Origin of the sequence: Mesorhizobium mediterraneum, assembly GCF_002284565.1 — a bacterium.
GTDB classification, from domain to species: domain Bacteria; phylum Pseudomonadota; class Alphaproteobacteria; order Rhizobiales; family Rhizobiaceae; genus Mesorhizobium; species Mesorhizobium mediterraneum.
Genome location: NZ_NPKI01000028.1, coordinates 1 through 113,963, shown reverse-complemented (window position 1 = coordinate 113,963; position 113,963 = coordinate 1). Strand labels below are relative to the sequence as shown.

110 protein-coding genes, 1 tRNA gene and 5 pseudogenes are annotated in these 113,963 nt (G+C 60.7%); 55 read left to right on the top strand and 61 right to left on the bottom strand.

All coding sequences use genetic code 11. The annotated features are described in order from the left end of the window. Window positions 1-107: 107 nt before the first annotated feature. The 7 genes from CIT25_RS23250 to CIT25_RS23215 form a co-directional block, all read right to left on the bottom strand. The gene (locus CIT25_RS23250) at window positions 108-710 is read right to left on the bottom strand and encodes a hypothetical protein (protein WP_095486891.1); all 603 of its coding nucleotides are present in this window, start codon (window positions 708-710) and stop codon (window positions 108-110) included. A 19-nt stretch (window positions 711-729) separates the two neighbouring features. Beyond that, the gene (locus CIT25_RS23245; protein ID WP_245329960.1) at window positions 730-1,509 is read right to left on the bottom strand and encodes a DUF4142 domain-containing protein; all 780 of its coding nucleotides are present in this window, start codon (window positions 1,507-1,509) and stop codon (window positions 730-732) included. A 565-nt stretch (window positions 1,510-2,074) separates the two neighbouring features. Beyond that, window positions 2,075-2,599, bottom strand: coding sequence for a DUF4142 domain-containing protein (locus CIT25_RS23235; RefSeq protein WP_245329959.1), 525 nt, complete (start codon window positions 2,597-2,599; stop codon window positions 2,075-2,077). A gap of 138 nt (window positions 2,600-2,737) precedes the next feature. Further along, a complete protein-coding gene (locus CIT25_RS23230) occupies window positions 2,738-4,135 on the bottom strand; it encodes a cytochrome B6 (RefSeq protein ID WP_095486889.1) in 1,398 nt (465 codons plus the stop codon). Between the two features lie 119 nt (window positions 4,136-4,254). Beyond that, complete coding sequence (locus CIT25_RS23225; protein ID WP_095486887.1) at window positions 4,255-4,758, bottom strand: DUF2243 domain-containing protein; 504 nt, start codon at window positions 4,756-4,758, stop codon at window positions 4,255-4,257. 199 nt (window positions 4,759-4,957) lie between these two features. Further along, on the bottom strand, window positions 4,958-5,854 hold the full coding sequence (locus CIT25_RS23220; RefSeq protein ID WP_245329958.1) for a hypothetical protein: 897 nt from the start codon (window positions 5,852-5,854) through the stop codon (window positions 4,958-4,960). A gap of 729 nt (window positions 5,855-6,583) precedes the next feature. After that, window positions 6,584-7,042 carry a recombinase family protein gene (locus tag CIT25_RS23215; protein WP_342587110.1) on the bottom strand — a complete coding sequence of 153 codons (459 nt, stop codon included), beginning with the start codon at window positions 7,040-7,042 and terminating at the stop codon, window positions 6,584-6,586. On the opposite strand from CIT25_RS23215, the gene CIT25_RS38720 reads away from it, so the two are divergent. Then, window positions 7,035-7,223 carry a hypothetical protein gene (locus tag CIT25_RS38720; RefSeq protein ID WP_342587112.1) on the top strand — a complete coding sequence of 63 codons (189 nt, stop codon included), beginning with the start codon at window positions 7,035-7,037 and terminating at the stop codon, window positions 7,221-7,223. The genes CIT25_RS23215 and CIT25_RS38720 overlap by 8 nt on opposite strands. Here CIT25_RS38720 and CIT25_RS38285 read toward each other — a convergent pair. Further along, window positions 7,176-7,274: pseudogene (locus CIT25_RS38285) on the bottom strand (recombinase family protein); the annotation flags it as partial. The gene CIT25_RS38720 and the pseudogene CIT25_RS38285 overlap by 48 nt on opposite strands. Window positions 7,275-7,312: 38 nt before the next feature. Between CIT25_RS38285 and CIT25_RS23210 the strand changes: the two are divergent. The 4 genes and pseudogenes from CIT25_RS23210 (at window position 7,313) to dusA (ending at window position 10,384) form a co-directional block, all read left to right on the top strand. Continuing rightward, on the top strand, window positions 7,313-7,552 hold the full coding sequence (locus CIT25_RS23210; RefSeq protein WP_095486885.1) for a PTS sugar transporter subunit IIA: 240 nt from the start codon (window positions 7,313-7,315) through the stop codon (window positions 7,550-7,552). 107 nt (window positions 7,553-7,659) lie between these two features. Further along, window positions 7,660-8,220, top strand: coding sequence for a DUF1003 domain-containing protein (locus CIT25_RS23205; protein WP_095486883.1), 561 nt, complete (start codon window positions 7,660-7,662; stop codon window positions 8,218-8,220). Window positions 8,221-8,294: 74 nt separating this feature from the next. Next, a pseudogene (locus tag CIT25_RS23200) lies at window positions 8,295-9,130 on the top strand (LysR substrate-binding domain-containing protein). 258 nt (window positions 9,131-9,388) lie between these two features. Next, window positions 9,389-10,384 carry a tRNA dihydrouridine(20/20a) synthase DusA gene (dusA, locus tag CIT25_RS23190; RefSeq protein WP_206072983.1) on the top strand — a complete coding sequence of 332 codons (996 nt, stop codon included), beginning with the start codon at window positions 9,389-9,391 and terminating at the stop codon, window positions 10,382-10,384. 85 nt (window positions 10,385-10,469) lie between these two features. On the opposite strand, the gene CIT25_RS23185 is transcribed toward dusA, so the two are convergent. Then, window positions 10,470-11,405 (bottom strand): AraC family transcriptional regulator, encoded by a 936-nt coding sequence (locus CIT25_RS23185; RefSeq protein WP_095486877.1) that lies wholly within the window; start codon window positions 11,403-11,405, stop codon window positions 10,470-10,472. Window positions 11,406-11,576: 171 nt separating this feature from the next. On the opposite strand from CIT25_RS23185, the gene CIT25_RS23180 reads away from it, so the two are divergent. After that, the gene (locus CIT25_RS23180) at window positions 11,577-12,422 is read left to right on the top strand and encodes an SDR family oxidoreductase (RefSeq protein ID WP_095486875.1); all 846 of its coding nucleotides are present in this window, start codon (window positions 11,577-11,579) and stop codon (window positions 12,420-12,422) included. Window positions 12,423-12,456: 34 nt separating this feature from the next. Beyond that, window positions 12,457-13,200 (top strand): SDR family oxidoreductase, encoded by a 744-nt coding sequence (locus CIT25_RS23175; RefSeq protein ID WP_095486929.1) that lies wholly within the window; start codon window positions 12,457-12,459, stop codon window positions 13,198-13,200. A 24-nt stretch (window positions 13,201-13,224) separates the two neighbouring features. Here the strand turns inward: CIT25_RS23175 and CIT25_RS23170 are convergent, their stop codons facing one another. Next, on the bottom strand, window positions 13,225-13,929 hold the full coding sequence (locus CIT25_RS23170; protein WP_095486873.1) for a TIGR02281 family clan AA aspartic protease: 705 nt from the start codon (window positions 13,927-13,929) through the stop codon (window positions 13,225-13,227). Between the two features lie 7 nt (window positions 13,930-13,936). Then, window positions 13,937-14,170, bottom strand: coding sequence for a DUF1289 domain-containing protein (locus CIT25_RS23165; protein ID WP_164547208.1), 234 nt, complete (start codon window positions 14,168-14,170; stop codon window positions 13,937-13,939). Between the two features lie 161 nt (window positions 14,171-14,331). On the opposite strand from CIT25_RS23165, the gene CIT25_RS23160 reads away from it, so the two are divergent. Beyond that, complete coding sequence (locus CIT25_RS23160; RefSeq protein WP_095486927.1) at window positions 14,332-15,327, top strand: nicotinate-nucleotide--dimethylbenzimidazole phosphoribosyltransferase; 996 nt, start codon at window positions 14,332-14,334, stop codon at window positions 15,325-15,327. A gap of 4 nt (window positions 15,328-15,331) precedes the next feature. Here the strand turns inward: CIT25_RS23160 and CIT25_RS23155 are convergent, their stop codons facing one another. Further along, window positions 15,332-16,852, bottom strand: coding sequence for a sensor histidine kinase (locus tag CIT25_RS23155; protein WP_095486869.1), 1,521 nt, complete (start codon window positions 16,850-16,852; stop codon window positions 15,332-15,334). Window positions 16,853-16,927: 75 nt separating this feature from the next. On the opposite strand from CIT25_RS23155, the gene CIT25_RS23150 reads away from it, so the two are divergent. The 4 genes from CIT25_RS23150 (at window position 16,928) to CIT25_RS23135 (ending at window position 19,450) form a co-directional block, all read left to right on the top strand. Further along, window positions 16,928-17,551 carry a thermonuclease family protein gene (locus CIT25_RS23150; protein ID WP_095486867.1) on the top strand — a complete coding sequence of 208 codons (624 nt, stop codon included), beginning with the start codon at window positions 16,928-16,930 and terminating at the stop codon, window positions 17,549-17,551. Window positions 17,552-17,592: 41 nt separating this feature from the next. Then, window positions 17,593-18,204, top strand: a complete 612-nt coding sequence (locus CIT25_RS23145) for a glutathione S-transferase (protein WP_095486865.1) — start codon at window positions 17,593-17,595, stop codon at window positions 18,202-18,204. Next, window positions 18,144-18,839, top strand: a complete 696-nt coding sequence (locus tag CIT25_RS23140) for a uracil-DNA glycosylase family protein (RefSeq protein WP_095486863.1) — start codon at window positions 18,144-18,146, stop codon at window positions 18,837-18,839. Before CIT25_RS23145 ends, CIT25_RS23140 begins: the two co-directional genes overlap by 61 nt. 119 nt (window positions 18,840-18,958) lie before the next feature. Next, window positions 18,959-19,450, top strand: a complete 492-nt coding sequence (locus CIT25_RS23135; RefSeq protein WP_006333679.1) for an Lrp/AsnC family transcriptional regulator — start codon at window positions 18,959-18,961, stop codon at window positions 19,448-19,450. Window positions 19,451-19,461: 11 nt separating this feature from the next. Here CIT25_RS23135 and CIT25_RS23130 read toward each other — a convergent pair whose 3' ends face one another. From CIT25_RS23130 to moaA, 11 genes and pseudogenes are all read right to left on the bottom strand, one after another. Further along, window positions 19,462-20,031 (bottom strand): DUF3299 domain-containing protein, encoded by a 570-nt coding sequence (locus CIT25_RS23130; protein WP_095486861.1) that lies wholly within the window; start codon window positions 20,029-20,031, stop codon window positions 19,462-19,464. Between the two features lie 47 nt (window positions 20,032-20,078). Next, on the bottom strand, window positions 20,079-20,657 hold the full coding sequence (locus tag CIT25_RS23125) for a GNAT family N-acetyltransferase (RefSeq protein WP_095486859.1): 579 nt from the start codon (window positions 20,655-20,657) through the stop codon (window positions 20,079-20,081). Then, the gene (locus tag CIT25_RS23120; protein ID WP_095486857.1) at window positions 20,620-21,321 is read right to left on the bottom strand and encodes a DNA alkylation repair protein; all 702 of its coding nucleotides are present in this window, start codon (window positions 21,319-21,321) and stop codon (window positions 20,620-20,622) included. The genes CIT25_RS23125 and CIT25_RS23120 overlap by 38 nt, the downstream gene beginning before the upstream one ends. A gap of 8 nt (window positions 21,322-21,329) precedes the next feature. Further along, a pseudogene (locus CIT25_RS23115) lies at window positions 21,330-22,205 on the bottom strand (NAD(P)-dependent oxidoreductase); the annotation flags it as partial. A 58-nt stretch (window positions 22,206-22,263) separates the two neighbouring features. After that, a complete protein-coding gene (locus tag CIT25_RS23110; protein WP_095486853.1) occupies window positions 22,264-23,079 on the bottom strand; it encodes an ABC transporter permease in 816 nt (271 codons plus the stop codon). Further along, entirely contained in the window at window positions 23,076-23,789 is a 714-nt protein-coding gene (locus CIT25_RS23105; RefSeq protein ID WP_095486851.1) for an ABC transporter permease, read from the bottom strand. Before CIT25_RS23105 ends, CIT25_RS23110 begins: the two co-directional genes overlap by 4 nt. Window positions 23,790-23,906: 117 nt before the next feature. Beyond that, window positions 23,907-24,689 carry an ABC transporter substrate-binding protein gene (locus CIT25_RS23100; protein ID WP_095486849.1) on the bottom strand — a complete coding sequence of 261 codons (783 nt, stop codon included), beginning with the start codon at window positions 24,687-24,689 and terminating at the stop codon, window positions 23,907-23,909. Between the two features lie 203 nt (window positions 24,690-24,892). Continuing rightward, entirely contained in the window at window positions 24,893-25,402 is a 510-nt protein-coding gene (gene mobB / locus CIT25_RS23095; protein ID WP_095486847.1) for a molybdopterin-guanine dinucleotide biosynthesis protein B, read from the bottom strand. Continuing rightward, entirely contained in the window at window positions 25,399-26,025 is a 627-nt protein-coding gene (gene mobA, locus CIT25_RS23090) for a molybdenum cofactor guanylyltransferase MobA (RefSeq protein WP_095486845.1), read from the bottom strand. Before mobA ends, mobB begins: the two co-directional genes overlap by 4 nt. 59 nt (window positions 26,026-26,084) lie before the next feature. After that, window positions 26,085-27,005, bottom strand: a complete 921-nt coding sequence (locus tag CIT25_RS23085) for a DMT family transporter (protein WP_095486843.1) — start codon at window positions 27,003-27,005, stop codon at window positions 26,085-26,087. Window positions 27,006-27,154: 149 nt separating this feature from the next. Then, a complete protein-coding gene (gene moaA / locus CIT25_RS23080) occupies window positions 27,155-28,150 on the bottom strand; it encodes a GTP 3',8-cyclase MoaA (protein WP_095486841.1) in 996 nt (331 codons plus the stop codon). Between the two features lie 199 nt (window positions 28,151-28,349). On the opposite strand from moaA, the gene CIT25_RS23075 reads away from it, so the two are divergent. The 3 genes from CIT25_RS23075 (at window position 28,350) to CIT25_RS23060 (ending at window position 30,559) form a co-directional block, all read left to right on the top strand. Then, window positions 28,350-28,703: a gamma-butyrobetaine hydroxylase family protein gene (locus tag CIT25_RS23075; RefSeq protein ID WP_095486839.1), complete on the top strand. Its 354-nt coding sequence runs from the start codon at window positions 28,350-28,352 to the stop codon at window positions 28,701-28,703. Window positions 28,704-28,886: 183 nt separating this feature from the next. Further along, window positions 28,887-29,525 (top strand): glutathione S-transferase family protein, encoded by a 639-nt coding sequence (locus tag CIT25_RS23070; RefSeq protein WP_095486837.1) that lies wholly within the window; start codon window positions 28,887-28,889, stop codon window positions 29,523-29,525. A gap of 422 nt (window positions 29,526-29,947) precedes the next feature. Further along, window positions 29,948-30,559, top strand: coding sequence for a pyridoxamine 5'-phosphate oxidase family protein (locus CIT25_RS23060; RefSeq protein WP_095486833.1), 612 nt, complete (start codon window positions 29,948-29,950; stop codon window positions 30,557-30,559). Between the two features lie 20 nt (window positions 30,560-30,579). Here CIT25_RS23060 and CIT25_RS23055 read toward each other — a convergent pair whose 3' ends face one another. Further along, window positions 30,580-31,032, bottom strand: coding sequence for a MarR family winged helix-turn-helix transcriptional regulator (locus CIT25_RS23055; protein WP_091590958.1), 453 nt, complete (start codon window positions 31,030-31,032; stop codon window positions 30,580-30,582). A 47-nt stretch (window positions 31,033-31,079) separates the two neighbouring features. On the opposite strand from CIT25_RS23055, the gene CIT25_RS23050 reads away from it, so the two are divergent. Further along, window positions 31,080-31,991: an alpha/beta hydrolase gene (locus CIT25_RS23050; RefSeq protein ID WP_095486831.1), complete on the top strand. Its 912-nt coding sequence runs from the start codon at window positions 31,080-31,082 to the stop codon at window positions 31,989-31,991. 16 nt (window positions 31,992-32,007) lie between these two features. Here CIT25_RS23050 and CIT25_RS23045 read toward each other — a convergent pair whose 3' ends face one another. Beyond that, window positions 32,008-32,619 carry a TetR/AcrR family transcriptional regulator gene (locus CIT25_RS23045; RefSeq protein ID WP_095486829.1) on the bottom strand — a complete coding sequence of 204 codons (612 nt, stop codon included), beginning with the start codon at window positions 32,617-32,619 and terminating at the stop codon, window positions 32,008-32,010. A gap of 100 nt (window positions 32,620-32,719) precedes the next feature. On the opposite strand from CIT25_RS23045, the pseudogene CIT25_RS23040 reads away from it, so the two are divergent. Both CIT25_RS23040 and CIT25_RS23035 read left to right on the top strand, forming a co-directional pair. Next, window positions 32,720-33,465: pseudogene (locus tag CIT25_RS23040) on the top strand (3-oxoacyl-ACP reductase family protein). A gap of 212 nt (window positions 33,466-33,677) precedes the next feature. Then, a complete protein-coding gene (locus CIT25_RS23035) occupies window positions 33,678-35,630 on the top strand; it encodes a L,D-transpeptidase family protein (protein ID WP_095486827.1) in 1,953 nt (650 codons plus the stop codon). 23 nt (window positions 35,631-35,653) lie between these two features. On the opposite strand, the gene CIT25_RS23030 is transcribed toward CIT25_RS23035, so the two are convergent. From CIT25_RS23030 to CIT25_RS23020, 3 genes are all read right to left on the bottom strand, one after another. Continuing rightward, window positions 35,654-36,130, bottom strand: a complete 477-nt coding sequence (locus tag CIT25_RS23030; RefSeq protein WP_095486825.1) for a hypothetical protein — start codon at window positions 36,128-36,130, stop codon at window positions 35,654-35,656. Between the two features lie 181 nt (window positions 36,131-36,311). Further along, complete coding sequence (locus CIT25_RS23025; RefSeq protein WP_095486823.1) at window positions 36,312-36,563, bottom strand: PepSY domain-containing protein; 252 nt, start codon at window positions 36,561-36,563, stop codon at window positions 36,312-36,314. A gap of 130 nt (window positions 36,564-36,693) precedes the next feature. Further along, on the bottom strand, window positions 36,694-37,764 hold the full coding sequence (locus CIT25_RS23020; protein ID WP_095486821.1) for an ABC transporter ATP-binding protein: 1,071 nt from the start codon (window positions 37,762-37,764) through the stop codon (window positions 36,694-36,696). On the opposite strand from CIT25_RS23020, the gene CIT25_RS38135 reads away from it, so the two are divergent. Further along, on the top strand, window positions 37,763-37,894 hold the full coding sequence (locus CIT25_RS38135; RefSeq protein WP_280953382.1) for a hypothetical protein: 132 nt from the start codon (window positions 37,763-37,765) through the stop codon (window positions 37,892-37,894). The two genes, CIT25_RS23020 and CIT25_RS38135, sit on opposite strands and share 2 nt — an antisense overlap. A 17-nt stretch (window positions 37,895-37,911) precedes the next feature. Here CIT25_RS38135 and CIT25_RS23015 read toward each other — a convergent pair whose 3' ends face one another. From CIT25_RS23015 to CIT25_RS22995, 5 genes are all read right to left on the bottom strand, one after another. Then, entirely contained in the window at window positions 37,912-38,787 is an 876-nt protein-coding gene (locus CIT25_RS23015) for a carbohydrate ABC transporter permease (protein WP_095486820.1), read from the bottom strand. 1 nt (window position 38,788) lies between these two features. Then, a complete protein-coding gene (locus CIT25_RS23010; RefSeq protein WP_095486818.1) occupies window positions 38,789-39,856 on the bottom strand; it encodes a carbohydrate ABC transporter permease in 1,068 nt (355 codons plus the stop codon). Window positions 39,857-39,925: 69 nt separating this feature from the next. Next, window positions 39,926-41,134: an ABC transporter substrate-binding protein gene (locus CIT25_RS23005; RefSeq protein ID WP_245329957.1), complete on the bottom strand. Its 1,209-nt coding sequence runs from the start codon at window positions 41,132-41,134 to the stop codon at window positions 39,926-39,928. A 510-nt stretch (window positions 41,135-41,644) separates the two neighbouring features. After that, window positions 41,645-41,719 (bottom strand) — tRNA-Val (locus tag CIT25_RS23000). Window positions 41,720-41,846: 127 nt separating this feature from the next. Beyond that, entirely contained in the window at window positions 41,847-42,530 is a 684-nt protein-coding gene (locus CIT25_RS22995; RefSeq protein WP_095486814.1) for a phosphoglycolate phosphatase, read from the bottom strand. Window positions 42,531-42,683: 153 nt separating this feature from the next. Between CIT25_RS22995 and rpiA the strand changes: the two genes are divergently transcribed. The 3 genes from rpiA to gor all read left to right on the top strand — a co-directional run bounded on the left by rpiA (window position 42,684) and on the right by gor (window position 45,507). Next, entirely contained in the window at window positions 42,684-43,412 is a 729-nt protein-coding gene (gene rpiA / locus CIT25_RS22990; RefSeq protein WP_095486812.1) for a ribose-5-phosphate isomerase RpiA, read from the top strand. Further along, on the top strand, window positions 43,399-43,965 hold the full coding sequence (locus tag CIT25_RS22985) for a DUF2059 domain-containing protein (protein ID WP_095486811.1): 567 nt from the start codon (window positions 43,399-43,401) through the stop codon (window positions 43,963-43,965). Before rpiA ends, CIT25_RS22985 begins: the two co-directional genes overlap by 14 nt. A 153-nt stretch (window positions 43,966-44,118) precedes the next feature. Then, window positions 44,119-45,507, top strand: coding sequence for a glutathione-disulfide reductase (gor, locus tag CIT25_RS22980; protein ID WP_095486810.1), 1,389 nt, complete (start codon window positions 44,119-44,121; stop codon window positions 45,505-45,507). A 55-nt stretch (window positions 45,508-45,562) separates the two neighbouring features. Here gor and mgtE read toward each other — a convergent pair whose 3' ends face one another. From mgtE to CIT25_RS22960, 4 genes are all read right to left on the bottom strand, one after another. After that, window positions 45,563-46,927 (bottom strand): magnesium transporter, encoded by a 1,365-nt coding sequence (mgtE, locus tag CIT25_RS22975; protein ID WP_095486809.1) that lies wholly within the window; start codon window positions 46,925-46,927, stop codon window positions 45,563-45,565. Between the two features lie 357 nt (window positions 46,928-47,284). Further along, window positions 47,285-49,171, bottom strand: a complete 1,887-nt coding sequence (locus tag CIT25_RS22970) for an ABC transporter ATP-binding protein/permease (RefSeq protein ID WP_167391086.1) — start codon at window positions 49,169-49,171, stop codon at window positions 47,285-47,287. 606 nt (window positions 49,172-49,777) lie between these two features. Then, on the bottom strand, window positions 49,778-50,458 hold the full coding sequence (locus CIT25_RS22965) for a DsbA family oxidoreductase (protein ID WP_095486925.1): 681 nt from the start codon (window positions 50,456-50,458) through the stop codon (window positions 49,778-49,780). A gap of 116 nt (window positions 50,459-50,574) precedes the next feature. Then, on the bottom strand, window positions 50,575-52,395 hold the full coding sequence (locus CIT25_RS22960; RefSeq protein WP_095486807.1) for an extracellular solute-binding protein: 1,821 nt from the start codon (window positions 52,393-52,395) through the stop codon (window positions 50,575-50,577). Between the two features lie 231 nt (window positions 52,396-52,626). Between CIT25_RS22960 and CIT25_RS22955 the strand changes: the two genes are divergently transcribed. Continuing rightward, window positions 52,627-53,256: an invasion associated locus B family protein gene (locus CIT25_RS22955; protein WP_095486806.1), complete on the top strand. Its 630-nt coding sequence runs from the start codon at window positions 52,627-52,629 to the stop codon at window positions 53,254-53,256. A gap of 99 nt (window positions 53,257-53,355) precedes the next feature. Here the strand turns inward: CIT25_RS22955 and hspQ are convergent, their stop codons facing one another. Together hspQ and CIT25_RS22945 are read right to left on the bottom strand one after the other, a co-directional pair. Further along, window positions 53,356-53,679, bottom strand: a complete 324-nt coding sequence (hspQ, locus tag CIT25_RS22950) for a heat shock protein HspQ (RefSeq protein WP_164547210.1) — start codon at window positions 53,677-53,679, stop codon at window positions 53,356-53,358. A 206-nt stretch (window positions 53,680-53,885) separates the two neighbouring features. Beyond that, window positions 53,886-55,097 (bottom strand): UbiH/UbiF family hydroxylase, encoded by a 1,212-nt coding sequence (locus CIT25_RS22945; protein WP_095486923.1) that lies wholly within the window; start codon window positions 55,095-55,097, stop codon window positions 53,886-53,888. Window positions 55,098-55,160: 63 nt separating this feature from the next. Between CIT25_RS22945 and CIT25_RS22940 the strand changes: the two genes are divergently transcribed. The 8 genes from CIT25_RS22940 (at window position 55,161) to CIT25_RS22905 (ending at window position 63,446) form a co-directional block, all read left to right on the top strand. Then, entirely contained in the window at window positions 55,161-56,099 is a 939-nt protein-coding gene (locus CIT25_RS22940; RefSeq protein ID WP_095486804.1) for a DUF2182 domain-containing protein, read from the top strand. Window positions 56,100-56,113: 14 nt separating this feature from the next. Further along, on the top strand, window positions 56,114-56,728 hold the full coding sequence (locus CIT25_RS22935; protein ID WP_095486803.1) for a DUF1326 domain-containing protein: 615 nt from the start codon (window positions 56,114-56,116) through the stop codon (window positions 56,726-56,728). Further along, entirely contained in the window at window positions 56,725-57,543 is an 819-nt protein-coding gene (gene pcsA / locus CIT25_RS22930; RefSeq protein ID WP_164547211.1) for a phosphatidylcholine synthase, read from the top strand. Before CIT25_RS22935 ends, pcsA begins: the two co-directional genes overlap by 4 nt. A gap of 35 nt (window positions 57,544-57,578) precedes the next feature. Next, window positions 57,579-58,556 carry a quinone oxidoreductase family protein gene (locus CIT25_RS22925; RefSeq protein ID WP_095486801.1) on the top strand — a complete coding sequence of 326 codons (978 nt, stop codon included), beginning with the start codon at window positions 57,579-57,581 and terminating at the stop codon, window positions 58,554-58,556. Between the two features lie 164 nt (window positions 58,557-58,720). Then, window positions 58,721-60,298 carry an ABC transporter ATP-binding protein gene (locus CIT25_RS22920; RefSeq protein WP_167391085.1) on the top strand — a complete coding sequence of 526 codons (1,578 nt, stop codon included), beginning with the start codon at window positions 58,721-58,723 and terminating at the stop codon, window positions 60,296-60,298. Continuing rightward, the gene (locus tag CIT25_RS22915; protein WP_095486800.1) at window positions 60,295-61,407 is read left to right on the top strand and encodes an ABC transporter permease; all 1,113 of its coding nucleotides are present in this window, start codon (window positions 60,295-60,297) and stop codon (window positions 61,405-61,407) included. The genes CIT25_RS22920 and CIT25_RS22915 overlap by 4 nt, the downstream gene beginning before the upstream one ends. After that, window positions 61,407-62,327 (top strand): ABC transporter permease, encoded by a 921-nt coding sequence (locus CIT25_RS22910; protein WP_095486799.1) that lies wholly within the window; start codon window positions 61,407-61,409, stop codon window positions 62,325-62,327. The genes CIT25_RS22915 and CIT25_RS22910 overlap by 1 nt, the downstream gene beginning before the upstream one ends. Window positions 62,328-62,378: 51 nt before the next feature. Next, complete coding sequence (locus CIT25_RS22905; RefSeq protein WP_095486798.1) at window positions 62,379-63,446, top strand: BMP family ABC transporter substrate-binding protein; 1,068 nt, start codon at window positions 62,379-62,381, stop codon at window positions 63,444-63,446. A gap of 96 nt (window positions 63,447-63,542) precedes the next feature. Here the strand turns inward: CIT25_RS22905 and CIT25_RS22900 are convergent, their stop codons facing one another. Continuing rightward, window positions 63,543-64,847 (bottom strand): beta-propeller fold lactonase family protein, encoded by a 1,305-nt coding sequence (locus CIT25_RS22900; RefSeq protein WP_158302632.1) that lies wholly within the window; start codon window positions 64,845-64,847, stop codon window positions 63,543-63,545. 113 nt (window positions 64,848-64,960) lie between these two features. Between CIT25_RS22900 and CIT25_RS22895 the strand changes: the two genes are divergently transcribed. Then, window positions 64,961-65,869: a LysR family transcriptional regulator gene (locus CIT25_RS22895; protein WP_158302631.1), complete on the top strand. Its 909-nt coding sequence runs from the start codon at window positions 64,961-64,963 to the stop codon at window positions 65,867-65,869. A gap of 129 nt (window positions 65,870-65,998) precedes the next feature. On the opposite strand, the gene rimO is transcribed toward CIT25_RS22895, so the two are convergent. The 4 genes from rimO to CIT25_RS22875 all read right to left on the bottom strand — a co-directional run bounded on the left by rimO (window position 65,999) and on the right by CIT25_RS22875 (window position 69,656). Then, on the bottom strand, window positions 65,999-67,312 hold the full coding sequence (gene rimO / locus CIT25_RS22890; protein ID WP_095486795.1) for a 30S ribosomal protein S12 methylthiotransferase RimO: 1,314 nt from the start codon (window positions 67,310-67,312) through the stop codon (window positions 65,999-66,001). Between the two features lie 136 nt (window positions 67,313-67,448). After that, entirely contained in the window at window positions 67,449-68,108 is a 660-nt protein-coding gene (locus tag CIT25_RS22885; RefSeq protein ID WP_095486794.1) for a TerC family protein, read from the bottom strand. 261 nt (window positions 68,109-68,369) lie between these two features. After that, on the bottom strand, window positions 68,370-68,777 hold the full coding sequence (locus CIT25_RS22880; RefSeq protein ID WP_095486793.1) for a DUF930 domain-containing protein: 408 nt from the start codon (window positions 68,775-68,777) through the stop codon (window positions 68,370-68,372). A 108-nt stretch (window positions 68,778-68,885) separates the two neighbouring features. Continuing rightward, a complete protein-coding gene (locus tag CIT25_RS22875) occupies window positions 68,886-69,656 on the bottom strand; it encodes an SDR family oxidoreductase (protein WP_095486792.1) in 771 nt (256 codons plus the stop codon). A 371-nt stretch (window positions 69,657-70,027) separates the two neighbouring features. Here CIT25_RS22875 and CIT25_RS36435 point away from each other — a divergent pair, with 371 nt between their 5' ends. The 8 genes from CIT25_RS36435 to CIT25_RS22835 all read left to right on the top strand — a co-directional run bounded on the left by CIT25_RS36435 (window position 70,028) and on the right by CIT25_RS22835 (window position 79,254). Then, entirely contained in the window at window positions 70,028-73,231 is a 3,204-nt protein-coding gene (locus CIT25_RS36435; RefSeq protein WP_158302630.1) for a tetratricopeptide repeat protein, read from the top strand. Further along, window positions 73,228-74,751, top strand: a complete 1,524-nt coding sequence (locus CIT25_RS22870) for a glycosyltransferase family A protein (protein WP_158302629.1) — start codon at window positions 73,228-73,230, stop codon at window positions 74,749-74,751. Before CIT25_RS36435 ends, CIT25_RS22870 begins: the two co-directional genes overlap by 4 nt. Window positions 74,752-75,016: 265 nt before the next feature. Further along, window positions 75,017-75,832: a helix-turn-helix domain-containing protein gene (locus CIT25_RS22865; RefSeq protein WP_245329956.1), complete on the top strand. Its 816-nt coding sequence runs from the start codon at window positions 75,017-75,019 to the stop codon at window positions 75,830-75,832. 69 nt (window positions 75,833-75,901) lie between these two features. Continuing rightward, window positions 75,902-76,300, top strand: a complete 399-nt coding sequence (locus CIT25_RS22860) for a polyketide cyclase (RefSeq protein ID WP_095486790.1) — start codon at window positions 75,902-75,904, stop codon at window positions 76,298-76,300. A 29-nt stretch (window positions 76,301-76,329) separates the two neighbouring features. Next, entirely contained in the window at window positions 76,330-76,686 is a 357-nt protein-coding gene (locus CIT25_RS22855) for a VOC family protein (RefSeq protein ID WP_095486789.1), read from the top strand. 905 nt (window positions 76,687-77,591) lie between these two features. Then, on the top strand, window positions 77,592-78,128 hold the full coding sequence (locus CIT25_RS22845; RefSeq protein ID WP_158302628.1) for a hypothetical protein: 537 nt from the start codon (window positions 77,592-77,594) through the stop codon (window positions 78,126-78,128). Continuing rightward, window positions 78,125-78,718 (top strand): hypothetical protein, encoded by a 594-nt coding sequence (locus CIT25_RS22840; protein WP_095486787.1) that lies wholly within the window; start codon window positions 78,125-78,127, stop codon window positions 78,716-78,718. The genes CIT25_RS22845 and CIT25_RS22840 overlap by 4 nt, the downstream gene beginning before the upstream one ends. 29 nt (window positions 78,719-78,747) lie before the next feature. Next, window positions 78,748-79,254, top strand: a complete 507-nt coding sequence (locus CIT25_RS22835) for a hypothetical protein (protein WP_095486786.1) — start codon at window positions 78,748-78,750, stop codon at window positions 79,252-79,254. On the opposite strand, the gene CIT25_RS22830 is transcribed toward CIT25_RS22835, so the two are convergent. The 4 genes from CIT25_RS22830 to CIT25_RS22815 form a co-directional block, all read right to left on the bottom strand. Beyond that, entirely contained in the window at window positions 79,235-80,386 is a 1,152-nt protein-coding gene (locus CIT25_RS22830; protein WP_245329955.1) for a hypothetical protein, read from the bottom strand. The genes CIT25_RS22835 and CIT25_RS22830 overlap by 20 nt on opposite strands. 478 nt (window positions 80,387-80,864) lie before the next feature. Continuing rightward, window positions 80,865-81,092, bottom strand: a complete 228-nt coding sequence (locus CIT25_RS22825; RefSeq protein WP_095486785.1) for a hypothetical protein — start codon at window positions 81,090-81,092, stop codon at window positions 80,865-80,867. A 646-nt stretch (window positions 81,093-81,738) separates the two neighbouring features. Continuing rightward, on the bottom strand, window positions 81,739-81,963 hold the full coding sequence (locus CIT25_RS22820; RefSeq protein WP_126106608.1) for a hypothetical protein: 225 nt from the start codon (window positions 81,961-81,963) through the stop codon (window positions 81,739-81,741). Window positions 81,964-82,430: 467 nt separating this feature from the next. Then, entirely contained in the window at window positions 82,431-84,152 is a 1,722-nt protein-coding gene (locus tag CIT25_RS22815) for a hypothetical protein (RefSeq protein WP_095486783.1), read from the bottom strand. A gap of 369 nt (window positions 84,153-84,521) precedes the next feature. Here CIT25_RS22815 and CIT25_RS22810 point away from each other — a divergent pair, with 369 nt between their 5' ends. The 4 genes from CIT25_RS22810 (at window position 84,522) to CIT25_RS22795 (ending at window position 87,957) form a co-directional block, all read left to right on the top strand. Beyond that, window positions 84,522-84,821: a hypothetical protein gene (locus CIT25_RS22810; protein ID WP_245329953.1), complete on the top strand. Its 300-nt coding sequence runs from the start codon at window positions 84,522-84,524 to the stop codon at window positions 84,819-84,821. Between the two features lie 62 nt (window positions 84,822-84,883). Next, window positions 84,884-85,666, top strand: a complete 783-nt coding sequence (locus CIT25_RS22805) for a hypothetical protein (RefSeq protein ID WP_095486781.1) — start codon at window positions 84,884-84,886, stop codon at window positions 85,664-85,666. A 129-nt stretch (window positions 85,667-85,795) separates the two neighbouring features. Continuing rightward, entirely contained in the window at window positions 85,796-86,605 is an 810-nt protein-coding gene (locus tag CIT25_RS22800) for a porin family protein (RefSeq protein ID WP_095486780.1), read from the top strand. Between the two features lie 62 nt (window positions 86,606-86,667). Then, complete coding sequence (locus CIT25_RS22795) at window positions 86,668-87,957, top strand: alpha/beta hydrolase (RefSeq protein ID WP_425351752.1); 1,290 nt, start codon at window positions 86,668-86,670, stop codon at window positions 87,955-87,957. A 609-nt stretch (window positions 87,958-88,566) separates the two neighbouring features. On the opposite strand, the gene CIT25_RS22790 is transcribed toward CIT25_RS22795, so the two are convergent. The 4 genes from CIT25_RS22790 to CIT25_RS22775 form a co-directional block, all read right to left on the bottom strand. Continuing rightward, window positions 88,567-89,088, bottom strand: a 522-nt coding sequence (locus tag CIT25_RS22790) for a hypothetical protein (RefSeq protein WP_158302634.1), incomplete at its 3' end; no start/stop codon positions are given. Between the two features lie 357 nt (window positions 89,089-89,445). After that, complete coding sequence (locus tag CIT25_RS22785; RefSeq protein WP_095486778.1) at window positions 89,446-91,506, bottom strand: mechanosensitive ion channel family protein; 2,061 nt, start codon at window positions 91,504-91,506, stop codon at window positions 89,446-89,448. A gap of 253 nt (window positions 91,507-91,759) precedes the next feature. Continuing rightward, on the bottom strand, window positions 91,760-92,095 hold the full coding sequence (locus tag CIT25_RS22780) for a hypothetical protein (RefSeq protein ID WP_095486777.1): 336 nt from the start codon (window positions 92,093-92,095) through the stop codon (window positions 91,760-91,762). Further along, a complete protein-coding gene (locus CIT25_RS22775; RefSeq protein ID WP_095486776.1) occupies window positions 92,092-92,898 on the bottom strand; it encodes a DUF2092 domain-containing protein in 807 nt (268 codons plus the stop codon). The genes CIT25_RS22780 and CIT25_RS22775 overlap by 4 nt, the downstream gene beginning before the upstream one ends. A 671-nt stretch (window positions 92,899-93,569) precedes the next feature. Here CIT25_RS22775 and CIT25_RS22770 point away from each other — a divergent pair. From CIT25_RS22770 to CIT25_RS22730, 9 genes and pseudogenes are all read left to right on the top strand, one after another. Continuing rightward, complete coding sequence (locus CIT25_RS22770; protein ID WP_095486775.1) at window positions 93,570-94,577, top strand: HAD family hydrolase; 1,008 nt, start codon at window positions 93,570-93,572, stop codon at window positions 94,575-94,577. 221 nt (window positions 94,578-94,798) lie between these two features. Then, a complete protein-coding gene (locus tag CIT25_RS22765; RefSeq protein WP_095486774.1) occupies window positions 94,799-96,130 on the top strand; it encodes a DUF3300 domain-containing protein in 1,332 nt (443 codons plus the stop codon). A 20-nt stretch (window positions 96,131-96,150) separates the two neighbouring features. Then, the gene (locus CIT25_RS22760) at window positions 96,151-97,137 is read left to right on the top strand and encodes a DUF2950 domain-containing protein (RefSeq protein ID WP_245329951.1); all 987 of its coding nucleotides are present in this window, start codon (window positions 96,151-96,153) and stop codon (window positions 97,135-97,137) included. A 260-nt stretch (window positions 97,138-97,397) separates the two neighbouring features. Next, window positions 97,398-99,776, top strand: coding sequence for an arylsulfatase (locus CIT25_RS22755; protein WP_095486773.1), 2,379 nt, complete (start codon window positions 97,398-97,400; stop codon window positions 99,774-99,776). A gap of 82 nt (window positions 99,777-99,858) precedes the next feature. After that, entirely contained in the window at window positions 99,859-100,269 is a 411-nt protein-coding gene (locus CIT25_RS22750; protein WP_095486772.1) for a hypothetical protein, read from the top strand. 71 nt (window positions 100,270-100,340) lie between these two features. Continuing rightward, the gene (locus CIT25_RS22745) at window positions 100,341-100,784 is read left to right on the top strand and encodes a YidH family protein (protein WP_095486771.1); all 444 of its coding nucleotides are present in this window, start codon (window positions 100,341-100,343) and stop codon (window positions 100,782-100,784) included. Window positions 100,785-100,832: 48 nt separating this feature from the next. Then, window positions 100,833-102,323, top strand: a pseudogene (locus tag CIT25_RS22740) (arylsulfatase); the annotation flags it as partial. A 240-nt stretch (window positions 102,324-102,563) separates the two neighbouring features. After that, a complete protein-coding gene (locus CIT25_RS22735; protein ID WP_095486910.1) occupies window positions 102,564-103,481 on the top strand; it encodes a formylglycine-generating enzyme family protein in 918 nt (305 codons plus the stop codon). After that, entirely contained in the window at window positions 103,481-103,822 is a 342-nt protein-coding gene (locus tag CIT25_RS22730) for a DUF1622 domain-containing protein (protein WP_095486769.1), read from the top strand. The genes CIT25_RS22735 and CIT25_RS22730 overlap by 1 nt, the downstream gene beginning before the upstream one ends. A gap of 83 nt (window positions 103,823-103,905) precedes the next feature. Here CIT25_RS22730 and CIT25_RS22725 read toward each other — a convergent pair whose 3' ends face one another. Then, entirely contained in the window at window positions 103,906-105,087 is a 1,182-nt protein-coding gene (locus CIT25_RS22725; RefSeq protein WP_095486768.1) for a hypothetical protein, read from the bottom strand. 234 nt (window positions 105,088-105,321) lie between these two features. Continuing rightward, complete coding sequence (locus CIT25_RS22720; RefSeq protein ID WP_095486767.1) at window positions 105,322-107,655, bottom strand: arylsulfatase; 2,334 nt, start codon at window positions 107,653-107,655, stop codon at window positions 105,322-105,324. A gap of 253 nt (window positions 107,656-107,908) precedes the next feature. Between CIT25_RS22720 and CIT25_RS22715 the strand changes: the two genes are divergently transcribed. After that, a complete protein-coding gene (locus tag CIT25_RS22715; protein WP_095486766.1) occupies window positions 107,909-108,097 on the top strand; it encodes a hypothetical protein in 189 nt (62 codons plus the stop codon). A gap of 819 nt (window positions 108,098-108,916) precedes the next feature. On the opposite strand, the gene CIT25_RS22710 is transcribed toward CIT25_RS22715, so the two are convergent. Then, on the bottom strand, window positions 108,917-109,294 hold the full coding sequence (locus CIT25_RS22710) for a YidB family protein (RefSeq protein WP_245329950.1): 378 nt from the start codon (window positions 109,292-109,294) through the stop codon (window positions 108,917-108,919). Between the two features lie 314 nt (window positions 109,295-109,608). Here CIT25_RS22710 and CIT25_RS22705 point away from each other — a divergent pair, with 314 nt between their 5' ends. Beyond that, entirely contained in the window at window positions 109,609-109,827 is a 219-nt protein-coding gene (locus CIT25_RS22705) for a KTSC domain-containing protein (RefSeq protein ID WP_095486909.1), read from the top strand. A gap of 41 nt (window positions 109,828-109,868) precedes the next feature. On the opposite strand, the gene CIT25_RS22700 is transcribed toward CIT25_RS22705, so the two are convergent. From CIT25_RS22700 to CIT25_RS22680, 6 genes are all read right to left on the bottom strand, one after another. Further along, window positions 109,869-110,747: a hypothetical protein gene (locus CIT25_RS22700; protein WP_095486765.1), complete on the bottom strand. Its 879-nt coding sequence runs from the start codon at window positions 110,745-110,747 to the stop codon at window positions 109,869-109,871. Continuing rightward, on the bottom strand, window positions 110,744-111,139 hold the full coding sequence (locus tag CIT25_RS22695) for a phage holin family protein (RefSeq protein ID WP_095486764.1): 396 nt from the start codon (window positions 111,137-111,139) through the stop codon (window positions 110,744-110,746). The genes CIT25_RS22700 and CIT25_RS22695 overlap by 4 nt, the downstream gene beginning before the upstream one ends. Continuing rightward, complete coding sequence (locus tag CIT25_RS22690) at window positions 111,136-111,819, bottom strand: hypothetical protein (RefSeq protein WP_206072982.1); 684 nt, start codon at window positions 111,817-111,819, stop codon at window positions 111,136-111,138. The genes CIT25_RS22695 and CIT25_RS22690 overlap by 4 nt, the downstream gene beginning before the upstream one ends. Before the next feature lie 316 nt (window positions 111,820-112,135). After that, the gene (locus CIT25_RS36430) at window positions 112,136-112,339 is read right to left on the bottom strand and encodes a hypothetical protein (protein WP_127204572.1); all 204 of its coding nucleotides are present in this window, start codon (window positions 112,337-112,339) and stop codon (window positions 112,136-112,138) included. Window positions 112,340-112,477: 138 nt separating this feature from the next. Then, window positions 112,478-113,200, bottom strand: coding sequence for a Crp/Fnr family transcriptional regulator (locus CIT25_RS22685; protein WP_095486763.1), 723 nt, complete (start codon window positions 113,198-113,200; stop codon window positions 112,478-112,480). Window positions 113,201-113,220: 20 nt separating this feature from the next. Beyond that, the gene (locus tag CIT25_RS22680) at window positions 113,221-113,403 is read right to left on the bottom strand and encodes a hypothetical protein (RefSeq protein ID WP_095486762.1); all 183 of its coding nucleotides are present in this window, start codon (window positions 113,401-113,403) and stop codon (window positions 113,221-113,223) included. Window positions 113,404-113,963 lie beyond the last annotated feature (560 nt).

The window sequence follows — 113,963 nt, the reverse complement described above, 5'->3', positions numbered from 1 at the left end:
ACCCCCGAAAGAGCCCAAAGAATTGGCGAAGGCAAGCAACTCAGCCGAAACACAAGCCGTAACAGATCCCGCGGAACTGCTACAGCCTCGGAACCTCAGCTCCTCGACTAAGGTCGATCTACATTGCGGATGCGATTACGCTCAATGTCTTCTGCTGGGTATGGTTCCGCATAGGGATCAAAGCCGGTCCAGCCGCCAGCCTCGTATTCACTGCGACGTTCGGCGAGATCGATCGACCTGGACTGTTCAAGGATCCGTTCGGCATCTGGAACAAGCTGATCCTCGACCTTGGCCGTTACAAGAGCGCCGCCACGACGTACGCCTTCTGCATAAACATGGGCATCCGCTTCAGGTACGCCAGCATCTGTCATTACGCCGATAATTCCGCCCGTTGCTCCCCCTACAGCGGCACCGGCAACTGCCCCCGCTGCGGTAGCAGCGAGCCATCCGGCGGCAACTACTGGCCCGACGCCCGGAATGGCCATGATGCCTAACCCTGTGAGCAATCCTCCTGCGCCGCCGATTACTGCGCCTATTCCCGCGCCAGCCGTCGCATCTTCTGCAGCTTCCGAGCGATCACCGTCGTACCAACCCGTTGCATTGTTGGTGACGATGCTGATGTCGGAGTTTGGAATGCCCATTGCTTCCAATTCACCCACGGCGTCGGCTGCGTCATCGTAATCGTCAAATAAACCCGTTACCGTTTTCATGGCTCAACTCCTGGTCTGTTCAGTTGGTGCTGGCAACGATGTTGCCTTGATAATCCAAACCTACCGCGGTGCTCTTTCCGTTCTTCATGGCCTGACCGCGCCAGATGCCTTGGTCGTCCTTTTTGAGGTCAGATACGTCAGAGAAGCCGGCATCCTGGATTCGGCTCCTGGCCTGATCTTCCGTGAAGCTGTTGGCACCGGGAACTAGCCCCCCGGTATTCGGGGTATCGGTTGTATTCACCGCGGGTGTGGTCGAACTCGTACTGGAAAGCCCGGCAGCCATTTTAGATGCAATGTCTTCTACCATTTGCTGATGCGCCTTAAGCGAGGGCACCGTGTCTTTCGCGAACGTCTTTAGGGCCGCATTGTCTCCGTCGTTTGCGTAGCTTTCGAACAGTTTGACGGCGTCGGCATGTGCTGTGCGCTGCATCTCAACATAGGACTCATCAACCGGCGCCTTGGCGGACTGAAGCTTCTCCAGATCCGTCTTGTGCTTGGCGTCCAGTTGCGTGGGAACCTTGAGCTTCTGGTCGGCAGCGACGCTCTCCAGCTTGGCGTTGGCCGCACCATGATCATCGATCATTTTCTGCGCGAATTGCTTGACCTGCTGGTCGTCAAGCTTGCTCAGAACACTCTGGCTTGATTCGACTTCGAACCTTCCACCGACAGCAGCTTTGTCGACGAAATCCTGTGCGCTGTCCGCGGCCAATGAGGGTACGGCGAAGGCGATAGCGGTGGCGGTAACTAGGCCGCCAAGAAGGTGTCGAATCTTCGGCTTTATCCTTGTTTGGTGATGCACGACTGTGGCTGGTCCACGACTATGCTACCGACCCAACAAGGCAGGACCCTCTTTGTTCCAGGGTGAGAATGCCCGAAGGCAAGTGTTTCGAGTGCCGGGCGAGCAAAAACGAGCAAAACCGCGCCTTGCGGGCGGCTGCAGCACGCCAGGACTTAGCCTGTCGCCTTTTCTTCCGAGCTCAGCCCGCCAAAGTCATCCAGGCGACTTCGCCCAACAGCTCGCCTATTCGGCGCGTTCCGCAGGCTCCCTGCTGAACACGCGCTTGGGACGTAGGCTCTGGCGGCGGTGCCGAGCGTATAGGCGGGATCGGGCGGCAGGTTCTGAATGGCGGCACCGATCCGTTCTCGGCGCACCTCGCCATACTCAATGGATTGCTTCATCACGCGCGACCCCATTGCAATCGGCACCGCCAAGCCGATGCCGACACTGCCGCCGGCCGGCGCGATGATGCAGTGTTGATGCCGAGAAGGCGGACATCGGCGGTGACCAGGGTTACCGCGAGAAAACGCGACGAGACTGGCCGAGAAACAATGCAGGAAACAGCTCGATGTTGCCGGCCCGCGGGCTACTTCTTGGTCGGCGCCGAGGTGGCGCCGGCGATCGCTTGGCTTGCCAGATCCGCCTTGATGTCGCGTGCCAATTGCAGATGCTCGAGCACTGTCGGCAAAGTCTCCGAGGCGAAATGCTGAAGGTCGGCGTCCTGTCCCGAACCTATTTCCCATTCAAGCAGCTGCACCGTCTTCTGGTGATCGGTGATCTGCCCACTGATATAGGCAAGATCGAATTTCGCCCCGTCGAGCTTTTCAAGCTCGGTCCGTTTCCGCTCGTGCTCCTCGTCGAGCCCTTCCGGCAGCGGGATCTTATTGGTTTCGGCGAGCGATTTCAGTCTCGCGTTCGCCGCCGAGTGGTCGTCGACCATGCGGCCGGCAAATGCCGTGACGGCAGAGTTGCCGGACTTTTTCGCGAGCTTGCCGAATTCGACCTCGGCTGCGCCGCCGGCGGCGGCGAGCTGCGTGAACAGCCGGTCCTGATAATTGGTCTGATGAGGCGCCGGCTGTCCCGGCGCCTTCATCTGGGTATCCGGGGCCATGCCGGCTGGGTTTCCGATCTGGGCCAAAAGGGGCGATACCGAGAGAGCCGATGCTGGAAACACTGCCAATCCCAAAGCAGTTGCAAAAACACGCATGAGAACCTCCATCGAAGATGTGCCTGGGCCGGTCGGCCTGTGTCAAAGCGCGAGCATGTAGGCAACGAGGTCATTCTTCTCGTCTTGGGTGAGCTTGGTGCCGAGCACCAGGTTGAAGAACTCCACCGTATCGGCGAGTGTCATCAGACGGCCGTCATGCAAATAGGGCGGCGTGTCCTTTATGCCGCGCAGCGTAAACGTCTTGATCGGTCCGTCCGGCAATTCCACCATGTCGTTGAAGGTCTGCCCCGGCTTATAGAAGCGCTCCAGCTTCAGATCGTGCATGTTGTTGTCCATGAACGACGTTTGCGGGACATGGCATTGCGCGCAGCGGCCCTTGCCCATGAACACGCGCTCACCCGCCAGTTCCTGCCCGCTGGCCAAAGCGGGATCGAGCCGGCCGAACGGGTCGAGCTTCGGCGCCGGCGGAAAATCGATGATGTTCTGCATCTGCGCCATCATCGCCACCTGGTTTGTACGATCGGGCAGGTGGACGCCTTTCCTGGTCGCGCTGACATGGTCGCCGTTGAAGTATGCGGTGCGCTGCTCGAATTCGGTAAAATCCTCGACCGAGCGCAGCGACCGTTTCGACCCATGGATCTGCTGGTTGAACAGACCGCGCAGGCTGGTGGTGTCAAGACGGAAGCGCGCGGCCTGCGGCCTGACATCGGGCGTCAGATGAAAGGCAGCATTGGTGTTGAAGTTGGCATGGCAATCGAGGCAGGTTACGCCCAGGCTCTGCGCCGCCACCTTGCGGTCCTCGGTCTGATTGAATTCCTCCTGTGGGAACGGCGTCAGGAGAAGCCGCAGCCCCTCCATCTGAACCGGCGTGATGATGCCGTTCATGATTTCGTAGTAGTTGCGGATCGTCAGCAGCTCGCCGCGGGACACGTCGCCCAGTTCCGGATGGGTGGTCAGGAATATCGGTGACGGGAACTCTGGCGTGAGGTGATCGGGAAGATCGAAATCGACATCGAAGCGTCTCAGATCGCGCCCCTCCTGCCGGCCGATCTCACGAATTTCTTCTTCCGGGAAAACCTGTCCTCCGGTTGCCTGTTTGACATGGGGCAGCGGCAGAAGACCGATGGGCAGCAGGTTGCGGTCACGTATCTCGCCAGGGCTCATCTCCGCCAGGCCCTGCCAGGTCTGGTCCTTCGCCAGCTTGACCCGGACGCCGTCCTGGACAGGTTTTATCCCGCCCGACATCATTGTACCCGGCATCGCGCGATCCGACAGGTCGTATCGCTCCTCCAGCAAAGCCCTCTGGCGCGCCATGACGCGCGGCTTCTGCGCTTCGTCGTCGGCCTTGACGGCGGAGAATGGACGGGCGGGCAATGGTCGGTAGGTTGTATCGGGCGGCAGTGGATCCGATAGTGCGCTGAGGCTGGCGGCCGCAACGATTAGAGCGCACGGAATGCCTGCATTCACCACTCTTCGCATTTTGTCCCTCCATGGCTGAAGCGCCCCGAACCGCGCTGTCCGTGATTTGTTCCCACAGCGAGCGAGGAAACAGGGATCGAGCAGTTGCGCGATGCTTGCGGACAATGCCGGGCGCCGGACTAGCGAGGCTCGCCTGGCGACTCCCGTTTGCCCCGCCTTGCCAGCGCCAAGCCGCCAATCAGCATCAGTGCACCCCAAATCAGGAACCCGATGTCCCAATAGATCCACTGGTCCTGCGGGACGGTTTCGTTGACATGGTGGATGCCGAGAAGCTGGTGATCGATTACCCCCTCGACCAGGTTGAACATGCCGAAGCCCATGAGCATCGTCCCAAGCAACATCTTTCCCGACCACCAGAGATGAGATTTGTGCGCGGTGCGCCAGAGCACGATCAGACCAAGCACGACGAACACGTATGTGCCGGCGTGGAACAGTCCGTCGAGAAGCGTGTTGAAGCGAAGGTTCTCAACACTGTCGTCGGGATAGCCGGCGCTGGTCGCTATATGGTGCCACTGAAGCAACTGATGCAGCACGATTCCATCAAAGAATCCGCCTAAGCCAAGCCCGAGCAGAATACCTGCCGACGTCGGAAATCGGCGATGCTGCGAAGCCATCGTCGCCATCCTTTTTCTCCTCGGGCAACCTAACTTCGGGCCAAGCCATGTGTTCCTCTACCCTGCGGGTGGATTCGCGCGCAGCTAAGGTCGCAAGAATCGGATGTTTAGGCAGCGGAAGCGCTGGCGATGACAACATCCATTCGAACAGATGAAAGGCTGCGCCTCTGGCGGAGAGAGCGGGCCGATCGGGCCGCTGTTCCGAGTTTTATGACACTCGACCGAGATCGCGGTTTCGCCTTCGACGCTCGATCATGCGCGCATTTCGACGAGCGACTCTAAGTTCGGCAAGCGTTGGTTGCCACCAGCCTCGGGAATGCTCCATCGGTCCAGCTTCATCACGAGCGGGCCATGTTTTGATGAGTTCCGTCAGCGTCGCCGAGCGCCACGTTCCCCACACGTAGTCGAAGTCTGCCCGCATCGCATGTGGATAGAAGGCGGCCAATCCTGGCGGTTCGACGACTTCACCTGACACATCGGTAAAGACGACAACACCGTACTGCTCTGTTGCGACGGGGCGGCCCGTCGGAGGCAAGTCTTCAGCTGGCAACGGATAGCGGTGGCGGCGGCGTTCAGCATATCGCAACCGCGTGGTTCTTTGAGCTTCCGAGTCCCTCTCAGCCTCGCGTCGCCGCTTCCTTTCCTCGGGCTCGTTACGTCGGGCAGCCTCTTCGATTGCCGACCACCGCCGCCGCAGTTCCTCATAGGACCGAAACGGCACGCGCCATGCCCGCAGTTCATCGTCCCAACTTGCCCAGGGAATGCCATGTAGTTCCCGAAGGGCGGTCCTCGAATATGGCGTCCAAATGCGCAGATCGTCGGCAACCTCGAGATAGGGACTGGAGATCGGGTCGAACGCATAGGCGTCACGTCCCTTGCTGTCGGCGTGGGCCGCCAGCAACTCGGCCTCACGCGCCAGCCAACGGTCGACCCGACGGGCTGCCGTCTTGCCTGGTACAAACCAGCTCCTGCGCTCGTCGCTCCACCTCGCTCGCGGAAATGCCTCCCGAAATCGTTCGACAAGTATTCGGTCATAAGGAAAATTCGCCAAGGCACCGGGCGTGTCTTGTTTCTGCAGCGCAGGCTGAGGCTTGGATTCCTCCACGGTCGTGCCGTCAATAGTATTGGATTCGCAGAGAAACGCCCCGCCGGGCCTAATGGTTCACTCGCGAGTCACAAACGCGAGTGGCCGAGCTGTCGCCCGGTAGCGGGCAAGCATTCATTTACCTGCCTTCGACGGAGTTAAGGCAAAAGTCTCGAAAACTCCCGCACCTGGAACTGTACACGCCTACATTGCTAGACGGCACGCCTTCGTTCCGACAAAACTGCGAATCGCGGGGCCACTGGCAATCCGCAGGTCGGCGGGTTCAGGCAATGCTCATTGAAAGATGGGCCGCCGGCTTTCCTTTTGGCTGTAAAGCTCCGCGGGTTGTCGATCTCAGTTGTCGTCTCAAATTAATCGGCGGGGAGTGGCGACGCGGATGGCTGTAACACGCTACCATTTGGACGCACCAACATTGTCGGCGCCTCGCTTTTGTGTCGGAAAAGAAGACTTGCCTTTGTGTGATCACCTGTCGTGACCAGGGAAGAAGCAGAACAGGGTGTTCGCTACTTTTGCACAAAATGGGCTGAAGAGCGCGGGCTTCCTCAAACCAGAGAACCCAAGATTTTCCGATTTCTTTTCTTGGCTTGAGCAGAAGTCGCCGGGCTACTTGAAATTCCGAAGCAGTACTTCGGAGTTGCCGTAGCCCTGGAACGAGAACCGTGCAGCCACATCCTACGCGGCTGCAGGCCTGCTGCTTCGATGGGGACATGCTGGTCCGCAAGTTCCCGCCTATAAAAGGAAGTTCGCAGAAGCTTGCCGTCCCAAAATGTTACTCGCGTTAGAGACCTGCCATTGGCCATTGCGCGCTGTTCGAACGCCGCGGTTATTTAGAGCGATGGCTAGGCCACGCGGGCTGGTGATGCCGGACCGTTGGATGGAGGCGATGATGGGCAGCACGGTCTGGGCAAATCTGTCAGCTTCCCGGATCGAGATTTTACGGCCTCTGGCTGCAGCTTCTGCGGTGTTGGTCGGATTACCGAGTTTTAGCCCAGTGGTCTTGCGTGCGGCGAGGGCGGCTTTGGTGCGCTCAGAGATCAATCGACGCTCCTTCTCGGCCAGCGCCGCATACAGGTGAAGCATGAATGGATCGGCGTCGGCGCCGAGTTCGGCAACGATGAACGGCATCCGTTGCACCATCAGTCCGGCGATGAAGGCGACATCTCGAGAGAGACGATCGAGCTTGGCCACGACCCGCGGGCATTTTGTCTGGCGGGCAAAGGCGAGGGCGGCTGCAAGTTGCGGGCGGGCGATCCAGGGCGTCCGAGCCCTTGCCAGTTTCGACCTCGGTGAACTCCTGGATGACCACGATGTCCTCGGCATCAGCGAAGCGCGCGACCGCGGCACGCTGGGCCTCGATGCCCAAGCCTGAACGTCCTTGCCGCTGTGTAGAGACCCGATAGTAGGCGACCGCGCTCGTCATGCTGCTGTTTCCGGGGTGTTCAAACTGCAAACCACCGTTTGCAGTTTGCTCAAGGCCAGGACCAAGCTGACCGGAAACGCACGGCCCTGAGCGGCATGGCCGCCCGACTATCGGAGAAGGTCGGCAGGAGCCACGGCGCGGTGTTGGCCGCTTTCCTTCGTCGCGAACGGCTCCGGCCGACCGCTGTTGGCGTTGGCATCGGGATACCGCATGCCCGCCTGGACGGGATCGCCGCTCCGGCGGCGCCAAGCCTCAAGACCCCGAAATGGCCCCGGTAAATAGCGGAGCCAATGATTAGACGGCTCTAGTCGGGAACAAAGTCGAACACCCATGATTTGTACGTTGCCCAGAGTGACAGGACCGCTAGCTATCCAACGGGTGTTCCATGGATTCTCCAACGTTGCCTCCGCCACCTCCCACTGAACTCAGCCAAGCACTGAAACGCAATATCAAAGCGATTGAGGAGCGCCGGGCGAAGGAAGCAAGCGATGCAACTTTGGAAGAGAAAATCGCTCAGGCGATTACTTCTTTTACGGGCAGTATGCGTTTCGTGTACCTTCACTTGGCCGTGTATGGCGGCTGGATCGTCTCGAACTTGGGCTGGATACCGATCACTCCGCCCTTTGATCCGACATTCGTGATATTGGCTATGGTAGCTTCCGTCGAAGCCATATTCCTCTCGACCTTTGTACTGATCAGCCAAAACCGGATGTCAGCTGCCGCAGACAAACGGGCGGATCTGGACCTTCAGGTGAGCCTGCTGACGGAGCATGAACTCACAAAGCTTACTGAACTTGTGGATTCGATAGCGGATCGGTTGAATGCAAAACCAGCCTTAAGCGATGTAGAAGTCGGCGAGATTAAGAGGGACATTGCGCCAGAAGCAGTGCTGGACGAGATCGAATCGAAGCAGCGGGAGGCTGCGGAGAAGCTAGACCAGCGCTGAATCGACACAACGCCCTAGTGTCGTGATTTCGAAATTCGGTTGTTTTGATTTCCCTTCGGTCGAACTTCGAAAGCATGGGGCTGATGGCTGGGGCGGGCCATCAGCCTGCCTCGCCAGATGCCACACTCGCGGCCTGGCATGCATTGGCCTTGTCTTCCCGACCCTTCGCAGTGCGGCTGGTAGCCACCCGCGCAGGCGAACTTTTCCATGTAGAAGTGAAGGCTAAGCTGGTCGGTCTCGACCGGCTGAAGCTGCGCGCGGCCCAGATCAAGGAAGTGGGCACGGGGACGATCCGTGTGGCCAGCCTGTCGGCACTGGGGCATGGGCTAGTGCCGCGCGCCATCGTGGCTTTTTCGCGCAAGCATCCGCAGGTGCGCATCAGCTATCAGGTGCGCACCTCCAATGTGGTGCGCGATCTGGTGGCATCAGGCAGTTTCGACATCGGGCTCGCCGCTGACGAGGTGGACACGAGCGGTGTACTCCACAGCGTCTTCAACACGCCGCGCGCGGTTTGCGTGATGCCGAAGAACCATCGACTGGCGGAGAAGGCGGTGATCACGCCAACCGATCTCGCCGACGAGGCGTTCCTGGCATTGTCACCGGAGGACACGGTGCGGTTGCGATGGACAAAGTTTTCGCCGCGCAGGGCGTGCGCCCGCGCATCCTGATCGAGACCCCCTATGGCCTGACGATCGCAATTCTTGCTGCAAAAGGCATGGGAATCGGCCTGGTCAATCCGTCCGTTATCACCGACCGCATGATCGCTGGCATTATCGCGATACCGTTCGAGCCGGCGGTCCATTTCCGAGAGTTGATCCTGCGGCCGCCAGACGGCATCAACTCGGCTCTGATTACCGATGTCATGGCGGAACTCTATGCCGCGCGCAATGTGCTATCGACCGAAGAGTAAGGCAAAGAGTCGGTGCCGAGAAGCGAGGCAGGCGCGAAGATCTGTCCAATATCAGATGGGACGGATCGATCTCCCTGGGCCAGTCCGATCCGTATTATACGTGCTAAACTTTCTCGCAGATCGTGCCATGGGCAGAAAAGCGGTGTTGAGTGACATTGATGGTTACGCTTTGAAAAATAGAATGAAATGAGTCACATATCATAGAGGCCGGCAATGTCAGTCTGTCCAATCTCAGTGTGGTTTGGAAACTGTGGATAAATGATTGAAAAATATAGGAAATTCGTCATCGCGCCTATGATGGATTGGACGGACCGGCACTGCCGGTTCTTTCATCGTCAGTTGACACGCCGGGCGCTGCTTTACACCGAGATGGTCGTGGCCGACGCGGTCATCCAGGGCGCGCGCGAGCGCTTACTCGGCTTCGACGATACCGAGCATCCAGTCGCGTTGCAGCTCGGCGGCTCCGATCCGCAGAAGCTTGCCGAGGCGGCGCGCATCGGCGAAGCCTTCGGCTATGACGAGATCAATCTCAATGTCGGCTGCCCGTCCGATCGCGTCCAGTCGGGCACGTTCGGTGCCTGCCTGATGAAGGCACCAGTTCTTGTCGCTGACTGCATTGCGGCGATGAAGGTTTCCGTCAGTATCCCCGTCACAGTCAAATGCCGGATCGGCGTCGACGAGCAGGATCCTGAGCCGGCGCTCGACGCGCTGGCGGACGGCGTTTTCGCGGCCGGCGCCGACGCGCTGTGGGTGCATGCCCGGAAAGCGTGGCTGGAAGGGCTGAGCCCGAAGGAAAACCGCGACGTCCCGCCGCTCGACTACAGCAGGGTCTATCGGCTGAAAGCCAGAAAACAAAACAAATTCATTGGCATCAATGGCGGTATTCAATCTCTTGAAGAAGCGCTCGACCACATTGATCACGTCGACGGCGCTATGCTCGGCCGCACCGCGTATCACACGCCGGGCATTCTGGCAGGCGTCGACGCCGCGTTTTACGGCGACAAACCCGACGCGCTCGATTTTGTCGCGCTGATCGACGCCATGGCGGATTATGCGGCGCACCATATCGAGCGGGGCGGGCGGCTTGGTCATGTCACCCGTCATATGGTCGGGGTGTTCCACGGCCTGCCGGGCGCGCGCCGCTACCGGCAGATCCTTTCCACTGACGCGACAAGGCCCGGCGCTGGACCGGATGTTCTGAAGGCGGCTTTCGCTGCAGTCGATTTCGGCAGGGCGGATGCGGAAGCAGCCTGACTGTTCAGTCGCGAAAGATCATGCGGCGCGTCTACGCAGTCCGTTCAGCAATCCAGAGGACCGTCGATAGCTGAGGCAAGTCGGGCTAAGCAGCGCGCGCCCGCTCGCCGTCCGGCATTTCTTCTCTGATCCCGCGTGCTGCGCTCCGGACGCGAAGGGCGTCGCGCTTCGGCGGCGCTTTGAACAGTCGGGCATAGTCGCGCGTGAATTGTGAAACGCTCTCGTAGCCCACCTCGAACCCAGAGCTGCTTGCCGAGAGGCCTTCATCCAGCATGAGGCGGCGCGCTTCGACCAGGCGAAGCCGCTTCTGGTACTGTCCCGGTGTCAGCGATGTCATCTGTTTGAAATGCTTATGGAAGGCGGTGAGGCTCATTGCCGCTGCCGCCGCCAGGCGTTCGGCGGACACGCGCGATCGGTACTCCGCTCTCAGGATCGCGATGGCCGCGGCGAGGCGGCTCGCGTGGCTTTCTGGATCCGCAAGTGCCCGCAAGGCGACGCCGTGCGGCCCCGACAGAAGCCAATAGTGCAGCTCATGCATGATTCCGTCGCGCAGGAGCGGTATCGCATCGGGCCGGTCCAGCAGCCTCATCAGCCGCGATGCGCAGTCCAGCGCCGCGGCTTCGGTGTCTTCGGCGAACAAGGTGCGTGTCTCGGACGGGCGTAGCGGGCGGACGCTGCCCAGTTGCGCCGTCAGCTCGCGCAGGATCGTCATCTCGAGCTCGACCGCTACGGCCAGATAGGGTTCGCTCCGGCTCGCCTGCACGATCCGCCCGACGACCGGCATGTCCGCGCTCACGATCACAGACTGCCCGGCGGAGAAGACCTGCTGCTCTCTTCCCACGGTCATGCGCTTGGCGCCCTGTAGGACCAGGCACACCAGGGGTCGATAGACTGAATGAAGATCGCCGGAAGGGGACTCGATGTACATCATCTTGAGACCCGGCACAGGCGTCACCGCCAAGCCATCGCTGTTGGCATGTCGACTGGCATAAGCCTGAGCGGCCTGTTTGAGCGAGTCCATGTGATCTCTCTCCTGTAGCGTGGCTCGATACCTAGCATACCGCGCGCGCAAACGTCACGTGGGCTGCAGAATCGAGCAAGTTTTGCGCATGGGTTGGCAAGCTCCTGGCCGGCCCGCGCGGTATGTAACGTCCCGACAAAAGCAAGTTCGCTACAAGGAAAGGAACTCCCAATGTCTGGACAGAACGAGGTGCCGAGACGAGCCGTGCTGGCGGTGGTCGCCATGGCTCCAGTAGCACTCGCGGTCGGGGCCGCCCGCGCGCAAACGACCGGTCAGGCGCCGGCATCGCGCGGCAAGGTCGCCCTGGTGACCGGCTCTTCCCGGGGCATCGGCGCAGCGACGGCCAGGCGCCTCGCTCGTGACGGCTATGCCGTCACCGTGAATTGCGAAAAGAACCGCGATCTCGCGGCCGGCGTAGTCCGGGAGATCGAGGCAACTGGCGGGCGCGCCATCTGGGTGCAGGCCGACGTCAGCGATCCCAGTGCAGTGCAACGCCTGTTCGAGGAAAACGAGCGCGCGTTCGGCGGCGTCGACGTTGTCGTGAGCAATGCCGGCATCATGCGGCTTGCGCCTTTCCGCGACATGACCGACGCCGATTTCAGCCGGATGGTCGACGTCAACCAGAAGGGCAGTTTCTACGTGCTGCGCGAGGCGGCGCGGCGCGTGCGCGACGGCGGCCGGATCATCGCGCTGTCCTCGAGCATCACTCAGCTGCGCAGCCCGACCTACGGAGCTTACGCCGCCACCAAGGCCGCGCAGGAACTCTACGCGAACATACTCGCCAAGGAACTTGAAGGCCGCATGATCTCGGTGAACGCCATGGCACCAGGCCTTGTGAACACAACCCTCTTCACCGACGGCAAGACCCCCGAGCAGATCGCCGGCTTCGCCGCTCGCACGCCACACAAGCGGCTAGGCGAGCCTTCCGACATTGCCGATGCGATCGCGGCGCTCTGCAGCGGGGACGGCGCCTGGATCAACGGACAGACGGTATTTGCAAACGGTGGCGTCGTTTGATCCCGAGCAGCTGGAATACATGGAGCACAGAACGATGAAAACGACGGGAAACACGATCCTCATCACCGGCGGCGGATCCGGTATTGGGAGGGAACTGGCGCTGCGCTTCAACGCGCTTGGAAACACTGTGATCGTCGCCGGACGGCGCGAGGAGGCGCTCGAGCGGACGATTGCCGGGCGTGAAGGCATGCACGCGATGGTCGGCGATGTCGAAGATTCGGAAGCAATCACAGCATTTGCCAAGCGCGTAGTCGCCGAACACCCGGCACTCAACATGCTCATCAACAATGCCGGTATCATGCGCCGCGAAGATCTGACCAGGACCCGCGATCTGCGCGACGCGGAGGAGACGATCGTCACCAACTTGTTCGGGCCGATCCGGCTCATCAACGCGCTAATCGACCACCTGGCGGCCCGGCAAAACGCCGTGATCGTCAACGTCTCGTCAGGCCTGGCCTTTGTGCCGCTGAGTGGCACGCCGACCTACAATGCCACCAAAGCGGCGATCCATTCCTATACGGTGTCGTTGCGCGAGCAACTCAAGGGCAAGGTCGAAGTGATCGAGCTTGCGCCGCCCGCGGTTCGCACTGAACTGACGCCCGGACAGTCGACCCGCGAGGAGTATATGCCGCTCGATGCGTTCATTGACGAGGCGATGGCGTTGCTCAGTCGGCAGCCGACGCCGAAAGAGATCCTGGTGGAGCGAGTAGGCTTCCTGCGCTGGGCGGAACGGGAAGGCCGGTTTGATCAGGCAGTCGAGATGCTCAACACTCACTGAGCGGCGCCGAAGCAGCCTGACTGTTCAATCGCGCAAGATCATGCGGTCGCCGCGCACGTCAAAACCGGACAGCGAGCTGATGAAATTCATGCCGAGCAGGCTCTGGCCGAGCATGCCGGGCGCGGCAATCATGACCGACATGTCCTTGCGCACGATCCCGCCGATCGCCAATTCGTCGGTTCTCACGGCGGCGGCGCGCGCCATGCCATTGGCGGTAGAAACCGGTATGGTGAAATTGAGAACGGCTGGATTGAACCCAGCCGCTTGCGCGTCCTGCGCGGTCAGCACGGTGCTGGTTGCGCCGGTATCGACCACGGCCCGGACCGGCGTGCCGTTGATCATGATGCGCGCTTCGAAATGGCCATTGCCGGCCTTGTCCAGGGTCACGGTGGCGTGGCCGTCTTCCAACCCCAATGCCAGTGGACTGCCGGGAACAAGGCCGGCCGTTACCCGGCTGGCGACATCCTGCAACTCATAACGGTACTGATAGCCGGCGATCAATGCGAGCACGATGACGACCCAGGTGCCGAGATTGCGGGCCATGGCGCCCAAGGGCCTGCCTGATCTGAGCAGGCCGGCGCCGATGAGCGCGACCAATGCGCCAAGCCAGATCAGCCGGCTGAAATCGTAATTCTCGACGCCGAACGTGCTGCCGGCGGAATCGTTGAGCATGAGCAGGACCACGCCGGCCCCGATCACGATCATCAAAGTCCAGAAAAACCGGTTCATATATGGCTCACGAGAGGGCGTCGCGTTCGCGCGCGAGGCGGGTGCGGCGCGTTTCCCGACGCGGTCTGCGTTCAACCATCTCCAGTCGGGCCGGCAGCTCGGCCATGACGCTGCGGCGGACTTCAGGGGTCATCTCGATCCAGGCGCCGATTTCCTCGCGCGTGCGGCCGCACCCGAAGCAGAAGCCGGTTTTCATATCGATCGAACAGACCAGGATGCATGGGGATTCGATGGCCGTCATGATATTCTCTTGTCTCGCTTCCACATGGTGTAACGGCAAGGCCAATGCAAGCCCTCCGGAATGCGCCGCCGGCAACCGCTTTCGCGTCAATGCTGGCAGTTGTGCCTACGAAGCAAGGCGGCTATGCCGCTCACCAACTCCAGGGAATGATCACCAACGACATGACCAGCGCGCTGCCCTTCGACGATTTTCGCAATCTTCTGGCGACCCTGCCGCCGGCCGACGCGGCGGCCGAAGCCCGTGTCCGTGCGTTGTTTGCCAAGGCCGACAAACCCAAAGATTCGCTCGGCCGCGTCGAGGACATCGCCGCGTGGCTCGCCGCCTGGAGCGGCCGTGCGCCGCCGGCGGTGAACAGGCCGTTGGTGGCGATCTTCGCCGGCAATCATGGCGTCGCCCGGCACGGCATTTCGCCGCGGCCTGTCGCTGCTACGGCGAACGCGGTCGAGCTTTGCGCGGCGGGCGGTGCTGCGGTCAACCAGATATGCATTGCCAACGATCTGGGGCTGAAAGTGTTCGATCTTGCGCTGCACATTCCGACCGCCGACATCACCGAGGATGCAGCACTTGACGAGCGCGGCTGCGCCGCCACCATGGCCTTCGGCATGGAGGCAGTCGCCGGCGGCACCGATCTGCTTTGCCTTGGCGACCTCGGCGTCGGCAATTCCACTATAGCAGCGGCTTTGTTTGCGGCACTGTTCGGCGGCAAGGGTGCCGATTGGGTCGGATCCGGATCGGGTGCCGATGCGGCGATGCAGGCGCGCAAGGCCGAGGTGGTCGATGCGGCGCTAGTCCTCCACGGCACAAGTCTCAGGGACCCGCTCGAAGCGTTGCGCCGGGTTGGCGGCCGCGAATTCGCGGCGATCGCCGGCGCCATCCTCGCCGCCCGGATGCAGAAGATCCCGGTGCTGCTCGATGGACTGGCGGCGACAGCCGCCGCCGCGACACTGCATGCTGCCAACCCCGCCGCGCTCGACCATTGCCTGCTTGCCAGTCTGTCGCCAGAGCCTACGCACGCTCGGGCCGCCGGACGGCTCGACCTGCGCCCGCTGCTTGATCTCGGCGTGAGCCACGGCGAGGGGGCAGGGGCGGCCCTTGCCGCGGGTCTGGTCAAGGCAGCCGCGCTCACCAGTTCGGGCATGGCGGCGGCGGTTCGTTAGGCGACTAGCGCCGCCGGGCGGCAACCGCCTTGGTCGGCAGTGCAGGCAATTCCTCCATTACCCGGCTCAGCGGGAAGATGGCGATGGCCTCGGTGCCTTCACGCAGTTTGGAATGGAGTTCGAACTCGCCGCCATGCAATGCGAGCAGGCTCTGGACGATCGGCAGGCCGAGCCCGGTGCCTTGTTCGGCGCTCTTGATGGCGATCGAGCCCTGGCCGAAGGCGGACAGCACGACCGGAATCTCGTCTGCCGGTATACCGGGCCCATTATCCCTAACGGAGAGATATTGGCCGCCGCCCGCCGTCCAGCCGACGCGCACGCGGATTTCGCCGCCAGTCCCGGTGAACTTGATGGCGTTCGACAAAAGATTGAGCGCGATCTGTCGCACCGCGCGTTCGTCGGCGAACAGGCGCGGCAAGGCGCTTTCGAAATCCTGGACGATACGGATGTCCTTATTGCGCGCCTTCAGCTCCATCATGTGACAGCAATCCTCGACGACGGAGAGCAGCATCATCGGCTCCTCGTTGAGCTGGTAGCGGCCCGCCTCGATGCGCGAGAGGTCAAGGATTTCGTTGATCAGATCGAGCAGATGCTGGCCAGAGTCGTGGACGTCACGAGCATAGTCGCGATAGGTCGGGTTGCTCATCGGTCCGAGCACTTCGTTCGCCATTACCTCGGAGAAACCGAGAATGGCGTTGAGCGGCGTCCGCAGCTCGTGGCTCATCGAGGCCAAAAACCGCGACTTTGCCAGATTGGCGTCTTCAGCCCGTCGTCGCGCTTCGTCCGACATCGATTTCGCCGTGTCCAGTTCGGCGATAAGCGCGTCCTTTTCGGAGCGGAACGAGAGCAACATCAAGGACGAGCGATTGATTTGGCGCGCCGTATAGACGAAGAAGGGCAGCGAGACGATCAGCAAACCGGCCATGATCAGCTCGACCGGAATCCACTGCCTCGTACTGGCATAGGCATAGACCGCGACCGGAACGGCAAAGGTCGACAGCAGCGCACCGCGCAGCGATGACGCGATGATCGCGGTCGCCGCCATGGCGAGCAGCAGCACTACCGCCTTAGTCAACTGGAACTGATCGACCTGGCAAGCGTCGCAACCGAGCCAGGCGAACCAAGCCCAGCCCAGGCCGCAAAGGAAGTGGCCTACCAGGAAATCGCTGTGCGTCTGCAGCGGGTTGAGTTCGGCAGCTTCCGTTTGATCGATGCGCCTCGCCATGAATACTACGATGGTGTAGCAGATGAGTGTAAAAAGCGCCCAAACGCCAATTTCGTTACCCACTCCAGCAAACAGACCCGTCGCGGCGGTCGCCAGGACGAGAATCGGAACGATGGTCGCGCTGCCTATCATCGCACGGGCGTGGAGTTTTAAGAGCTCGCGGTCGAAATCAAGATTTCCGACCTGCTGCGAAAGACGGTCGCGCGTCTTGCGCACCGCGCGCGCCACATCGCTGTTGCGATGGGGTTTCCTGCGGTCCACAATAAATTTGTCCGCTGTGGTCGAGCGTTGCGAGGGCATGGAGACTTCAATTTATGCGGGCAGCGGTTTCAAATTGTTAAGCTACGTTCGAATGATTAACCAACGGTTTGCCATATGAGCCGTTCGTGGTCGTGGCGACCGCGACAGCGATACGTGCCGCCGCGGCCGCGAAGCCTGTGGCGCCGGCTGGGGGACTACGCACTGGCCGTCATCGTCCTCGGTCTGCTGATCCTTCTGGCAGCGCGCCTTGACCGGATCGAGACGCGCAAGACGGAGGGTGCCGCCGTCGTCAATGACGGCGATACGATCACGCTCGGTACCGAGCGCATCCGCATGCGTGGCATTGACGCGCCGGAATATTCGCAAATCTGCCGTAAGGACGGTATCGACTATGCCTGCGGCAAGCTGGCACGGCAGTCGCTGGTGAGGCTGATATCAGGCAAACCCGTCTCCTGCACCGGCTGGCAGCGCGATCGATACGGCCGGCTGCTCGGCGATTGCAAGGCCGGCGGCAAAGATCTCAACCGCGCCCAGGTCGAGGCCGGCTGGGCGGTTGCCTATGGCGATTTCGAAACCGACGAAGCCGCCGCTCGCTCCGGCAAGGCTGGCATCTGGGCCGGCACGTTCGACGAGCCGCACGATTGGCGCGAGAGTCACGATCACGAGGTTGTCGAAAGAAAGCATGGCAGTCTGGCTTCGATTGGCGATGCCTTGCGAGAAATTTTTCGCTTCTGGTGAGCAGCAACCTTATAATTTGTCGGATCAATCAGGAGGATGGAATGAAACTCTTCGATGGCGGCCGCGCTCCCAATCCACGGCGGGTACGCGTCTTCCTTGCCGAAAAGGGCATTCAGGTTCCGCTGGTGCCTGTCGATATGGGCGCGATGGAGCACAGAGAACAGACGGTCAGTTCGCGCAACCCGCTGCAGCGCCTGCCGGTGCTCGAACTCGACGACGGCACCGTCATCACCGAATCCGTCGCCATCTGCCGCTATTTCGAGGAACTGCATCCGGAACCGGCTTTGTTCGGGCGCGGTGCGCTCGGCAAGGCGCTGGTCGAGATGTGGCAAAGACGCATGGAGCTCAACCTGCTCGGTTGCGTCGCCGCCGCGTTCCGGCACACCCATCCGGCGATGAAGGAATGGGAGGTTCCGCAAATTCCCGAATGGGGCGAGGCCAACAAGCCGAAAGCCATCGAATTCCTGAAATTCCTCGATGAGGAACTGGCGAACCGGGAATTCATCGCCGGCGAAACCTATTCGATCGCCGACATCACCGGGTTGATTGCCGTCGACTTCATGAAGCCGGCGCGTATCAAGGTGCCGGAGGAGTGCAGCAATGTACTGCGCTGGCATCAGGCAGTCTCCAGCCGGCCGAGCGTCGCCGCCTGAGTATGAGTTCTCCGAGAATGAACGACGAGCTGGAAAACTTCGCGGCGACCGTACGCACCTGCCGAATCTGCGTCGAAAACCCGGTCGGCCGGCCGTTGCCGCATGAGCCGCGCCCGGTGCTCAGGCCGTCGTCGAGCGCCCGCATTCTGATCGCCAGCCAGGCACCGGGCACCAAGGTGCATGTGTCAGGCATGCCGTTCACCGACGCCTCCGGCGATCGATTGCGAAATTGGCTGGGCGTCAACAGCGAAGAATTCTACGACACGACAAAGTTCGCCATCGTGCCGATGGGTTTTTGCTTTCCCGGCCAGGATGCCAAGAGCGGCGACCTGCCGCCGCGCCGCGAATGCGCACCGGCCTGGCGCGCGCCGCTGATGGCACTGATGCCGCAGGTCGACCTGGTGCTGACGATCGGCCTCTATGCGCAATCCTGGCATTTGGGCGCAGCGCGCCGGCCCTCGCTGACGGAGACGGTGATGAATTGGCGCACCATCTGGGATGCGCCCGGCAACCCGAAAGTGCTGCCGTTGCCGCATCCGTCGTGGCGCAACACCGGCTGGCTGAAGCGCAATCCGTGGTTTGAAATGGATTTGCTGCCGTTTCTGAGATCGGAAATCCGCTATCGCCTCGGCTGAAGCGTGAGCAAGAAATCACTCGCTTTTGCGCTATCTGACAGAATTTCTTTCTTGTGAATGGCCTAAATAAGAAGGACTATAGCCAATCTATTCCAAGTCTATCCCTGTGGGAGCACCCAATGGACCGCCTTGACAGAAAAATCCTCCGCCTCTTGCAGGAGGACGCGACGCTCGCGGTCGCCGATGTCGCCAAGAAAGTCGGACTGTCGACCACGCCCTGCTGGCGGCGCATCCAGAAGCTCGAGGAGGAAGGCGTCATCAAGCGGCGCGTCGCCATCCTCGATCATGAAAAGGTCAATGTGCGCGTCACCGTGTTCGTGTCGATCCGCACCAATTCGCACAGCCATGAATGGCTGCGGCGCTTTTCGGAGGTCATCCAGGAATTTCCGGAAGTGGTCGAGTTCTACCGCATGAGCGGCGACGTCGACTATCTCTTGCGGGTGGTGGTGCCCGATATCGCGGCTTACGACGCCTTCTATAAGCGCCTGATCGCCAAGATCGAGATCCGCGACGTGTCGTCGTCGTTTGCCATGGAGCAGATCAAGTACACGACCGAAATGCCGCTGGACTACATGGTGCTGGACAAGGAATCGGGCGCGAACGCTGCTTGAGGTTTTTTTGCTTAGTTCTTCTTTTTGTTGAGAAAACGCCACGGTGAGTTTGCCGGCTGCGTGATCGTATCCGGCACCACATCGACGTCCACCACCTCCGCCTTGCGCACCGCGTAGCCTGACTGGATGACGCTGGCACCGTCGACGATGAAGAGCTGACTCTTCTCCATGCCCGGCTCCAGGGCGCCGGTCACGGAAACCGGCTGGTAGGCCTCCGACATCCTGTAGGGGTGCGCGGGCGTGACGAGGACGATCTGATTGGGCGGCGGCGTCGGCATGTGACTGCACGCACCCGTCCACGGCACCAGCAGGAACTGGTAGACGAGATCGCCCTCGCGATCGACCGGTAGCGCGTATCCCGCCAGTTGGATGGTCTTGTCCTGCAGATTGAGAGACAGCGTCTCGCCATGATCAGGCATTTTTGCCGCGATCATCGGCAGTCCGACACTTTCGGCAGCCGCTTGCGTCGCCGGGCGCAGATCCTTCCAGAATATACGCGCGGTTTCGGCGGAAGCGCTGCCCGCCGCGATGGAAATCAGCACGGCCGCCAGCGCCGCTGTCGATTTGAGACGATTGCTCATCGTGTGCTCTCCATTTGACAGGAGTTAAGCTGCCGTCGCCAACAGCGTCAACGTTCGAGCCGCATCACATGCCGGCGCGAGCCGGCCATGCCGATCTCGTGGAATCCGCGGGCCACGAACATGTCTCGAAAGCCCATGAAACGGTAACTCGGCGATGCCTGGTCGACCGGATAGGCCTCGATCGTCCTGGCGCCTTTGGCGAAGGCGTGATCGATGGCCGCGTCGAGCAGTGCGGTTGCCAGCCCGCGGCTGCGCAATGCCCTCGGCACATAGAAACAGACGATCGACCAGATGCCCGTTTCGGTATCGTCCTGCTGCGGCGACAGTTTGCGGTAGGTTTCGCGTGGTGCCATCGAGCACCAGCCTATGGTTTTGCCTCCGGCTTGGGCGACAATGCCGACCGGCGTGTCGGCCGCGATGAGCGCCATCATCGCCCGTTTCCTCTCATCGTTGCCCACGTGCTCGCGGTTTTCGAGATCGCGCCAGGCCATGCACCAGCAATATTTCGGCCCGCCCGGCTGCTCGAACAGGTTCTCGAAATCGGTGCGCGTTGATCGCGTCACCTCAGTAAAGAGGATTTCGCCCCATTCAGCCTTTCCTGGCGAGCCGCTCAAGCGTTTTGGCATCGGAAAGCTCCCTTGCAGCGTCCTTGCCGATCCAGCGTGCCGTCTTGTCGGTCGAGGCAGCCAGCTTTTGTGCCAGCGCAAGGGCAGGGCCGTGCAGATCCATCGATCGCTTGCCGATCGAACGAAGCGCCCAGTTCACCGCCTTTTTCACGAAATTACGGCCGTCGGTGGCTTGCGCTTCAATGATCGACAGGAAGTCGAGGAAGGTGGCCTCTGGTTCGTTCTTCCGGTGGACCACCGACCAGGCCATCATGGCAAAAGCCGTACGTCGAACGAATTCCCGGTCGTCGACCGCGAATTCGACGATCAGTTCCCTCCAGCAATCCGTGTCGACAAAGAGATCGGAGACGCCGTCAACGATATCCCATGAGTCGAAAGTCGCCGCCCAACGTCTTGCATCCGCGACAGAAAACCGCGTCGGATCGGCCGTGACGGAAGCGATGAACTGCGCTTCCATGATGCCCGACTGCCACAGCTCGAACGCACGTTCATGGTTGCGCTTGATTTTCTTGGCAATCTGCCGCTGCACGCCGTGCGAGATACCGAGCGCACGTTCGATCTTGATGCCGTAGCGCAGCATGCCAAGGCGATTCTCCTCCGAGCCGATCGAGCGCAGATGGGCGACAATTTCCTCGGCGCTGGACTGAGGCGACAGCTCGGCCACGACAAAACCTATTTTTCCAATCGCGCCAACAGCGAAGACGTATCCCAGCGCTTGCCACCCATTCCCTGCACATCCTTGTAGAACTGATCGATAAGTGCCGTCACCGGCAGCTTGGCGCCGTTGCGGTCGGCCTCCGCCAGGCAGATGTCGAGATCCTTGCGCATCCAGTCGACGGCAAAGCCGAAATCGTATTTGCCGGCATTCATCGTCTTGTGCCGGTTCTCCATCTGCCACGAGCCGGCCGCGCCCTTGGAAATCACCTCGATGACCTTTTCGATGTCGAGCCCGGCCTTCTTGCCGAAATGGATGCCCTCGGCCAGCCCTTGGACAAGGCCGGCGATGCAAATCTGGTTGATCATCTTGGTGAGCTGGCCGGAGCCGACCGGACCCATCAGCCCAACCATGCGGGCATAGGCATCGATGACCGGCTTTGCTTTGTCGAAGGCTTTCTGCTCGCCGCCCACCATGACGGTGAGCACGCCGTTTTCGGCGCCGGCCTGACCGCCGGAGACCGGTGCATCGAGGAACGAGAACCCGCCCAATTGCGCCTTCTCCGCCAGTTCGCGCGCGACTTCAGCCGACGCCGTGGTGTTGTCGATGAAGATGGCTCCCTTCTTCATCGTCTGGAACGCACCCTCGGCTCCGATCGTCACCGCGCGCAGGTCGTCGTCATTGCCAACGCAGGAAAAGACAAAGTCCTTGCCGTCGGCGGCTTGGGCCGGCGTGTTGGCAACACTGCCGCCATGCTGAGCAACCCATTGCTCGGCCTTTGCTTTGGTGCGGTTGTAGACGGTGACGTCGTGGCCGCCCTTGTTCCTGAGATGTCCGGCCATTGGATAGCCCATGACGCCAAGACCGAGAAATGCCACCGATGCCATGTTTTCGAATCCCTTAGAAGCCTGCTTTCCGACCTTCTTAGCGGATCAGGCAGAGCTATGGGAGTCAGCGGTGCAGATGTATCGTGATGCGCCGTTCTATCCACTCGACCGCGTGGCGCAGTATCTCGACAATGATCAGATAGATGATCGCCGCCCAGACATAGGACTGGAAGTCGAAAGTGCGCGAATAGGTGAGCTTCGTGATGCCCATCAGATCATAGACAGTGATGATGGCGACGATCGCCGAGCCCTTGATCATCAGGATGATCTCGTTGCCGTAGGGCCGCAGCGCCACGATCAGTGCTTGCGGAAGTATGACCTTCCACATCGTCTGCAATTTGTGCAGGCCGAGCGAGGCGGCGCCCTCCCACTGGCCCCTGGGCACGCTCTGGATCGCGCCGCGCAGGATTTCCGCCTGATAGGCGGCAGTGTTGAGCGAGAAGGCGAAGATTGCGCAGTTGAACGCCTCGCGGAAAAAACCCCAGAGGCCGACCATCTCGAGTTGCGGCCTGAAGGAGCCTACGCCGTAATAGATAAGGAAGGTCTGGGCCAGCAGCGGTGTGCCGCGGAAGAAATAGACATAGGCATAGGCAAGACCTGAAAGAACCCGGTTCTTCGACATGCGGGCATAGGCGATCGGCACCGACAGGATCGCACCGAGCACGATCGAGATGGCGACAAGCAGTAGAGTGATGCCAAGTCCCGATACATAGCCGGGCGCGTATTTCGCGAAAAGCTCGCCGTTCCAGGCGAGAATGAGGTAGGCGGCGATCCCGGCGAGAAAAGCGATCCACAGACAGACCAGCGCGTAGCCGAGAATGCGTTGCCGGGGCCAGCCGCGTGGCAGAGCCGGCGGTCGGTCGATGGCGGCTACGCTCATCGCTGCACCTGCTGGCGGCTGACCGCACGTTCGATCGCGTTTATGCCGAAGGACGATATGATGGCGAGGAGCAGATAGATGAGGGCGGCGACACCGAAAAACAGGAAGGCGTGCTTGGTGACGCGGGCGGCGACGCCCGCTTGCCGCAATATGTCGGTAAGACCTATGGCGGACACCAGGGCCGTGTCCTTGAGCAGGATGAGCCACAGATTGGCAAGGCCCGGTAGCGCGATACGGATAAGCTGAGGTAGGACCACAAGTCGCATCGTCTGCCAGCCCGACAGGCCAACAGAATAGCCGCCCTCATACTGTCCCTTCGGGATGGCGCGGAATGCGGAGAGGAAGACCTCGCTGGCGTAGGACGAGAAGACGACGCCGAGCGCGATCATGCCGGAAACAAAAGCGTTTACTTCGACCGCGGCGGTCGGGTCATACAGGCGCATCACTTGCTGGATGCCGATTTGCGCGCCGTAAAAGATGATGAACAGCGTCAGCAGCTCGGGCAATCCGCGAAAGATCGTGGTGTAGATGTTGCCGGCCAGCCGCAGCGACGGCTCGTCGGATTGCTTGGCCAGTGCGACCAGAAAGCCGATCACCAGACCGACAGGCAGGGTCGCGGCTGCAAGCGAAACGGTGATGAAAACGCCATAGGCAATGTCGTCGAGCCAGCCTTCGGGGCCCCAACTGAGCAGCGTCCAAACGCTTTGCATCCGCCTGCCTGTTCTCCTTTATGGGCTCTTTGAGAGCAGCGCGGCGTCACCCCTCGTGCGCCGCCCCTTGTGCGAACGGCGGGAATGTCCCGCCGTTCGCTATCAGATCCATAAGGATCAGGACTCGCCGCCGTAGACGTCGTACTTGAAGTACTTGTCGTTGATTTCCTTGTACTTTCCGTTGGCGCGGATGGCGTCGATCGCCGCATTGAATTGGTTGACCAGCTCGGTCTCGCCCTTACGCACCGCGATGCCGGCGCCCGGACCATGGATCTTGATGTCAGGCGCGATCGCACCGATCACCTTGCAGCAGGCGCCCTCAGGCGTGGCAAGCCAGCCTTCGAGAACAGTGATATCGTCGTTGACCGCATCAACGCGGCCATTGGCGAGATCGAGCTGGTATTCCTGCGCGGTGGGGTAAGGCTTGATCGTGCTGTCGGTGTAGGTTGCGGTCGAATAGTTGAAATGCGTAGTCGAACCCTGCACGCCGATCGTCTTGCCGGCCAAGTCCTCCTTGGTCACGCCCTTGATGTCGCTGTCCTTGGGCGCGACGATTGCCGGTGGCGTGTTGTAGTATTTGTGGGTGAAGTCGACCTTCTCGGCACGCTCCGGGGTGATCGACATCGATGCGACGATGGCATCGAATTTGCCAGCCTGGAGCGCCGGGATGATGCCGTCCCAATCCTGCGCGACGAATGTGCACTTCACCTTCATCTCGTCGCAGAGTGCCTTGGCGATGTCGATGTCGAAGCCCACGAGCTGGCCGTCGGCGGTCAGGTTGTTGAACGGAGGGTAAGCGCCTTCAGTGCCGATCCTCAAAGTCTTTTCCTGAGCCTGGGCAACGCCCAGCGTCAGCAGCGCGGCCGATGCGGCGAGCGCTATACGCAATGCAATACGCATGATGGTCCTCTCTGTATGTCCCGGCCGTCGTTCCAAACGGCTCTGTGGGCGGTGCTTTTGACCGCCCGCTGGCGCGATACTCCCACTCTTTCCCCAAAAAAAGCAACTGCAAAAACCGTTGCTTCCGGGATTTGCATTCGTGGACAATGATGACGTTGGGGCAGGCATAATAGCGGCGAAAAAGGGCCCCTTCGCAAATGCCCTCAGCGCTTCATGCCTGTCGCGCGCTCGATGAAGTCGGCTATCGATTTCGTGTCGTCGAGATCAAAGACAGGCAGGCTTTCGCCCGCTATGGCGAAGTCGGCGGCGATGGCGACGATATGCGGATCATTTGCCGAAAGCGGTGCCCGGTCCTTGGCCTCCAGCCGCCGTGTTTCGATCTTGCTGTGCGCCTCACGCTTGTAGCCTTCGACCAGCACGATGTCGAAGGTGCCGAGCCGCGACAGGATCGTGTCCAGCGTCGGCTCGTCCTCGCCGCGCAATTCATGCATCAGGGCCCAGCGCCTGTCTGACACAATGGCGACTTCCGTGGCTCCGGCCTGCCGATGGCGAAAGCTGTCCGCTCCCGGCTTGTCGATGTCGAAATCATGATGGGCGTGTTTTACCGTCGAGACTTTCCAGCCACGCCGGACAAGTTCGGCGACCAGCTTTTCGGTCAGCGTCGTCTTGCCGGAATTCTTCCAGCCCGTGATGCCGAAGACGCGTCTCATCATGGCCTCATGGTCTGCAACAGACGTTCGGCTTCGGCAAGGTCGTCGGGCGTATTGATGTTGAAGAAAGGATCAATCTCGTGCCCACCGGAGTTCCACATCGGAAATTCGACATCGACAAAGCCGTGCCGCTCGATGAAGGCGAAAACCCGCCTATTGTCTTCATTGACCAGGAAACGTCGCAACGCGTCGTGCAGACCAAGCGGCCAGAGCGCGAACGTCGGATGCCGCTTGCCACCCGAACTGGCGACAGCGATCGCGCCGGGACGTTCCTTGACCACCGCGGCCAGCCGCCCGACCACATCCTCGGGAAAGAACGGCGTGTCGCCAGCGACAGTGACGACCACACTGCAAGCCATGGACGCCCACTCGAGGCCGGCAAGGATGCCGGCAAGCGGTCCCGCGTAACCCTCGACCGTATCGGCAAGCACCGGCAGTCCGAACTTGGCAAAGCGTGTCGGATCGCCGTTGGCGCTCAGCGCCAGCGGTCCGACTTGCGGGGCAAGGCGCGCGACGACATGGTCGAGCACGCGGCGGCCTCCCAGCGCAAGCAAGCTTTTGTCGCCACCACCCATTCGCCGCGACTGGCCACCGGCCAGAATGATCCCTGCAATATCTCGGTTCATCGTCTGCTGTCTTCTCGCCGGCCCCAAATCGTCAGGTTCCAGCGACCCTCGGGGCTCGTCTATATGCCGTCCGGCGCCATATCAGGTCCAGCGCTTTCGGCGGCTGTCTTTCGCCGGCCGACGATCCGTTCGCGGTAAAGTGTGTAGAGGCCGGAGCCGACGATGACGGTGGCGCCGAGTATCATCGGCAGGTCGGGGACGTCACCGAAGATGAACAGGCCAAGCAGGATCGACCAGAGCAGGGCTGTGTAGCGGAACGGCGCGACGAACGAGATGTCGCCCACCCGCATCGCCATGATGATGAACTGGTAACCGATGACCACGAGCACTGCCGCAAGCGCTAGCAGCGCCGTGCTTTTTCCCGTCATCGGTGTCCACCCACCCATTGGCGAAAGCAGTGCCGCGCCCAGCACTGTCATGGCAAGTGCTGTGGCGGTAGACACCAGCAATGTCGGAACGGCCTGCGGTATTCGCGTGGTGGCGAGATCACGCACCGCGCAACAGGCGACGCAGGCCAGCGCCAGCAGGGAATAGATGCTGAACCCCTCGAGGCCGGGCCGCACAATGATCAGCACGCCGGCAAAGCCGATGGCGATGGCCAGCCAGCGCCGCCAGCCGACGCCTTCATTGAACACAAGTGCTGCGCCCATCGTCACCGCAAGCGGCAGCGCCTGCAGCACGGCCGAGACGTTGGCAATTGGCAGATGGGCAAGAGCAATGAGAAACGACACGGTAGCACCGGCTTCGCCGGCGACACGCACCGCAACCATCGGCTGCAACATCGAGCCGGGCAGGGCAAGCGCACCGCGTTGCCAGGCAAGCAGGCCTATAAAAAGCGAAGCGAAGGCGCCGCGGATCAGCATGACCTGCGCCATGTTCATGGATTCCGACGAGAATTTGCTGATCGCGTCGTTGAGGGTGAAGCCACTCATGGCCACCATCATGAACAACGCGCCGCGCAGGTTTGGCGAAAGAGGCAAGGGCGTTACCGGTTGTGGTTCTGCATCAAGCCTCTAGCAGCCGGCTGCAAAACAGCAACGTCAAAGGGCTAGTCCACAGCCGTTCCGTGGCCCGTTACATCCTCCTCGCAAGAGCGGCAGGATTTATTTCGGCGGTGTGAGCGAGAAGATCAGCCGCCGGTGACGCTCATGTGCCGCGACACCGATGGACGGTTGGTGCGGCGGTCGATGATGAAATCATGGCCCTTCGGCTTGCGGCCAATGGCTTCATCGATGGCGTCGGCGACCAGTTCATTGCCTTCGGAGGCACGCAACGGCGCGCGCAGGTCGGCGGCATCTTCCTGGCCGAGGCACATATAGAGCGTGCCGGTGCAGGTCAGCCGGACGCGGTTGCAGCTTTCGCAGAAATTATGCGTCATCGGCGTGATGAAGCCGAGCTTGCCACCAGTCTCGGCGACGTGGACGTAGCGGGCCGGACCACCGGTCTTGTAACGAATGTCGGTCAGCGTGAACTGCCGCTCCAGTGCTGCGCGCAGCAGCGACAGCGGCAGATACTGGTCGGTGCGGTCGGCATCGATTTCACCCATCGGCATGGTTTCGATGACCGTCAACTCCATGCCGCGGCCGTGCGCCCAGCGCAGCATTTCCGGCAGCTCGGCGTCATTGAAATCCTTCAGCGCCACCGCATTGAGCTTTACCTTCAGCCCCGCCGCCTGCGCAGCGTCGATGCCATCCATGACCTTGTCGAGATTGCCCCAGCGGGTGATCTGGCGGAATTTTTCCGGGTCCAGCGTATCCAGCGAGACATTGATGCGCTTGACCCCGCAATCGGCGAGCTCAGCGGCAAAGCGGGAAAGCTGCGAGCCATTGGTGGTCAGCGTCAGTTCTTCCAGCGCACCACTTTCGAGATGACGCGCAATCTGGCGGACGAGATGCATGATGTTCTTGCGCACCAGCGGCTCGCCGCCGGTAAGACGCAGTTTCCTCACACCCTTCTCGATGAAAACCGTGCACAGCCGGTCGAGCTCTTCCAGCGACAGCAGATCCTTCTTGGGAAGGAACGCCATATCTTCGGCCATGCAATAGGTGCAGCGGAAATCGCAGCGGTCGGTGACCGACACGCGCAGGTAGCTGATCGTGCGACCAAAAGGATCGATCATGTCCATGCTCGTGCGTTTCCCGTGGCTGCGAACGGCATCGTTATATATGGCTATGTGATACGATCCAACCTGCTATTCAAGATAAGAGGTCTCGATCTTTGGTAACATCGCGCCGCCGACAGATTGCGTCGGAAGTTTCGAAGCGGCCTTTTCCCGTTGCGTGAAGCGGCGTAGGGAAAGGACAGATGATGCGGAATCTATCACCATGACGGCGCCGAAGGAACTGAGGGTCTCGAAGGACCGCAAGCTGCTTACCGTGACCTTCCCTGACCATCAGCCGTTCGAATTGCCGGCGGAGTTTCTGCGTGTTGTCTCGCCATCGGCCGAAGTGCAGGGCCATTCGCCCGAACAGCGCGTGACCGTTCCCGGCAAGCGCAATGTTGCGATCCTGAAGATCGAGCCGGTCGGCAACTATGCCGTCCGCATCACCTTCGACGACTTCCACGATACCGGCATCTTCACCTGGAATTACCTGCATACGCTGGGCCATGAGAAGGAGGCACGCTGGGCCGCCTATCTCGCCGAGTTGGAAGACAAGGGGCTAAGCCGCGATCGTTGAATGGTTCCCGCACGACGCCCTGGTCAACGCAGGATCGCCAGTATTTCGCTGGTGTCGTGATAAAACGGCGTGCCTTCGATCAACCGGTCATCCTTGAAGCATAAACCTCTTTCAGGTCGAGCCAAATGCCATTCGCAACCAGTGCATAGTGAAACAAGAAAGATACGGTTTTCGGAGGAACTAATGCATTACACACTTTATGCTGCGCCAGGCTCATGCTCTTTTGCGCCTCACATCCTCATGGAGGAGATTGGAAGACCATATTCGCTAGCGTTGATGTCTCCCGGCCATCCCGAAACCAAAACCGACGAATTCCGTCGATTCAATCCGAAAGGGCGAATCCCTGTTCTCATTGCCGAGAATTTCACTCTCACTGAAGCGCCGGCAATTTTGTTGCACCTGGGCCTGACGAACCCAGACACGGGACTCCTGGGAGCGGATGCAGCAAATGTCGTCCGTTCCATCGAATGGTTTAACTGGCTATCCAGTGCGGTTCACGCGGTCGCCGTCCGAATGATCTGGCGCGCCGACTTTTTCTTACCGGATGAAACGATGTACGCGCCGTTGGTTGAAAGAGGAAAGGAGCATTTGGCCTCCGCATTTGCTCTTATAGATACCAAGATGAAGGACCGAGTTTGGGCAATAGGAGAGTGCTACTCAATCGTTGATCCATATTTGCTCGTATTCTATCGGTGGGGAAATCGTATGGCCATTGATATGCAAAATACTTATCCAGCTTGGACCACTCATACTCGTCGACTGGAGGAACGTGCGGCTGTGCAACGAGCTATAGCGCAAGAAGGAATATCCCTCTGGGAGTAGCTGTTGCATTGCCGAATCCAAAGATTGGCAAGGCCACCGATCAATACTCGCTCGTGCTTTAATCTGGTAGCGTTGTTTATCGGGAAACCAACGCTATGGCCTCGATAGGGCAAGGACTGCGGCTCATGCACGACAATCTCGGCATGAAATGCGCTAGCAAGCGTGTCGAGGCTCGCCGGCCCTGATTGCAGGAAGCGCATTTCAACCTCGAACATGTTTTCAAGAAGTTCCATGGCGGTGCGTCGCCGATCGAGTGGTTTATCCATTTCGGTCTCCGTGATCAGTATCGTACGGTTGACGCGACTTGCCCCTTATATCGTTGGTTCGACACCCGTTTCCAGACAACCGAAAAGACGTGCAGCACGTGTCGTCAAAACGTCACGGATATGGAGTAGCGGCGGCGGATACTCGGAGACGAAAACATGCCCGTCATCACCACGGTCGAACAGCTCGAAGCGCTTTATGGCCTGCCCGGCGAGACCTCGCTGGTCAAGGAACTCGACCATGTGATCCCTGAATACGCTGCCTTCATCGAAGCCTCGCCCTTTGTCGCGCTCGCGACCAGCGGGCCGGAAGGGCTGGATTGCTCACCGCGCGGCGATCTCGCCGGCTTTGTTCGCATCCACGATCCGAAAACCCTGATGATGCCGGACCGGCGCGGCAACAACCGTGCCGATTCGCTGAAAAACATCATTCGCGATCCGCGCGTCGGCCTGTTGTTCCTGGTCCCAGGCTCCGGCACGACGCTGCGCGTCAACGGCCGCGCCCATATCACCACCGACGCCGCGCTCTGCGCCTCGTTCAGCGTCGACGGCAAGCCGGCGCGCTCAGTCACGGTCATCGATGTCGATTCGGTTTATTTCCAGTGCGCCCGCGCCATTGTCCGGTCGGAACTGTGGAACCCGGCGAGGCATGTCGATCCGAAATCGCTGCCGACACCTGGAACAATCCTGGAAATCACCAGCCGGAAAGGCATCGACGGCGAGGCCTACGACAAAGAGTGGCCGGAGCGCGCGAAAAAGTCGATGTGGTGAGCGGATCGCTACCGGCCCCGTCACGCTTCCTTGAGAACGTCGGCAATCTTGCGCATCTGCTCGCCGATCATATCGCATTGCTCCGGCGTCGACTGGCTCATCGCTTTCTCGATCAGCGCCATATGGACCTTCAGCGCCTGCATCAGAAGTTCCGTGCCGGCTTCGGTCAAGGTAAGCCGCAGCACCCGCTTGTCCTTCTGGTCACCTTCGCGGCGCAGCAGGCCGCGTGTCTCGAGTTGCGGCAAAAGCATGGTGATGTTGGAACGGCCGACCAGCAGCCGGCGGGCGAGATCATGCTGCGACATGCCGGGATGGCGGTAAAGGTTCATCAGCACGTCGAGTTGCGCCGGCTTGAGGTCAAGCGGCGCGAGCTTCACCGCCAGCGTGCGCTCCAGCACATGGCAAGCGCGCGCCACCGCGACCCAGTTGCGAAACCGCGGGTTGTCCCAGGGTAGCTCTTGTTTAATGTTCATGTTTGAACTATTATGTTCATGCTTGAACGAATGGATGGATCGCCACTATGGCATCATTTGGATTGAAGGTCATCCGGGGCGTGTTTGCTGCCGCCGAACATGTGGCTCCCCGCCTTACCGGGCGCGCGGCGTTCGAACTGTTCTGCCGCACGCCGAACGCCAAGATCCTCAGCGACGGCGAGCGACGCGCCGTCGACCGCGCCGCCGGCTTCATGGCCGAGGCGCGCCATCATCGGCTGAAGACCAAAAACGGGTGCGTCATGGCGCATGAATTCAGGCCAGAGCCGGGCAGGCGGGCCGTCGGCACGGTGCTCGTCATCCATGGCTGGCGTTCGCGCACCGAATATATGCGCACGCTGATCGAAGGCTATCGTGACGCCGGTTACAAGGTTGTCTCGCTCGACCTGCCGGGGCACGGCCAGTCGCAGGGCCGCCGACTCACACTGGTCAGTGCTGTCGAAGCCGCACGGCTGACCGGCGAATGGTTCGGCCCGTTCGTGGCGGTCGTCGGCCATTCCTTCGGCGGCGCCGTCGCCGCCAATGCCGTCGTCGGTTCGGTCAAGAACATTCCGCCGCTGGCGGCCGAGCGGCTGGTGCTGATCGCGGCCCCGAGCTCGCTGCCGGCGATCTTCAACGATTTCAGCCGCATGCTCAGTGTCGGCCCACGCTCGCAGGCCGCCATGGCGGACCGGGTCGAACGCATCGCCGGCCGGCCGCTGCACGAATTCGTCGGCGACCGCCAGCTTGCCCGCACGCCAGTGCCAACGCTGGTCATCCATGCGCCGGACGACCGCGAAGTGTCCGCCGACCATGCGAGGCTCTATGCGGGCGCCGGCGACCACGTCACGCTCTACTGGGCGGACGGGCTCGGCCATCGCCGCATTCTCGCCGACAAGGGCGTGGTCGAGCGCGCGATCGACTTCGTTGCCGAACACCGGGAGCCGGTATCGCTGCATTAAATGCCGCCGGCGTTTGTCACGTGTCGGTGCCGGCCATCCCCTTCCACGCTGCCATCGCACCGGCGACAGTCGCCATAAGGGCGGCGCGCGATGCGCCGTCGCGCGCCTGGATCGACATGCCGTGCTGCACGGTCGCATAGAACGTCGCAGCCACGCGGCAATCGAAGTCTGCCGGCAATTCGCCTTCCGCGACGCCACGTTCCAGCCGTCTCAGCAAGGCTGCGCGGTTCTCGGCGCGGCGGCGGCGCAGATCATCGCAGATGGCGCCGCGGCTTGAGTCCTGGTGCAGCGCGCCGAGCGCGATCAGGCAGCCTTGCGGACGATCGGTCTGCGAATAGGCCTTGGCCGTCTGGCGCAGAAAACGCTCGACCGCCTGGCACGCCGTCGGCGCCTTTTCCAGTGCGGACCAGATATCGGTGCCTTCGACCTGCGTGTAGAGCTCGACCGCTTCGAGAAAGAGCGCTTCCTTGCTGCCGAAGGCGGCGTAGAGGCTTGGCGAGTTGATGCCCATCGCCGCGGTCAGGTCGCTCATCGATGCGCCCTCATAGCCCTTGGCCCAAAACACCTCCATTGCGCGCCGGAGGGCAGTGGTTCGATCGAAGGTGCGGGGGCGGCCTCGTTCCGTCATGGCATCCTTTCTGTGTTGATTGATACATAAATCTGTTGACGCATCCGGGCAAGGCTGGCAGACATTTATGTATCGATCATTACAGAAAAGGAGTAAACGAATGTCTCCCATCGGCTTGAATGGCAAGGCCGCGCTCGTCACCGGCGGCAGCCGCGGCATCGGCGCGGCGATTGCGCGAAGGCTCGCGGCCGACGGCGCCAGCGTCGCGCTTACTTACGTGAATGGCGAGGAGCAGGCCCGTGCGGTCGTGGGAGAAATCGAGGCGGCCGGCGGTCGCGCCGTTGCCCTGAAGGCCGACAATCGCGACGCTGCCGCAATCCGAGCGGCGGTCGGTGAGACAGTGAAGGCCTTCGGGCGGCTTACATCCTCGTCAACAGCGCCGGCATCTGGCGCGCCGCGCCGATCGATGCATTATCGCTCGCCGACTTCGATGAAACCATGGAGGTCAATGTCAGAGCCCCGTTCGTGGCCTCTAAGGCGGCGGCAGTGCATATGGGCGAGGGCGGCAGGATCATCTCCATCGGCAGCAATCTGGCCGAGCGTGTCACCGACACCAGCCTCAGCGCCTACTCGGCCAGCAAGGCGGCATTGGTCGGCTTGACCAAGGCATTGGCGCGCGACCTCGGTTCACGCGGGATCACCGCCAACGTCGTTCATCCGGGCTCGACCGATACCGATATGAACCCGGCCAGTGGCCCGCACGCCGAGCACCAGCGGCAGAAGATGGCGACGCCTCGCTTCGGCAAGGCTGAAGAGATCGCCGGCATGGTCGCCTGGCTGGCCGGTCCCGAAGGGCGCTTCGTGACAGGCGCCGCATTGACCATCGACGGCGGCGCCAACGCCTGACCCGTGCGCTAGTTCCCAAACCGGAGCGGGACTCAATCCGCTCCGGTTGCCCCGGTGTCGTGAAACTGTTCTGCAACAGACCTTCCCAAAATTTATGGAAGCTTAACGAAATCGGTATGAATCGGTATAGTCGCGTCTTACACCCGTCATACGGTGGGCAAGACCGTCAAGCGTGCGGAACGGGAACCGGTTGCAGCCGGAGCGGGTGATCCATGAAATTTCTCGGAAACAAAGCAACCGTGATGCCGCTTGCGGCGATCGCGGCAATGCTTGCCTTCGGCATGCCGCAGGCAGACGCCCAGGGGCTTTTCGAGAGGCTTTTCGGCGGCGGCATCCGGCACACACCGCAAGGTGATTTTCCCCCGCCGCCGTCGAGGCAGAAGTCACGATTTAAGCCAAACGCAACGGCGCCGGCCGTTTCCCGAAGCGCAGGCAACAAGCGCAGCGGCGGAGGGGGCGGTGCCGTCCAAATCAGCAGCCCGTCCTATTACACCTACAAAAGCGATCCACTGGTGCGCGTCGACTTCTCGACGCTGGCGGTAACGCCGGGGCCGGCAATGCCACAGGATGCCGCCTTCCAGCCGTCTTCCGCCACTCCATCTTCAGTTACTGGCGCCGCCTTCCGCGAAGCGATCGCCGGCCTTGGTGACTACGAACTCTATGCTGAAAAAGACATCGCCAAGGCGCTTGTTGCCTATTACTCGGCCAATCCTGATTTTATCTGGGTAACGGGAGCCAGCGCTAACAGCCGCGCGCAGGACGCGGTGCGGGTGCTTGGCGAGGCGGCGAGCTATGGCCTCACACCTGCCGACTACACGGTAGAAGTGCCCGCGGCCAGCGTATCGACCAGCGATGCCGATGCGCGGCTGAAGGAGCTCGTCCGCTTCGAGATGGCACTGTCGGCGCGAGTCCTGCGCTACGTTCATGACGCGCAAAGCGGTCGCGTCGACCCCAATCGCATGACCGGATATTATGATTTTCCGGCCAAGCCGCTCGACATGGAAGGCGTGCTGAAAACGCTGGCACGCACCCAGCAAGCGCGCACCTATCTCGAATCACGGCATCCGCAGAACGTGGAATATCAGGCGCTGCGCGTCGAACTGGAATCGCTTCAGGCCAGCGCCGAAGACGAGATCGTCGTCGATCCCAAGCTGTTGCTGAAGCCAGGCGAGACCAGCCCCGAACTGCCGAAGCTTCTGGCGAAGATCGCGCGCAACCTCGACGACGAGATGGGCGGCGCCTATGGCGAGATATTGGCCCGGCTCGCCACCAGCGAGGTCTATGACCCGGAACTGGTGCCGGTTATCAAGGCGGTGCAGAAGAAGGCCGGCATGAAGGGCGACGGCGTCATCGGGCCGCGCACCGTGGCGGCGCTGGCTGGAACGTCCAAGGTCGACAAGATCCAGAAGGTAAAGGTCGCGCTGGAAGAGTTGCGATGGTTGCCATCCGATCTCGGCAGTCCGCGCGTCTTCATCAACCAGCCGGCCTTCACGGCGAGCTACATCGAAAATGGCGAGGAGAAGCTGAAGACCCGCGCCGTCATCGGCAAGACCACCAATCAGACATCCTTCTTCTACGATCAGGTCGAGCAGGTCGACTTCCATCCTTATTGGGGCGTGCCGCAGTCGATCCTCGTCAACGAGATGCTGCCCCGGTTACGCCGGGATCCCGGCTATCTCGACCGCGCCGGCTACGAAGTGGTCAATGCGCGCGGCAAGCGCATTCCCTCCTCCTCGGTCAACTGGGGCGCTTATGGCGCGAAGATACCTTATGGCGTGCGCCAGCTGCCGAGCGAGGCCAACGCGCTGGGCGAGCTGAAGATCCTGTTCCCCAACAAGCACGCAATCTACATGCACGACACGCCGCAAAAGTCGTTTTTCCAGCGTGACATGCGCGCACTCAGCCATGGCTGCGTTCGTCTGCAGGATCCGCGTGGCATGGCGGCTGCCGTGCTTGGCACCTCGGTCGACTATATCGCGGAGAAGCTGAAGCACGGACATTCGACCGAAAAGGTGGCGCGCACGATCCCGGTCTATGTCGCCTATTTCACCGCCTGGCCTGATATGTCCGGCAATGTCGAATACTTCCATGACGTCTACGACCGCGACACGCGGCTGCAGCAGGCGCTGGACAGCACGGAAGCGGTGCGCTCGCCGGCAAGCTGAGACTAAGCCTTGGTCGATCCGTCCTAACGTTGGGAGAGCGGGCGTCGGAAGCCGGCTTCGCGCCCGGCGATCAGCCAGTAGACCAGACCGGCGACAAGACCGGCGGCGGCGATGATGCCGATATCGGCCCAGCGCTCGGGGCTGATATCCTCCGGCGCGCTGGGCCAGATCAAGGCGAAGCCGGCAGCCGCTGCCGCGGCGCCGAAGACCATATGCAACAGGAAATTGCGCAGCGAAAACAATTCGGCGATCAGCGCGAAGATCAGCGTCTGCAGGCCCGTCAGCACGATCGTCAGGAAATAGATGAACATGCCGAGCGGCGGCACGACCAGCGCCGCGATCGGGCTGACCCCCATGAAATCGAAGTACCCCGGCGCATTGGGCAGCGAACTCAATGCACCATAGATCGTGGCCACAGCGATCAGCCCGACCAGCACCGCAACGAAATAGCCGGCGAGCATCATCAGGACGCGTTTCGCCACATGCTTTACCGTCGCCATGCCCACCCCCGTGCGGCTCAATGATAACGCTGCAGTCAGCCATCAAAGGCGCATCGGCGCAAGGGGACACCGAAAAGCGTGCAGGAACTCGCCCCCGCTCTTGGTGACGCGACGGCGCTGCCAGTCTCCGAGGGATGCCACCAAGCTGCGCACGTATTTGCATGGAGGAAAGTGCGGCGATCTATTTCGGCTCGGCGGTCACGGGATCATAGGTGATTTCGACTTTCGCCTTGTCGGTCGTGTAATAAGTAACGGTGTAGGCGCCGCTGTCCCAGGCGACCTCGTCGACGTAACGAAAGTCGTCGCGCTGCTCGACCTTGGCGATTATTTCCGACAGTTTCCTGGCATTCTGGGGCGGCAGCGGGCTTTCGTCCGCGGCAAATGCCGATCCGCCGACAAGCAGCACGGCGGCCGCCAAAACAAATCTGGACATGGCTTTCCCTCACACTTCGACGAGTAGAAACTCGCGGCCATGCAAGTTTGTTCCGGGGTTCTGGATGCACACTCGCGAATCGCGCCGATGCATCGCGTTGTTGTTGCTCACGTTACGGCGTCTGCAGCGCTCATCCCTCCTCGGGGAAGAGATGGGCCAAGGCCGTGTCGAACGCGAGTTCCAGAGCGTCACCCGGTTGAAAGATCTTGTCTTCATTGAAGGCCGCAATGAGCTCGCGATCGTCGCGAAGCGTCAGGTCCACAACCGTCTCGCTGCCCAACCGCTCGGCATGTGCCACGACGCCATGCAGCATGCCTTTTCCAGATTGCACCGCCCGGAGGTGCTGCGGACGGATGCCCAGGATGGCCTTACCGTCTTTCCGGAAGGGGCGTCTTCTGGTCGCCACCCTGATCGGCTCCAGGGCTCGGTTGCCCACTGTTGCCGCTTCGCCATCGAGGTCGAGGACGTCGACTGTCAGGAAATTCATCGACGGGGCTCCCAGAAAACCGGCGACAAACCTGTTGGCCGGCTCGTGATAAAGCTCCATCGGCGCTCCGATCTGCATGACTTGACCGTCCTTCAGGACGACGATCCTGTCGGCCAGCGTCATCGCCTCGACCTGGTCGTGGGTGACATAGATCATCGTTGTGCCGAGTTGCCTGCGCAGCCGGCCGATTTCCATGCGCATGTCCATGCGCAGCGCGGCGTCGAGGTTGGAGAGCGGCTCGTCAAACAGGAATACGGCCGGTTTGCGCGTGATCGCGCGCCCGATAGCGACTCGCTGGCGCTGGCCGCCCGAAAGCTGACTTGGGCGGCGGTCGAGCAAATGTTCCATTTGCAGGATGCGTGCGGCCTCGGCGACCTTCTGTTCCTTTTCCTGCTTGGAAGCGCCCGCGATCGTAAGACCGAACGCAATATTCTCGCGCACGGTCATGTGCGGAAAGATGGCATAGCTCTGGAATACCATCGCAACACCGCGTTCCTTGGGTTGGAGCTCGTTGACCACCCGGCCTCCGATCTCGAGGATCCCTTCGGTCATCTCCTCGAGCCCGGCGATCATGCGCAGCAAGGTGGACTTCCCACAGCCGGACGGTCCGACAAAGACGACGAACTCGCCATCGTTGATGTGGATATCGACGCCTTTGATGACGTCGACGCGGCCATAGGATTTCTTGATGCCCTTGAGCGAGACCTCAGCCATGAGCGATGGCTCCCGTTTCCTGGTTCATGTGTCGCAATTCGGGGTCACCGGTCGTTTTTTCGTCCTTGAGGAAATAGCCGTGTCAGCGCTTGCCGTCATGGGCACGCTGTCCCAGACCCGCTGTCTTTAAGCGCGACAACCATGTATTCAGCCCTTCACGCCGGTAGAGGCGATCGATGCGATGAAGGCGCGCTGCAGGAAGAGATAGAAAATCAGCACCGGGACGGTGATAAGGGTGAGATAGGCCATGACCTCGCCCCAGGCGACGTTGAGTTGAAAGAAGTAGCCGAGACCGACCATGATCGGGCGATAGTTTTCCTGCTGCACCACGATGAGCGGCCAGAGATATTGGTTGTACATGACGAGGAACTTCAGGATGGCGGCAGTCGCCAGAACCGGTCCTGAAAGCGGCATGACAATGCGATAGTAGACCTGCCACCAGCTCGCGCCCTCCACCCGGCCCGCCTCAATCAGCTCGCCCGGCAGCCCTTTGAAATATTGCACGAACAGGAAGATCGTCAGCCCGTCGGCGATCCAGGGGATGATCTGCACCCGGTAGGTGTTCAGCCAGCCCCATTGCAGCCCCTCGAGCCCGATCCAGGGCAGTTTCGAGACCAGGAGCAGGAGCGGGATAGCGATGGTTTCGAAAGGGATGATCAGCGTGGCGATGACGATCGAGAGCACCACGTCGCGCCCCTTCCACCGCAGGAAAGCGAAGGAGAATGCGGCCAGCGAACAGATCAGCAACGAGAGAAGGACGGTCGCCCCGGTGACCAGAACCGAGTTCAGGACGAACAGGGCGACCGGCGCCCGCCGGAACGCTCCGAAATAGTTGTCGAGGCTGATGTCCCCGACGGGCAGGAAGGCACGCAGGCTGGAGGTGTCCGCGAGGAGCTGATTGTCGGGCTTGAAGCTCGAGTTGATCATGAACACGAGCGGAAAGATAAAGATCAGCGCGATCAGGCACAGCACCAGATAGCGGACGAAGAGCCTCAGGCCGTAATTGTCGGGATCAAAAGCCATCTTAACGCTCCCGAGTCAGCCAGCGCTGGATGAGTGAGATCGCGAGCACGATCGCGAACAGGATGACCGAGATGGTCGAGCCGCCCGAGATGTCCTGCTTGCCATAACCGCGCTCGACCGCCTGGAAGACTAGAGTTTGGGTGCTGTCTCGCGGGCCGCCGTTGGTCATCACGTCGATCTGGGCGAAGAGCGCGAAGCCCTGCATGGTGATCACGACAAGGACGAGCACGGCGGTGTTGCGCAGGCCCGGCCAGGTGACATAGCGGAAGGTCTGCCATTTCGAAGCCCCTTCGATGGCGGCGGCCTCGTAGAGCGTGGGGCTGATCGTCTGCAACCCGGCCAGCCAGATGACCATATGGAAGCCGACGGCCTGCCAGATCGACATGGCCATGATCGCGGGCAGCGCAGTCGAGGGATCGCCCAGCCAGTCGACGGGCTGGAAAAGACCGAAGCTGAGGCCCTGGAGAATGCTGTTCAACAGCCCGTTCTGGCCGTCATAGATGAACCGCCAGAGAAGCGAGACCACGACGATGGAGACCACCACCGGCATGAAGTAAATGGTCCTGAATATGCTGATGCCCCTGAGCTTCTGGTTGATGAGCAAAGCAAGCATAAGCGCGAGGCCGCCCTGCACCGGCGCCACGACCAGAACGAACAGGAAGGTGTTTACCAGCGCCTTCATGAACACAACGTCTCTGGCGATGACGACCATGACGTTCTCGCCGGACTGCCACCGAAACCACTCACGCATGCCGCGATATTGGGGATAGTCGTCGCTACGGGTGATCGCACGCAGGCGGGGGTACTGGATTTCGCCGGCCTCGTCTCGGACCACTTCGCCAGCCTCGTCGCGCTCTGGCTCGAGGGTCACCACCGCAAAGCCCAGGAGCTGACGATAGTTTTCCAACCCGACGAACTGGGTGGGGTTCGGTGACAGCAGTCGCTGATTTGTCAATGAGAGACCGATCGCGAAGAAAAACGGCAGGACGATGAATGTGAAGATGAGTGCGAAGCCCGGCAGGGCGAATGTCCAGCCCGTCCGGTTCGACAGGGTTAGTTTCGACGCCATTTGCGATATCCGCCCAGGAACCCAGAAAGCGTGGAGTCCGCGGCCGGCGAGGACCCCGGCGCGACAGAACTACCGATGGCCGTAGCCGCCGTTGCTTTCGATGTCGGCGTCGATCTCGTCGACCGCCGCATCAAGCGTGTCGGCCACATCGGCACCATTGGCAATGTCGGCCAGTGCCTTGGTGAAGACCTTGGCCTGGACCACGTAGCCCGGGGTCACCGGGCGCACCAGAGCTTGTGCTTTAGAGAGGTCGAAGAACATCGCGAGCGGGCCGCCGTCCTTGTAGTTCTTTGTCATCTGTGCCGCCGAGGGCGTGGGCGGGATCAGGCCGATGCCGTCGGAGAAGGCGGCCAGATATTTGTCCTGCGCGGCGAACTTGATGAACGCGGCAGCACCTTCCGGATGCTTGGACTTGGCCGAGATGCCGAACTGCCATGAGCCCGCGCCGATCTTGTTGCCCGCGCCGAAGTCGGGTGCTGGAAGGAAGACAACGTCATCCACGGCCGCCATCGTCGCCACCGCGCGCCAATTGCCGTTCCACTGGAAGGCGAACTTGCCGTCGATGAAGCCGGTCTGCTGATCGGCGGGGTCCTCACTGGTGCCAGGCGCATAGCCTCCGGTGAACAGCGATTGCCACCACTTGCCAAAGGCCTGTGCAGCCTCGCCGTTCAGCGCGCCTTCCGCGGTCCGGTAGGTCGAACGGTCGACGATGTCCCCGCCGAAGCTCTGCAGGAACGGCGAGAAGGCATAGGAATACCACTCGGCTTGGTCGTTCATGCCGAGATCGAGGGCAAATTCATACTTGCCGGAGGCCTTGGCGGCATCGAGCGCGGCCATGAATTCCTCACTCGACCAGGGCTTGTCGACGGTCGGGGTGCGCAGGCCCAACTCGTCCAGTGTCGATTGGCGTGCAAAAAGCGCCACCGCCGCGTCCCACAGACCGACCGAATAAAGCTTACCGTTCCACACACCTTTGGTGCCGGGCAGGAAGTCGGCGAATTCGCTCTCGTCGATCGGCAGCGGCTGCAGATAGCCGGCCCAGGCCCAATTGGGCATGATGGGCCCATCCACATCCAGGATGTCGGGCAGGTTGCCCGCCAGCGCCGCCGCCGCGACGGAATCGTTATAGCTCTTCTCTGGGAAGCTCTCGATACTCACCGTCCAGTCGGACTGGCTGGTGTTGAAGTCTGAGATGATCTGGTTGAGGGTTCGCGACTCCACCTCGTTGCCGGCGCCGTGATACCACAAGGTCAACTTCGTCTGCGCCAGCGCGGGCACACACAGACAAGTCGACGCGATCATCACACCGGCGAGGTGTTTTGTCAGGTTCATTGGCTATTCCTCCCTTTTGACGGACGCTGACTGAATTCAAGGTCACCCCCGAGGCCCGCCAGGACACCGGGCCGGAAGCCAGCGTCTTGGTTTCGGGTCGGCCGCTACGGGCCCTTGATGGGGTCCAGCAATGTTCGCGGAAGCCGGACGCATTTGCAATTGCGCAGTTTCACCTAGTCGGAGCAGGAGGTTGACGGCGATTTCCCCTCGTCAGTTCCCGGGGTACAACTATTGAGATAGCAGCTCACCTAGGACGATTTCGTCGTCCGTCAACTTTCTCCCGGCCGCGTTCAATATGCAGGTTGAGTGATTCCAAGGTGGATAGCGCTTAGTGATGTGTCCCCAACTGCCCGGCGGATCGCATGAACCGGGTCGTGGCAAACCCGGCGACGAGGCAGAAGTTCGAAGCGTAGGCGACCGCGAAGCGGATGATAGCTTCGCACTGGGAGCGGGTATTGGTGGGCGATGCAGGGATTGAACCTGCGACCCCACCCGTGTGAAGGGTGTGCTCTCCCGCTGAGCTAATCGCCCGCTCGTTGCCCGAAGGCCAAGCGCGCCGCGATATAAGGGAGGCAGGCCTGGGAAGTCAAGGCGATGTGCTGGCGTTCCGACGAAGACCGAATGCAACCCGCCGGGACACGCCCGGTCGCCGTCGTGCTCAGCGCCCCGCAGCGGCAATTAGGCGTTCTGCCAGGCCAAGCGTCAGCGCATCGAAATGCGAGATCACTGCCGACGGTTCGAATTCGCGCACATGGCGGTCGGTATAGCCGAAATCGACCGCCACCACGGGAATGCCGGCGGCTTTCGCCGTATCGATGTCGGTCTGCGAATCACCCACCATCAGCGCAAGATGTGGATTGCCGCCGGCCAGGGCGATGGTTTCGGTCAGATGGCGCGGGTCGGGCTTGCGGAACGCAAACGTGTCCTGACCGCAAATCGCTGCGAAATGCTTCGCCAGGCCGAGCGCCTCGATCAGTGCCACCGAGTTGGCTTCGTATTTGTTCGTGCAGACGGCCAAGAGATAACCGGCTGCCTCGAATCGGGCGATCGTCTCGACGACGCCGGGGTAGGGGCGTGATTTGCCCGGGATGTTGTCGGTGTAATGATCGAGAAACAGTTTCAGCAGCCGATCATGCTCCTGGCTTTCCAGCGATCTCTGCTGCGCGGCATGGGCGCGCTCGATCATCACCCGTCCGCCATGGCCGACGAAGCGCCGGAAGCCGACCTCGTCGACGGCTGCGAGTTCGCTGGCGGCAAGGCTGTGGTTGAGGCTGTCGAGCAGGTCCGGCGCTGTGTCGATCAGCGTCCCGTCGAGGTCGAACACGATGATCGGTCGGGTCATGGCCTGTCCTGTGGCGATTGCTTCGTTGGCAGGCGATAGCCGCTGCGATCCATTCAGGCAAGCCGCTCAGTCAATCCACAGCCAAGGTCTTTGACCGGACTTGCAAAAATGCTAGGAGCGCCGAAACAAATTTTTTGGGGCGCGACACGCAGCATGGATGCGAGGCAACTGAAGGTCGAAGCCGCACGGGCAGCACTTGCCCATGTGAGCGACGGCATGCGGCTGGGCATCGGCACCGGCTCGACGGCGGAAGAGTTCGTGCGGCTGCTCGCCGAAAAGGTCGCTAACGGCCTCACTATTGTCGGCGTGCCGACCTCGGAGCGCACCGCCATCCTTTGCCGCGAGCTTGGCGTGCCGCTGTCGACGTTGGAGGAAACGCCTGAACTCGACCTTACTGTCGACGGCGCCGACGAGATCGATCCGGCGCTGACATTGATCAAGGGCGGCGGCGGTGCGCTGCTGCGCGAAAAGATCGTGGCGGCGGCTTCCGCCCGCATGATCGTCATTGCCGACCGTTCGAAGATGGTCGAGACGCTCGGCCGTTTTCCACTCCCCATCGAGGTCAACCCATTCGGCCTGCGTGCCACGGAAATCGCGGTCGCCGCGGCAGCCGGAAGGCTCGGCCTTTCCGGTCCCGTCACATTGAGGATGACGGAGCGCGAGCCTTTTGTTACAGACGGCGGCCATTTTATCCTCGATGCATCTTTTGGCCGCATTCCGGATACAAGAGCGCTTTCGAATGCTCTCCATGCCATTCCGGGCGTGGTCGAGCATGGTCTTTTCATCGGGCTGGCATCAACAGCTATTATCGCGGGCGACGGCACCCAATCCGTCTATGCCGCCCGAAAACCAGGGAGTTCTATCGATCATGATGTTGCATAACCGGGTTCGCCGTTTTTCTGCCGTTCTGGCAGCCTCAGCCGTCTTTGCGTTTTCATCGCCGGCGTTTTCGCAGGACGTCACCGACGGGCATCTGAAGGCGGCGCGCGCCGCAGTCGCGGCTATCCACGCCACGGACCCGTTCGACAACATCCTGCCGCAGGCCGCCGCCGCGCTTCAGCAGCAGCTTATCCAAAAGAACCCGGACATGCAGGAGCTGATCGGCAGGGCCATCAGCGAAAAGGCGATGGCGCTGGCCTCGCGCCGCGCCGATCTCGAGAAAGAAGCAGCCATGGCCTATGCCAAGGTATTTTCCGAAAAAGAGCTTACCGAAATCGCCGCTTTCTACAATTCCGATTCCGGCAAGAAGCTGCTCGACAGCGGCCCGGCCGTGACGCGTGAACTGCTCAAGGCCGCCGATATCTGGCAGAACGGTGTCGCTCGCGATCTCGCCCAGCAGGTCGGCGAAACGCTCGCCGCGGCAGCAAAGGCCGCAGCACCGGCAAATGCCGCGGCTCCTGCTGACGGCACGCAGCCGGAAGCACCGAAGAACTGAGCACATTTTCCGGCGGCGTTATCGCTGCTGGACCGGAAGCCCGGCCGCCGTTGCGCACATCCGACAGCATGCGTGGCGTGGTGGTCCGGGCTTTTCTTTTGATGGTTTGCAGCCTACCTGTCTCAGACATTTTGAAGGGCAAGGAGCCGCACCATGGCCGGTTACGACTACGATCTTTTCGTTATCGGCGGCGGCTCCGGCGGGGTGAGGGCGGCGCGCGTCGCGGCAGCACTAGGCAAGCGCGTCGGCATTGCCGAGGAATACCGCTATGGCGGCACCTGCGTCATTCGCGGCTGCGTGCCGAAGAAGCTCTATGTCTATGCCTCCCAGTTTCCCGAACACTTTGCCGACGCCGCCGGTTATGGCTGGACCGTGCCGCAGGCGAGCTTCGACTGGCAAACACTGGTTGCCAACAAGGATCGCGAAATCAGCCGGCTGGAGGCTATCTACAGGAAGAATGTGCAAGGCGCCGGCGGCGAGACGTTTCAGTCGCGCGCCATGCTGGTCGATCCCCATGTGGTGCATCTTCTCGGCGAGGACCGCACCGTCACCGCCGACCAGATTCTTATCGCCACCGGCGGCCGCCCGGCACCGCACCCCGCTCTGCCCGGCCATGAGCACTGCATCTTTTCCAACGAGGCCTTCGACCTGAAGGAATTGCCGAAGGCAATCATGATCGAAGGCGGCGGCTATATCGCCGTCGAATTCGCCAACATCTTTCACGGCCTCGGCGTCGACACCACGCTTGTCTATCGCGGCAAGGAGATCCTCTCCCGCTTCGACATGGATCTGCGGCGCATGCTGCACGAGACGATGGAAAAGAAGGGGATAAGGATACTTTGCCATGCTGTATCCGAATGGGTGAGGAAGCGCCCGGACGGACGGCTAGACGCCGTCGTCACCGGGGGCGAGGTGCTGACGATCGATCAGGTCATGCTCGCCATCGGGCGTCTGCCCAACACCGAGAGCATGGGTCTGGAAGGTGTCGGCATTGAATTGTCGAAGACCGGCGCGATCCATGTCGACAAATACTCCCGCACTAATATCGACAACATCTGGGCGATCGGCGACGTCACCAACCGCGTGCAGTTGACGCCAGTGGCGATCCACGAGGCCATGTGTTTCGTCGAGACCGTCTTCAAGGGCAACCCGACCGCGCCCGACCACGATACGATCGCCACCGCTGTCTTTTCGCAGCCCGAGATCGGTACGGTCGGCCTGTCGGAAGACGAGGCCATAAAGCGTTTTTCCGACATCGAGGTCTACCGCGCCACCTTCCGGCCGATGCGGCATACACTGTCCGGCCGCGACGAAAAGATGCTGATGAAGTTGGTAGTCGACGGCGCCTCGAAAAAGGTGCTCGGCGCCCATATCCTCGGACCAGATGCCGGCGAAATGGCGCAGCTTCTCGGCATTCCGCTGAAGGCGGGGCTGACCAAGGATGACTTCGATCGCACAATGGCCGTGCATCCGACCGCGGCGGAAGAACTCGTCACCATGTACAAGCCGACCTACCGGGTGAAGGACGGCGAGCGCGTCTGACGCGCCAAGAACCCATCGCGGCAGCGAGATTGCCGCGACGGAAGCGCGAGAGTTGTTACAGCAGCGTGCCGCGCAGGATCACCAGCGCCACCGAAAAATAGATCACCAATCCGGTGACATCGACAAGCGTGGCGACGAACGGGGCCGACGCGCTGGCCGGATCGAAGCCGATCCGCTTCAGGGCGAACGGCAGCATCGATCCCGACAGCGAGCCGAAGGTGACGATCCCGATCAGTGCAGCACCGACGGTTGCGGCGATCAGTTGCCAGTGCGGGCCGTAATCATAGAGGCCTAGATACTGCCACAACGTGATGCGGCAGACGCCGACGACGCCGAGGATCGATCCAAGCACCAGTCCGGCCGGTAGTTCGCGCAGGGCCACCCGCCACCAGTCGCCAAGGCCGATCTCGCGTAGCGCCAGCGCTCGGATGACCAGAGAGGTCGCCTGCGAGCCGGAATTGCCGCCGGAACTCATGATCAGCGGAATGAACAGGGTCAGCACAACAGCCTTCTCCAACTCGCCTTCATAGCTCTGCATCGCATTGGCCGTCAGCATCTCGCTGATGAACAGCGCGCACAACCAGCCGGCGCGTTTCTGGATCATGGCGAGAAAACTCATCTTCATGTAGGGCTCTTCCAGAGCCTCCATGCCGCCGAAACGATGGACGTCCTGCGTCGTCTCTTCGATCATCGTGTCGATGATGTCGTCGACGGTGACGATGCCGAGTATCTTCCCGTTCTCGACGACCGGGACAGCGAGCAGGTCATACTTGGAAATGAGGTGCGCAACCTTTTCGCGGTCGGTCAGCGGCGAAACGGTCACCGGCAAGCGATCTGGAGCGATCGCCATGATCGGATCGTCCGGCTCGCCGGTGATCAGCCGGCGCAGGCCGGTCGAGCGCACGAGGACGTGCGTCCGCGGGTCGACGACATAGATCGCGTAGACGGTCTGGCGGGTCCGCTCCACTTTGCGGATATGGTCCAGCGTACGGCCCACGGTCCAGTCCGAGGGCACGCTGACATATTCCGTCGTCATGATGGAGGCGGCGCTGCCTTCGGGATAGCCAAGAATCGTTAGCAGCGTCGCGCGCAACGGCGGCGCGAGGCCGTCGAGCAGCTCGCTACGTGCCGGCTCCGCCAGATGGCGCGATATGTCGGCGGCGCGGTCGACCGACATGGCGGCGAGGAGTCTACCCGCTTTGACACGAGGCAGCGCCTCGACGAGCTCGGACGCGCCATCAAGCTCGGGCTGGTCGAATATCTCGACCAGCCGCTCGAAAGGCACTTCACAGAGCAGTTCCGTCGCTATTTCGCGAGGCTCCCGGTTCAGTGCCTCGACAATGTCGGCGACATGATCGTTTGCGAGGATACGGGCGATCGCGGTGGCATCGCCGCGCGCTACGAGGGAAGATTCGTTCATGGCTCACTCCTTGCCGCCCGGCAGGACGTGAACCGGTCAGGTCACGTTCAGGCGGACGGCGGTTGCGTTCGACTGTGACTGTCGCCAGGCATGGCGCGGTGACCTTTCTGCTCGCGGGTCAAGGCATGACCCCGAAAATCGAATTCGGCTTTCGGAAGAGGATCATGCCCAAAATCAAAAGTGCTACAGCGTCATTTGCGCTGCAAGCCGGCGGAACATAGGAGGGCGCCCGGCCGAGTCAATCGCAATGGCGGCTGAAAACGGCTGCGGATGGGTCAGATCGCAAGACTGTGATCGCTGTCGGATGCGCTGCGGCGAGGCAGGACCCAACAATGGGCAGCAATCGTCATGTCGCCGCTATTTCTGCCTGATGCGGCGAGGGAAGCGCAGCCATTTTTCCTCGACCGGCCTTGGGTGCGCGAGGATGGTGGTGAGCTCGACCGGCAGGCTTGGCGCCAACGGCTTCTTGGTCGCGACACCGTCCGCGATGGTAACGATGCTGTGGTAGAATTCGGCGCCCGAAAGCGACCTTGGCGGCACGGCCTCGTGCATGATTGAGATCACCGTGACGTCTGGACAATTGTCCTTGATCGCCTGATGGAAAGCGATCTTCCCTTCGGGATCGAGCGCGCCGGTCGCTTCGTCGAGGAACAGCAGGCCCGGCTGCTGCAGGACGATACGAGCGACAACCAGCTTCTGTTTCTGGCCACCCGAAAGCACCTGGTCCCAGTTCATTCCCTCGCGGCTTTCATCAGCCATGTGTTCGATGAAATCGCCAAGGCCCGCTCTGTGCAGAGCCGACGCAACCTGCGCGTCGGTGTGATCGTGCTCTGAGCCGGGCAGGCAGACCAGTTGCTTCAGCGAGACCTGTTGCAGCTTGACCTCTTGGGCGGCATAGAAACTTTCGACCCCTTCCGGGAATACGATGGTACCGCGGCCATAGGGCCACAAGCCGTTGATCGCCTTGATCAGCGATGTCTTGCCGCAGCCTGATTCACCCTTCAGGAACGTCCACTCGCCGCGTCGGAAGCGCAAATTCGCGGCGCTCAGGAAGGGCGAGGCGTCCTCGCCCTGATGGGTCAGCTCCAGCTTCTGGATGGTCAAGCCGAAAACCGGGTTTTGGCGGTCGTAGCGGAAATCGGAGCAGCCGGTGAGACTGTAGAATTCCTGCGGATGCTGGACATTTTCGATCGCGTTGGCGAGTTCAGTCACGCGTTGGCTGTTAGCCCGCAGCGCCGCGATGGAAGGCATGACATGGATGAACCACGAGCATTGACTGATCAGCGAGTTGACCATCTCTGAGCCGGTTATGTAGCCCTTGAGGTCGAAACGGTTGTGGATGTAAGGCACGAGGCCCGGCGCATAGGCGACAATGCGGGCGCCGATGAAATTGTAGATCAGCTCGAACGAACGGTAGCCGGTGTTGACGATGTTCAGCCGCGCCCAGGTGCGGTCGATGTCGACATAAAGCCGGTCGTGCATCGTCTTTTGCACATTTTCGCCCTGTGACGCGGCGACGTGGAAACTACGGCGCAGGAACGTGGTCAGCTCGCCGCGATAACTGCCTTCGGACTGCTGCATCCTGATATTGAGCCGTTCCAGCAGTCTGCCGACCTTCACCGCGATCCAGGTGTTCAGTGGCACGTATATGGCGACCGCCAGGAAAGCCAGGACCGCGCTGCCATAGCTGCCGAGGAACTCAAGCCCTTTCACCTCTACCGAGGTTTCAAGCAGTTTCTGGCCGACGAAATAAAGCGATGTGGCGACAGCCATGACCCCAATGGCGAGGCCGATGGCTCCGCCGGTCATGTCCTTGATCGATTCCTGGACGCGCTGGTCGATGTTGTCGGGAGCGGCGGCGCCGGAGGACCCATGCTGGGCGTGGAAATGCGTATGGTTGGTGTCGAGAAGCGCTTCGTTGAAACGGCTGTCCAGCCAGCCGCGCCATTTGCGATGCAGCGTCGCCGAGACAAAGGTGCGGATGCCGGTAAAGCCCGCGTCCTTGAGCACGACCAGAAGGATGAGCATGCCGGCGTTGGTAAGCAGCGATGCGAGCGGCGTAGTGTTCGCGGCATCGTGATAAAAGGCAATCGAGTTGACCAGTTCCCCGGATGCTTCGGCGAACCAGACGCCAGCCTTGCTGGAGAGCGCGGTGAATAGCGCGATGACCAGCGTTAGCGTCCAGGCCTCCACCCAGCGGTCCGAGAACCAGTAGGCCCGCATCAGTCCCCAGAAGCTGCGCATCGAGGAAACCGGTGTCAGGAGCGGCGGCCTTGCGGCACCGCGGAGCCATTTTTCCGATATTGAATGTCGCTCTGGTCTACCGACCCGAATCACTATCCGCCCAAACCTCTTTTAGTTTTGTTACAGACAGTAACACCAATTGATCATTTTCCATTATCTTTTCTCGGCCTACCGGGGGATTGACCCACTCGGCGTTGCCATCAAGCAACAGAATTCAGGACCGCCATGTCATGCGGTCTCGTTCCCGAAGGCATATTGTCCCTATAATTTCAATGGCTTGTCGGCCGACATATGCGAACGTGGGCACTTTCCCTTAGGGAAGCCCTTCACACAGTTTTGTGAAAAGTCGATCAGCCGATTTTATGCCGCGGAAGACAGAGGCGCGCAAAAACGTGCCGTCTTCGACACGTCTTTGTTGGCATGTCGACCTGGCGGCGGCCGAAAAAGTGACCGGAAATGGCGCTGGCTGAAGCGCTGCTGCAGCGATGTCGCCAAGCTCGCCCACGGAAACAGCCGGAGCTAGGGGCCGTTTCCTGCAAGTCAGTCAGCCAAGGGATTGACCCGCACCAGCAGCAACGGCCACCGATTTTTAAGGTGACGGTGTATTCAGTTCGCCTTCTCCATCTCACCCCGCGTCTTGGCCGCCGCAACCTGGCGAATGGCGTCGGTGAGCGTATCGATGTCTTGCGCGCCCATCACCGCATACTTGCCTTCAAGCAGGAAGCACGGCACGCCCGTGATGCCCATGTGCGAAGCGGTGGCGATTTCGGTGCGCACCGCCTCGACATCGGCGTCCGTCGGCAAAAGCGTCTCGACCACGGATGCATCCATGCCGGCCTCGCGGGCGGCGTTGATCAGCACGAGATGGTCGCCGAGATTGGCGCCTTCCTCGAAATTCAACTGGAACAGACGTCGCACCAGCCGGTTCTGCACGACCTCGCCGACGGCACCAGCCCAGCGGATGACACGGTGCGCGTCCAGCGTGTTGGGCGCGACCTTGATGGCGGCGAAGGCGAAGTTGATCCCCTCGGCTTCGCCCAGTGGCTCGATGCGGGCGTGGATCTCGCGGATGCGTTCGTCGCTGCCGAACTTGGCCACCATGTATTCGCGGCGATCCTTGCCTTCGGGGGGGATGGTCGGGTCGAGCTGGAACGGCCGCCAGCGTATATGCACGTCGATATCGCTTGCCGCGGCAATCGCCTTGTCGAGCCGCTTCTGGCCGATGAAGCACCACGGGCAGACGACGTCGGACACGACGTCGACGGTGATGGAGTTCAGTTCGCTCATCATGATCTCCTGTCAGGAGGGGAAGCTTTTCTTTTGGGCATGACCTCATCCGGAGGTCGGCAAGCAGAACCGGGGGTCTAGTTTTCGCTGACGCGGACCTTCGGTTCGGATTGTGTTCAGTTCGCCTTGCGCCACCACGTCGGCAGTCGATAGCCTGATATGGGCGTCTTTTCAGGATGTTCCAGGTAGCTCCAGTAGGCAAGCCATTGCTGCGTGTTGTGCTGCATCGGAACCATGTAGTTGCCGGAGATCAGCAACCTGTCGAGAACCCGGACGGCGGCAACATAATCTTCGCGGCTGCGGGCGTCGAGCATCGCCGTAAGTGCGGCATCTATTGCCGGATCGGCGACGCCGGCGAGGTTGAATGACCCTTCGGCATTGGCGGCAGCGGATCCCCAGCGCCCGACCTGCTCGATGCCGGGCGACAGCGAGTTCTCGAAGCCGCTGGTGCCGATCAGCACCTCGAAATCGAAACGTTGCTTGCGCGACTGGATCTGGTCGCCGTCAAGGCTGCGGATGGTGACATCGATGCCGATCTTCGCCAGCGTGCGCTGGTAGATGGCGGCAAGACGCTCCTCGTTCTGCGAGGCGGTCAGGATCTCGAAGCCGAAGGGTTTCCCCTCTGGATCGTGCATCGCTCCATCCTGCAAGGTATAACCCGCGCCTTTCAATATATCGAACGCGGCCTTCAGCACCTTGCGGTCCTGACCCGAGCCGTCGGCGACGGGTGGCCGCCAGGTACCGTCCATGACATCGGCCGGCACACGGCCCGGGTAGGGTGCCAGAAGCGCCTTTTCCCTATCGTCGGCCGGATGGCCGAGCGCGGAAAGCTCGGAATTCTGCCAATAGCTCATGGTGCGCATGTACTTGCCGCCGAACAAGTTCTTGTTGGCCCATTCGAAGTCGTAGAGCATGCCGAGCGCGCGTCGAACGACCGGACTGGAAAACTTCGGCAGCCGTGTATTGAACAGGAACCCCGTCACCACTGGCGGGATGCCGGTGTCGAACGTTTCGGCGATCACGTCGCCCTTGTGGAAGGCCGGGAAGTTGAGATCGCGCTCGCGCTTGACCGGATCGCTGTCGTCATCGATGGCGCAAATGCCTTTCTTGAAAGCTTCCAGCTTGGCGTTGGCGTTGAGGAAATATTCGATGGTGATCTGGTCGTAATTATCGAAACCGCGCTTGGTGGGGATGTCCTTGCCCCAATAATCTGGGTTGCGCTTGAACACGATACGCTGGCCGGGCGCCACCTGCGCCACGGTGTACGGGCCACTGCCGATCACAGGTTTCAGCGTGGTCCTGTCGAAAGTCTCCTTGTTGAAAGCGTGCTTCGGCAGAATTGGCGTCAGCGCGATAATCAACGGAGTCTCGCGGTTGGCCTTGTCGTTGAATGTAAAGCGCACGCTGCGGTCGCCGGTTTTTTCGAGTTTGGCGACCATGCTCATACGGGCGCTGTAGGGTGGCCGGCCTTTTTCGGTAAAGACGTCGTAAGTGAATAGCACGTCGTCCGCAGTCACCGGTCGGCCATCCGACCACTTGGCCTTCGGATCAAGATGGAATTCGATGCTCTTGCGCTCTGGATCCATGTCGGCAGTGTCGGCAAGCAGGCCGTAAAGACTGAAGGCTTCATCGTCATTGCGCTGCATCAGCGGCTCGAAGACGAGATTACCGAAGATCTTATCCATCATTCCGCGCGCCGTCGTGCGCAGGCTCTTCAAGATGAACGGGTTGAGATTGTCGAAGCTGCCGACGACGCAATAGGTGATGCTGCCGCCTTTGGGCGCATCGGGATTGACGTAGTTGAAATGCGTATAGTCGGCCGGCAGCGCCGGCTCGCCTTGCATGGCGATCGCGTGTTTCGGCTCCGACAGAGCTGGCTGAAGCGAAAGGGTGATAGACGAGATCGCGGCGATCAGCCAAACAAGAACGCGGCCCATGACCGTCTCCTTACTGGGTCGGCTTGATGATTCGGAGCGCACCCTAACATGAGCCGGCCACCTGGCGGCCAATCGCGAGTTCAAGAATTGCGAGTATCGGGCTGGATTCGGCACCACTTGCGGTGTAACACGCCGTCCGAGTCATTCTGTTGCCTCATTTTGGCAACAGGTAGCTGGACCACACGGCGCGAAAAAGCCGGCCCTGGGATTATTTGAGAGGAAGTTCACGATATGACGAGCCTGAACAGCAACGCGTACCGCCTGTCGGTCCTGGCCGCTGGCGTGGTCGGCTTTTTGGGCGCACAACTTCCTGCTGCTTTTGCGCAGCAGCAACAGCAGATTCCGCAGGGCTGGTTCAAAGCCTGCACCAAGCAGGAAGACGTCGACATCTGCAATGTCCAAAACATCACCACTGCCGGCAACGGCCAACTCGTCACCGGCGTCAGCCTGATCGAGTTGAAGGGCAAGGTAAACCGCAAGGTGTTTCAGGTGACGGTTCCGACCGGTCGCCTGGTTCCTCCCGGCATTGGCCTTCAGATCGATACCGGAAAGGCGCAGAAGCTCGATTATGTGATCTGCTTCCCCGACCGCTGCGTGGCGGAAGTGCCGCTGACCGACCAGCTCGTCGCCTCCTTCAAGAAGGGTTCGAACCTGACGCTGACCTCGGTCAATTTCCAGAACCAGCCGAACCCTATCAAGATCGCGCTGACCGGCTTCAGCGGCGCCTTCGACGGGCCGCCGCTGCAGCAGTCGGATATCGAGGATCGGCAGAAGAAGCTTCAGGATTTTGTTGCCAAGAACAACCAGGACTTCGCCAAGAAGCTCAAGGAAGAGCAGGACAAGGCGAAGACCGCCAACTGATCGCGCCCAAGCGAACAAGAAAAAGCGGGGTCATGCCCCGCTTTTTTTCGTTCCGGCCGGCCATTTCCTGATCCCAGTCAGGCCCGCAATCTCGCCATGTCAATGTCTTGACTGGCGTCTCGGCGCGTAGCGCCCGTCCGGCCTCTTGTCGAACATCTCGCCGATCTGCGGATGCCGCACCGGTTCGCCAGACTGATCCTCGAGCAGGTTCTGCTCAGACACATAGGCGATGTATTCCGTTTCCGAATTCTCGGCGAGCAAATGGTAGAAGGGCTGGTCCTTGCGCGGCCGCACATCCGCGGGGATCGCCTCGTACCATTCGTCGGTGTTGGCGAACTGCGGATCGACATCGAAAATGATGCCGCGGAACGGAAACAGCCGGTGGCGAACCACCTGTCCGATCGAAAATTTGGCTGTCTTCATCGTACTCACCACTAAGTCCCGGGAATGCCGTGCGGCCTTGGAATGCGCAGACTCCCTAAGACCTTGAATTTACGCATTACGCTACAAAAATCGAGCCCGACTTTAGGGCTGATGCCTGGCTCTATTTGGCGCAGACGCCGCGTCAATTCAATGCCGAAGCGCTTGACGCCCCGTCAATCTACGGGCTAGCCCCGCCCGAGGGCGTGCTACCGCCGGATTTGTTTCCTTAATCCGCCGGCGAGCGCCGCAAAACCACTGCCGGGCAGCAAGCCCTCGCGCATGAAAAAGGCGCGCAGCGGCGCGAAGCCGCCGAGCACGCCGAGGCCGGCACTTCGGGCCATCTGTGCCGGCAGCATGTCCGAGAGCAGCGACTTGTTGAGCAGGTTGACCGCGCTGCTGCGTGCCACAATGTCGGGCCGACGCCTGAAATCATAAGCTGCAAGTGCCTTGACGGCGCCTGGATCGGGCCTGTTTTCGCAAGCAATTCCAATCAGATCGTCGATGTCCCTGATACCAAGGTTGAGACCTTGCGCGCCAATCGGCGGGAACACATGGGCGGCTTCGCCGACAAGCGCCACCCGGTTACGCGCGAAGCACCGCGGCGTCACGCCCGAAAGCGGGTAGATCTGCCGGCCGGGCTCGACAGACACCCGGCCCAGCATCGATTGCATCCGCAGTTCGACCCGCGTCGAAAGCGTCGCGTCGTCCAATGCGGCGAGTTCCTTCGCTGTTTCCGGTTCTACCACCCAGACAAGGCTGGACCGGTTGCCGGGCAGGGGAACCTGGGTGAACGGACCGGTCTCGGTGTGGAATTCGGTCGAGGTGAAAGCGTGATCGCTGCGGTGGCCGAAATTGAGAACCAATGCCGCCTGCGGGTAGGAACGGGCGGATGTCGAGATGCCGGCAGCCTCGCGGGCCGGCGACAGACGCCCGTCGGCAGCGACCGCCAGCAATGCCGCGATCTCACTGCCGTCAGACAGGACCGCATGGGCATGATCGGCGTCGAGGCGCCAGCTCTCCACCATCAATTTTCGCCATACGATGCCGGAATGCGCGGCAACAGCCCCGGCAAGCGCGGGGTTGAGCGCGCTGTTGGGTAAATTCAGCCCGAACTGCTCCTCGCCGATTTCGCTGGCGCGAAAAATGACCACCGGGCTGCGGATCAGCCGGCTGGTTGCATCGACGATGCGCATCACCTTCAGCGCTGCGGCCTGGGATCTCACCTCGTCGAGGACGCCCAACCGCTCAAGCATCTTCAGGGCCGGGTTCATCAAGGCCGTCGTTCTGCCGTCTTGGCCATTTGCCTCAGGTCCGACGAGCGTCACCGGAAAGCCGGCATCTGCGAAGCCAAGCGCCGCAATCAGCCCTGCCGGGCCGCTGCCGGCAACCAGTATCCGTGCTGTCTCCCGATGGTCCAAATTCGGCTTCCCGGTTGCGAGGCGAGGCGGTCGGTCCGACCTGATAGGCATATAGGTCAGATCATGCGGCTTGATCAACGCGGCGATTCGGCCCATTCGATTGCCATGACCGGCCAAGACCATGATTTCAGCCATCTCGACCGTGTCGGCCGTGCCACGGCAAGCGTCTCGCGCAATCCTCGACTGACGGTGAACATCGTCTTGGGGGCAGGCGTCCTCCTGGCATGGCTGCTTCTTGGCGCCATGGCGATACGTGGCGCCGAAAGCCGGGTTCCCGGCATCGATGCACCCGGCGACACGATGCTCAGATATCTGCCGGAGCTGCCGCTGCCGGATTTTCTCGAGCGCTTCTTCACCCTTTGTCTCGCACCCGCGCCGCTCGACGGAGGCGTCGGCGCGCAGGCCGGAGCGTTCATCGTCATGTGGTTCCTGATGGCGATCGCCACCATGCTGCCCTCGGCGGCGCCGATGATCCGTACCTATTGCGAGATCGCCGATACTGCGCGGATCAAGGGCGAACCGGTCGTCCATCCGCTGGTCCTGGTCGCCGGTTACCTCAGCGTGTGGTTGGCAGCGTCGGTAGTGTTTGCGGCGCTGACGCTCGCCGTCCACACCTTCGCCTCATCTGTGCAGATGCTCGATCCAGTGGTCGGAGCGACCGGAGCAGCCGCGCTTTTGGTTGCCGGCCTCTACCAGTTCAGCGGCCTGAAGGAAGCCTGCCTGACAAAATGCAAAAACCCGTTCTCGATCCTGTTTTCGAACTGGAGCGCGAGGCCCGGCCGCATTTTCCGGCTCGGCATGGAGCAGGGCGTCTGGTGCCTCGGCTGCTGCTGGGCGCTGATGCTGGTGATGTTCGCTGTCGGTGTGATGAACGTGTTCTGGATGGCGCTGATCGGCCTGTTCACCTTGATCGAAAAACAGACGGCGGGCAGGCTGCCAACCCGGGTCGCCGGTGCGATACTGCTTGTCTGGGCAACCGCCCTGCTAGTAGTCTCGGCATAAGGGGAGAGAATTCGATGGCAGATCAAAGCTGGGCAATGAAAGGAGAGCTGGTGCTCTCCTGCAATTGCACGGTTTTTTGCCCTTGCGTGCTGTCTCTCGGCAATCATCCGCCGACCGAGGGCTATTGTCAGACCTGGGCAGGGTTCCGCATCGATGCCGGCCATTTCGGCGAGGTCGACCTGTCCGGTCTCAACCTTGGGCTGGTCATGGAAATCCCCGGCTATATGAGCCGCGGCAACTGGACGGCCGGACTGTTCATCGACAAGCGCGCCTCGGTCTATGCGGTCAAGGCATTGACGAAAATTTTCACCGGCAAGGCCGGCGGAACCACCTCACTGCTCTCCATCTTGGTCGGAAAGTTCCTCGGCGTCGAGCAAGCGCCGATCACTTATGAGACGCGCGACAGGACGCGGGTCTTCCAGATACCGAAAATCATCGATGGGGCGGTGACGCCGATTGCCGGCAAGGACCGCGACAAGGATACGGTGATCAGCAATTCGGAGTACTGGATCGCACCGGAAATCATCGTGGCCAGGTCCGACAAGAGCAAGATGCGGGCCTTCGGCCGCAACTGGAATTTTGCCGGCCGCTCGGCCGAAATCTGCAAGCTGGACTGGCGGGGCCCGTGAGTAAAAAAATAACGGCCAGGAAAATCACGGACAGGATTCCAAGGCCGAAAAAGAAAGTCACGTGGCCGCAGGCACGCGCGTTTTCGGTCCACCTGCTGACCGCGTCGGGGTCGTTCCTGGCATTCCTGTCGCTGGTGGCTGCGAGCGAGCAGCGCTGGACAGCGATGTTCTGGTGGCTGGGACTGGCGCTATTCGTCGACGGTATCGACGGGCCGATCGCCAGGAAACTCGAGGTCAAGGAAATCCTGCCGACGTGGTCGGGCGAACTCCTCGACAACATCATCGACTACGTGACCTACGTGCTGATACCGGCCTTCGCGCTTTATCAGCGTGGCTTCATGGGCGAGGGCCTGTCGTTCCTGTCGGCGGCGATCATCGTGGTATCGAGCGCGATCTACTATGCCGACACCGGCATGAAGACGAAGGAAAATTTTTTCAAGGGGTTTCCGGTGGTCTGGAACATGGTGGTGTTCACGCTGTTCGTCATCGATCCGGGACAATGGGTTTCCTTCGCCGTGGTCGTGGTGGCCGGCATCCTGACCTTCATGCCGATCTATTTCATCCACCCGGTGCGGGTGGTGCGGCTGCGCCCGATCAACCTTGGCATGACGCTGCTATGGTGCGCTTTCGGAGCGCTGGCCCTGGCGCAGGCAGCTCTTGCCGCTTTCTACGACCAGATCGGCGTTTTGGGCGAGCAGGTGAGTGTCTTCACCAAGATCGGCATCACGGTCACCGGGCTTTACCTCGCTTGCATCGGCGGTATCATGCAGCTCTTTCCAAATCTCGGCGCAAAGCCGGATGACAAGAAAGCCTGATCCCCAAGAGCGCCTGATCCCGAGAGAGCCAGAAAATGTCCAAAGCGATCCGTATCCACGTCAATGGCGGTCCGGAGGTTCTGACCTATGAGGACGCCGAGCCGGGCCAACCCGGCTCGGGGCAAATCCTGGTCAGACACACGGCGATCGGCCTCAATTTCATCGACGTCTATCATCGCTCCGGCCTTTATCCTCCGCCAGGCGGTTTCCCGCTTATACCCGGCAGCGAGGCGGCCGGATTGGTGTTGGAAGTGGGCGCGGATATCGACTGGCTGAAGCCGGGCGATCGCATCGCCTACGCCGTGACGACTGGCGCCTATGCCGAGCAGCGCGTGATCGCCGCCGACCGCGTCGTGAAGGTGCCGGACGGCATCAGCGACGAACAGGCGGCCGCCATGATGCTGAAAGGGATGACGGCGGAGTATCTGCTGCGCCGTACCTTCAAGGTGAAAGCGGGCGACACGATCCTGTTTCACGCGGCGGCCGGCGGTGTCGGGCTGATCCTCGGCCAATGGGCAAAGCATCTTGGCGCAACCGTGATCGGCACCGCCAGCTCTACCGACAAGATCGAGCTCGCCAAGGCGCATGGCTTCGACCATGTCATCAACTACCGCGAGCAGGATTTCGTCGCCGGCGTCCTCGCCATCACCGGCGGCAAGAAGTGCGACGTCGTCTATGATTCGGTCGGCAACGACACCTTTCCTGCCTCGCTCGATTGCCTGAAGCCGCTCGGCATGTTCGCCAGCTTCGGTCAATCGTCAGGCCCGGTCCCGCCGTTCAGCATGTCGTTGCTGGCGCAGAAAGGTTCGCTGTTCGCAACCCGTCCGACGCTGTTCGTCTACAACGCCAAACGCGAAGACCTGGAAGCATCCGCCGCCGCGTTGTTCGAAATCGTGCTCAGCGGTGCGGTCAAGATCAAGATCAACCAGCGCTACGCGCTTAGGGATGCCGGCAGGGCGCATTCCGACCTTGAAGGTCGCAGGACGACCGGAACAACCATTCTTATCCCATGAGCCTACGCATGGTGCTTTTCCGAAAATCGATTTCGATTTTCGGGCCGATGCGCTAGGTTTCCGCTGAAATTCTTGAAGCTCTTTCAAGACGGGTGCCGCTTTGCGACGACAGCAGGCCGCGCATACCATGCCTGCGGGAACACAGAACATATCTGGCAAACCAGATGGGAGGCACTGTGAGTGCAAATCAGGACGGCGCAACCTTGCTTGAGGTTCGTGGCCTCACCAAGACGTTCGGCACGCTGACAGCGTGCGACCATGTCGATCTCAACGTCGCGAAAGGCGAAATCCACGCGCTGCTCGGCGAGAACGGCGCCGGCAAGTCGACGCTCGTAAAAATGCTGTTCGGAACACTGGAGCCCAATTCGGGCGAGATTTTCTGGAACGGTCAGGCGGTCACGATCACTAATCCCGGCTTTGCGAAGAAGCTTGGCATCGGCATGGTGTTCCAGCATTTTTCGCTGTTCGAGGCACTGACGGCGGCCGAGAACATCGCCCTGTCATTGGACGACGGTTCGCCGATCAGCACGATTGCCGCGAAGGCGAGGGCGCTTTCCTACAGCTATGGCCTGCCGCTCGACCCGCAATCGCTGGTCGGCGACCTGTCTGTCGGTGAGCGCCAGCGTATCGAGATCATCCGCTGCCTTCTGCAGACGCCGCAGCTCATCATCCTCGACGAGCCGACTTCGGTGCTGACGCCGCAGGAAGCCGACAAACTGTTCGAGACGCTCGAACGGCTGCGCTCGGAAGGAAAGTCCATCCTCTACATTTCGCACCGCCTTGAAGAGGTCAAGCGCATCTGCGACCGCGCCACCGTGCTGCGCCACGGCAAGGTGGTTGGCCATTGCAACCCGCGCAAGGAAACCGCAGCATCACTGGCGCGCATGATGGTCGGCAACGACGTGCAGGCCGTGGTGCGCGCGCCGGCCCAGGGTATCGAGACCGCGCAGCCGCTGCTTGAAATCCGCGCGCTCAGCCGCAAGCCGGCAACGCCGTTCTCGATCCCGCTCAGGAACATCAACTTGACGGTGCGCGCCGGCGAAGTGATCGGCATTGCAGGCGTCGCCGGCAACGGCCAGGGCGAGTTCTTCGAATCCGTTTCCGGCGAGGCGCCGCAGCAGGATGCCGCTTCGGTGCGCATCCGCGGCAAGGATGCCGGCGGCCTCAGCATCACCGGCAGGCGGTTGATGGGCGCTGCCTTCGTGCCGGAAGAGCGGCTCGGCCACGGTGCGGCGCCGCGAATGAAGCTCTCGGAAAACCTGCTTCTGTCGCGCCATGCCACCGATGGAAAGGTGTTTGTCGGCGCCGGTGGAATGGTCAAAAGCGATGCAATCTATGCCGCTGCCCAGCGCATCATCAAAGCGATGGATGTGCGCAAGAGCGCTCCGGATCCAGAGGCGGCAGCGCTTTCAGGCGGCAATCTGCAGAAATTCATCGTCGGCCGCGAACTCGACCGCAGGCCAAGCGTGATGGTCGTCAATCAGCCGACGTGGGGCGTCGACGCCGGTGCTGCCGCCCACATTCGCCAGACGCTGATCGAACTGGCGCGCAGCGGCTCGGCAGTGCTGGTCATCAGCCAGGATCTCGACGAATTGTTCGAAATATCCGACGCGATCGCGGTGATGCACAATGGCGAATTGTCGAAGCCTTTGCCGATCGCTGAGGCCACGTTCGAAAAGGTCGGACTGCTGATGGGCGGGGCCGAGCCCGGCCACGCCGAACACGCTCTGGAGACGTCATGATGCGCCTCGAACTCGTCAAACGGCCACAGCGCTCGATGCTGTTCTCGGCGCTGTCGCCCTTCATTGCATTCGTGTTGACGATCATTGCCGGCGCCATCTTGTTCGCGCTGCTTGGCGTCAATCCTTTGAAGGCGTTCCAAATTTACTTCATCGAGCCGATCAGTCAGGTCTGGCAGCTGCATGAGCTGGCGATCAAGGCGGCACCGCTCATTCTGATCGGGGTCGGCCTGTCGGTCTGCTACAGGGCCAATATCTGGAACATCGGCGCGGAAGGCCAATTCATCCTGGGCGGCATCGTCGGCTCGAGCATTCCGGTGCTGTTTCCGCAGTTTGAAGGCCCGCTGGTGCTGCCGCTGATGCTGCTGTTCGGCATGATCGGCGGCGCCGCCTACGCCGCCATTCCGGCTCTGCTCAAGACGCGCTTCAACACCAACGAGATCCTGACCAGCCTGATGCTGGTCTATGTCGCGCAGCTGTTTCTCGACTGGCTGGTGCGTGGTCCCTGGCGCGATCCTAAGGGTTTCAACTTCCCGCAGACGATACAGTTCAACGACTCGGCCATCTTGCCGGAATTGATGCCGGCCTCCGGCCGCGCCAATTGGGGTTTTGTCTTTGCGCTGGTCGCGGCGGTGCTGGTCTGGATCCTGATGAGCCGCATGCTGAAAGGCTTCGAGGTCCGCGTGCTCGGCTCAAGTCCCAGGGCAGGGCGCTTCGCTGGCTTCGGCATCAACCGGATGGTGTTCTTCGCCTTCATGCTGTCGGGTGCGCTGGCCGGACTTGCCGGCATCTCGGAAGTCTCCGGCGCCATCGGCCAGTTGCAGCCGGTCATTTCGCCCGGCTACGGCTTCACCGCCATCATCGTGGCGTTCCTCGGCCGGCTCAATCCACTAGGCATCGTCGCGGCGGGCCTGGTGCTGGCGCTGACCTATCTCGGCGGCGAGGCGGTGCAAAGCGCGCTCGGCATCTCCGACAAGGTGGCGCGCGTGTTCCAGGGCATGCTCCTGTTCTTCGTGCTCGGCTGCGACACGCTCATTCACTACCGCATTCGTCTGATTGGCTTTGCCGCGCCGAAGCTTGAATCCGCACCGAAGCTGGAGGAGGCCCGCTGATGGACATCACCGTCAACATTCTTTTGACCATCGCAACCGCGGCGACGCCTTTGCTGATCGCGGCGATCGGCGAGCTGGTGGTCGAACGTTCCGGCGTGCTCAATCTCGGTGTCGAAGGCATGATGATCATGGGGGCGGTCGGCGGTTTCGGCGCCGGCTATCTCACCGGATCGCCGTGGATCGGGTTGTTGGCGGCGATCGCCTTGGGTGCGGTGTTTTCGCTGCTGTTCGCCGTCATGACGCTGTCGCTGGCCACGAACCAGGTGGCGACCGGTCTGTCGCTGACATTGCTCGGCCTCGGCCTTTCCGGCATGATGGGCACCAGCTTTGTCGGCCAGCCCGGCGCGAGGCTGCCAAACCTCGACATTCCCGGCCTGACAGCGATCCCGGTCATCGGCAGGTTGTTGTTCGGCCAGGACCCGATCTTCTACATCTCGATCGCATTGACCGCCGCCGTCATGTGGTTCCTGTTCAAGACCCGCACCGGACTCACGCTGCGCTCGATCGGCGACAGCCACACATCGGCCCATGCACTTGGCATCCAGGTCATCCGCTACCGCTATCTCTCAGTGATCTTCGGCGGCGCCTGTGCAGGCCTTGCCGGGGGCCACCTGTCGTTGGTCTATACGCCGCAATGGGTAGAGAACATGACCGCCGGGCGCGGCTGGATCGCGCTGGCGCTGGTCGTGTTCGCATCATGGCGGCCATGGCGGGTGCTGGCCGGCGCCTATATCTTCGGCGCGGTATGGATCGGCCAGCTTCATGCACAGGCTTTTGGCATTCCGGTTCCTTCGCAACTGCTTTCTTCGTTGCCCTATCTGGCAACCATCGTGGTTCTCGTTCTAATCTCGCGCAACAAGCGTTTGACGATGATGAACACACCGGCTTCCTTGGGGCAGCCATTCGTTCCGGATCGTTGATAATAAAAGACAGCCGGGAAGCTCCAGGGCTTAACTCAGAGAGGTAACACGATGAAAAAACTGCTTATTGCGCTGATGGCCACGGCGGCAGCATTGTCGCTGGCGGCGACCGCCGAAGCACAGGAAAAGCTGAAAGCCTGTTGGGTCTATACCGGCCCGATCGGCGATTTCGGCTATTCGTACCAGCATGACCAGGGCCGCCTGGACGTAGAGAAGGCGCTCGGCGACAAGGTCGAGACCGCATACCTGGAGAACGTCTCCGAGGGTCCCGATGCCGATCGTGCTTTCGAGCGTCTGGCGCGCGAAGGATGCAAGATCATCTTCGGCACTTCCTTCGGCTTCATGGACCCCGAAGTGAAGGTCGCCAAGAAATTCCCCGACGTTAAGTTCGAGCACGCGACCGGCTACAAGACGTCGGACAATCTCGGCATCTACAATGCGCGCTTCTATGAAGGCCGCTACATCCTCGGCCAGATCGCCGCCAAGCAATCGAAGTCGGGCGTCGCCGGCTACATCGTTTCGTTCCCGATCCCCGAAGTGGTGATGGGCATCAATTCCTTCATGCTCGGCGCACAGTCGGTCAACCCGGACTTCAAGGCGAAGATCGTCTGGGTCAATTCATGGTTCGATCCGGGCAAGGAAGCCGACGCCGCCAAGGCCCTGTTCGACCAGGGTGCCGACATTATCGTCCAGCACACCGACTCGACCGCTGCCCTGCAAGTCGCCGAAGAGCGCGGCCTGCAGGGGTTCGGCCAGTCTTCGGACATGATCAAGTTCGCTCCCAAGGCGCAGTTGACCTCGATCGTCGACGATTGGGGACCCTATTATATCAGCCGGGTGAAGGCCGTGCTCGACGGCACATGGAAGCCCGGCAACGTCTGGCTGGGCATCAAGGACGGCGCCGTAAAAATGGCGGCTTACACCAATATGCCCGATGACGTGAAGGCGATGGCGCAAGCCACCGAGAAGAAGATCGTCGAGGGCTGGAACCCCTTCACCGGGCCGATTGCCAAGCAGGACGGCACGCCATGGCTCAAGGACGGCGAAGTCGCCGACGACGCTACGCTGCTCGGCATGAACTTCTACGTCAAAGGCGTCGATGACAAGCTGCCGCAGTAAGCGCAAGCACTGGGGAGGGCGCCTTCGGGCGTCCTCTTTTCATGCGCAGCGTTTCGAAGGTTAACCTGCCCGACTGCGAGTCCCACTCACGAAAGTTCAGCGGGCGATTATCGTATGGACGCCCGCGGGCAGCCTGATGCGATCCGATGTGGGAGCGAGCGCCGGGCGCCCTTCCGTCGTGATCTGCCATATCTCGACGGCGCCGCCAAGGGGCGCTTCGTCATTGCGGTAACGGTTCACGCCGACGAAGAGCTTTTGTCCCGTGCGATCAAAAGCGAGTCCTTGCGGCAGCACACCTTCGAGCGGCCATTCGCCGTGCGGTGAGAGCCGTCCTGTTTCAGTGTCCAGCTGATAGAGGCTGAGCGACGCGTGCTCCGTCCAGTCGCGCGAGCCGTCTGGCTTGCCGGTGCCGCGAAGATTGGACGTGACAAGAAAGCGGCCGTCAGGGCTGAAGGCGATCGTCTCGGCGCCCCAGCCACCAAGCGCGATGTGAGGCACGGTGTGCCTTGCCGCGTCGCCCGTCGCGCCGACATCGGCAAGCCGGACTGTGGTGAGAATGCCCTCCTGAACGCCATAGAAGCCAGTTGTATCGATTCCCCACTGAACATCGGAGGTGATGTAGTAGCGGCCGTCGGGCGAAAAGCGGCCGACAAAGGGGAACTTGTTCGTCTGGACGCGATTGCCCCAGGGACGAATAGCAGAAACCGCCCCGTCCTTTCCGCGCAGCACCTCATAGAAGGCAACCTGACCACGGTCGACGAGATTGACCCCAATATACCGGCCGCTTGGATGCCACTGCACCCAGGTCGCCTTCAATGGAATGAAACCCGTTGACGGCTCAAGATCGAGACCGAAGCTGGATACGGGCCCGAACCGACCCTCCCTGACCGGTACGAAAGTGAGTTCGTGTTCGGCGTCGACAGTAATCGCGGCGATAAGATCGCCTGCAGGATTGAGATGAATCGCCTGCGGCTGGATTCCGATCCTCACGCTGTCGACCGCCGACGAGTGGCCGCCATCGAGCCGGAGCGATCTGATCGTGTCGCCTTGCTGCAACTCGTCGAGGCGGGTCGCCCGTTCGGGCCGTTGACGGAAAGTTTCGGCGACGAAAACGAACCGGCCATCCAGGGAGACGTCTAGTGCTCCGGGCGGCCCATAGGTTGAATTCGAAACCTCCATCATCGCGACAGAGCGAGACCGCTCCGTCGGCGAGGTGATGATGGACAGCGTATCCAGATAGTGAGGGTCTGGAGGCCCGAGCTCGCCCGTCTCGTAGACGGTCGGCACCATATCGAGATCCGACAACACGAAGACGGCCCCTCCGTGACCTTCGGCCGGCTGAGCACTTGAGAGGCTCGGCATCAGGAATAGAACGATAGCAGCGAGCGAACAGCGTCGCATCCATGTCTCCATATCTCTTGGAAGGCGCCTATCTTCCGGGTTCGCTTTCAGTCGTCCAATCGATATTTGACATCTCAATATTCCCTTCAGTAATAAACTGTCGGAGGCCCAGTGTGAATCTAGCTGCCGTCGATCTGAACCTGCTTGTCGCCTTCGACGCCCTCCTCAGTGAAGGGAGCGTGAGCGCGGCGGCAGCCCGCATCGGGCTCAGCCAGCCTGCGATGAGCAAGCGCCTCGCCCATCTGCGTCGGCTTTTCGCCGATGATCTCTTCGTTCGTCATGCCGATGGCGTGCGGCCGACCGAAAAGGCGCTCGATCTCGCCGATCCGATCCGGGCCGCGCTACGCCAGATCCAGGATGCGTTGGGAGGATTCGGCCAGTTCTCGCCGGAGCGATCGGGTCGCATCTTCAGGATCGCGACCACCGATCACATCGCGGCGACTTTGATGCCCAGACTGATGCCGGTGCTTCGTTCAGCGGCGCCTAGAGTTTCGATCGTCTTGCGCAGCTTACATCGCCAGGAGATCGTTGATTGTCTCGAGAAGGGCTCGATAGACCTTGCGATCACCATCCTGCCCGATGCGCCGACGACGATCAAACGTGCATCGCTCTTCCACGTGAACTGGATATCGATCGTCTCGGCCGAGCATCCTGAGATCCGCGACGCGCTGACGCTCGAGCTCTTTCTGAAGTATCCGCACTTGCTGGTCACTCATGTCGGCGATCTGAAGGGCTACATCGATCGTCTGCTGGACGACCGCGGCCTGAAGCGGACCGTTGCAATGAGCCTGCCTTATGCGCTCGCCGTGCCGGCGATCATCGCCGAGACGGACATGATCTGCACCTTGTCGGCAAACGTGATCCGGCTTACGAATTGGCCGCGCGTGCGCTCTTTTCCGCTGCCCTTCGACTATTTCGGTTATCAGGAAACTCTGCTTTGGCATCGGAGGAACGACAGCGATTCCGGTCACGCCTGGCTCAGGCGGATGCTTATCCGCGTAAGCGAAACAGTCACGTCCTAGCGCGCTTTGCGTTTTGGTCGAACCAAAACCGCGCTCTAACTCTCTATTTTAACGCCTTTTGTCGGACGCCAAACGAAGATGTTTGGCTGCAAAATGCTCTAGCAGAAGGGGTCTTCACCCCGCTGGCCATCAGACGGCCGAGCCGTAGAGATCGTAGGCGTCGGCGCGGTCGATCTTGACGGTGACGATGTCGCCGGCGCGCAACGGGCGCCGCGACTGGATATGCACCGAGCCGTCGATTTCGGGCGCGTCGTATTTGGTACGGCCCTTGGCCGAGGTGCCATGCGCCTCGTCAATCAGGACAGGCAAGCGCTTGCCGACCTTCCTGGCGAGCTGCGTCGCCGAGATCTTCTGCTGGCGCTGCATGAAGCGGTGCCAACGCGCTTCCTTGATCTCCTGCGGCACCTGTTCGAGGCCGAGGTCGTTGGATCGGGCGCCTCGGACCGGCTCGTATTTGAAACAGCCGGCGCGGTCGATCTTGGCTTCGTCCAGCCAGTCGAGCAGCATTTCGAAATCGTCGTCCGTCTCGCCGGGGAAGCCGACGATAAAGGTGGAGCGGATGGCCAGATCCGGACAGATTTCGCGCCAGCCGCGAATGCGATCGAGGGTCCTTTCACCATGGGCGGGCCGGCGCATGTTCTTCAGCACCTGCGGCGAGGCGTGCTGGAACGGGATGTCCAGATAGGGAAGGATCTTTCCTTCGGCCATCAGCGGGATGACATCGGCAACATGCGGGTAGGGGTAGACATAGTGCATGCGCACCCAGATGCCGAGCTTGCCGAGTTCCTCCGACAGATCGAGGAACTTTGCCCGCACTTCGCGATCGCCGAACATGCTGGTCTGGTATTTGATGTCGATGCCATAGGCGCTGGTGTCCTGCGAAATGACCAGGATCTCCTTGACGCCGGCCTTGGCCAGTTTCTCGGCTTCGCGCAACACGTCGGCCGCCGGCCGCGAGACGAGATCGCCGCGCAGCGCGGGGATGATGCAGAAAGTGCAGCGATTGTTGCAGCCTTCCGAAATCTTGAGATAGGCATAGTGGCGCGGCGTGAGCTTGACGCCTTGCGGCGGCAAAAGGTCGACATAAGGATCGTGGCTCGGCGGCGCGGCCTCATGCACGGCAGCCATCACGCTCTCGTAGGCCTGCGGACCGGTGATGGCGAGAACGTTAGGATGTTTTTCGCGGATGACGTCCGGTTCGGCGCCGAGGCAACCGGTGACGATGACCCTGCCATTCTCCGATAGGGCGGAGCCGATGGCATTGAGCGATTCATCGCGAGCCGAATCGAGGAAGCCGCAGGTGTTGACGACGACCAGATCGGCGCCGTCATGCTTGCGCGCGATCTCATAGCCTTCGGCGCGCAGGCGCGTGATGATGCGCTCCGAATCCACGAGGGCTTTCGGGCATCCAAGGCTGACGAAACTGACGCGAGGGGCAGACATAAAGGTTTTCCGGCTTTTCAGGATTGGCGGCGCAGTACCACACTTATTGCGGCATTGGTATGGGCCCGCGGCAACCGCGACGAAACGCACGATGAATGTATCGGTGCCGACGACGGAAACGGCGGGACAGGCGGCGTCAGCTCACCGCGTTGTTCACATGCGGCCAGACTTCCAGCGCGCCTCGATAGACCATGTCGAGCGCGACATACAGAATGATCAGCAGGCCGATATAGGCAATCCAGCGGTGGCGGTGCAGCAGCTTGGCGATAAAGGTCGCGGCCAGACCCATCAGCGCGATCGAGAGAACGAGGCCGATGATCAGCACGGAGAAATGATCGCGCGCCGCACCAGCGACCGCCAGCACATTGTCGAGCGACATCGACACATCGGCGACGACGATCTGCAGTGCGGCCTGGCCCAGCGTCTTGCGCGGCGACTTGCCAGCCACGGCATCGTCCTTGTCGAGATCGGCATTTGACAGCGCCTCGGTCGCTTCCAGCTCGTCGGCATGGGAGGTGCGCAGTTCGCGCCACATCTTCCAGCAAACCCACAAAAGCAGGATACCACCGGCCAGCAGCAGACCGACGATCAAGAGCAGTTGAACGGTTACTGCTGCAAAACATATGCGCAGCACGGTCGCGGCCAGCACGCCGATGAGGATGGCCTTCTTGCGCTGCTCGGCCGGCAGGCCGGCCGCGGCAAGGCCGATGACGATGGCGTTGTCGCCTGCAAGTACGAGGTCGATGGCGATAACCTGGAGCAGGGCGGAGAAGCCTGCGGCGGTAAAAATTTCCATCAACTGGAAGTTCCTTGCTTGTTTGTCGATCGTCGGCGCCGAGTATTCGGACGCCTAACGTGTATGGTTCCCGCGCGTCAAGAGATCGCTTGAGGACAAGGCCGGCAAACCGCCTGATCGCGGCGGAAATCGCCAGCAGCCGGTGAAAGCTAGATACGCTGGCGCATGACCCGGAAACCGGAATTCGGTCTCCGAAAAGGATTATGCGCCGATTCAAACTGCTGGAGCGTCCTTTGCGCGTCCAGTCGGACGCGCGACGCTCTAATTATAGAGGTTGTATTCCGACCAATCGGTTTCCGGAATCTCCTCGCCGATCCGATAGCGAAAATCCAGAACCTGCATATGATCCGGCGCCGTCCGGCATTTGAATTTCAGCCGGTACCATTGTCCCTTGCTGCGAAAGGCAGCCCCAGGGCTTGTGATTGCGTCGGTCTCCATTTCGGGCGTCGCAAAAGCGTAGGCGACCACGCGATCGGCTTTGTATTTGTGGTCATCATGGGTGATCCGGTCGAGCACTTCAGCATCGCATCGCTGTTCGAGCCGGGTTTGCGGGTCGAGCTTCAACAAGCCGGTGCGCAATGCGCTATCCATCGCGTTAGCCGGCCACGCCAGCGTCACCGACGCCAGAACCGTAAGACAGAGCTTCTTCATGGGCGGGAGGAGCATCATATTTGGGCGGAGAAATCAACCGCGTGCCGTTCCGAGCCAGGGTTATGAATGATGAAGACGCCATGAACGGGGTTTGACACCGGGCGAATTTTCGGTCCCGTGCAATCTTCACATCTGCACGGACATTCCGCCGTCAACGGTCAGCACATGGCCATTGACGAAGGATGCCGCATCGCTGGCCAGGAACAGGGCGGCGCCGGCGATTTCCTCCGGCCGTCCCCAGCGTTGCAGCGGAACCCGCTGGCGGGCGAAGGAAAGCATGTCGGGATCTTCCGCCAGCGCGGCATTGGTCTCGGTTGCGAACATTCCCGGGGCTATGGCGTTGCTGGTTACCCCGTGCGCGCCGTATTCGACGGCCATGCTGCGCATCAGGCCGGTCAATCCCTGCTTGGCGGCGGGATAGACGGCATCGCCTGGACGTGCCATCTCGCCGACGATCGAGGTAACGGCGATCAGCCGGCCATGCCCCTGCGCCTTCATGATTTCCGCCGCATCCCGCGACAGCGAGATCGCCGAAAGCAGATCCGTGCGGATCAGATCAAGGATATCGTCGTCGCCGAACGCGGCGAGCGGCCTCCTGTCGCGGGCTCCGACATTGTTGACGAGGATATCGAGCCGGCCGCGGGTTCTGCGGATATCCGCGATCACGGTGCGGCCGGCCGCCACGTCCGCTATGTCGAAGGCGGCCGCCTGAGCACTGCCGCCGCTCGTTGCGATGGCGGCGACGGCGCCGTCGAGCACTGCGGCCGTACGTCCGGTCACAACAACATGGGCTCCTGCTTCCGCAAAGGCGCGCGCGATCTCGAAGCCGAGCCCGCGCCCACCTCCGGTGACGAGCGCCACACGCCCAGCCAAGGAAAATCTGTCGAAAATGCTCATGCCAAGCGATCCTCTGCAGGCATAGGAACGGTAAGCCGATCCCAGGTGGTAAATGGCGGGCCAAGCTCTTCGATCGAGCGCTATGTCTACGCTACAGCACTCTGCCTCCAATGAACTTTTCCATTCGGCGGATGGCTACGCAAGTGTCTTGAACGCGGCCGCGCAGCGCGCTCGAAAAAATCCCTTAGACACGACAGCCGCCGGATTTGACCTTTCGTCGCCCACTTTCCCGACTCTGTTGGCGGTTGTCGTGACCGGCTCCACCGCTTAGAGTTCGCCGAGAGGGGCAATCATATGAATACGCAGAGTCGGTCTTCATCTTTGGCCGCGAAGACGCCGCAGGCGTTCGTCCGCACGCTGGAAGAAATGCGGTGAAGATACAAATGCATGCCCGCATTTTTACGGACAGTGTCAGCTTCATGGACATTTCCATGTTCCGTGTGGAAGGCATGCAGGTAACGATTACGCCTGGTTGGAAGTATAAACCTTGCGACGTCGCGGTGATGTATGGGCTTGCCAATCCGCCTCGACGCTCCCAGCAGGGGCGTCTCAGGAACGCCATCTATCGGGAACACAACGGACCCATCGTCGTCATCGAAAGCTCGCTGATCGGCCGGAGTTTCAATCAGCGCCTGCCCGGTTGGCTCGCAGCGTTGCGCCGGCGGCCGCTGCGCCCGCGGCAAGTGCACCCGTACTACCGCGTGGCCGTAGGCGGAGCGTTGGGCGACGACGCCGATTTTTGTGCAGAAAACAGCCCGCCGGATCGCTGGGAAAGGGCAAAGGCCGAATTTGGGATCAGGCTGAAGCCCTACCGGGCCGAGGGAGATTACATACTCCTGGTCGGTCAGGTGCCCAAGGATGCCTCGCTACGGGGCATCGACATGGTGAGGTGGCTGCACGAGACCGCGGCGGCGATCAGGAAGATCAGCGACCGCTCAATCCTGATCCGGCTGCACCCCAGCACGCGATGGCGCGATCAGGAAGCCATTGTCCATGCTTGCTCGACCGTGCCTAGGGTCGCCATCTCGCGCGGCAGGCGGCCGTTCGCTGACGAGGTGGCAAATGCGTGGGTGTGCGTGACCTTGTCATCCGGTGCCGCAATCGATGCGTTGATCGCGGGCGTCCCGCCGATATGTCTATCTCCGGCGAGCCTCGCATACCGCCTTTGTTCCAACAGTCTCGATGATATCGAGCATCCGAAGAAACCGGAGCGCGAGCAGTTCATGCGCGACCTCTGTCACAGTCAGTGGACGCCGCGTGAGATGTCCGACGGAACCGCATGGAGACATATTTTTCCGGCGGTCGAACGAGAGATGGCGCGAACCGGCGGTGATTCCGGCGAGCATGGTGCAGGGCGTTCCCGGTTCATTTGGGCGGTACAGGCCGACCACCAGGGCCATCACCGACCAGAGACTGTCCTGTCGGCGTCGGAGAAGCAACGTTGGGCGAGGTCGCTTGCGCTTTGGACAGTCGCCGCCCGTATTCTCCCAGGCAAACGAAAAAGATATCTGCATAGGCGGGCCACGGCCCTATTCATGCTCGGCCGCTACGGCGAGGCCGAGCTGGTGTTCGAGGAGCTTCGCAGCCGCAATCCAGACTTTCCAGGCGGACATAAAGGAGCAGCCCGTTCGGCAGAGAAACTGGACCACTGGGGTATCGCGGCGGAGGCTTGGGCGGCGGCAAGCAGGCTCGCGCCTGGCCGCAAGGCACTCGCCGGACATGCCGCAGCCCTGCTCAAACTTGGAAGGCTGGCGGAAGCCGAAGCGGCTTTTGGCCAGCTGTGCGAACGTTTTCCGGCGGAAATCGCCGGATATCGGGGCCTGGAGCGGATCGCTTCCGAACGCGGCGACTGGCCACTCGCACTGCAAATGCAGGATGTCATATGGAAGACATTGAGCGACCCTGACGCTATGCGGCGCAAGGTTCTGTTGCTTGTGCGGCTGCAGCGAATTGCCGAGGCTAAGGAGATCGTCAAGGAGTTGGAAGCGGGGAGCTCGCCACTTGCTTATCTGCTTGCCTCGATGCCACTTCTGGAAGCCACGCACGACTGGGCCACCATGAGCCAGCTTTTAGGCACGAACGAAGCGCTGCTCCTCGGGAATTGGCAGCTGCTGCATTCCTATTTAGGCGTTCTGGGAAGGCTCGGCCGGGCAGATGAGGCACTGGACGTGCTTGACCGCAGCCGCGCGGGTAAGGAGGCAGCCCGCAAGAAGCTTCGGATCAACTGCCTTATACAGGCGCACCGGTACTTTGAGGCCGGTGAATGCTTGCGGCAGATTTGGGAGCACGGGAGTATCGACGAGTTCTCGCCTGAACTCCTGTCGCCGATGGTGAGTGCAGCCTGGGAAGCCGGCGGACCTGATCTCGCGAACGTCGTTTTAGATCGCGTAGACGCGGAAGCTCCCCATACCGTAGCGGGGGAATTGCTGAGGCTGTCTGCAATTTTTCAGCGTACGAGACTGCGCTCCCTTAATTGTCTGGCTTCCTCATCTGAAAGCGCCTTCGATCAGGGGCCTCACATTGAGCAACTGGTTCGGGATCATCTCGCGCACAGCCCGGGATCGATGGGGGCTGAAAGTCGACGAGATGCAGTCCGCGACATCTGCGGGATTTTTGTCCGGCTTCGTTCTGGGCATGCGGACTTCTTCCCAGATCCCTCCTTCGTCCTGAATGAAGCGCTTGAAGTTGCAACGTGCATTGCTGAGGCATTCGATGAACTGAAGCCTCTTTCGCTGATCAGGTTGGGCGATGGGGAAGGGTGCATGCTTCCCTACCGACCCGAACTGGAGGTGTTTCGCGAGACGGACAGGGAAGCGACCCAGCAGACCTGGTGGGGCGGCGCTGCCCAAGTGGATGACGCGCTGGAGTGGCAGCTGAAAGAAGCGATACGTTCCGCCGATGTCGTTGGGCTTCCTGATCTCGATCGCACTAGTCGCGGTATTTTGAGCAACTCTCTGGAGGCGTTGGGAGACGGCGGCAGAAATGCCCGCGGCCTCCTTGCATCGATCGATTTCGCTGCCGGAAACACCAGCAAGCAAGCCGTGCTGACCTCCTGCCATATCCACCAATCCCTATCCTTCTGGGGAATTTGGGACGTGCTGCTCCCCAGGCTTGGAGCCGTGTCCCTGATCACATGTCATGCCAAGCTCGGCGGCGTTCTGGCGCAGCGACACGGGATAACTATCGAGACCGTCCACCTGGTTCCGCCGGAACACAAATACGCCGCAGGCTTCGCCAGCATAGCCGGCGATGCACACTATCCACACGCCTTCACAAGGCTGAGGGATCGATTGTCGGGACAGCTGCGCGGTCGTGTTTTTCTCATTTCAGCCGGCATGCTGGGTAAAATCTACTGCATGTGGATCAGGCAAGCGGGGGGTATCGCCATCGACATCGGAAGTGCCGCGGATTTCTGGTGCGGACACGATACGCGCAGCGTCGTGGATATCGTGACCTACAGGAGCCCTGCCGGTGTGGCGGAACAGGTCCGGGATCTAGCGTCGGAGCATTCCCGATTCGCCCGGTTGCTGCCGCTCGATACCTCGGCAAAGTTGTTGCTTGGAAATCCCGCTTGAGCGAGGCATCTCCCGAACTTGCCGTGGTGGTCCTTTCCGTTGGTGCACCGGTGGAATTGAAGACGGCAGTGGACTCGCTGCTGGCGCAACCAATTCCGATCGAGATTGTCGTCGTCAACTCAGGCGGTGGCGATCCCCGCTCCGTTCTTTCGAGTGAAGCCTCCGGTATCAGCGTCATTTCCACCCCGCAACTGCTGTGGCCAGGGGCCGCGCGAAACGTTGGCATCAGATCCACTCGCGCACCCTGGGTCGCATTTCTAGCCTCCGATCTCGTCGCCAGTCCGGGCTGGGCGGCCAACCGGCTCCTGCTTCACAAGAAAGGCCGCAACTCCGTAGCCTCGGCCTTGGTCAACAGCCATCCGCGGAACCTCTATGCATGGGCAAGCCATCTCTCGGTTTTGGTTCGCCGGATGCCCGGTGTGCCCAAGAGGAAGGCGCTCCGCTACGGCGCAAGCTATGCCCGAACGCTCTTCGAAAAATATGGCGGGTTCCGGGAGGACCTTCGGGTCGGGGAGGATACGGAGTTCCACCGCCGGATGAAGCGTGCCGATCGTCCGGTCTGGGCCCCTTCGGTTCAGGCATCGCACCTGAACCCAACCAGCTTCCGGCAGATGATCCAGGATCAGCTTGCCCGTGGCAAGCGCGCCGCAATCCACTGGCCTGCGCTCGACGAGAGCTCGCTGCTGAGGCGAGGCTTCAGCCGGTTCATGCTCATCGCGCCGCTTTCTTTCAGATCGGTTCGAGGGCTGGATCGCCTGTTCGTTGTCGCATCATGGCCGCTCGTCCTGGCGTGCACCTTCGCCTACGAGCGCGGCGTCGACAGAGGTAAGCGCGAATTGGCGCGGGCGGACGGAGCAGGGGCCGCGCGCGTGACGGTAGTGGCAATCCTCGACCGGGATGACTGGCACGCGAACACGGATATCATGGTGGTTGTCGATCCGACCTACAGGCATCTCACCTGGATTCCCCGTGATCTTTGGGTACCCAGCCTCAACGATCGCATCAATGCGGCATTTGCGACCGGTGGCGGCGATCTTCTCCTGAAAGCGGTTCGAGAACTGGGGTTTCGAGCTGAGAGCCTGCTGTGTGTCAGGCGCGCCGCGACCGAGGCTGCGCTCGAGGCGGTCAGCGTCACTGTGCCAGTGAGCGAACCTCTCGACTTCTGGTATCCCTTGCATCCTACGCGCCCGATCGAGGAGGGACGCAAGGCCATCTCGTTCCGCCCCCCAGAAGAGCTTCTTTCAGGCGAGCGACTTCACCAGTGGATGGGGGCCCGGAGCATGATCAATCGCAGCGGGTCGGACCTGTTGCGGCTGGATCGTCAGCAGTTGTTGCTGAGAGCTCTGCTCGCAGCCGACTTTGATTTCCAGCGTGTGCTTCGGGACCCGAGCTTATACCGGACTTCCGGAAAGAATCCCCTGGCGGCACTGTCCAGGGTGAGGCCTGATTGGTACTTTTCCACTCTCGGTCCCCTCAAAGATGCGACGACTGATGGAAAGGCTGTTCTCGTAAAGGGGTAAACATCCCTGGTGCGAGACTCAAGATGGCGCGAGCCGAGCGCGGGCGTCGCGGGCCTCAGCTTACGACCGCTTCCGTGGTCATGCCGGCCATTCCACGATCTCTTGGTGGAATACTCGACAACTGCCTGGTTCTTCCTGACGTGGCATCACACCAGACGGAGCTTGATTGAGAACGACAACAGGGGTTGAAGCAAGCCGCCATCGCAATAGATTTCGGGACCGAAGAGTACGATGCCTGCGAAAGTGTTCCTCACAGGAGAGGCGCGTGACGCCCGACGACAACCCACCCGTCCTTTCCGGGGCGCCCATCCTTTCCGGGGCGCCCGTGCTTTCCGGGGCAATCGGGGAATACCGCGAGTTTAATCCTCCGGCCGCACTCGAAGGGCATTTCCAGTGTGTCTGGTCCAATACATTGCGACCGGACGCGGGGAGCTTATCGGCCGTGGTTCCCGACGGCTGCGTCGACATCACCTGGATCGACGGCGATCTGGTCGTAGCAGGCCCCGACGTGGCCGTTGCCCTCTCTACGCTGACACCCGGCTCTACTGTGATCGGCGCCCGCTTCCGACCGGGTGCGGCAAGCCGATGGCTCGGCCCGCCGATGTCGGAGATCGTTGGCGGCCGGGTGGCGCTCAGCCACTTCTTGGGAGCGCTGGCGCGCGAAATCGCCCAGAGAATTGGCGATGCATCCTCCACGGCGGAGCGGGTGCGGGCGATGCAAGCGGCACTCTCCAGGCTTGCGCCCGACGTCGAGCCGCCGCCTCCGGACATGGGATTTGTCTTCAACGCGCTGAAAACGGAATCCGCCGGTCCGGGCATGGCGGTGATCCTCGACCGGCTCGACGTCAGCCCGCGAACACTTCGCCGCCGCTGCCAGGAGGCTTTCGGCTATGGCCCGAAGACGCTCGACCGCATTCTCCGCTTCCAGCGGTTTCTGGGCCTGGTGCGGCAGTCGGCTGAGCCGCGCCTAGCCGATCTTGCGTTCGAGGCGGGTTATTCCGACCAGGCGCATCTGACGCGCGAGGTGCGGCGCCTGTCGGGCTTCTCGCCCGCGACGGTTCTGCGACAGCTCGGCGCCTGAGCTGGCCGTTTCGTTCAATACGCCGCCGCCAGTTCCGCCTAGTCTGCCTTCATTGGAAAGGAGGCAGATATGACCATCTACAAATCCCGCATCATCACCGTGTCCATCGACCGGGATTGGCGTGAAGTCTATGACTTCGCCTCCATCCCGGAGAATTTCCAGCGCTGGGCGGCAGGCCTCGGCAGACGCTTCGAGAGATCGGGCGAGGAATGGGCGGCGGAGGACCCCGACGGCCGGCCCATCCGCATCCGCTTCTCCCGACCCAATGAATTCGGTGTCCTCGATCACATCGTCTTTGCCGAGGACAAGGAAACCCGCAATGCGGTGCGTGTGGTTCCCAATGGGACCGGCGCGGAGGTCATGTTCGTGCTCTTGAGGACGCCGGACATGACGGAGGAGATCTTCGCTGCCGACGCCGACGCCGTACAGCGCGACCTCAACACCCTCAAGGCAATGCTCGAACGCTGAGCTTCCAAAGACCGCGAAAGGAGAAGATCATGGCCAAATCCAGCAACGACAAGCGCATCGACTATGTCGAGTTTTCCGTCGGCGACATCCCGCGTTCCCGCGACTTCTATGGCAAGGCCTTCGGCTGGTCCTTCAAGGACTACGGGCCGAGCTATTGCGAGTTCAACGACGGCCGCCTGACCGGCGGCTTCGCCCTCGGTGGCCAGAGCAAGGCGGCGGGCGGGCCGCTGGTGATCCTCTATGCCGACAAGCTCGACGAGACCCAGCGCCGCGTCGAGGAGGCCGGCGGGAAGATCGTCAAGCCCGCCTATTCCTTCCCGGGCGGCCGCCGCTTCCACTTCTCCGATCCGGACGGCTACGAGCTGGCGGTGTGGTCCGAGAAGTGAAGAGGTGGAGAGGGACGCCGGGCCCAGGTCCGGCGCCCCCATCAATTTTCCTTCTGCATGTCCGGCACCTCCGACGAAGGCACGACCATTTCTCCTACTGCGACTCATGCCGTTGGAAAAAATTAAGGACAAGCTGAAGTAGCGCTCAGCGAGAAAGCAATGCGCTGTTCAGGTCCTGTTAGTCGGCGCCTATGCCTAGAAAATAGCCAATCGCAATGCGCCTTGGGTGGTTAGTAGCTTGTGCTTTTCGAAGATCGCTAGCTTCTGCGGATAAGTGATCCGGACCTTGGCGTTGCACCCGTCGCATCTGATGTGCGCGATTGTTCTTAGCGCAGAGCCCTTCCTTACAGTCGGATGCGAGCAATCCGGACAAGCGAATGTGAGCGAAACATCAGACAAGTTTTCGGCTAAACCCATTTCCATCTCCCTCGCCAGCGCTCTGGCGACACCATTCAAAGCCGCCGCATGTGAAACTGATATGAAGGCGCTCACATAGTGACCGAAGAAGTTCGCTGCCCCGCAATCTGCGAGCCTCGCTTCGAATGTACCAGACCGATTTCGGCCCCAACTCGGGCGAGTCTCAATTTGCAATTTAGATGTCAATCCGATGGCAATTTAGATGCCAATCCGATCGTGCCAAAACGGGACGAGGCATGCCGAGAAACTTAGGAGACCGAGCGCCTCTTCGAAAGGGTTGGACGGGCCACCAAGGATCCGATTGCGCGGCTGGCTACCGCTGCGCTGACCCCTCGTCAAAGGGGCAAGCGCTGCTGTTTAAGCGATGTAACAATTATTGTCCGATTGCGTGGCGTTCGCATCGTATAAGGCTGGCCTGAGGACCATCGCATACCGCACCGCGCATGACGGAACCGACACGAACGACAATACGGCAAAGACTGTATGCCTTGTTGATCGCCGGCCTGGGCGGGCTGGCCGCATCGGCAATCTCGTTTTCGATGACGCTCTACGAAGCTGCCCATCCGCCAAAGGTGCCTGTTGTGCAAGCAGGCCAGCAGATCGATACCGGTCGCTGGTTTGTGACCTTACTAACGGCACGTGTCGGAACAGTGCCCCCGACAGGCGTTCCCCCATCACAGCCGGTGCAGCTTCTGATGGTGGATCTGGATGTGGTGAACCGTTCCGCCACTCCCAACAACGTGCTCTACCGCGCCGTCACACTCGGCGCGCCGGCGCAAAAGCTGCCGATGCCAACGGTTTATCTCGATCGCGACAAGTATCTGGCGGGATATTTCAACCCCAACATGCCGGAACGCACGACGATGGCTTGGGAATGGCCGGCCGGTGTGCCCGTGCCGGACAAGGTGACGATCACCGTCAGCGGCCAGATCTACAAGCTGCGCGACAATCTTTACGGCGCAAGCGGATGGTACGACCGTGACCCCGTTGCGACGGTCGATCTGCCGGTGGAGAAGGCGCCATGATGCGCATCGTGCGTTCGGCACTTGCGCTGCTGTTCGCTGCCGCCGTGCTCTACGGCATGCAGCACACGCGTCCGCTTTACAGCGACATTACCTCGCCGATCGTCTCTTCGGGCGGCATGAACAAGCGTGTGGAGGCTAGCGCGTTCGCGCTTTCGCTGGACAGCGCCAGGGTGGCGCGTGTTCTAAATGTCGAGACCTTCGGGAAGTCAAAGACCTACACGAGTTCCGGCGTGTGGGTTGTGGTGGAAGGCGAGGCCGAGGCGAAATTCGAAACGTTGGGTCTCACATCGGGCGAGTGGCTGAGCGGCAGCGGCGTCCGTTATGTCCTGACCGACCGGGTGCCGGCGACGATCGAAATGATGCCGGGCGATGCCTACCAGCCCGGCCTGCCACGCCGTGTCCTTCTGATATTCGAAGTGGCGGAGGATGCCGTCGCTGGCGGGACCGTAGTGGTCGCACGCACAAAGTTGCTGCCGCTCGACGATGAGATCCGCATCGCCACGAATGTTTCCGGCAAGGACATCGAGCCCGCGATCACCATCCGCCGCAACCAGGAAGGACCGCCATGGACAGTTCTCCCACGGAGGTGACATCAACGCGGCGAGGCTACTGGCTGAGCATGATGGCGCTGGTGGTTGCACTGCCTGCCGCGCTCTCCGCGCAAACGTGGGGAAGCATCAAGGACTGGCGCTCCCAACATTTGCGTCAGCCGGTATCTGCGACCTTGGGGCAACCGATCGACTATGCCGGCGCAAGCTGGACCGTGACGCGCCTCACCAGGCTGGCAGGCAGCGAGGGAAGCGCCGTCGTCCTTGCCGAGTTCGAGGCGCTCGCTGCTGACCCGAAGGCGCTCGGCGCCATTCCATGCCAGGTGCGGCTTTCCGATGAAAACGGTCGCGAATGGCAGCCAACCTTGTTTGCCGATCCGGTGGTCAGAAAGCAATATCCGGAGGCCCAGCAACGGTCCCTGTGTGGTGGCAGCGCGTTTGCGGCGACGGAGCCCGGCAAGCCGGCCCGGATGGCTGCCAGCTTTTCGATTCCACCTGCAGCGAGCAGCCTCACGCTGTCGATCGCCCTCTATTCGGCGCTGCCAAATTATCTCAGCGTCAGCGAACCGCGGACCTGACGCCACTCGCTTCACCAGCCGTGGCGACCGCGGTCTCGAGCACGGCTGCAAGCAGCGCGACCCGGACCGCGTCGAGCAGGATTCCCCCGTCGAGATCGCTTGGGCTGCCGATGAACAGGCTGATGGTGTCGGCGAAGATCTGCCAGGTTGCGAGATCATGCGCTCCGATCAGCCTTGTCAGGCCATACCACATCCAGGCGCCGACCCAGGAGATCGCCTGATAGGCGATGACGAAGGTGACAAGCGTGGCAAGGCCGGCACTGAGCGTCAGCTTGAGGCAAGTCCAGACCGGCGAGTAGCGGCTGCGATAGCCGCCAACGAAATGGGTCGCGAAATCCTTCAGCCACCTCTGCCAGGAGGTCGTGCGCAATGGCGCAGGACCGGGAGCGGCCGGCGCGGAAAGTTCATAGCCGTTGATGATTGCCGCCATCACCAGCCAGACAATCGGCAGCAACGCGAAAAAGAATAGATTCTGAAGCTGCTCTCCGAAGGGAAGCGGTCGGAATTCCACGGGAACGAACTGGCCGGCCGCGGCCGCCGAAGTCACCGGCGCAAGCAAATCGAGGCTGAGCTGTTGCAGCGCGGCACCTGCGCCAAGCCAACGGATGAACTGGTCTTTCCATTCTCCGAGCGCGTAGAGGCCGATGAAGACCCAAGTTGCGTCCGTCGCCACGATCAGCAGCCGCCAGTAGGGGTGAGAGGCGCGCGCGTTCAGCCGCTTGGCGGCAAAACGCACCAGCCAGCAAATGACGATCGACAGTACCACGCCGCTTGACTGAAGAATGGCGAAGATATCGACGCTCTTGCCGAGATCGGCTTGGGCTAGCGCCATGCGCGAATACTCACGGACCGTATCGCCGAGAAAACCCCAGGCGGCATAGTAGGCGAAGAACGGTAGGATCGCGGCCGCGGTAATCGCCAGGATCGGCTCGCGTTTTGTTTCGTCCGCTCCCTTTTTCGCTTTTTGTCTCAATGCCGCCACCGCCGGCATGTGCGGCCGGAGCACCACGAACATCATGACCAGCACCGTCAGCTTGGCGAGAACCACCAGCGATAGTATGACCATTCCGCCTAGCGGGAATTGGAGGCCGACCGTCACGGCGCCCTGTAGCAGCAGATCACGAGCGATCATACCGAGGCAGCCGACAAGCAATAGCTGCGGCCAGCACTGGACAAGAAATCGCGCCGTTAATGCCAGCGGCCGGTATATGTCTTCAATCGTCGTGGTCATCGCGTCAGGTGGCTTTCGCGCTCCGCTCGTGGACTTTTCAATACGTCGTTTCGCCAGACGGTCCGCATCCATTCCTGCAGACCGTTGCAATCAATTTCAAACCCATGGGTTTGAATTTGATCGGAGGTAACGCAAGTTTACCTGATCCGCCTTTCCAGCTTGACCCGGTGGGCCTGTGAACCAAGATCCGGAGGTTCCCAGCTTTGGAGAATAGCGGCCAAGATGACCGTCTTTCAGCCAAATCGGCAGCACCTGGTGACAGCATTTCTTCAAAAACCCGAACTTTTGCAAGGTTTGCGCGCTTAGGGCCGGGTTGTATTGGCGGAGGGAGTGGTCGTCGAAGAGCCACATCGGGCGCCGATGTCGGCAGGGTGAAGTGCTAGTCGGTCAGTTTAGTAAAATCGTGGCGGCGCGCGCGAACATGTGCCAGCAAATTCGTTTCATTGACGACCCCGGACTGAAAGAGAGTCAGCGTGGTCGAGGCCAGAATCTGACCGTCTATCGAGGTGCTGTACCATTTAGCGTCGGCGGCTATCTGGTCGACCACCCGCTGGCAGATCGCCCGATCTTCAGGTCTTAGGAACTGGCTTTGCGGTGCTCGTAGCATCTCGACGCCTTTAAAAGGGGAGTTACTGTGTCTCCCACGCGACACAATGCGTGGTCGCGGACAATGGACCGTAAACGCATTCAGACAGAAAATTGCCATTCATTTGAGTGGTGCACGCGAGGCCTTAGTCAAGATGTCGCTAAATGCGAGACAACGCGCTTCGCTCAAGCGGGGACGGCCCAGCGGCTTGGTTGCGGGGGGGACTGGCAGCTGGAGGCCGCTGGGCCTGACCAGCGAGCCTTAAGATACTCGCCTGGCTGGCGAATACATGCGCTCAAGCTAATGGAATCGAAACATGCGAACGAACTATGTGGCGATAATTCCGCTGTGTAGAAGCCACAAGGTGCCCCGCAATGGGTCCATACATCTGGAACCGCAATTGCACGGTGTGGGGAATGGGGTGGAGGCCCGTCGCTTCGCAAATGTAGCGGCGGGTCTTCTACATACCGGCTGCGTCCCAGCCTACGCACTCCCGTCCGTTTCGTGGCAGCATCCGGATGGCCGGCGCCGCTTGGGGGACGTGGGGTAAGAACGCTTGGCGGGCGCCGGCCAGGCGGTTGGAGTCCGCCGCCGTTGAATAGTACCGAACTCGGCAATTCAAATAGCTCTAATTCCGTGATCGGGGAATGTCAGCGATCGACGACGCTCAGTCCTTTGCATCGTCATCGTCTTGCACAGAGCCTTCGTTTTCATCTGCCGGCCTTTCTAACCCGGCCAGTTGCCGGTCGGCCATTTCTTTAGCGAGGCCCACCAAGGCATCGACCTCTTGCATCTGGTCCACGTGACCGCCATTGGCGACGCGTTTCCGGATCCTCTTCAGTTGGTCAGAGGTTCGTCGTAACATCTCGGCGATAGACGGCTTCTCGGCCACGCCTGCATCTCCTGCATCCCAACCCTTGAGACGAGCAAGCGTTCCGGCCCGAAACTTTTTACGGCAAAAGTCAACATTCAATCGACACGCTTTTAATCCGGGTCATGAAGTCCGCGCAATCCGTGGCGCAAGTTCGAGCGGCCCGGCAGCCTTATTGGGGTGACCATCAGCAGGCCGCCGGGCCTAGACCGCCAGCGGGCTTAAGAGGAGGCGCTGTGCTGGCTGAGCAAAACCTGCGCTCAAGACAACGGAGTAGCATCATTCGAACGAACACTTTCGTCCATCTGGATCTCGTTGTTTTTGATGCAGGCCTCGCCGCCGGCAGGTGAGGGGCGGGCGCCGCTGACTTCTTAGTCGCCCCCCCGGGGACCGCCGAACTTGACGCCGGCTGCTTCGAAAGCGGAAAGGATCGCCACGACCTCTGGCATGTACGCACCACCTAAAATGCCGTGTCTTGCGGGCAGAGTTTACGTCTGCCCGCCTAAGTCCTTGGATGCGAGCCCGGCCTTTTTGAGCGAACCGAGGAAGAAATCGACGTCCTCTGGTCGAATGATCCGCCTCGCGACCTCCTGCCGGAGGTTCTTGATCAAACCTGGCGCGTTTTCTTCAAGCCAGACACGTTCGCGCCGGGCGTCCGCTTCATATCCGCCCTCGCCGAAAATCGCGGCCGCGATGGTGTGAAAGTTGGCATTGCCGGGAAACGTGGTTTTCCTGATCCACATGGCCGCCTGCGGATAATCGCCGCGAAAATAGGCGCAAAGGGCAAGCGCGGTCTCGTAATAGGCTAAAGGACCCGGGTTGCGCGTGTGAGCTTCCGCGACCAGCGGGCAGCCGTCGTCCCAGCCTCCTGAAAGCGCCAGCCGATATCCGTACTCGCCCATCAGTTCGGTGTCGTTGGGGTTGATGTCCAAGGCACGCTTGCCCACTAGCAGCGCCGCCTCGATCTCTTTGCTGAAATAGAGCGCGAACATTTCCGCCTGCAGGCCGCGGATATTGAGCGGATCCAGTTCCACGGCCCGCCTGGCCGCGGCAAGAGCGCGAGCGACCGAGGCCGAAGTCGCGGCTTCGTCGGAAGGAAAGAGGAATCGAATCTCGTCGATATAGGCCTGCGACAGCAGACCCCAGGCCGTGGCGTAGCTCGGGAAGCGCTCAACGGCCTTCTCCAGGCACGCACGCACCGCTGGAAGTGCACTTTGATCGAGCTTTGCGCGGTAAGCGTAGAAGGAAAGCGTGCAGGAATAGGCAGCCCAATCGTCGGGAGGATTCAAGACGTTGAGCGAGGCGTCCGCCTGAAAAATCACGCCGTATGTCTGGGCCAGGCTCGTCGCCACTTTCTGTGCGATATTGGCCTCGGTATCGAGAAGCGCGGCGACTTTCGTCTCTCCATCATAACTGTCCGCCCACAGCACGGAGCCGTCTGCCCGGTTTATGAACCTAATCCGAAGCCGGAAGCCATCGACCGACAGGTGGACGCTTCCCGCAAGAACAAAGCGCGACGGCGCGACCGAATTTTCGGGAGGCTGAACGACGATGACGTCCTTGAACTTAGAGAGTTGCCCGACAATTTCCTGTGTCAATCCGCTCGCAATCGCCCTGGAGGCTTCCGTTCCTGAAAGATCCTCAAACGTCTCGACCAGCAGTCGCGGAATCTCAGGCGAAGTCGGGCGGACGCCACCCCTCACCAATCCAAATGCCACAACAGCCAATGCCGCGACGGTAGCCGCAAGAACCACCGTCAGCCATGATGCCTTCATCCATCGAGCAGGGGTCGGGACTTTTTCTGCCCACTCAACCGGCAAGGCCGGCTCAATGGTCTCGAGGGACGATCGCACCGAGAACGTTGGAACGTAACCACCTTTCGGGATCGTGATGAGAATTGGATCGTCGTGTCCGGCAGTCAGGTAGTAACGCTCGAGCCCGCGCCGGAGGTGGCCAGCCTCGATGCGGACAATCGGATCCGTCTGCGGGTCGAAGGACATATCGCGGCCGAACACTTCGACAGCGATCGAATAGGCCTTGATACGATCACCGCGACCCTCCAGCGTCTCCTCCACCACATGGCTGAGGAAGCGGCGCTCGCGACCGGTTGCATCGAAGTCCGCACTGTTGAGGATCAGGGCAAGCTGGGCACGACAATCCTCTGGGGCGAGCCTATGCTCCCTCCCTGCGGCTGGTTCGGCCCGGATCACCTTGGATTCCCTCACCTGACGTTCTGGGGTGACTACTCCCAGTTATATTTCTTTTTTTCGCCGGTTACCCCTCGTCGTGTAGTCTATATGCGCGATCCAGTTCTTGCAATACTCCTAGTAGTCTGAACGGATAACGTCCGGATGACGGCGACGATTTGTGCAATGCAGCGGCGGACGACAACGGATCAACAGTTAGGCGGCCTCACCGGCAAGCGCAATTTGAATTTGCGATTTTATAGGCTTGGTGCCCACCGCACTCGCTATGGTTGTTCAGAAATTACCCTGTAGCCCACGTAACTTACATTCCGCAGCCGCCTCCATGCGATAGGCTACGGTGGTTTCGGGAAAACACGAATCTGCGCTATGAGGATGGACGACGAACCGGCTGATAGACAAAGAGCGGTCTCGGCGGCGGTACGTCGATTCCCGCAGTTTGAATTGGCGATCCATCGGCTGATGGACCGAAGTGAGGGCTTTCAGGATATGTGCGAGGAACTTGCTGAGGCGGAACTCGCACTGTCGAGGATCGACAAGGTCCCGCCGGCATTGCGCGAGTCCAGACGAGCCGAATGGCAGGAACTGGTGGATCGGTTGGTTGGGGAAGTCGGAGCCGTGCTGCACGCGGACGCTGCCCGCAAATCGCGTGTCATTCCCTGGCCGCCACGGTGAGAGGCAAGAACTATTCGGGGGCTGACTTGGAATTTCTGTCTGGCAAGCGATCTCTACAAACTATGGCAGCCTTGCTCCCGGCCCTGCTTGTCGTCACCGTCGCGTCAGCCCAGGACGACACGCAGGAGCTCGCCAAGAAGTTATCCAATCCGATCGCCTCGCTGATCAGCGTGCCGATCCAGTTCAACTACGACAGCGGCTATGGCCCGAACGATGGTGACAAAGCCTATGTCAACGTGCAGCCGGTCATCCCGATCACGCTCAACGACAACTGGAACCTGATATCGCGCACCATCTTGCCTATTGCCTGGCAGCACGACATTGCAGGACCATCCGGCGACCAGTCCGGGCTCGGCGACATAAGCCAAAGCCTGTTCTTCTCGCCTTCCCAACCCACGGCGAGCGGGATCATCTGGGGTGTCGGCCCGGTGTTTCTGTTGCCCACTGCGACTGATCCGTTGCTTGGCGGGGAAAAATGGGGGGCGGGACCGACCGGCGTTGTCTTGAAGCAATTCGATGGCTGGACGGTCGGTATGCTGGCCAACCATATCTGGTCATTTGCAGGCGACAGCGACCGCAGTGATATAAACTCCACGTTCCTGCAGCCTTTCGTCTCTTACACGACGAAGGACGCCTGGACCTTCACGCTCAATACCGAGAGCGCCTACAATTGGGAAGCGCATCAATGGTCGGTCCCGATCAATGTCCAGGTCTCGAAGCTGGTTGTGATCGACAAGCAGCCAATCAGCCTCTTCGCCGGTGTGCGATATTGGGCGGTAAGCCCCGATAGCGGACCCGACGGCTTCGGATTCCGCACCGGAATTAGCCTGCTGTTCCCGAAGTAGAGCCAAGAACAAATGACCCGCTGTCGACATGAAAGACGATCGGAATCCGATATCCATTAGCTGAGCAGCGCGAATGCATATACGGTCGCATCGGGACATGAAGTGAAAGACGGAAAGAGGGGACTTTATATGGGAATGATCCGAGCTCTCGTGTTGGCCTCGGCGGGAACAGCGGCAGCGCTGGTTGCGGTGCCGGCGATCGCCGCTGACGCTGCGACGCAACTTCCTGAAACCGCACCCGCGCCTGCTGAAGCCGCGCCAGTCTGGACCTTCACCGCAGAGCCCTATTTCTGGATGGCAGGCATGAAGGGCAGGGTCGGCGTCAGGGGCCTGTCGCCGGTAGATATCGACGTCGATTTCAGCCAGATTTTTGACCACATCGATTGGTCTCCCCCGCCGGTCATGCTTGCCGGTGAGGCGCGCAATGGCCGCTACGCTCTTTTCACTGACGTCATCTACCTGGGACTCGAGGCCGATGGCACGTCGGCCGGCCCGTTGGCTCTTTCGGCCGAGGTGGACATGAACACGGTGGTGTGGACCTTCGGCGGCTCCTATCGGGTCGTCGACAATGGCACCGCAACCTTGGACGTTTTGGCCGGCGGACGGCTCTGGTACCTGGATACGGATTTGACTGTTACTGGCCCTCTCGGCGTAAGGGAGGCCAGCGGCAGCAAGACTTGGGTCGACCCCATTATTGGTGTGGCCGGCGATGTTGCTCTCGGTAATGGATTCGGACTCCATGGCGAGGCGGATGTCGGTGGCTTCGGCCTTGGCGCCGACATCGATTGGCAAGTGCAGGGCACCCTTCAATACCGGTACAGTGATTCGGTCACGCTGGAAGCGGGCTATCGCTACCTTGCCGTAGACTACGAGGACGACGGATTTGTGTTTGACATTGCAATGCAGGGACCAATCATCGGCGCCAGATTTCGGTTCTGATTGGATTTGAGCCTGGGATTATTTCGAAACGGGAGAAGAGTTTGGGAAACTGTTTCGTGAGTCTGTCCAAAGTCAGGCGTATCAGCAACGTTTTGTTGGCGTCGGCGTTGGTTGGCCTGCTGTGGGGGTGCGCGTCCCGTCCGACGAATGTGCTGCTGCCCGTGGCCGATACCTCGCCTTCCTCCAGCAAGGTGGAGATGCTGGTCGCAACGACACGCAGTCGTTCCTCCAATCCGGCACAAATGTATACGGGCGAGCGCGGACTGGCCCCCTCGTTCGCGGAAATTACGGTTTCGATCCCTCCGGCATCGGTCCGCAAGGTTGGAGAGGTCGCATGGCCCAAGAAGCTGCCATCAAACCCGGCGACTGATTTCGCCGTCGTGCAGGCCCAAGAATTGACGCTCCAGACAGCGAAGGGGTGGCTTAGCGCCTCCGTCAAGAAGAGCCCGGATCACAGTGTCCTCGTCTTTATTCACGGATTCAACAATCGCTTTGAAGACTCGGTCTATCGCTTTGCGCAGATCGCGAAGGATACGGACACGCAGAGCGTCCCGATCTTGGTCACATGGCCCTCCCGAGGCAGTGCGCTGGCGTATGGCTACGATCGTGAAAGCACCAACTACACGCGAAACGCGCTCGAACTGCTGTTCCAGTATCTTGCACGCGATCCCGAAATCAAGGAAGTTTCGATCCTCGCCCATTCGATGGGCAACTGGCTTGCGTTGGAAGGCTTGCGCCAGATGGCCATCCGCAATGGCGGCCTTCCGGCGAAGTTCAAAAACGTCATGCTGGCCGCGCCAGACGTCGACGTCGATGTTTTTCGTACTCAGATTGCCGACATGGGCAAACAGCACCCGCAGTTCACCCTCTTTGTCTCGCAGGACGATCGCGCGCTCAAAGTTTCGCGACGGGTCTGGGGCGATATCCCCCGGCTCGGATCGATTGATCCGGAACAAGCTCCATACAAGGAAGAACTCGCCAGCAACAACATAACCGTCATCGATCTGACGAAAGTCAAATCCGGCGATCGTTTGCATCACGGCAAGTTCGCCTCGTCACCGCAGGTCGTGCAACTAATCGGCGCGCGAATGGCCGGCGGCCAGACGTTGACCGACAACAGAATAGGCCTGGGCGACACGATCATCCACGCAACAACCGGTGTGGCGGCAGCGGCGGGCAGCGCGGCAGGGTTGGTGATTGCAGCACCTGTTGCAGCGGTCGATCAAAACAGCAGAGAGAATTTAGGCAATCACATCGGCGCCTTGACGGGTTCCCAGACCAGCCAGAAATCGAGCGCTGGTGACAAGAATTGCGCCCTGCCAGCACCATCCGCGAAGAAGTGCAAGTCATAGTGCTTTGAAGGGGCACCCCCAGATCTATGTCGCCGGACGACAAAACTGGGAGACAACGCGATGAAACTCAGTCGACGCTATTCTATTTCTCGGCGCTAGCTCTTGGGGGTCCATCACTTGGCTCCAGAAGCGCGCAGGCTGCTGAAACCCTACACCTGGCTTTCCGATGGTTGGATAACTACCGCGTCCTTCACACCTATTTCGTGAACACCAAGAGCCCGGAGTACAAGGCGCCTTGGAACCAACTCGCCCGGTCCGCGCGTCTGCACCCCGACGCCATAAATGCACGGATTCCAGGACACCGGCGCGAATGCTCAGAATGGGTCAATGTTGCTGAAAAAGTCCGCGACTAAGCCAAGCCAAGTGGGACGCTTGCCGCAACCGCGCCCAGCGGAACCATGGTGCTCCGCGTCACCCAAGACATACACCGCGCCCGGTGCCCGACTAAGCGTCGGGTGGAACAGAATTGCCAATTCTGTTTCAAACGCCAACCTTGCGTTCCGGACCCAAGAAAGGCAACTGAGTGGTCAGAGCGGAGTCACTGCGTGAGGCACTTGTGGCCCATTGCCATTGCCTTGTAGGTCCCCTTCAGATCGACGACAAAGGCTNCGTGAGGCACTTGTGGCCCATTGCCATTGCCTTGTAGGTCCCCTTCAGATCGACGACAAAGGCTCCCTTGGTTTCCGGAAACACGGTCATTTTATATTTCTTCGCTACGTCGCGCTTGAACTTCGGGTCGTCTGTCAAGATGTAGCCGCCAGAGTATCCGCCCTTGAGTTCGCCGCTCGTGCTAGTGGCCACACCACGATAGAGATGGCCGTCAATGGAGACGAAGATGTCCGACTTGGTCCCGTTCTGAAGGCCGATATCCTCTTTGGTGAACACGCCAAGATAGCCGACCTCCCGATTTGCGGTAACGCCCATTTGCACCGAACTTGGGCCATCTGAGTGCACGATCAAGCAATCACCGCGGGTTTGATTGGCATAGACGGTCCAGCCCTCGACGTCGTCCCCGTAGCGGACAAGCACATCGCTGGCCTTTGGAAGGGGGCTTTGATCTTGTGCGTAGGCTGCCATCGCAGTCGAAAGTGCTACTGACGTTGCCGCGATGCGTGTCATGTATTTTCGCATTGCTATTCCCCTTGTGTGCAGGCTGAATTGTTCTTTGGCTACGGGCACCATTTGCTCCAGAGGCTGCTGTCCTCTTGCGGGGCGATGGGATATGACGGCTGTGAGTGACCTTGGCCGATCGGCTCACGTCAGGGAACGTAACTAACTGTAACCTACGGGCTAGTATTGGCCCAGCGCACTGCGGACCATTCAGTCCGCGACGCCATCGATAAATGGCGGTTGGCACGCATACGAACGCCGCCTAACATCTTGCCGTCCGACCATGTTCGCCAAAACGTCCGCAACGACGGCATGATGTCCGGTTTGCCCCGAGTTGGGATGACGTGGACAGGACCGCGCAGCTCTATGGCGTGTACCTCACGCCTCCAAGGCGGCCTTGCTCTTTTTCAGGGTTTGGTTTGCCTGATGAGCAGCGGCCGCAGTTTCCCCGCCACTCTCGACGTGAACGGTGGGAACCGCGATCTTGATACCGTTTTCCGCGAATGCCGCCTTGATCATCATGAAGGCGCGCCGCTTGATGCCGAATTGGGTCCCGGGCTTCGTCGTCAACTTTATCCTCAGAACGATCGCGTAGTCCCCGAAATTGTCGATGCCCTGCATCTTGAGCGGCTCAATCGTGTCGGCCGCAAATTCAGGATCGGCTGCCAGTTCCTGGCCTATCTTCTTGATGAGCTTGCGCGCCAGGTCCACGTCGGAATCATAGGTCACGCCGATCGTGATCTTGTCGATCACCCAATCCCTGCTCATGTTCTGGACCGCCCCGAGCTCACCGAACGGGACGGTATAGATGGGGCCGCGATGATGACGCAGACGCACCGAACGCAGGCTGAAGGATTCGACCGTGCCTTTGTAGCTGCCGCTCTGGATGTATTCACCGACCCGGAAGGCGTCGTCCATCATGTAGAACACGCCGCTCAGCACGTCCTTGACCAGGGTCTGCGAGCCGAAGCCGATGGCGATGCCGAAGATGCCGGCGCCGGCAATCAGCGGGAGTATCTGCACGCCGAGCCCAGCGAGGATCGTTAGCACGGTGACCGCGGCTATGAACACGGCAAGGGCGTTGCGGAATATCGGCAACAGCGTGCGCAGTCGGCCGCTGCGGGCCAGATGGTCGGCGCTGCTCCCATCCGCCGGCGCGAGGTTCATGTGATATTCGATCAAGGCCTTCGAAAGTTGCCAGAGCAGGTCGGCGATCAGCAAAATGATGATGCCGTTGAGCAGTCCGGTTATCAGGAAGCCGCCGGTTTCGCTGCCGGCGAGGCTCGCGGCCCTGATCCGCCAGATATGGGCGAGCCATGCGACCGCCGCGGCAATGACCGCCGCCCTGGCGCCCCTGACAATGAGCACGTTGAGTACGACGCCCATCGCGCCGCTGCGCTTCGACCTGCCGGCGAAGGCCTGTGCCGCGGCGCCGACGCCGCGCAAGGCTGTCGGCAGCACCAGGGCGAAAATCCCAAGCCACAGGACGCCGAGCAGGCCGGCGACCCAAGCCATCCAGAGCACGATCAAGAATAAGGTGAGAAACGATTGCTTGACCAGAGAGCCTCGCCCGTCGGGCCGTTGCCAGACGACCTCGATTGCGGTCGCCAGAATGCCAAGCCCGAACAGGAAGGCGGCGAGCTCTGCAACGTCTTGAGCGAAGCCCAGGCCAGGCATGAGGCTGGCGATCGCCCAGCCGAACAACAGGAACCCGGCCACAAGGCTGACTCGCCAACGCCAGAAACGGGTCGAAGCCTCGCTTTCGAAAAGCGGAGTCGGCCTGTCCGAGGGGTCGCTCGTCGCACCGCCGAACGCAAACAGCAATCGGGCTGCCGCGCGAACGACACGGAACGCGATGAACGCAAGAAGCAGGGTCAAAATGATCCTGCGGAGTAAGGGTGGCCATCCGAGTGCCAAGAACGAACCGGCGCTGGCGAGCGCAAAAGTCAGCAGGGCGACAGTCTCGAAGAGGATCGCTTGTCCGGCGTCGTCCTGAGCAACCGCGCTCCTCGTCGTGTCGAGCACTCGTCGGACCGCCCACTCGGCTCCGAAACCGACCGCGATCAAGACCGCCAGGATGCCCATAACCAGCCCTGGCCTGCCGGAGTTCACGTCACGCGAGACAATTTCGGCGGCGCGCGACAGTTCTTCGGGCAGGCGCGGGATCGCGGCGCCGAGCGCACCGATACGGGCACGAATACCCGCCTCCAGGCTCAAGATGTCCTCGGAAATCGACAGGCCGGGCTCGTCCGTGGCCGCTGGAATCTTTCGCTCGAGCCATGCCTTTAGTTCCGGATCGGACAAAAGCTCAAGGAACTGCTTTGCCTTTTCGGGCGGAAGATCGGAGGAAGGCTGTTGAGCCAGAGAAGTTCCCTGCAACAGCGCTAGCAAGAGCACGATGACAACTGGCAAGAACCCGAGCCGGAGCTTGTTCTTCATGAGCGCCTCGAGTTTTGAATGCCGCAGCTACACATATTGGCTCCTCGCCCTTTTATGGGCAACTGTTCTGGCTGCATGCTACGTCTCCGGGGAGAGTGGCTGCAAGCTAAGGGCGCAGTCAATTATGGTGTTCGCCGCTTACGGTCACAAGCAGAGATCGGTTGGCGTCGCAGCCCTTGCCAAAGGCCGACCGTCGCTGCCGCCCCAGTCGTTGTACTGTCATTGGAGACCCTCTCGCTTTGGGCGGCTACGATCAATTCACGTAGACGACGACGTAACGGCCGCCATAGGGCTGGTAGTATGTCCCGCCGCACTGCCAAACCGTAGCTCCGTTGATGCTGGTCTGAGAGCAGGCGGGGGGGAGCGCCGCCACGTATATCGTCGAGCGGCGGACGACCCGGCGCGTTGTGCGCCGCGCAACGCCGGCGACGCTGCCGGGCGTAAGCGGCCTGCCGACGCGCGCTTCCGCGCTGGAGACTATCGAACCTGCCGGAATGAAGTGCCCCCCCATCAAGCCATCGGTTACAAGAAACGCCGTCATAACAACGGCGACCGAGAGATGATTACGGAACATGCGCCGCGCGTTCATTTGCTGCCCTCCAGTACAAGTTCGCCGACCTCGTCGGAGTCTATCCGCTCCAGCTTTTTCGCGTTGGCCGGAGGCTTGAACGAAAACAGCTCGGCGTCGACCTCACCGGCTTTCCAGTTGCTGAACCGCAACGAATATTGCGGCGCGCCCGTCACCCATTTGGTGGTGACCACATATTTGACAGGCAGTTTCTGGTCGCCTTTGCTGATCCAGATCTGCCAGTCCACGGCGTCATTGCGAAACGCCAGTTGATCGCATTCGACGCCGCCGACAAAAGCGTCGCCGACCAGTCTCCCCGACGTAACGCCTTCGGTCAAAACGGCATAAGGATCGGTGACTAGAAAATCGGCGCCCGCAACGTCGAGCCCGGTCGACACCCTGAATTCCTCGACCGCCTCATCAATCGACGCGCCAGGACTGTCCAACTGCGCATAGACGTTCATGCCCTTGCCGTGGACAGAGATTACCTTGCCGTCAAAGGTGAGTTCCACGTCGGCAAAAGGGCCTTTGCGGGTCATGTGGAAGCCGTCGCCGCGGGACGCCTGGACGGAGCCGGAAGCGCTGTACTGCAACTTCTGGCCGGCCAGATCGACGATCTCATGATCGGTGTCATAGTCGACCGTGAACGCCTGCAAGCTTTTGAGATGGTTTGTCATAGCCACAAGGATACCGTCAGCATCGGCGTCGATGACGTTCTGACCCCACGACGGCGAAACGGAAAGTGCCAGCCCGATTGAGATTGCCGCTATTCCGATAGATCGCGGCCGCGATCTAAGGTGCGACTTCAAGATTGCTTGGTTCATGTTTCATCTCCAATCCAGTGCTCGGCGATTCTTATTCGGGAGCGTGATCCGGGTTCGCTTCAGCCCAACAGCGTAGGCCCGCCATCAAACTGATCGGTTGGCTACATCATCGACGCCGAAAGTTTGAGGCGATCGGATTCGACAGTTCTTGGCCAGTTCTCTACTGCTTATCAATTTTCGGATCGCAAATTCGGCATGCGGAAGGCGTCGCTGAATATGCCTGCTCCCTGCCAGGAGGTTTGCCGTTTGCTGCCATAGTGCCATCACCTATGAGCTAGAATGCGCATAGTCTTTTTGATGGTGCCAGTATCACTATGTAAGTTACGTAGGCGGACTGTTGCTGGCGAAGCCGTATCCGCCTATGGCCGAGGATTGACACGCTTGTGGCAGGCGGTCCCAACAACCCGCAACGCCTTCCCGACCCAACCAAGCTATTGGGCGATATCGCCACCGGGGCTGGACCTACCCTGCGGCTCATTGTCGTGTCGAGCTAGACCGTATCCTTGACAGCCCCGCTTTCGGCGCAACCGAGCGGATTCTGCCCGTAGGTTACCGTTAATTACCTTCCGCCCCGAGCGGCAATAGGCAAATCTCACGAAAGACGATTTTGTCGAAGGCATGTTTGATGATGGCGCCCCCGAGGGGCGCTGACCTGGAGGAGACATCAAACTATGACCAGTCTTGCCTACGCCGCTAAGCGCTACCTGTTGTCCATCCTCCTGTTACTGGGGGTCGCTGCCTCTGCCACCGCGCAGAACGCCGATCAGCTTCCATCTTGGAATGACGGAAAGGCCAAGCAGTCCATCGTCGCCTTCGTCGAACGCGTGACTGCGGAAGGCGCGGCAGACTTCGTGCCCGAAGCAGAGCGCGTCGCCGTCTTCGACAATGACGGCACGCTGTGGGGCGAGCAACCGCTGTACTTCCAGCTCCTGTTCGCACTCGATCGGGTCAAGGCAATGGCGCCGCAGCATCCGGAATGGAAGGACAAGGAGCCCTTTGCCTCGTTGCTGAAGGGGGACATCAAGACTGCGCTTGCCGGTGGCGAGCCGGCTATCGTGGACATCGTCATGACCACGCATTCCGGCATGACCACCGACGAATTCGACCAGATCGTCCGCGACTGGGTTGCCAGCGCCAAGCACCCGAAGACCGGCCGGCTTTATACGGAAATGGTCTACCAGCCGATGCTGGAGCTGTTGGCCTATCTTCGCGCCAACGGTTTCAAGACTTTCATCGTCTCCGGCGGCGGCATCGATTTCATGCGCCCATGGACGGAGAAGGTCTATGGCATACCGCCCGAGCAGGTCGTCGGCAGCAGCGGCAAGACCAAGTTCGAGATGCGCGACGGAACGCCGGTGCTCATGCGATTGCCGGAAATCAACTTCATCGACGACAAGGCCGGCAAGCCCGTCGGCATCCACCATCACATCGGCCGGCGGCCCATCGCCGCCTTCGGCAATTCCGACGGCGATCTGCAGATGCTGCAATGGACCTGTTCCGGTCCCGGACCGCACTTCTGTCTCTATGTGCACCACACCGACGCAGATCGCGAATGGGCCTACGACAGGGATTCTTCCATCGGTCGCCTGGACAAGGGTCTCGACGAAGCCGGAATCATGAGTTGGACAATTGTTGATATGAAAGCCGACTGGAACAAGGTGTTCGCGTCCTCGCCTTGATCCTTATCGCGGCCTGAAGCGCTGCATTCGAAGAGGAAGCGACACGAAGCCATGACAAGCCTTGCCGAATGGCCAACACGTGGCAGGGCGAAATCCCGTGGCGGAATGTCTGCGAGGACGGAGACATCACCCGCTGCGTTGCACGCAGAACGTGACAAATATTGCCAAAAAGGCCCGGCGCAAAGCCTGCCCGGACAGAGACAGACAGGGAGGATCGAAGCATGACGGGCAATGACTTGTTGAAGGTCGGCGCGGCGGCGCTGACGCTGCTGCTTGCCGGGTTTGGTTCGGCGCACCCTGTCCTTGCACAAGAACAGGTCGCGGCGGCTTCGGGCGATGCGACGACTTCGCCGGAGCCGCTGAGCGCCGACGAGATGGAGGTGCTGGTCGCGCGGATTGCGCTCTACCCGGACGAGCTGATCGCCGTGATCACCGCGGCTGCGCTCTATCCGCTGCAGATCATCGAGGCGGCGCGCTTCCTCGACCGTTACGAGAAGGACAAGAGCCTGAAACCCAAGGAGAGCTGGGACGGTTCCGTGGTGTCGCTGCTCAACTATCCCGACATTGTGAAGATGATGAGCGACGACCTCGAATGGACGCAGACGCTCGGCGATGCCATCGCCTACCAGCAGAAGGACGTGCTGGTTGCCATCCAGCAGCTGCGCGACGAGGCGGTCGCCAAAGGCGTCATCAAGACCGACGACAAGATCCAGGTGGTCAAGGCGAACGACAACATCGTCATCAAGTCGGCGAGCCCCGAAGTGATCTACGTCCCGCAATATCCGCCGCAGATGTTTTATGAGCCGGATTACGTGTGGGAACCGATCCGCTATTATCCCGATCCTTACCCATACTATGTGTACCCGGGGGCGACATTCTTCGCCGGGGCGGTGACCGGCGCCATCTGGGCCGCCGCCGTCGACTGGGATGATTGGGGCGTGTGGGGCGGCCGCTGGAACGGCAACGACATCAACATCGATTGCAACAACTGCTTCAACAACCGCGACTTCAACGGCAATATCAACATCAACGACGTCGACTGGAAGAATGTCGATCGCAGCAAGATCAAGATCGAACGCGATCAGTTGAACAAGTTCGACCAGAACAACATCAAGAACAGGATCGAGAAGAATGGCGACAACGCCATCCGCGACCGCGCCCGCGACATCAAGAAGAACGACAGCCTTGCCAACAGGGTGCCGGGCAAGACGGCTGCAACGAGAGACATCCGCAAGAGCACACTCGACGGGCTGAAGGCCAAGCCCGCCCAAGTGACCCGCCCCGCCAAGCCCGCCAACATCCAGAAACCTGCGGCCAGGCCTACCGCCAATCGCCCGGCGGCGAAGCCGGCCAAGGTGAACCGTCCAGCCGGCAAGCCAAAACCTGCGGCACGGGTCGACAACCGGCCGAAGAAACCGTCGGGTCTTGGCAACGTCGATCGCGGCAAGGCGACCAAGGTCAGCTCCAACCGCGGCCACCAATCGATGGGCGGCGGCAGCCGTGGCGGCGGCCACAAGCAGATCAAGCGCCCCAGTGGCGGACGCCGGCGTTAACGGAACGGGAGGACAAGATCATGATACAGATGTTCAGCACCACCCGTCACGCGGGACTTTTGCATACCATCCTTCTCCGCTCAGTCTGTGCTGTGGTGCTTGCAGCCGGCATCGCTGTCTCGCAGCCGGCATCCGCGCAGGAGGCGCCGCAAGCGCCGGAGATCACTGCGTTTGCGGCCGCCGCCGAGCCGCCCGTCTTCGACACGCCGGAAGCGGCGGTCGAGGCGTTCAAGAAGGCGCTGGACGACGCCGGCAACGGTGCGGTTGCGGCCCTTCTCGGCCTCGATGCGGAAAAGCTGAAGGCCGACGAGAATTCGGACGAGACGCTGGCGGCGATCAAGGAGGGTGTGGCCAAGCAGCTTGTCCTCGATGGCGAGGGCGACCGCCGCACGCTGCAGATCGGCGACAAGCTGTGGCCGCTGCCTTTTCCGATCGTCAAGGGCGAGGACGGCAAGTGGGCTTTCGACACCTATGCCGGGCTCGAAGAGATCGTGAACCGGTATGTTGGCGAGAACGAGCTCACCGCGATCGAGACGATGCGCGCCTATGTCGACGGGCAGGAGGACTATGCATCGCAGGACCGCGACGGGGACGGCGTGGAAGAGTTCGCGCAGAAACTGATAAGCTCTGAAGGCGCGACCGACGGGCTCTACTGGCCGAGCGACGGCATCAACGGCGAGAGTCCGGCCGGTGGCAATATCGATCAGGCCGAGCTCGAGGACGCGGCCAAGGGCGAAGGCTATTTCGGCTACAAGTACAAGATCCTGACCGGCCAGGGCGACCATATCGCCGGCGGCGCCTACGACTACGTCATAAACGGCAACATGATCGCCGGCTTCGGCCTCATCGCCTGGCCTGCCAAATACGGCGAAACCGGCGTGAAAACCTTCGCCGTCAACCAGCACGGCGTCGTCTACGAGACCGACCTCGGCCCAACCACCGAGCAGATCGTCAAATACATCGACCGCTTCAACCCGGACGATACCTGGCAGGTCGTGGCCGACTGAAAGAAAAGCGTTCTAGGCAAGAACACGCAGCAAGAGGTCTCGTTGCGGTTTGTCCGTTCGCAGGGTGGAGTTCTTCCTTGGCTCTTGAGGAAGGCCGGACTCACCTCCACGACCGACTGTTGCGCTGGCCGAGCAGATTCTTCCCGTAGGTTACCGTTAATTACCTTCCGCCATGAGCGGCAATAGGCAAACCTCACGAAGGAGCAACCTACCTGCACTCCGAAGATATGTGGCAAGCGCGCCGCCAAAGGGAGATCACGATGAGCGACGGCACCGACAAGATCAACCGTAGCGTCCTTCCGATTCCGACACGTCCGCGAACCGGTCTCATCACCTACGACGCCAAGGATCCGGAATCGAAGTATCCGGTCATCGAGCAGCTGCGTCCGCCAAAGGGCGCTCCGAACGTCTTGGTGATCCTGCTCGACGATGTGGGCTTCGGCGCCTCAAGCGCCTTCGGCGGTCCGTGCCAGACGCCCAACGCCGAACGACTGGCTGCCGGCGGTCTCAAGTACAATCGCTTCCATACGACAGCTCTTTGCTCGCCGACGCGCCAGGCGCTGCTCACGGGTCGCAACCACCACTCGGTCGGCATGGGCGGCATTACCGAGATCGCCAGTGGCTCGCCCGGCTATTGCTCGGTCCTGCCGAACACGGCTTCTCCACTGGCAAAGACACTGAAGTTGAATGGCTATGCGACCGCACAGTTCGGCAAATGCCACGAGGTCCCGGTGTGGGAAACGAGCCCGGCAGGCCCGTTTGACGCGTGGCCCACCGGTGGCGGCGGCTTCGAATATTTCTACGGCTTCATCGGCGGCGAAGCGCATCAATGGTATCCGTCACTGTATGAGGGCACCACGCCGATTGAAGTGCATAAGACGCCGGAAGAGGGCTACCATTTCATGGCGGACATGACCGACAAGGCGATTGCCTGGGTCGGCCAGCAGAAGGCGCTTATACCAGACAAGCCCTTCTTCATGTATTTCGCGCCCGGCGCAACCCACGCTCCCCACCATGTTCCGAAAGAGTGGGCGGACAAGTATAAGGGCAAGTTCGATCAGGGCTGGGACAAGCTGCGCGAGGAGACCTTCGCCCGCCAGCTCAAGCTCGGCGTCATTCCTTCCGACTGCCAGCTGACGCCGCGTCACGAGCAGATTCCTGCCTGGGATCAAATGCCCGAGGAGATGAAGCCTGTTCTGAGGCGTCAGATGGAGGTCTACGCCGGATTCCTGGAATACGCCGACCACCACGTCGGGCGGCTCCTCGACAGCCTCGACCAGATGAAACTGACCGATGACACGCTCATCTACTACATCATCGGCGACAACGGCGCTTCGGCCGAGGGAACGCTGATCGGCTGCTATAACGAAATGGCCAATTTCAATGGCCTGGCCGCTCTTGAGACACCACAATTCCTCATGGAGCGGCTGGACAAGCTCGGCGGACCGGACTCCTACAACCACTTTGCTGTCGGCTGGGCGCACGCCATGAACACGCCTTACCAGTGGACAAAACAGGTCGCTTCGCACTGGGGCGGGACCCGAAACGGCACGATCGTGCACTGGCCAAGCGGCATCGCAGGGAAGGGTGAGGTCCGCTCCCAGTTTCATCATGTCATCGACGTCGCACCGACCATACTGGAAGCAGCCGGGCTCCCCCAACCACAGGCGGTAGACGGTGTTGCTCAGATGGCGATCGAAGGCGTCAGCATGCTCTATTCGTTCAACGAAGCGAAGGCAGCGGAGCGGCACGAGACCCAATACTTCGAGATGTTTGGCAACCGTGGCATCTACCACAAGGGTTGGACCGCGGTGACGCGGCACAAGACGCCGTGGCTGCTGCACGGAGAGACGGTCCCCGCCTTCGACGACGACGTCTGGGAGCTTTACGACACCAGCAAGGACTGGAGCCAGGCCAACGATCTGGCAAAGCAGATGCCGGACAAACTGCATCAGCTTCAGCGCCTGTGGCTGATCGAGGCCGCCCGTTACAATGTGCTGCCGCTGGACGACAATGTCGCCGCTCGCTTTGACTCTGATCTGGCGGGACGGCCGGTTCTGATCAAGGGGAAATCCCAGATCCTGTTCGGAGGCATGGGTCGCCTTTCGGAGAACTCCGTCCTCAATCTCAAGAACAAGTCGCATTCGGTGACAGCCGAGATCGTGGTGCCGGAGGGAGGCGCTGAAGGCGTGATCATCTCGCAGGGCGCCAATATCGGCGGCTGGAGCCTCTACGCCAAGGGCGGCAAGCTCAAATACTGCTACAACCTGATCGGCGTACAGCATTTCTTCGCCGAATCCGCCGATGCAATCCCGCCCGGATCGCATCAGGTCCGCATGGAATTCGCCTATGCGGGGGGCGGTCCCGGCAAGGGCGGCACAGTGTCCTTGTTCATCAACAGCAAGAAGGTCGGAGAAGGCGCTGTGGGCGCAACTGCGCCATCGGTCTTCTCGGCGGACGATGGCTGCGATGTCGGTTGCGACACCGGAGCGCCCGTTTCGCCGGACTACGGCCCGCGTGGAAACGCGTTCAATGGAGTCATAAAGGGCGTGCAACTCGCCATTGGCGAAGACACCGAGCATGCCGACCACCACGTCTCGCCGGAAGAGGCGCTTCGCGTCGCACTGGCGCGGCAGTAAGGAAGTCGTGTTACGGAAGGGCGGCGCCGGCAACGGCGTCGCCGTTCCAGGCAACCGTCTTCGCAAAGAGGGATGAGCACGAATGGCAATCGAAGACATTCTGCAACGTTTTTGGGAAGACCTCGTCGCAAGGCCGAGTGGGCCCCTGGCGCTCAGATTCCTTCTTCAGCCGGTGATGGCGACTTTGTTCGGGATACGTGACGGCATCAAGGACGCGCGCGACGGGCGCTCGCCTTATTTCTGGACCGTCCTGTCAAAGCCTGACGAGCGCCGCGCGCGCCTTGTCGAAGGGGTCAGATCGACGGGCAAGGTTATGGTGCTCGCCGTGATCCTGGATGCCGTCTATCAAATCATGCAACTGGGCACCTTCTATCCGTTTGAAGCTGTGGTCGTGGCGATTGTTCTCGCCTTCGTTCCCTATCTCCTGATCCGGGGCCCGGCGGCGCGCATCGCGCGCTGGTGGAGCAGCGCTCGTCTCGGACCAAAATCGTGAATGATCAAAAGCCTTGGGGCCAATCTCGTACGCTGAAACAATGTCGATGAATAGGATTCAAGGGGATCAGAATGGTGAGCCAGCCCGCGGATGAGAACCCGCCAAGATTTGAAGTCCATGTGACATCGGACAGTCATTTCTCTTGGCTGCGTACGCGTCTCAGCGTCGAGCGCACGCTGATGTCTTGGGTGCGAACGTCCGTCTCGCTTATCGGCTTCGGCTTCACGATCGTCCAGTTCTTCGAGCGTTTTCAGGACATGCAAGGCGTCGCCCCGGCGCTGCGCCCGCAGTCGCCGCGCGTTCTCGGCCTTGCGCTCATCCTCGCCGGCGTGGGTGCGCTTGCTGTCTCGCTGTGGCAATACCGATCGCTACTTCGTTATCTGTGGAGCAAACAGTTCGCTCCGCTCGCCGGAGTGGACGAGGACCCGCACAAGACGCCGCTCTTTGCCGTCACGATCGTTCTGTTGCTCATCGGCATTTTCACTTTCATCGCCGTGCTGTTCCGGTTGGTCTGAAGCCAAGGATGGCGCAGCATCCGAGCGGCAATACGAAAACATAGGGAGGAGACGAAAATGGCAGACAAGAAACCGAACGTTCTCATCATCTGGGGCGACGACATCGGCCAGTTCAATGTCAGCGCCTACAACCAGGGCATGATGGGCTACAAGACGCCCAACATCGACAGCATCGCCAAGGAGGGAGCGCTGTTCACCGACTGGTATGGGCAGCAGAGCTGCACCGCAGGTCGTGCGGCATTTATCACCGGGCAGTCGCCCATCCGCTCCGGCCTCACCAAGGTCGGCCTGCCGGGAGCGCCCGAGGGCATGAAGAAGGAAGATCCGACGATCGCCGGCCTGCTCAAGAACCACGGCTACATGACCGGGCAGTTCGGCAAGAACCACCTCGGCGACCGTGACGAGATGTTGCCTTCGAACCACGGTTTCGACGAGTTCTTCGGCAACCTCTACCACCTGAATGCAGAGGAAGAGCCGGAAAACCCCGACTATCCGAAGGAATCGGAGTTTCCGAATTTCAAGAAGAACTTTGGTCCGCGCGGCGTCATTCACAGCTTCGCCGACGGCCGCCTCACAGACACGGGTCCGCTGACCAAGAAACGCATGGAGACCTTCGACGAAGAGGTATCCGCCAAGGCGATCGACTTTATGGAGCGCGCCAAAAAAGCGGACAAGCCGTTCTTCCTTTGGTGGAATTCCACCAAGATGCATATCTTCACGCACCTCAAGAAGGAGGTGCAGGGAAGGACGGGGCTCGGCATCTATGCCGATGGCATGGTCGAGCACGACCGTCAGGTCGGCGAGATGCTGGCCAAGCTCAAGGAACTGGGTCTCGATGAGAACACCATTGTAATGTACTCCACCGACAACGGCTCGGAGTCCTTCTCCTGGCCCGACGGTGGCACGACGATGTTCCGGGGTGAAAAGAACACCAATTGGGAAGGCGGCTATCGGGTGCCGTGCGCCATTCGCTGGCCCGGCGTGATCGAACCCGGCACGGTCATCAACGATGTCGGTTCGCATGAGGACATGCTCACGACCATCCTGGCCGCGGCTGGCGAGCCTGACGTCAAGGAGAAACTCCTGAAAGGTCACAAGGCCATGGACCGGGACTACAAGGTCCACCTCGACGGCTACAACCTCATGCCCGCATTGAAGGGCGAGGCCAAATGGCCGCGCAAGGAGTTCATCTATTGGACCGATGACGGCAGCGTCGCCGCCCTGCGTTACGGCAACTGGAAGGCTACCTTCCTGCGGCAAGACGCGCACGGCCTGCACGTTTGGCAGGAGCCCTTCGTGGCGCTGCGTGCACCGATGTTGACCAATCTACGGATGGACCCCTTTGAACTCGCGCATCAGATCGGCATGGACTATGGCCGCTGGTTCGCCGAGCACATGTTTATGATCGCACCCGCGGGCGCCTTCGTGGGACAATGGCTGCAGAGTTTCCGCGAGTTCCCGCCGCGCCAGAAGCCAGGAAGCTTCAATCTCGACCATGTGATGGAAGCGGTGACCGCCACAGGCGGAGGCGGACACTAGCGCCGTTGGCCGGGCGGCGGGCATCCCGCCACCCGGCATTGACTGCCGAGCGATTAGGACTGACAAAAATATACTTGCGAGAACGCGATGAAGGAGTGGCTAACCGCCATGACAGAGCGCCATGGCGTTGCCTATGATCGCCTTCGGTAGCTGGGACGACACAAAAGGTGCTATGTTGTGAATGACTCTGTTGATCTGACCACGCGCGACCGACACATCGGCGTGCCGCCTTTCGAAGGCATGCTGTGGATCCCCGGTGGCACTTTTTTGATGGGCTCGGACGAGCATTACCCGGAAGAGGCGCCGGCGCACCGCGTCAAGGTGGGTGGCTTCTGGATGGATCGCCATACCGTAACCAACCGCGAGTTCGAGCGTTTCGTAGCAGAGACCAGCTATGTGACGCTGGCTGAACGTCCGGCAGATCCCGCAGACTACCCCGGAGCGATACCGGAACTCCTGGTGCCGTCGTCCTCCATGTTCAAGAAGCCGGCTCAGAAGGTCGACATACGGAACTCCTACAACTGGTGGGTATATGTAGGCGGCGCCAATTGGCGCCATCCGCGCGGCCCAGCGAGCTCCATCAAGAAGCTGGGCGACCACCCAGTGGTCCATGTTGCGTTCGAGGATGCCGAAGCCTATGCGAAATGGGCGGGCAAGGAGCTGCCGACCGAAGCCGAATGGGAGTTCGCAGCCCGCGGTGGACTCGACGGCGCCGAATATGTCTGGGGTGACGAACTGACGCCAGGCGGCAAGCATTTGGCCAATACCTGGCAAGGCGAGTTTCCCTACGAAAATCGCAACGAGGATGGCTACGAGTGGACGGCTCCGGTGGGTTCGTTCCCGGCCAACGGCTTCGGGCTCCACGATATGGCGGGCAATGTCTGGCAGTGGACTACGGATTGGTATCAGGAGCACTCGCGGATCGAGAGCCCATGCTGCACGATCGACAATCCGCGGGGCGGCCAGCGCGAAGCTAGTTTTGACCCGCACACCCCTGAGATCACGATCCCACGCAAGGTAACCAAGGGCGGCTCTTATCTATGCGCGCCCAATTACTGTCGGCGATATCGGCCTGCAGCGCGCATGTCGCAGCCGGTTGATACTTCGACCTGCCATCTCGGCTTGCGCTGCATCGTTCGTTCACGCTCGGGGGAGTGATGGAACAGGCATTTGCCGTCGTTACCGGGTATGCCGTCCTGCTTATCGATGCAATCGCCCTCATTGCAATCGTATACGGAACAATCGAGGCATTCCTCGGCGCGCTTCGAACGATGTTAGTCCCTTCGGGAGCAACCGAGGGACGCGTTGTCTGGCTGCGCTATGCACGCTGGCTGGTTGCCGGCCTGACCTTCCAACTCGCGGCCGATATTATTGAAACTTCGATTGCACCGGGCTGGGATGACATTGGACGACTGGCGGCAATTGCCGTGATCCGAACGTTCCTTAACTACTTCCTCGAGCGGGATTTGGTCGAGGTGGGGACATCTCAGCCAACCTGACAGGAGCTATTGCAAGGCAAGGAGAATCTGGATGCTGAGATGCGGAATCCGTATCCACCCTGGTCGCGATTGTCATTCTAGCTCTAGAAAAGCAGTCCCTTCAGTCCTGCCAAGATTTCCGCCATGGGTAGCGCCAGGAATACGACCGGAACGAACGGGAGCAGCAATGCGATGGCGAGCATGGCGATGCTTTTGAGGTCGATCGGGACCAAGCGCAGCGCGTAGACATTTGCGACGATCGCGTACAAATCGGTAGTCGCCGAGAAGTCTGGCTTCTCGAGCGCGGACTTATCGACAGGTCTGTCGCGCCCAAGCCATTTCTCTTCGAATGCCGCCCCGACCTGGGTGGCAAGAGCGCCGTATTCGAATGAGCCGCGCTGCAACGCCCTCATCAGCATCGGCGTAAAAAAGAATAATGGCGCGGCGAACAAGGCGCCGACCACCACCAGGAGACCGGCACTGAAGATCGTGTGGTCTCTCGGCAGCGCCCCGTCGACAAAGACAATATTCGCCGAACGGCCCGCAACGATCGCGGCAAGCGCCATCGCTAAGAGGGAAAATGCCCGCAGAGAATATCCCAGCACGGCAAGGCCCGCTGCGCCATCCGGATGGGATGCCAAGAGGCGGAGGTCGAGCCGGGCGATCCGCCACAGAAGATGCGCCCACAGAGCAAGCCTCCACGTCCAGCCAAGGAGCAAGGTCAGGAGCAAAGGAAGACTCACCAGCACGTGCCACCAGCCGGCTGGCGAGAAGGCGGGCGCGGAGCCGCCGGTCTTGTGCCAAACTGGAACCTGATCGAACGGCAGCGAAAAGGCCGCTGCAGACATGAGGAGATAGGCCAGAGCGATTACGACAATTTCTGCGGCGCGCGAATTGAGCTGCGCTCGGGTCGATGCGACGGCAGCGTCATATGTCCCACGGTCCCGATTGGTTACAAGCCCGGCGTCAGCAAAGTGCCGTACGATCGCATTGAGTCTTGGTGCGCACAGCGCTTCGGCCAAGACGAGTAGTGGTGCGGCGATCAGGTACCGCGCGTGCATACCCGCATCCCAAAGGAGCGGCGTAATTCCGCCGGTGTGCATAGTCACATTTTGAATGCCGGCTAAAACGAGAAGGGGCGCCCAGCCTACCGCACCGACGATCATCGCCCGGCGGCCAACATTCAGTTGACTACCCCTGACGAGGCCCAGACGTCGCTGGAGCCCGACAGGCGGACCATTCTCAAACAGTACTTCGTTTGCGTGCAGAGCTTCGTTCATTTGCATGCGCACATCTGCTCCCGATCCCGACAGCTCGGCTCATCAGCATCGAGATGTTCCCGGTTGGCTCTACGGCTCCAGGGGAATTAGTTCATCGATCCCAGCGAGAGTTTAAGCTGATCTGATTTCCGTTCGTCCAATTCCTGGTCCGATCGACCTTCTCCCGCGATCTCATCGGCTCGGAAGGCGCAGGGAGAGGCCGCCGGACGGTTCCTTCGGCCTCCCTTCCCGCGGTCAACGTCAGTCGACGGCGAAGGCCGCTGCCGCCAGCTTCTCCAGATCGAGGTACTGGCCCTTTTCGACAGTGACGCCGACGAACAGGATACTGCCTCCCTTGAACTCCCCCGGGGTCTTATAGTCTTCGCTGACCGCATCGCCGCTGTCCCGTCCGACGCAGAGCCCATCCCCCGACAGAGTGAACTTGCCCGGTTGGGTACGCATGTCACCCTGCGCCTCGATCTTCTCATTGACATAGAGCGTCGTCTTGCCGAGCGACTCCCCGTGCTTGCCGGCTTTGTCGCGGATGAACTCCATTCCGAGCGTGTACTTGCCCGGCTTGAGCTCGCTCTCCGACACGAACGCCTGCTCCGGCTTGATGCCGAGGAAATTGTAGACGTAGTGGAGCTTCCTGTCCTTGACGAAGAGCGCATGGCCGCCGAAGCGCGAGCCGTGGGCGAAGATGACGCCAGAACAATCCTTGTCGACGATCTCGACGTCGGCGAGGATCTTGTAGGATCGGCCACGGACGTTGACAGCGACGCCCTCTGGCACCGGCGACGTCCCGGTATAGTAGATGTAGCGCTCGCGCGGAGGCTCCTCGCTCGGTCGCTCTACGCCGAGAAGCTCGGCCGCGCTGCGGTCGTCGAGCGGAAGCACCTTGTTCTTCTCGGCCTCGTCGAACCAGGTTTCAATGAGCGCCTTGAGTTTCTCGGGATGCTTCTTTGCAAGGTTGGTCGATTCGGAGCGGTCCGCGTCGACGTGGTAGAGTTCCCATTCGTCCTTGTCGAAATGACCCTTGCCGGTCAGTGGCACGTGAAGAGCCGCGGCCTTCCAGCCGTCCTCCCACATGCCACGGGTGCCGAGCATGGCATAGTACTGACGCTTTTTCGTCGTCTTGCCGTCGGGCTTGGCGCTGAAGCTGTAGCGCATCGAGACGCCGGAGAGCGGGTACTGCTCGACTCCCCGGTAGGTCTTGGGCATCTCCAGTCCGCAAACGTCCAGGATCGTCGGCACGATGTCGGTCGAGTGGTGATACTGGTTGCGCACCTCTCCCTTGGCTTTGATACCCTTCGGCCAGGAGATCACCATCGGGCAGCAGGTGCCGCCGGCATATTCCGAGTAGCGCTTGAACATCTGGAATGGAGTTGACGTTGCTGCTGCCCAACCTGTCGGATAATGGCCATATGTGTCGGTGCTGCCCAGCACCTTGAGATACTTGAGGTTCTCCGACAACTCGTCTGGATAGCCGTTGAAGAACTTGTTTTCATTGACCGAGCCACTTGGGCTGCCTTCGCCCGAGGCGCCATTGTCGGAGCAGTAGAAGACGATCGTGTTCTCCAGCTGGCCGCTCTGCTCGAGATAGTCGATCAGCCTGCCGACCTGCGCGTCCGTGTATTCCGAGAAACCGGCATAGACTTCCATCATGCGGGCGAACAGCTTCTTCTCCTCGGCATTGAGCGAGTCCCACGGGCGCACGGCGTCGCCCGGATTGGCCACGTCCGCCGGCAGCGGGTTGATCGGCGTAAGCTTGGTGTCCTTAGGTAAAAGGCCCTTCGCAATCATGCGCGGCAGCACCCATTCCCGATAGGCCTCGTAGCCTTCGTCGAACTTGCCCTTGTATTTGTCGATGTACTCCTCGGGCGCATGGTGCGGCGCGTGGTTGGCGCCGGGGCAGAGCCACATGAACCACGGCTTCGACGGGTTCGAGGCCTTCTGGTCGCGGATCATATGCAATGCGTGGTCGACCAGATCCTTGGACAGGTGATAGCCGTCTTCGGGTCCATAGGGTTGGTCGATGAACTTGTTGTCCTCGATGAGGTCAGGGTACCACTGGTTGGTTTCGCCGCCGATGAAGCCGTAGTAGCGGTCGAAGCCCTTCTGCAACGGCCATTCGGAGCGGCTCGCGCCGGAGGCGATATCCTGCTCAGGCACGTTGTGGTTCTTGCCCAGCCAATAGGTGCTCCAGCCGGCATCCTGAAGGACCTGGCCGATCGTCGCGCATTCCGCCGGGAGGCGGCCGCTCCACCCTGGAAAGCCCTGCGCTCCTTCCGTGATGCAAGAGCATCCGTTGAGGTGGTGGTTGCGCCCAGTTAGGAATGTCGAGCGGGTCGGCGAGCAGAGCGCCGTCGTGTGCCACTGCGAATACATCAGGCCGTTGTCGGCAAGCTTCTGGAGCGTCGGCATGTTGATGCCGCCTCCAAAGGGCGACCAAGCCGCGAGACCGGTGTCGTCGTAGAGGACGATTAGAACATTCGGGGATCCTTCCGGCGCCCTGGGCAGCGTGAATGGCCCCCAATCCGGTTTGGAATCACGAACATCGAGCTTGATGACGCCGTTGAATGGTTTCTTGGTCATGATCTTCTCCCGTTGTCAGTCGGTTGTAATCCCGCCCAGATCTTTGCCTCCGCGTCAGAGCGCTCGGAGCAGCACCGCGAAGAATGCGAAGAGCCCGTCGACGAGGCCGCGGCAATGCCGCGCGCCAGCGCTTGTCGTACGAACGTGAGGTTACCGCGTGGACGGCAGTGGGGGAATGTAAGTTACGTGGTTGGCTGGGTAAGACAGCTATGTCGATCAAAGATCGCCGGCTCGGTGCGATCCGATCGACCACGTGATTGCCGGTGATTTTTCCGGCGAAGCAGGAAGCAAGATCGAGGCTGAACGCGAGCCTGCCCAGCCGCGCAAAAATGCGCTCGATCTGGTGAAGAACAGCCGAGAGGGTTCGATGAGGATAGCTGCTTCGACGGACGTCGAGTTCTTGCTCGGCTTGCTGAAAAAGCAGGGTTCACATCGAGACTGACTTTCGAATTCTCCAATACAGTAAGTTACCTTCCGCGCAGAGAGGCTATGTCTCGACATGACCTGAGAGCGACAAGTCGGAAGGTGACGAGGATGAGAACTCCGACGCATTCGATCTCGGTCCCGACGCGAGGAGGGAAGCACTTCGTGAAGGAAGCCCTGCACGCACACGAAGCACTGTTTGAGAATGGTCCGCCTGTCGGACTCCAGTGGCGTCTCGGCTCCGCCGAGCTATCCCAGATAATCACTTTGAGCCGGTAGCCGGAGCAAAAAGTATGGGCGCCGGCGAGAAAGACCGCAAGGATGAGTGGGTCCATCGTTGGCCGGAGTTAGGAACTAAGCTCAATCGAACCGAAAATAGTAGTAAAGCCAGGCACATAGCTATATTTCTGGCGGAGGGAGAGGACCTGAAATCCAACCTTCTCCACTGGCGATTGCCGCAATCCTCAACAGGGCGGACTGAGGGAAACCGTCTCGGTCAAAGCCGCATTAAACCACGTTCGGCAGTCTGCCCCTGATTTGACCGCATGCGACGACCATCTAATCGAGGCGATCGTTGAAGTCGCTGCTGCCCTGGGCCTGTTCGTGGCTTTCGATAGTCGCGAGTAGCCGGTCATCAAAGCCGTCGCTCGGTGAACGCTTGGTCGACCATCGCACCTGCAAGTGCGGCGGGCTCATTTGTTTCCGTGTGGAACACTGGCACCGGGCAGGACGTTCTCGTCCTGCAGCAATATTTCTGTGGTCATAGAAATGCTGCGAGATCGGATTGTCCCCTCCGATCAGCCCGCGACCTCTCCCGGAGGCGCGGGCGTTTTTCGCGCTAGGTGCGACTAGCTCCTGGTATCTCGTCGAGGAGAGTTGGACTGTTGCTCACAGGCATCTGGCCGTCGGGAGTAAGCTTGTCCACCGCGTCGGGCAGTTCTATTGTGAGCCGATCGAGAAGTTCCTCGCGGGACAATCCCGTTTGCTCCGCGAGATCGCTCAACGTTTGCGGGTCGATCTCTTTCTCAACCTGGTCGCGCTGAACGGGGCGATTTGATCCTTTGCCGACCCAAGAATCAACCTGATCGCCCGCACCCGCATTCCTGAGACGGTCCAGTATATCGCCGAGGCCGCCGGGGGAGCCAGCGCTTTTGGGATCTGTCGAGTTCCTACCGGCGATTAACTCGCCGATTTTGTCCCTATTCTTGTAGGCCAAGCAAGGCTATGGCGACTTTTCCTATGTCAAGGCTCATTTCGCATCTCCTTCCATGAAGAAGGGACAAGGCATGCGGCTTTGAAAGGTTCCACTGTATTGCTACTGGGCTGGTTTACCGTTCGGTGAGCCGAGCGATTGCGGCTTCGCGGTCGGCTTCTGGCGGGACTCCAGCACGCGCGCCCCGCGCAGACTGATGGACGATCCGTGATGCCAATCGTCTCGATCGGTTCGCGCGCTTGAGCTTGCGCCAATCCTCCCAACGAGGAACTCGACGGGTTCTCCGATCGTTGAATGCCTTTGATCGAGCCGCCGTCATGCCGTCCACCTCGATACGCAAAACGGAATACGATCCGGAGCGCAAAGTCCTTTCGGTGTGGTTCGTGGCCAGCGGTAAATGCTACCAATTTGAGGAAGTGCCGCCGGATACCTTCGCCGCGTTCAAAGCCGCCTTTGCCAAGGGCCGCTATTTCAACGACCACATCCGCAATCACTTCCGGTATCGTGTGGTTGCGACCGGCGATGATGCCGGATGACGTCCTATGGACCACGCCCGTCATTCAGGCTGGTGGCGACGCTATGAGGTGGTAGAAGACTCGTCCGACGACCCCGGCAAACGATCGCGAATGGCTTCCTCGGTTCGCTTTGCGGTCGATTCCAGAACTTTGCCGACCTTGCCTGCTAGCGTTTCGGCATCTCCACCCGAGCCTTGCCGGTCGGCCTCTTCCTTGACCGTTTCGTAGGCCTCGGCGGCAACTTGCTTTGCTTGCTCCAGGCCCGTTTCGAGAACCTCCTCCGCACTGTCGCGAATTTTGTCGCGGTAGGCGCCAAGTTGCTCGTCCTCTGTGGCTGTGTGGGGCAGCATCACCCCGATAGCAGTGCCCAGCGCAAGGCCGACTGCGGCGATAGCCAGCGGTTCGCGCTCGAAGAGGTCCTGTGCCGATTGGCGCGTCCGAGCCGCTATCTCGCTGGCGCTTGAGCCGAGCTGGCCGGCGGTTGTTGTCATCCTCTCCTTGGCACCCGTCACAGCATTTGTTGCAGCTTCGGCCGCGCCGCTTGCAGCTGATGTAACCGAACCGGCGGTATCGGAGATCATCGCCCCGATTCCGGACCCTTCGTTGCCCTGGCTGAATTCATCGCCGCGCAGGTCGGAGAAAGCGTCAGGAGCCGTTCCTGTCCGATAAGCGGCGGCAGCTGAACTAGACGCTGACGTGCCGTTGCCGAGCATCAGCCAGGCCAGGCCGGCTCCAATCAACGTCAGCGGCAACGGGTTGTCCCTGACTTGCGACTTGAGGTTGCCAAGCATGGCGGATCCTTCGCCGGCGAACATTCCGGTAAATTCGTCGATCAATTGACCCGGTGTCATCTTGCTGCGGATCGAATCGGCGGTGTCTGCTACTTTCGCCCGGGCGATGTCGGCATCGCGTTCAAGCTCGGCTGCGGATTTGTCGCTCATCTGATTTGATCCTTGATCACGCGCGCGTCGCGCTTGAGTTGGTCTTGTGTGCGATCGGGCGTCAGCTCGGAAGGAGCCATGCTTTTCGTGCCAGAGCGCAAGAGAATGATTCCCAGTATCGCGACGACGATCCCGACCAGCAGCGAGGACCATCCCGCTCCCAAGCCGGCACTCGCCAGGGCGATTACGAGTGCTTGCAAAAGCACTATCAAGGCCGCGAGAAGGCATATCGCGCCGCCCAGAACCTCGGCGGCGCCTGCGCCGGCCTTGCTAATTTTTTCCGAAATTTCGGCCCGCAACAGCCTACTTTCGGTTTGAAGCAGGGTTGTGACCTGCTGTGCCAGATCGCTGACGAGGGTTGCGAGGCCGCGACTTTCCTGATTGTTGGTCATGGGTTCTGCTCCAGGCTTGCGCCAGCCCAGTCGTCGCCGGCCAAGTCGTCGCCGGCCAAGTCATCGCCGGCCCTGTCGTCTCTTGGCTGGTTGAAACGGGGCGGCGTCGCTTCAGATGCGTCTGCCGACCGCGTTCCGTTCTCATCCGAGTTCGAAACCGTTTCTGAACCCCCGCCTGTTTGCGATCGTGTCTGTGTTTCGGTCGGGGCAGTGGGCGGCGAGCTCTTGATAAACCGTCCCAGCGCCAAGCCTGCCAATACTGAACCGGCGATCAGCGCCCCTGAGTTTTCGCGGCCGAACGACCGCATCTCGCCAAGAACATCTTCGAATGGTTTGTCCTTCAACGAGGATGAAAGGCGTTCAAGTCCGCCGGCGGCATCAAGGGTGAGCTTCGAAGCGGTCCGTTGATCATTATTGGCCAGATGCTCGCTTGCCGCTCGCAACGCTCCGCTAAAAGCTTTTAGGTTGGAGCTGATATCGCGCTGTGTTCCCTCGGCCTTGTTGAATAATTCCTGCTTCGCTTCCGAAGCGTAATCGCCCGCCTTCCTGGTGAGTTCATCGCGAGCGTCATGTAGCGCCTCTGTCGCGGTCTGCGTTTCCTGCTGGAACCGTTCGGACAGTTCGCTTTTGGCTGTTTCGAAATCGGCCGGCTTACGGCCCTGATCGTCTTCGCGCTGCATGGTATCTCCTAATGGAATCCGAGGAAGGAGAGGATCGCAAGCACGACAACGACAAGGCCGATGAGATAAATGACACTGTTCATGGTGGCAATCTCCTCCACTGCCTAACGAACTTGCCTGCGGCAAACAGGTTCCATCACTTCAAGCTAAATTAGCAACATCGCACTAACCGGTGAGCTTGGTGAACTTTCTTTGGGAAGTTCGCACACGCGGTGTGCCAAGACGCGGACCCAGGCGGCCGTGCGGACATTGGTCCGCGCCTCTGCGCATGTGCTTCAAGCGCTTATGGTCAGGCTAGTATAATGAAGCACCACGCCTAGCTCGCATTAAGATCAAAGCGCACCGGAAGGTTGTAGTCTATTGCACGGTCAGCAATCATGTTCGCTAGGTCGGAATCAGAGATCGAACATGCCGGAACAATCTGTTTGAGCGCCTTAACGGCGAGCCCCGTCGATATGAAACTATGGCGCCGCCTCCGAATATTTACATACTGTTCGATGAGGTTTTCGAGGTCACGCATGTGCAATCCTTCTTGGTCGTCATCTGTGCCTATTGAACCAAGCAGTAATCGATCCGGAGCGAGGGCTCATTCACATTGTTTAATTGGCAAGAAATCTTGATGCCGCATTGGCGCGCTGGCGCGTCCCGGCCGAGGCGGTCACCGCGGTTCATGAAAGAGATTTAGGTAGGTCGCATCAAAGTCGGCCAGCAACGCCAATCGCTGGAAATCCAGGATAACAATCCTCCTGTCTTTCCAGCTAAGCAGGTCGTTCGCTCGAAGTTCCTGTAGCGTCCGATTCACGTGAACTGCTGATAACCCAAGCACGTCGCCCAATTCCGCTTGCGTCAGTGGAATCGCGAACGTCTGGTCAGAGGCCAATCCAACTATTTCTAAGCGGACATACAACTCGCAAATTACATGTGCGAGATGCTGTTTGGCGGAGCGACGCCCGAGGCAGGTTATCCAAGTTCGTTGGATCGAGGCATCGATAGTGGTTGAAAGCCAGAGCATCCGGGTGAGATGTGGACTTTCACCCATTGCTGCGAGCAGGTCTTTGTGTCGAATGAAAACTACATCGCACGAGCCCAGGGCGCTCACGCTGTGATCCATCACTTTTAGCAGTAAACTATGCAGATCGACAAAGTCTCCCGGCACGTGAATTGCCGTTATTTGACGCTTATCCCGAATAGCCTGGTTTCGAACTGCGAAACCATTCGCGACAAGACAGCTTTCGGCCGGGCGGGAACCCTCCCTAACGACCTCCTCATCGGGTCTGAAAGTTACCGGCCGGACCGGAAGAGCCTCAATAAGCGCGATCTCGTCTGGCGGCAGGGTGTCGCGGCGGTCGAGCATGCGAACCAAGAGGTCTTTGCCGAACATCGCGGCCCCTTTTGACTAGATCAGGAATTGAGTTCCAGCGACTCGTGCCTCGGCTGGTCGTGCCAGATGACCTGCCGCAGGTCCCGAGCATCTACAACTTTGCCGCCCGTCGAACCCAGATAGAAATGATCGCTCTCATGCTCGACCTCTTCGCTATGTAGCTTGCCTGTAATGGGCGGCCCTAGTTGTGAAAGGTTGGTCATTGTTCGAGAATCGTTCTTTTTTTGAGTCACGGCGTTCCGAGCCTCCCAGCCTCCCGACACAGGGTCTCGCGACCATTACCGTGCTTGCCAAAAGGTCACGGATCCTGCGGTATTGAGAGGCCGAACTTAGTGGCGAAATAGCAGAACTCATATTTTTCGTCACCCGCGACGCGCGGTTTCCGCCCCAGAACCTCTATTGCACTTGTCCTCGGCCATTTTGATTTCCTCCCTGGCTGGCCTTCAGATCAAGCGCAACGCGGATCAGCAACATTTGTTGCCGCCTTCCATTAGAATCACGTTATGTTCCGTCTAGCTAATATATACCGCCGACCCAGACTCGATCAGGTGGGCAAACCTGTGAGTGCCGCGCCGGCCGGCTCAAGTTCATTCCGCCGATGCCTACCTGGTAGCCAAGCCGCCCCAAGGTGACGACTGGATTCACGAGGCCAAGTTCGACAGCTACCGCTCGCAGATCGTTATGAGCCGCAAGTTTTGAGTTGCGTCTGCACGAGTAATTGCCTGGGGTGAGTTCGGGTAATTAGCCATGTGCAGGGTCCGCG

Coding starts and splice junctions, on each gene's coding strand:
- CIT25_RS23235 (WP_245329959.1), bottom strand. CDS start 2,599: ATGGCCCCGGATACCCAGATGAAGGCGCCGGGACAGCCGGCGCCTCAT.
- CIT25_RS22730 (WP_095486769.1), top strand. CDS start 103,481: ATGGAACAGGCATTTGCCGTCGTTACCGGGTATGCCGTCCTGCTTATC.
- CIT25_RS22755 (WP_095486773.1), top strand. CDS start 97,398: ATGAGCGACGGCACCGACAAGATCAACCGTAGCGTCCTTCCGATTCCG.
- CIT25_RS22935 (WP_095486803.1), top strand. CDS start 56,114: ATGGCAGATCAAAGCTGGGCAATGAAAGGAGAGCTGGTGCTCTCCTGC.
- CIT25_RS23185 (WP_095486877.1), bottom strand. CDS start 11,405: ATGGACTCGCTCAAACAGGCCGCTCAGGCTTATGCCAGTCGACATGCC.
- CIT25_RS38135 (WP_280953382.1), top strand. CDS start 37,763: ATGAGCGATGGCTCCCGTTTCCTGGTTCATGTGTCGCAATTCGGGGTC.
- CIT25_RS22910 (WP_095486799.1), top strand. CDS start 61,407: ATGGACATCACCGTCAACATTCTTTTGACCATCGCAACCGCGGCGACG.
- CIT25_RS22685 (WP_095486763.1), bottom strand. CDS start 113,200: ATGTTCGGCAAAGACCTCTTGGTTCGCATGCTCGACCGCCGCGACACC.
- mobA (WP_095486845.1), bottom strand. CDS start 26,025: ATGAACCGAGATATTGCAGGGATCATTCTGGCCGGTGGCCAGTCGCGG.
- CIT25_RS22750 (WP_095486772.1), top strand. CDS start 99,859: ATGGCAATCGAAGACATTCTGCAACGTTTTTGGGAAGACCTCGTCGCA.
- CIT25_RS23100 (WP_095486849.1), bottom strand. CDS start 24,689: ATGCGTATTGCATTGCGTATAGCGCTCGCCGCATCGGCCGCGCTGCTG.
- CIT25_RS22780 (WP_095486777.1), bottom strand. CDS start 92,095: ATGAACGCGCGGCGCATGTTCCGTAATCATCTCTCGGTCGCCGTTGTT.
- CIT25_RS22810 (WP_245329953.1), top strand. CDS start 84,522: ATGGACGACGAACCGGCTGATAGACAAAGAGCGGTCTCGGCGGCGGTA.
- CIT25_RS22920 (WP_167391085.1), top strand. CDS start 58,721: ATGGGAGGCACTGTGAGTGCAAATCAGGACGGCGCAACCTTGCTTGAG.
- CIT25_RS23050 (WP_095486831.1), top strand. CDS start 31,080: ATGGCATCATTTGGATTGAAGGTCATCCGGGGCGTGTTTGCTGCCGCC.
- CIT25_RS22720 (WP_095486767.1), bottom strand. CDS start 107,655: ATGACCAAGAAACCATTCAACGGCGTCATCAAGCTCGATGTTCGTGAT.
- CIT25_RS23135 (WP_006333679.1), top strand. CDS start 18,959: ATGGACCGCCTTGACAGAAAAATCCTCCGCCTCTTGCAGGAGGACGCG.
- CIT25_RS22840 (WP_095486787.1), top strand. CDS start 78,125: ATGATGCGCATCGTGCGTTCGGCACTTGCGCTGCTGTTCGCTGCCGCC.
- CIT25_RS36430 (WP_127204572.1), bottom strand. CDS start 112,339: ATGCGTGACCTCGAAAACCTCATCGAACAGTATGTAAATATTCGGAGG.
- CIT25_RS22785 (WP_095486778.1), bottom strand. CDS start 91,506: ATGAAGAACAAGCTCCGGCTCGGGTTCTTGCCAGTTGTCATCGTGCTC.
- CIT25_RS22875 (WP_095486792.1), bottom strand. CDS start 69,656: ATGAGCATTTTCGACAGATTTTCCTTGGCTGGGCGTGTGGCGCTCGTC.
- CIT25_RS22745 (WP_095486771.1), top strand. CDS start 100,341: ATGGTGAGCCAGCCCGCGGATGAGAACCCGCCAAGATTTGAAGTCCAT.
- mgtE (WP_095486809.1), bottom strand. CDS start 46,927: ATGAACGAATCTTCCCTCGTAGCGCGCGGCGATGCCACCGCGATCGCC.
- CIT25_RS23110 (WP_095486853.1), bottom strand. CDS start 23,079: ATGAGCGTAGCCGCCATCGACCGACCGCCGGCTCTGCCACGCGGCTGG.
- CIT25_RS22830 (WP_245329955.1), bottom strand. CDS start 80,386: ATGATCGCTCGTGATCTGCTGCTACAGGGCGCCGTGACGGTCGGCCTC.
- CIT25_RS23180 (WP_095486875.1), top strand. CDS start 11,577: ATGTCTGGACAGAACGAGGTGCCGAGACGAGCCGTGCTGGCGGTGGTC.
- CIT25_RS23175 (WP_095486929.1), top strand. CDS start 12,457: ATGAAAACGACGGGAAACACGATCCTCATCACCGGCGGCGGATCCGGT.
- CIT25_RS23045 (WP_095486829.1), bottom strand. CDS start 32,619: ATGACGGAACGAGGCCGCCCCCGCACCTTCGATCGAACCACTGCCCTC.
- CIT25_RS22880 (WP_095486793.1), bottom strand. CDS start 68,777: ATGATGCTCCTCCCGCCCATGAAGAAGCTCTGTCTTACGGTTCTGGCG.
- CIT25_RS22805 (WP_095486781.1), top strand. CDS start 84,884: ATGGCAGCCTTGCTCCCGGCCCTGCTTGTCGTCACCGTCGCGTCAGCC.
- CIT25_RS22725 (WP_095486768.1), bottom strand. CDS start 105,087: ATGCAAATGAACGAAGCTCTGCACGCAAACGAAGTACTGTTTGAGAAT.
- rpiA (WP_095486812.1), top strand. CDS start 42,684: ATGGATGCGAGGCAACTGAAGGTCGAAGCCGCACGGGCAGCACTTGCC.
- CIT25_RS22915 (WP_095486800.1), top strand. CDS start 60,295: ATGATGCGCCTCGAACTCGTCAAACGGCCACAGCGCTCGATGCTGTTC.
- CIT25_RS22970 (WP_167391086.1), bottom strand. CDS start 49,171: ATGCGCAGCTTCTGGGGACTGATGCGGGCCTACTGGTTCTCGGACCGC.
- CIT25_RS22965 (WP_095486925.1), bottom strand. CDS start 50,458: ATGAGCGAACTGAACTCCATCACCGTCGACGTCGTGTCCGACGTCGTC.
- CIT25_RS22985 (WP_095486811.1), top strand. CDS start 43,399: ATGATGTTGCATAACCGGGTTCGCCGTTTTTCTGCCGTTCTGGCAGCC.
- CIT25_RS22925 (WP_095486801.1), top strand. CDS start 57,579: ATGTCCAAAGCGATCCGTATCCACGTCAATGGCGGTCCGGAGGTTCTG.
- CIT25_RS23170 (WP_095486873.1), bottom strand. CDS start 13,929: ATGAACCGGTTTTTCTGGACTTTGATGATCGTGATCGGGGCCGGCGTG.
- CIT25_RS23130 (WP_095486861.1), bottom strand. CDS start 20,031: ATGAGCAATCGTCTCAAATCGACAGCGGCGCTGGCGGCCGTGCTGATT.
- CIT25_RS23250 (WP_095486891.1), bottom strand. CDS start 710: ATGAAAACGGTAACGGGTTTATTTGACGATTACGATGACGCAGCCGAC.
- CIT25_RS22960 (WP_095486807.1), bottom strand. CDS start 52,395: ATGGGCCGCGTTCTTGTTTGGCTGATCGCCGCGATCTCGTCTATCACC.
- CIT25_RS22955 (WP_095486806.1), top strand. CDS start 52,627: ATGACGAGCCTGAACAGCAACGCGTACCGCCTGTCGGTCCTGGCCGCT.
- CIT25_RS22770 (WP_095486775.1), top strand. CDS start 93,570: ATGACCAGTCTTGCCTACGCCGCTAAGCGCTACCTGTTGTCCATCCTC.
- dusA (WP_206072983.1), top strand. CDS start 9,389: ATGATTGAAAAATATAGGAAATTCGTCATCGCGCCTATGATGGATTGG.
- CIT25_RS23020 (WP_095486821.1), bottom strand. CDS start 37,764: ATGGCTGAGGTCTCGCTCAAGGGCATCAAGAAATCCTATGGCCGCGTC.
- CIT25_RS23160 (WP_095486927.1), top strand. CDS start 14,332: ATGACCAGCGCGCTGCCCTTCGACGATTTTCGCAATCTTCTGGCGACC.
- CIT25_RS23010 (WP_095486818.1), bottom strand. CDS start 39,856: ATGGCGTCGAAACTAACCCTGTCGAACCGGACGGGCTGGACATTCGCC.
- CIT25_RS23165 (WP_164547208.1), bottom strand. CDS start 14,170: ATGACGGCCATCGAATCCCCATGCATCCTGGTCTGTTCGATCGATATG.
- CIT25_RS22695 (WP_095486764.1), bottom strand. CDS start 111,139: ATGACCAACAATCAGGAAAGTCGCGGCCTCGCAACCCTCGTCAGCGAT.
- CIT25_RS23105 (WP_095486851.1), bottom strand. CDS start 23,789: ATGCAAAGCGTTTGGACGCTGCTCAGTTGGGGCCCCGAAGGCTGGCTC.
- CIT25_RS22760 (WP_245329951.1), top strand. CDS start 96,151: ATGATACAGATGTTCAGCACCACCCGTCACGCGGGACTTTTGCATACC.
- CIT25_RS23030 (WP_095486825.1), bottom strand. CDS start 36,130: ATGGCGACGGTAAAGCATGTGGCGAAACGCGTCCTGATGATGCTCGCC.
- CIT25_RS22765 (WP_095486774.1), top strand. CDS start 94,799: ATGACGGGCAATGACTTGTTGAAGGTCGGCGCGGCGGCGCTGACGCTG.
- CIT25_RS22855 (WP_095486789.1), top strand. CDS start 76,330: ATGGCCAAATCCAGCAACGACAAGCGCATCGACTATGTCGAGTTTTCC.
- CIT25_RS23015 (WP_095486820.1), bottom strand. CDS start 38,787: ATGGCTTTTGATCCCGACAATTACGGCCTGAGGCTCTTCGTCCGCTAT.
- CIT25_RS23060 (WP_095486833.1), top strand. CDS start 29,948: ATGCCCGTCATCACCACGGTCGAACAGCTCGAAGCGCTTTATGGCCTG.
- CIT25_RS23205 (WP_095486883.1), top strand. CDS start 7,660: ATGGATTCTCCAACGTTGCCTCCGCCACCTCCCACTGAACTCAGCCAA.
- CIT25_RS22940 (WP_095486804.1), top strand. CDS start 55,161: ATGCGGCTTGATCAACGCGGCGATTCGGCCCATTCGATTGCCATGACC.
- CIT25_RS22690 (WP_206072982.1), bottom strand. CDS start 111,819: ATGCAGCGCGAAGACGATCAGGGCCGTAAGCCGGCCGATTTCGAAACA.
- CIT25_RS22775 (WP_095486776.1), bottom strand. CDS start 92,898: ATGAACCAAGCAATCTTGAAGTCGCACCTTAGATCGCGGCCGCGATCT.
- CIT25_RS22700 (WP_095486765.1), bottom strand. CDS start 110,747: ATGAGCGACAAATCCGCAGCCGAGCTTGAACGCGATGCCGACATCGCC.
- CIT25_RS23145 (WP_095486865.1), top strand. CDS start 17,593: ATGAAACTCTTCGATGGCGGCCGCGCTCCCAATCCACGGCGGGTACGC.
- CIT25_RS23055 (WP_091590958.1), bottom strand. CDS start 31,032: ATGAACATTAAACAAGAGCTACCCTGGGACAACCCGCGGTTTCGCAAC.
- CIT25_RS22680 (WP_095486762.1), bottom strand. CDS start 113,403: ATGACCAACCTTTCACAACTAGGGCCGCCCATTACAGGCAAGCTACAT.
- CIT25_RS23070 (WP_095486837.1), top strand. CDS start 28,887: ATGCATTACACACTTTATGCTGCGCCAGGCTCATGCTCTTTTGCGCCT.
- CIT25_RS22860 (WP_095486790.1), top strand. CDS start 75,902: ATGACCATCTACAAATCCCGCATCATCACCGTGTCCATCGACCGGGAT.
- rimO (WP_095486795.1), bottom strand. CDS start 67,312: ATGTCTGCCCCTCGCGTCAGTTTCGTCAGCCTTGGATGCCCGAAAGCC.
- CIT25_RS22900 (WP_158302632.1), bottom strand. CDS start 64,847: ATGCGACGCTGTTCGCTCGCTGCTATCGTTCTATTCCTGATGCCGAGC.
- CIT25_RS22995 (WP_095486814.1), bottom strand. CDS start 42,530: ATGACCCGACCGATCATCGTGTTCGACCTCGACGGGACGCTGATCGAC.
- CIT25_RS23150 (WP_095486867.1), top strand. CDS start 16,928: ATGAGCCGTTCGTGGTCGTGGCGACCGCGACAGCGATACGTGCCGCCG.
- CIT25_RS22835 (WP_095486786.1), top strand. CDS start 78,748: ATGATGGCGCTGGTGGTTGCACTGCCTGCCGCGCTCTCCGCGCAAACG.
- CIT25_RS23035 (WP_095486827.1), top strand. CDS start 33,678: ATGAAATTTCTCGGAAACAAAGCAACCGTGATGCCGCTTGCGGCGATC.
- CIT25_RS23025 (WP_095486823.1), bottom strand. CDS start 36,563: ATGTCCAGATTTGTTTTGGCGGCCGCCGTGCTGCTTGTCGGCGGATCG.
- gor (WP_095486810.1), top strand. CDS start 44,119: ATGGCCGGTTACGACTACGATCTTTTCGTTATCGGCGGCGGCTCCGGC.
- CIT25_RS22825 (WP_095486785.1), bottom strand. CDS start 81,092: ATGCTACGAGCACCGCAAAGCCAGTTCCTAAGACCTGAAGATCGGGCG.
- CIT25_RS23230 (WP_095486889.1), bottom strand. CDS start 4,135: ATGCGAAGAGTGGTGAATGCAGGCATTCCGTGCGCTCTAATCGTTGCG.
- mobB (WP_095486847.1), bottom strand. CDS start 25,402: ATGATGAGACGCGTCTTCGGCATCACGGGCTGGAAGAATTCCGGCAAG.
- CIT25_RS22885 (WP_095486794.1), bottom strand. CDS start 68,108: ATGGAAATTTTTACCGCCGCAGGCTTCTCCGCCCTGCTCCAGGTTATC.
- CIT25_RS22800 (WP_095486780.1), top strand. CDS start 85,796: ATGGGAATGATCCGAGCTCTCGTGTTGGCCTCGGCGGGAACAGCGGCA.
- CIT25_RS23075 (WP_095486839.1), top strand. CDS start 28,350: ATGACGGCGCCGAAGGAACTGAGGGTCTCGAAGGACCGCAAGCTGCTT.
- moaA (WP_095486841.1), bottom strand. CDS start 28,150: ATGGACATGATCGATCCTTTTGGTCGCACGATCAGCTACCTGCGCGTG.
- CIT25_RS22905 (WP_095486798.1), top strand. CDS start 62,379: ATGAAAAAACTGCTTATTGCGCTGATGGCCACGGCGGCAGCATTGTCG.
- CIT25_RS23155 (WP_095486869.1), bottom strand. CDS start 16,852: ATGCCCTCGCAACGCTCGACCACAGCGGACAAATTTATTGTGGACCGC.
- CIT25_RS22735 (WP_095486910.1), top strand. CDS start 102,564: ATGCTGTGGATCCCCGGTGGCACTTTTTTGATGGGCTCGGACGAGCAT.
- CIT25_RS23225 (WP_095486887.1), bottom strand. CDS start 4,758: ATGGCGACGATGGCTTCGCAGCATCGCCGATTTCCGACGTCGGCAGGT.
- CIT25_RS22705 (WP_095486909.1), top strand. CDS start 109,609: ATGCCGTCCACCTCGATACGCAAAACGGAATACGATCCGGAGCGCAAA.
- CIT25_RS23125 (WP_095486859.1), bottom strand. CDS start 20,657: ATGCCAAAACGCTTGAGCGGCTCGCCAGGAAAGGCTGAATGGGGCGAA.
- hspQ (WP_164547210.1), bottom strand. CDS start 53,679: ATGAAGACAGCCAAATTTTCGATCGGACAGGTGGTTCGCCACCGGCTG.